Source organism: Heyndrickxia shackletonii (assembly GCF_001420715.1).
In the GTDB taxonomy this organism is placed as follows: domain Bacteria; phylum Bacillota; class Bacilli; order Bacillales; family Bacillaceae_C; genus Margalitia; species Margalitia shackletonii.
Genome location: NZ_LJJC01000004.1, coordinates 2,674,541 through 2,789,883, shown reverse-complemented (window position 1 = coordinate 2,789,883; position 115,343 = coordinate 2,674,541). Strand labels below are relative to the sequence as shown.

General features: G+C 35.7%; 114 protein-coding genes, 1 other RNA gene, 4 pseudogenes and 3 riboswitches (2 of these 122 running past the window's edge). Of the genes and pseudogenes, 86 read left to right on the top strand and 33 right to left on the bottom strand.

Annotated elements, in window-relative coordinates; genetic code table 11:
• The 3 genes from AN964_RS13270 to AN964_RS13260 all read left to right on the top strand — a co-directional run.
• On the top strand, positions 1–118 hold the end of the coding sequence (locus tag AN964_RS13270; RefSeq protein ID WP_055740139.1) for a DNA topology modulation protein. It extends 395 nt beyond the left edge of the window; only the last 118 of its 513 coding nucleotides appear in the window; its start codon lies off the left edge, out of view; it ends in the stop codon at positions 116–118.
• Between the two features lie 67 nt (positions 119–185).
• On the top strand, positions 186–1,070 hold the full coding sequence (locus tag AN964_RS13265; protein ID WP_055740138.1) for a methyltransferase domain-containing protein: 885 nt from the start codon (positions 186–188) through the stop codon (positions 1,068–1,070).
• A gap of 232 nt (positions 1,071–1,302) precedes the next feature.
• On the top strand, positions 1,303–1,551 hold the full coding sequence (locus AN964_RS13260; RefSeq protein WP_055740137.1) for a hypothetical protein: 249 nt from the start codon (positions 1,303–1,305) through the stop codon (positions 1,549–1,551).
• Positions 1,552–1,914: 363 nt separating this feature from the next.
• Here the strand turns inward: AN964_RS13260 and AN964_RS13250 are convergent, their stop codons facing one another.
• On the bottom strand, positions 1,915–2,247 hold the full coding sequence (locus AN964_RS13250) for a DUF3889 domain-containing protein (RefSeq protein WP_055740135.1): 333 nt from the start codon (positions 2,245–2,247) through the stop codon (positions 1,915–1,917).
• 98 nt (positions 2,248–2,345) lie between these two features.
• Here AN964_RS13250 and AN964_RS13245 point away from each other — a divergent pair, with 98 nt between their 5' ends.
• Positions 2,346–2,954 (top strand): zinc dependent phospholipase C family protein, encoded by a 609-nt coding sequence (locus AN964_RS13245; RefSeq protein WP_055740134.1) that lies wholly within the window; start codon positions 2,346–2,348, stop codon positions 2,952–2,954.
• A 67-nt stretch (positions 2,955–3,021) separates the two neighbouring features.
• Here the strand turns inward: AN964_RS13245 and AN964_RS13240 are convergent, their stop codons facing one another.
• Complete coding sequence (locus tag AN964_RS13240; protein WP_055740133.1) at positions 3,022–4,434, bottom strand: LysM peptidoglycan-binding domain-containing protein; 1,413 nt, start codon at positions 4,432–4,434, stop codon at positions 3,022–3,024.
• A gap of 195 nt (positions 4,435–4,629) precedes the next feature.
• Between AN964_RS13240 and dnaN the strand changes: the two genes are divergently transcribed.
• Positions 4,630–5,760 carry a DNA polymerase III subunit beta gene (dnaN, locus tag AN964_RS13235; protein WP_055740132.1) on the top strand — a complete coding sequence of 377 codons (1,131 nt, stop codon included), beginning with the start codon at positions 4,630–4,632 and terminating at the stop codon, positions 5,758–5,760.
• Positions 5,761–5,827: 67 nt separating this feature from the next.
• On the opposite strand, the gene AN964_RS13230 is transcribed toward dnaN, so the two are convergent.
• Entirely contained in the window at positions 5,828–6,259 is a 432-nt protein-coding gene (locus AN964_RS13230; RefSeq protein ID WP_055740131.1) for a YndM family protein, read from the bottom strand.
• A gap of 174 nt (positions 6,260–6,433) precedes the next feature.
• Here AN964_RS13230 and AN964_RS13225 point away from each other — a divergent pair, with 174 nt between their 5' ends.
• The 4 genes and pseudogenes from AN964_RS13225 to AN964_RS27300 all read left to right on the top strand — a co-directional run bounded on the left by AN964_RS13225 (position 6,434) and on the right by AN964_RS27300 (position 8,457).
• Positions 6,434–6,979, top strand: coding sequence for a GNAT family N-acetyltransferase (locus tag AN964_RS13225; RefSeq protein ID WP_055740130.1), 546 nt, complete (start codon positions 6,434–6,436; stop codon positions 6,977–6,979).
• A 199-nt stretch (positions 6,980–7,178) separates the two neighbouring features.
• Positions 7,179–7,748, top strand: a complete 570-nt coding sequence (locus AN964_RS13220; protein ID WP_055741237.1) for a histidine phosphatase family protein — start codon at positions 7,179–7,181, stop codon at positions 7,746–7,748.
• A gap of 68 nt (positions 7,749–7,816) precedes the next feature.
• Positions 7,817–8,212: pseudogene (locus AN964_RS13215) on the top strand (hypothetical protein); the annotation flags it as partial.
• A gap of 119 nt (positions 8,213–8,331) precedes the next feature.
• Positions 8,332–8,457: a hypothetical protein gene (locus AN964_RS27300; RefSeq protein WP_268888418.1), complete on the top strand. Its 126-nt coding sequence runs from the start codon at positions 8,332–8,334 to the stop codon at positions 8,455–8,457.
• Between the two features lie 281 nt (positions 8,458–8,738).
• Here AN964_RS27300 and AN964_RS13210 read toward each other — a convergent pair whose 3' ends face one another.
• The gene (locus tag AN964_RS13210) at positions 8,739–9,185 is read right to left on the bottom strand and encodes a carboxymuconolactone decarboxylase family protein (RefSeq protein ID WP_055740128.1); all 447 of its coding nucleotides are present in this window, start codon (positions 9,183–9,185) and stop codon (positions 8,739–8,741) included.
• 171 nt (positions 9,186–9,356) lie between these two features.
• On the opposite strand from AN964_RS13210, the gene AN964_RS26710 reads away from it, so the two are divergent.
• Positions 9,357–9,524 (top strand): hypothetical protein, encoded by a 168-nt coding sequence (locus tag AN964_RS26710; RefSeq protein WP_163258610.1) that lies wholly within the window; start codon positions 9,357–9,359, stop codon positions 9,522–9,524.
• 57 nt (positions 9,525–9,581) lie between these two features.
• On the opposite strand, the gene AN964_RS13205 is transcribed toward AN964_RS26710, so the two are convergent.
• Complete coding sequence (locus AN964_RS13205; RefSeq protein ID WP_055740127.1) at positions 9,582–10,022, bottom strand: DinB family protein; 441 nt, start codon at positions 10,020–10,022, stop codon at positions 9,582–9,584.
• An 84-nt stretch (positions 10,023–10,106) separates the two neighbouring features.
• Positions 10,107–10,658 (bottom strand): GNAT family N-acetyltransferase, encoded by a 552-nt coding sequence (locus AN964_RS13200; protein ID WP_055740126.1) that lies wholly within the window; start codon positions 10,656–10,658, stop codon positions 10,107–10,109.
• 256 nt (positions 10,659–10,914) lie between these two features.
• On the opposite strand from AN964_RS13200, the gene AN964_RS13195 reads away from it, so the two are divergent.
• Complete coding sequence (locus tag AN964_RS13195; RefSeq protein ID WP_055740125.1) at positions 10,915–11,157, top strand: hypothetical protein; 243 nt, start codon at positions 10,915–10,917, stop codon at positions 11,155–11,157.
• A 21-nt stretch (positions 11,158–11,178) separates the two neighbouring features.
• Positions 11,179–12,174 carry a hypothetical protein gene (locus tag AN964_RS13190; protein WP_055740124.1) on the top strand — a complete coding sequence of 332 codons (996 nt, stop codon included), beginning with the start codon at positions 11,179–11,181 and terminating at the stop codon, positions 12,172–12,174.
• 371 nt (positions 12,175–12,545) lie between these two features.
• Here the strand turns inward: AN964_RS13190 and AN964_RS13185 are convergent, their stop codons facing one another.
• Positions 12,546–13,604 (bottom strand): DctP family TRAP transporter solute-binding subunit, encoded by a 1,059-nt coding sequence (locus AN964_RS13185; RefSeq protein WP_055740123.1) that lies wholly within the window; start codon positions 13,602–13,604, stop codon positions 12,546–12,548.
• A 292-nt stretch (positions 13,605–13,896) separates the two neighbouring features.
• Between AN964_RS13185 and AN964_RS13180 the strand changes: the two genes are divergently transcribed.
• The 12 genes and pseudogenes from AN964_RS13180 to AN964_RS13120 all read left to right on the top strand — a co-directional run bounded on the left by AN964_RS13180 (position 13,897) and on the right by AN964_RS13120 (position 26,583).
• On the top strand, positions 13,897–15,501 hold the full coding sequence (locus tag AN964_RS13180) for an ATP-binding protein (protein WP_152982387.1): 1,605 nt from the start codon (positions 13,897–13,899) through the stop codon (positions 15,499–15,501).
• Positions 15,494–16,183: pseudogene (locus AN964_RS13175) on the top strand (response regulator). Before AN964_RS13180 ends, AN964_RS13175 begins: the two are co-directional and overlap by 8 nt.
• Before the next feature lie 288 nt (positions 16,184–16,471).
• Complete coding sequence (locus AN964_RS13170) at positions 16,472–17,740, top strand: dicarboxylate/amino acid:cation symporter (RefSeq protein WP_152982386.1); 1,269 nt, start codon at positions 16,472–16,474, stop codon at positions 17,738–17,740.
• A 670-nt stretch (positions 17,741–18,410) separates the two neighbouring features.
• Positions 18,411–18,923: an RNA polymerase sigma factor gene (locus AN964_RS13160; RefSeq protein WP_055740119.1), complete on the top strand. Its 513-nt coding sequence runs from the start codon at positions 18,411–18,413 to the stop codon at positions 18,921–18,923.
• The gene (locus AN964_RS13155; RefSeq protein ID WP_055740118.1) at positions 18,920–19,843 is read left to right on the top strand and encodes a WD40/YVTN/BNR-like repeat-containing protein; all 924 of its coding nucleotides are present in this window, start codon (positions 18,920–18,922) and stop codon (positions 19,841–19,843) included. The genes AN964_RS13160 and AN964_RS13155 overlap by 4 nt, the downstream gene beginning before the upstream one ends.
• 110 nt (positions 19,844–19,953) lie before the next feature.
• Positions 19,954–20,544: an anthranilate synthase component II gene (locus AN964_RS13150; protein ID WP_055740117.1), complete on the top strand. Its 591-nt coding sequence runs from the start codon at positions 19,954–19,956 to the stop codon at positions 20,542–20,544.
• Entirely contained in the window at positions 20,541–22,280 is a 1,740-nt protein-coding gene (gene pabB / locus AN964_RS13145; protein ID WP_055740116.1) for an aminodeoxychorismate synthase component I, read from the top strand. Before AN964_RS13150 ends, pabB begins: the two co-directional genes overlap by 4 nt.
• Positions 22,281–22,293: 13 nt before the next feature.
• The gene (locus AN964_RS13140; protein ID WP_055740115.1) at positions 22,294–22,524 is read left to right on the top strand and encodes a helix-turn-helix domain-containing protein; all 231 of its coding nucleotides are present in this window, start codon (positions 22,294–22,296) and stop codon (positions 22,522–22,524) included.
• A gap of 166 nt (positions 22,525–22,690) precedes the next feature.
• Entirely contained in the window at positions 22,691–23,923 is a 1,233-nt protein-coding gene (locus AN964_RS13135) for a M20/M25/M40 family metallo-hydrolase (protein WP_055740114.1), read from the top strand.
• Between the two features lie 26 nt (positions 23,924–23,949).
• Positions 23,950–25,734, top strand: a complete 1,785-nt coding sequence (locus tag AN964_RS13130) for a S9 family peptidase (protein WP_055740113.1) — start codon at positions 23,950–23,952, stop codon at positions 25,732–25,734.
• A gap of 207 nt (positions 25,735–25,941) precedes the next feature.
• Positions 25,942–26,244, top strand: a complete 303-nt coding sequence (locus AN964_RS13125; RefSeq protein ID WP_055740112.1) for a DUF5634 family protein — start codon at positions 25,942–25,944, stop codon at positions 26,242–26,244.
• Positions 26,245–26,397: 153 nt separating this feature from the next.
• A complete protein-coding gene (locus AN964_RS13120; RefSeq protein ID WP_055740111.1) occupies positions 26,398–26,583 on the top strand; it encodes a hypothetical protein in 186 nt (61 codons plus the stop codon).
• A 5-nt stretch (positions 26,584–26,588) separates the two neighbouring features.
• On the opposite strand, the gene AN964_RS13115 is transcribed toward AN964_RS13120, so the two are convergent.
• The 3 genes from AN964_RS13115 to AN964_RS13105 form a co-directional block, all read right to left on the bottom strand.
• Positions 26,589–26,768, bottom strand: a complete 180-nt coding sequence (locus AN964_RS13115; RefSeq protein ID WP_055740110.1) for a hypothetical protein — start codon at positions 26,766–26,768, stop codon at positions 26,589–26,591.
• Between the two features lie 62 nt (positions 26,769–26,830).
• The gene (locus AN964_RS13110) at positions 26,831–27,718 is read right to left on the bottom strand and encodes a hypothetical protein (protein WP_055740109.1); all 888 of its coding nucleotides are present in this window, start codon (positions 27,716–27,718) and stop codon (positions 26,831–26,833) included.
• A 243-nt stretch (positions 27,719–27,961) separates the two neighbouring features.
• A complete protein-coding gene (locus tag AN964_RS13105) occupies positions 27,962–28,354 on the bottom strand; it encodes a thiol-disulfide oxidoreductase DCC family protein (RefSeq protein ID WP_055740108.1) in 393 nt (130 codons plus the stop codon).
• Between the two features lie 160 nt (positions 28,355–28,514).
• Between AN964_RS13105 and hmpA the strand changes: the two genes are divergently transcribed.
• Entirely contained in the window at positions 28,515–29,795 is a 1,281-nt protein-coding gene (gene hmpA, locus AN964_RS13100) for an NO-inducible flavohemoprotein (protein WP_055740107.1), read from the top strand.
• Positions 29,796–29,854: 59 nt separating this feature from the next.
• Here the strand turns inward: hmpA and AN964_RS13095 are convergent, their stop codons facing one another.
• The gene (locus AN964_RS13095; protein WP_055740106.1) at positions 29,855–31,687 is read right to left on the bottom strand and encodes a S9 family peptidase; all 1,833 of its coding nucleotides are present in this window, start codon (positions 31,685–31,687) and stop codon (positions 29,855–29,857) included.
• A 166-nt stretch (positions 31,688–31,853) separates the two neighbouring features.
• Here AN964_RS13095 and AN964_RS13090 point away from each other — a divergent pair, with 166 nt between their 5' ends.
• The 9 genes from AN964_RS13090 to AN964_RS13055 all read left to right on the top strand — a co-directional run bounded on the left by AN964_RS13090 (position 31,854) and on the right by AN964_RS13055 (position 41,741).
• On the top strand, positions 31,854–35,051 hold the full coding sequence (locus AN964_RS13090; protein WP_055740105.1) for a DEAD/DEAH box helicase: 3,198 nt from the start codon (positions 31,854–31,856) through the stop codon (positions 35,049–35,051).
• 373 nt (positions 35,052–35,424) lie between these two features.
• Positions 35,425–35,694 (top strand): DUF1292 domain-containing protein, encoded by a 270-nt coding sequence (locus AN964_RS13085; protein ID WP_055740104.1) that lies wholly within the window; start codon positions 35,425–35,427, stop codon positions 35,692–35,694.
• A 24-nt stretch (positions 35,695–35,718) separates the two neighbouring features.
• Entirely contained in the window at positions 35,719–36,195 is a 477-nt protein-coding gene (locus tag AN964_RS13080; RefSeq protein ID WP_055740103.1) for a divergent PAP2 family protein, read from the top strand.
• Positions 36,196–36,392: 197 nt separating this feature from the next.
• Positions 36,393–37,277: a TIGR01777 family oxidoreductase gene (locus AN964_RS13075; protein ID WP_055740102.1), complete on the top strand. Its 885-nt coding sequence runs from the start codon at positions 36,393–36,395 to the stop codon at positions 37,275–37,277.
• Positions 37,278–37,370: 93 nt separating this feature from the next.
• Positions 37,371–38,216, top strand: a complete 846-nt coding sequence (locus tag AN964_RS13070) for a class I SAM-dependent methyltransferase (RefSeq protein ID WP_055740101.1) — start codon at positions 37,371–37,373, stop codon at positions 38,214–38,216.
• Between the two features lie 172 nt (positions 38,217–38,388).
• Entirely contained in the window at positions 38,389–38,820 is a 432-nt protein-coding gene (locus tag AN964_RS13065) for a VOC family protein (RefSeq protein ID WP_055740100.1), read from the top strand.
• 52 nt (positions 38,821–38,872) lie between these two features.
• Positions 38,873–39,358 carry an SRPBCC family protein gene (locus AN964_RS13060; RefSeq protein WP_055740099.1) on the top strand — a complete coding sequence of 162 codons (486 nt, stop codon included), beginning with the start codon at positions 38,873–38,875 and terminating at the stop codon, positions 39,356–39,358.
• 475 nt (positions 39,359–39,833) lie between these two features.
• Positions 39,834–39,962, top strand: a complete 129-nt coding sequence (locus tag AN964_RS25595) for a YjcZ family sporulation protein (protein ID WP_083489346.1) — start codon at positions 39,834–39,836, stop codon at positions 39,960–39,962.
• Between the two features lie 573 nt (positions 39,963–40,535).
• A complete protein-coding gene (locus AN964_RS13055) occupies positions 40,536–41,741 on the top strand; it encodes a M20 metallopeptidase family protein (protein WP_055740098.1) in 1,206 nt (401 codons plus the stop codon).
• 87 nt (positions 41,742–41,828) lie between these two features.
• On the opposite strand, the gene AN964_RS13050 is transcribed toward AN964_RS13055, so the two are convergent.
• Entirely contained in the window at positions 41,829–42,482 is a 654-nt protein-coding gene (locus AN964_RS13050; protein ID WP_055740097.1) for a DUF975 family protein, read from the bottom strand.
• A gap of 208 nt (positions 42,483–42,690) precedes the next feature.
• On the opposite strand from AN964_RS13050, the gene AN964_RS13045 reads away from it, so the two are divergent.
• Positions 42,691–44,898: a PAS domain-containing protein gene (locus AN964_RS13045; RefSeq protein WP_055740096.1), complete on the top strand. Its 2,208-nt coding sequence runs from the start codon at positions 42,691–42,693 to the stop codon at positions 44,896–44,898.
• A gap of 135 nt (positions 44,899–45,033) precedes the next feature.
• Here AN964_RS13045 and AN964_RS25590 read toward each other — a convergent pair whose 3' ends face one another.
• On the bottom strand, positions 45,034–45,222 hold the full coding sequence (locus AN964_RS25590) for a hypothetical protein (RefSeq protein ID WP_126647763.1): 189 nt from the start codon (positions 45,220–45,222) through the stop codon (positions 45,034–45,036).
• Positions 45,223–45,382: 160 nt separating this feature from the next.
• Here AN964_RS25590 and AN964_RS13035 point away from each other — a divergent pair, with 160 nt between their 5' ends.
• Both AN964_RS13035 and AN964_RS13030 read left to right on the top strand, forming a co-directional pair.
• A complete protein-coding gene (locus AN964_RS13035; RefSeq protein WP_055740094.1) occupies positions 45,383–45,718 on the top strand; it encodes a L,D-transpeptidase in 336 nt (111 codons plus the stop codon).
• A 57-nt stretch (positions 45,719–45,775) separates the two neighbouring features.
• Entirely contained in the window at positions 45,776–46,105 is a 330-nt protein-coding gene (locus AN964_RS13030) for a CHY zinc finger protein (protein ID WP_055740093.1), read from the top strand.
• Positions 46,106–46,184: 79 nt separating this feature from the next.
• Here the strand turns inward: AN964_RS13030 and AN964_RS13025 are convergent, their stop codons facing one another.
• Positions 46,185–47,576, bottom strand: coding sequence for a tetratricopeptide repeat protein (locus tag AN964_RS13025; protein ID WP_055740092.1), 1,392 nt, complete (start codon positions 47,574–47,576; stop codon positions 46,185–46,187).
• An 84-nt stretch (positions 47,577–47,660) separates the two neighbouring features.
• Complete coding sequence (locus AN964_RS13020; RefSeq protein ID WP_055740091.1) at positions 47,661–48,689, bottom strand: LLM class flavin-dependent oxidoreductase; 1,029 nt, start codon at positions 48,687–48,689, stop codon at positions 47,661–47,663.
• A gap of 218 nt (positions 48,690–48,907) precedes the next feature.
• Here AN964_RS13020 and AN964_RS13015 point away from each other — a divergent pair, with 218 nt between their 5' ends.
• The 13 genes from AN964_RS13015 to AN964_RS12960 all read left to right on the top strand — a co-directional run bounded on the left by AN964_RS13015 (position 48,908) and on the right by AN964_RS12960 (position 61,667).
• Positions 48,908–50,206 (top strand): cadherin-like beta sandwich domain-containing protein, encoded by a 1,299-nt coding sequence (locus AN964_RS13015; RefSeq protein WP_055740090.1) that lies wholly within the window; start codon positions 48,908–48,910, stop codon positions 50,204–50,206.
• A 1,156-nt stretch (positions 50,207–51,362) separates the two neighbouring features.
• Positions 51,363–51,733: ATP-binding protein (locus tag AN964_RS13010; RefSeq protein ID WP_161809283.1), on the top strand; the 371-nt coding region annotated here is incomplete at its 5' end.
• Between the two features lie 238 nt (positions 51,734–51,971).
• Positions 51,972–52,958 (top strand): nuclease-related domain-containing protein, encoded by a 987-nt coding sequence (locus tag AN964_RS13005; protein ID WP_055740089.1) that lies wholly within the window; start codon positions 51,972–51,974, stop codon positions 52,956–52,958.
• Between the two features lie 29 nt (positions 52,959–52,987).
• Positions 52,988–53,374 (top strand): gamma-glutamylcyclotransferase family protein, encoded by a 387-nt coding sequence (locus AN964_RS13000; protein WP_055740088.1) that lies wholly within the window; start codon positions 52,988–52,990, stop codon positions 53,372–53,374.
• A gap of 72 nt (positions 53,375–53,446) precedes the next feature.
• Positions 53,447–54,481: a hypothetical protein gene (locus AN964_RS12995; protein ID WP_055740087.1), complete on the top strand. Its 1,035-nt coding sequence runs from the start codon at positions 53,447–53,449 to the stop codon at positions 54,479–54,481.
• Between the two features lie 133 nt (positions 54,482–54,614).
• Positions 54,615–55,502 carry a LysR family transcriptional regulator gene (locus tag AN964_RS12990; RefSeq protein ID WP_055740086.1) on the top strand — a complete coding sequence of 296 codons (888 nt, stop codon included), beginning with the start codon at positions 54,615–54,617 and terminating at the stop codon, positions 55,500–55,502.
• Between the two features lie 29 nt (positions 55,503–55,531).
• Positions 55,532–56,743, top strand: a complete 1,212-nt coding sequence (locus tag AN964_RS12985) for an MFS transporter (protein WP_055740085.1) — start codon at positions 55,532–55,534, stop codon at positions 56,741–56,743.
• A 179-nt stretch (positions 56,744–56,922) separates the two neighbouring features.
• Positions 56,923–57,119: non-coding RNA, 6S RNA (gene ssrS, locus AN964_RS25585), on the top strand.
• A 398-nt stretch (positions 57,120–57,517) separates the two neighbouring features.
• Positions 57,518–57,620, top strand: a riboswitch (TPP riboswitch).
• A gap of 82 nt (positions 57,621–57,702) precedes the next feature.
• Positions 57,703–57,805, top strand: a riboswitch (TPP riboswitch).
• A 76-nt stretch (positions 57,806–57,881) separates the two neighbouring features.
• Positions 57,882–58,403, top strand: coding sequence for an energy coupling factor transporter S component ThiW (gene thiW, locus AN964_RS12980; RefSeq protein WP_055740084.1), 522 nt, complete (start codon positions 57,882–57,884; stop codon positions 58,401–58,403).
• A gap of 23 nt (positions 58,404–58,426) precedes the next feature.
• Positions 58,427–59,098 (top strand): thiaminase II, encoded by a 672-nt coding sequence (gene tenA / locus AN964_RS12975; RefSeq protein ID WP_055740083.1) that lies wholly within the window; start codon positions 58,427–58,429, stop codon positions 59,096–59,098.
• Between the two features lie 87 nt (positions 59,099–59,185).
• Positions 59,186–59,917, top strand: a complete 732-nt coding sequence (locus AN964_RS12970) for an ABC transporter ATP-binding protein (protein WP_055740082.1) — start codon at positions 59,186–59,188, stop codon at positions 59,915–59,917.
• Positions 59,904–60,668, top strand: coding sequence for an ABC transporter permease (locus tag AN964_RS12965; protein WP_055740081.1), 765 nt, complete (start codon positions 59,904–59,906; stop codon positions 60,666–60,668). The genes AN964_RS12970 and AN964_RS12965 overlap by 14 nt, the downstream gene beginning before the upstream one ends.
• A gap of 9 nt (positions 60,669–60,677) precedes the next feature.
• Positions 60,678–61,667, top strand: coding sequence for an ABC transporter substrate-binding protein (locus AN964_RS12960; RefSeq protein ID WP_055740080.1), 990 nt, complete (start codon positions 60,678–60,680; stop codon positions 61,665–61,667).
• Positions 61,668–61,713: 46 nt separating this feature from the next.
• On the opposite strand, the gene AN964_RS26395 is transcribed toward AN964_RS12960, so the two are convergent.
• Entirely contained in the window at positions 61,714–61,845 is a 132-nt protein-coding gene (locus tag AN964_RS26395) for a hypothetical protein (protein ID WP_280513082.1), read from the bottom strand.
• A 232-nt stretch (positions 61,846–62,077) separates the two neighbouring features.
• On the opposite strand from AN964_RS26395, the gene AN964_RS12955 reads away from it, so the two are divergent.
• Both AN964_RS12955 and trhA read left to right on the top strand, forming a co-directional pair.
• Positions 62,078–62,278, top strand: a complete 201-nt coding sequence (locus AN964_RS12955) for a cold-shock protein (RefSeq protein ID WP_055740079.1) — start codon at positions 62,078–62,080, stop codon at positions 62,276–62,278.
• Between the two features lie 309 nt (positions 62,279–62,587).
• Complete coding sequence (trhA, locus tag AN964_RS12950) at positions 62,588–63,226, top strand: PAQR family membrane homeostasis protein TrhA (RefSeq protein ID WP_055740078.1); 639 nt, start codon at positions 62,588–62,590, stop codon at positions 63,224–63,226.
• Positions 63,227–63,311: 85 nt separating this feature from the next.
• Here trhA and AN964_RS12945 read toward each other — a convergent pair whose 3' ends face one another.
• Positions 63,312–63,524 (bottom strand): helix-turn-helix domain-containing protein, encoded by a 213-nt coding sequence (locus AN964_RS12945; protein WP_055740077.1) that lies wholly within the window; start codon positions 63,522–63,524, stop codon positions 63,312–63,314.
• A 189-nt stretch (positions 63,525–63,713) separates the two neighbouring features.
• Positions 63,714–63,845, bottom strand: coding sequence for a hypothetical protein (locus AN964_RS27295; RefSeq protein WP_268888414.1), 132 nt, complete (start codon positions 63,843–63,845; stop codon positions 63,714–63,716).
• A gap of 270 nt (positions 63,846–64,115) precedes the next feature.
• On the opposite strand from AN964_RS27295, the gene AN964_RS12940 reads away from it, so the two are divergent.
• From AN964_RS12940 to AN964_RS12930, 3 genes are all read left to right on the top strand, one after another.
• The gene (locus AN964_RS12940; RefSeq protein ID WP_055740076.1) at positions 64,116–64,736 is read left to right on the top strand and encodes a hypothetical protein; all 621 of its coding nucleotides are present in this window, start codon (positions 64,116–64,118) and stop codon (positions 64,734–64,736) included.
• Between the two features lie 207 nt (positions 64,737–64,943).
• Entirely contained in the window at positions 64,944–65,447 is a 504-nt protein-coding gene (locus AN964_RS12935; RefSeq protein ID WP_055740075.1) for a YbaK/EbsC family protein, read from the top strand.
• A 270-nt stretch (positions 65,448–65,717) separates the two neighbouring features.
• Positions 65,718–66,695 (top strand): ring-cleaving dioxygenase, encoded by a 978-nt coding sequence (locus AN964_RS12930; RefSeq protein ID WP_055740074.1) that lies wholly within the window; start codon positions 65,718–65,720, stop codon positions 66,693–66,695.
• A gap of 278 nt (positions 66,696–66,973) precedes the next feature.
• Here AN964_RS12930 and AN964_RS12925 read toward each other — a convergent pair whose 3' ends face one another.
• A complete protein-coding gene (locus AN964_RS12925; protein ID WP_055740073.1) occupies positions 66,974–67,981 on the bottom strand; it encodes a sigma-70 family RNA polymerase sigma factor in 1,008 nt (335 codons plus the stop codon).
• Positions 67,982–68,088: 107 nt separating this feature from the next.
• The gene (locus AN964_RS12920; protein WP_055740072.1) at positions 68,089–68,736 is read right to left on the bottom strand and encodes a DNA-3-methyladenine glycosylase family protein; all 648 of its coding nucleotides are present in this window, start codon (positions 68,734–68,736) and stop codon (positions 68,089–68,091) included.
• Between the two features lie 119 nt (positions 68,737–68,855).
• Between AN964_RS12920 and AN964_RS12915 the strand changes: the two genes are divergently transcribed.
• Positions 68,856–69,674 (top strand): aminoglycoside phosphotransferase family protein, encoded by an 819-nt coding sequence (locus tag AN964_RS12915; protein ID WP_055740071.1) that lies wholly within the window; start codon positions 68,856–68,858, stop codon positions 69,672–69,674.
• 16 nt (positions 69,675–69,690) lie between these two features.
• On the opposite strand, the gene AN964_RS12910 is transcribed toward AN964_RS12915, so the two are convergent.
• Positions 69,691–70,152 (bottom strand): flavodoxin, encoded by a 462-nt coding sequence (locus tag AN964_RS12910; protein WP_055740070.1) that lies wholly within the window; start codon positions 70,150–70,152, stop codon positions 69,691–69,693.
• A 245-nt stretch (positions 70,153–70,397) separates the two neighbouring features.
• Positions 70,398–71,222 (bottom strand): aldo/keto reductase, encoded by an 825-nt coding sequence (locus tag AN964_RS12905; RefSeq protein ID WP_055740069.1) that lies wholly within the window; start codon positions 71,220–71,222, stop codon positions 70,398–70,400.
• A gap of 180 nt (positions 71,223–71,402) precedes the next feature.
• On the opposite strand from AN964_RS12905, the gene AN964_RS12900 reads away from it, so the two are divergent.
• The 3 genes from AN964_RS12900 to AN964_RS12890 all read left to right on the top strand — a co-directional run bounded on the left by AN964_RS12900 (position 71,403) and on the right by AN964_RS12890 (position 73,913).
• Positions 71,403–71,789: a GntR family transcriptional regulator gene (locus tag AN964_RS12900; RefSeq protein WP_055740068.1), complete on the top strand. Its 387-nt coding sequence runs from the start codon at positions 71,403–71,405 to the stop codon at positions 71,787–71,789.
• 21 nt (positions 71,790–71,810) lie between these two features.
• The gene (locus AN964_RS12895; protein WP_055740067.1) at positions 71,811–72,908 is read left to right on the top strand and encodes a DUF1648 domain-containing protein; all 1,098 of its coding nucleotides are present in this window, start codon (positions 71,811–71,813) and stop codon (positions 72,906–72,908) included.
• A gap of 78 nt (positions 72,909–72,986) precedes the next feature.
• Positions 72,987–73,913 (top strand): alpha/beta hydrolase family protein, encoded by a 927-nt coding sequence (locus AN964_RS12890; RefSeq protein WP_083489342.1) that lies wholly within the window; start codon positions 72,987–72,989, stop codon positions 73,911–73,913.
• 36 nt (positions 73,914–73,949) lie between these two features.
• Here the strand turns inward: AN964_RS12890 and AN964_RS12885 are convergent, their stop codons facing one another.
• Genes AN964_RS12885 through AN964_RS12875 form a run of 3 tightly spaced genes read right to left on the bottom strand, consistent with a single transcriptional unit; the run spans position 73,950 to position 75,454 of the window.
• Complete coding sequence (locus AN964_RS12885) at positions 73,950–74,438, bottom strand: hypothetical protein (RefSeq protein WP_055740065.1); 489 nt, start codon at positions 74,436–74,438, stop codon at positions 73,950–73,952.
• A 57-nt stretch (positions 74,439–74,495) separates the two neighbouring features.
• Complete coding sequence (locus AN964_RS12880; protein WP_055740064.1) at positions 74,496–75,128, bottom strand: HAAS signaling domain-containing protein; 633 nt, start codon at positions 75,126–75,128, stop codon at positions 74,496–74,498.
• 2 nt (positions 75,129–75,130) lie between these two features.
• Positions 75,131–75,454 carry a PadR family transcriptional regulator gene (locus AN964_RS12875; RefSeq protein WP_055740063.1) on the bottom strand — a complete coding sequence of 108 codons (324 nt, stop codon included), beginning with the start codon at positions 75,452–75,454 and terminating at the stop codon, positions 75,131–75,133.
• Between the two features lie 401 nt (positions 75,455–75,855).
• On the opposite strand from AN964_RS12875, the gene AN964_RS12870 reads away from it, so the two are divergent.
• Positions 75,856–76,692 carry a hypothetical protein gene (locus AN964_RS12870; protein WP_055740062.1) on the top strand — a complete coding sequence of 279 codons (837 nt, stop codon included), beginning with the start codon at positions 75,856–75,858 and terminating at the stop codon, positions 76,690–76,692.
• Between the two features lie 135 nt (positions 76,693–76,827).
• Here the strand turns inward: AN964_RS12870 and AN964_RS12865 are convergent, their stop codons facing one another.
• The gene (locus tag AN964_RS12865) at positions 76,828–77,349 is read right to left on the bottom strand and encodes an ECF transporter S component (RefSeq protein ID WP_055740061.1); all 522 of its coding nucleotides are present in this window, start codon (positions 77,347–77,349) and stop codon (positions 76,828–76,830) included.
• A 187-nt stretch (positions 77,350–77,536) separates the two neighbouring features.
• Between AN964_RS12865 and AN964_RS12860 the strand changes: the two genes are divergently transcribed.
• The 7 genes from AN964_RS12860 to AN964_RS12830 all read left to right on the top strand — a co-directional run bounded on the left by AN964_RS12860 (position 77,537) and on the right by AN964_RS12830 (position 84,043).
• Positions 77,537–77,965, top strand: coding sequence for a GNAT family N-acetyltransferase (locus tag AN964_RS12860; RefSeq protein ID WP_055740060.1), 429 nt, complete (start codon positions 77,537–77,539; stop codon positions 77,963–77,965).
• A 558-nt stretch (positions 77,966–78,523) separates the two neighbouring features.
• Positions 78,524–79,210, top strand: a complete 687-nt coding sequence (locus AN964_RS26075; protein ID WP_055740059.1) for a DUF2848 family protein — start codon at positions 78,524–78,526, stop codon at positions 79,208–79,210.
• Positions 79,211–79,213: 3 nt separating this feature from the next.
• Positions 79,214–80,011 (top strand): carbon-nitrogen family hydrolase, encoded by a 798-nt coding sequence (locus tag AN964_RS26070; protein WP_055740058.1) that lies wholly within the window; start codon positions 79,214–79,216, stop codon positions 80,009–80,011.
• Positions 80,012–80,073: 62 nt separating this feature from the next.
• Entirely contained in the window at positions 80,074–81,372 is a 1,299-nt protein-coding gene (locus AN964_RS12845) for an MFS transporter (protein WP_055740057.1), read from the top strand.
• Positions 81,373–81,551: 179 nt separating this feature from the next.
• Positions 81,552–82,322, top strand: a complete 771-nt coding sequence (pxpB, locus tag AN964_RS12840) for a 5-oxoprolinase subunit PxpB (RefSeq protein WP_083489341.1) — start codon at positions 81,552–81,554, stop codon at positions 82,320–82,322.
• 4 nt (positions 82,323–82,326) lie between these two features.
• Positions 82,327–83,262, top strand: a complete 936-nt coding sequence (locus tag AN964_RS12835) for a 5-oxoprolinase subunit C family protein (RefSeq protein ID WP_055740056.1) — start codon at positions 82,327–82,329, stop codon at positions 83,260–83,262.
• Between the two features lie 16 nt (positions 83,263–83,278).
• Entirely contained in the window at positions 83,279–84,043 is a 765-nt protein-coding gene (locus AN964_RS12830; RefSeq protein ID WP_055740055.1) for a LamB/YcsF family protein, read from the top strand.
• Positions 84,044–84,192: 149 nt separating this feature from the next.
• Here AN964_RS12830 and AN964_RS12825 read toward each other — a convergent pair whose 3' ends face one another.
• Positions 84,193–85,239, bottom strand: coding sequence for a response regulator transcription factor (locus tag AN964_RS12825; RefSeq protein ID WP_055740054.1), 1,047 nt, complete (start codon positions 85,237–85,239; stop codon positions 84,193–84,195).
• On the bottom strand, positions 85,227–87,038 hold the full coding sequence (locus tag AN964_RS12820) for a sensor histidine kinase (RefSeq protein WP_055740053.1): 1,812 nt from the start codon (positions 87,036–87,038) through the stop codon (positions 85,227–85,229). The genes AN964_RS12825 and AN964_RS12820 overlap by 13 nt, the downstream gene beginning before the upstream one ends.
• Before the next feature lie 211 nt (positions 87,039–87,249).
• Between AN964_RS12820 and AN964_RS12815 the strand changes: the two genes are divergently transcribed.
• The 11 genes and pseudogenes from AN964_RS12815 (at position 87,250) to AN964_RS12770 (ending at position 100,036) form a co-directional block, all read left to right on the top strand.
• Complete coding sequence (locus AN964_RS12815) at positions 87,250–88,614, top strand: ABC transporter substrate-binding protein (RefSeq protein ID WP_055740052.1); 1,365 nt, start codon at positions 87,250–87,252, stop codon at positions 88,612–88,614.
• A 23-nt stretch (positions 88,615–88,637) separates the two neighbouring features.
• Positions 88,638–89,594 (top strand): carbohydrate ABC transporter permease, encoded by a 957-nt coding sequence (locus AN964_RS12810; protein ID WP_055740051.1) that lies wholly within the window; start codon positions 88,638–88,640, stop codon positions 89,592–89,594.
• 38 nt (positions 89,595–89,632) lie between these two features.
• Positions 89,633–90,463: a carbohydrate ABC transporter permease gene (locus AN964_RS12805; RefSeq protein WP_055740050.1), complete on the top strand. Its 831-nt coding sequence runs from the start codon at positions 89,633–89,635 to the stop codon at positions 90,461–90,463.
• Between the two features lie 36 nt (positions 90,464–90,499).
• Entirely contained in the window at positions 90,500–93,538 is a 3,039-nt protein-coding gene (locus AN964_RS12800; protein WP_055740049.1) for a CBM96 family carbohydrate-binding protein, read from the top strand.
• 73 nt (positions 93,539–93,611) lie between these two features.
• A complete protein-coding gene (locus tag AN964_RS12795; RefSeq protein ID WP_055740048.1) occupies positions 93,612–94,490 on the top strand; it encodes a sugar phosphate isomerase/epimerase family protein in 879 nt (292 codons plus the stop codon).
• 20 nt (positions 94,491–94,510) lie between these two features.
• On the top strand, positions 94,511–95,518 hold the full coding sequence (locus AN964_RS12790; RefSeq protein ID WP_055740047.1) for a Gfo/Idh/MocA family protein: 1,008 nt from the start codon (positions 94,511–94,513) through the stop codon (positions 95,516–95,518).
• Between the two features lie 51 nt (positions 95,519–95,569).
• On the top strand, positions 95,570–96,574 hold the full coding sequence (locus tag AN964_RS12785; protein WP_200915622.1) for a Gfo/Idh/MocA family protein: 1,005 nt from the start codon (positions 95,570–95,572) through the stop codon (positions 96,572–96,574).
• A gap of 35 nt (positions 96,575–96,609) precedes the next feature.
• The gene (locus tag AN964_RS12780) at positions 96,610–97,398 is read left to right on the top strand and encodes a glucosamine-6-phosphate deaminase (protein ID WP_055740045.1); all 789 of its coding nucleotides are present in this window, start codon (positions 96,610–96,612) and stop codon (positions 97,396–97,398) included.
• The gene (locus AN964_RS12775; protein ID WP_055740044.1) at positions 97,388–98,557 is read left to right on the top strand and encodes an N-acetylglucosamine-6-phosphate deacetylase; all 1,170 of its coding nucleotides are present in this window, start codon (positions 97,388–97,390) and stop codon (positions 98,555–98,557) included. The genes AN964_RS12780 and AN964_RS12775 overlap by 11 nt, the downstream gene beginning before the upstream one ends.
• A 148-nt stretch (positions 98,558–98,705) precedes the next feature.
• A pseudogene (locus AN964_RS27500) lies at positions 98,706–98,855 on the top strand (carboxyvinyltransferase); the annotation flags it as partial.
• A gap of 458 nt (positions 98,856–99,313) precedes the next feature.
• On the top strand, positions 99,314–100,036 hold the full coding sequence (locus AN964_RS12770) for a 3-ketoacyl-ACP reductase (RefSeq protein ID WP_055740043.1): 723 nt from the start codon (positions 99,314–99,316) through the stop codon (positions 100,034–100,036).
• Positions 100,037–100,809: 773 nt separating this feature from the next.
• Here AN964_RS12770 and ybaK read toward each other — a convergent pair.
• Positions 100,810–101,286: a Cys-tRNA(Pro) deacylase gene (ybaK, locus tag AN964_RS12765; protein ID WP_055740042.1), complete on the bottom strand. Its 477-nt coding sequence runs from the start codon at positions 101,284–101,286 to the stop codon at positions 100,810–100,812.
• A 271-nt stretch (positions 101,287–101,557) separates the two neighbouring features.
• Between ybaK and AN964_RS12760 the strand changes: the two genes are divergently transcribed.
• Positions 101,558–104,620 (top strand): GNAT family N-acetyltransferase, encoded by a 3,063-nt coding sequence (locus AN964_RS12760; protein WP_055740041.1) that lies wholly within the window; start codon positions 101,558–101,560, stop codon positions 104,618–104,620.
• Between the two features lie 202 nt (positions 104,621–104,822).
• On the opposite strand, the gene AN964_RS12755 is transcribed toward AN964_RS12760, so the two are convergent.
• The gene (locus AN964_RS12755) at positions 104,823–105,899 is read right to left on the bottom strand and encodes a Gfo/Idh/MocA family protein (RefSeq protein WP_055740040.1); all 1,077 of its coding nucleotides are present in this window, start codon (positions 105,897–105,899) and stop codon (positions 104,823–104,825) included.
• 262 nt (positions 105,900–106,161) lie between these two features.
• On the opposite strand from AN964_RS12755, the gene AN964_RS12750 reads away from it, so the two are divergent.
• The 3 genes from AN964_RS12750 (at position 106,162) to AN964_RS12740 (ending at position 110,563) form a co-directional block, all read left to right on the top strand.
• Entirely contained in the window at positions 106,162–106,788 is a 627-nt protein-coding gene (locus tag AN964_RS12750; RefSeq protein ID WP_055740039.1) for a class I SAM-dependent methyltransferase, read from the top strand.
• A gap of 605 nt (positions 106,789–107,393) precedes the next feature.
• A complete protein-coding gene (gene ltrA, locus AN964_RS12745; RefSeq protein WP_055737770.1) occupies positions 107,394–108,653 on the top strand; it encodes a group II intron reverse transcriptase/maturase in 1,260 nt (419 codons plus the stop codon).
• A gap of 241 nt (positions 108,654–108,894) precedes the next feature.
• Positions 108,895–108,996, top strand: a riboswitch (purine riboswitch).
• A 271-nt stretch (positions 108,997–109,267) separates the two neighbouring features.
• Positions 109,268–110,563 carry an NCS2 family permease gene (locus AN964_RS12740; RefSeq protein WP_055740038.1) on the top strand — a complete coding sequence of 432 codons (1,296 nt, stop codon included), beginning with the start codon at positions 109,268–109,270 and terminating at the stop codon, positions 110,561–110,563.
• Between the two features lie 176 nt (positions 110,564–110,739).
• Here AN964_RS12740 and AN964_RS12735 read toward each other — a convergent pair whose 3' ends face one another.
• Together AN964_RS12735 and AN964_RS12730 are read right to left on the bottom strand one after the other, a co-directional pair.
• A complete protein-coding gene (locus tag AN964_RS12735) occupies positions 110,740–110,934 on the bottom strand; it encodes an alpha/beta-type small acid-soluble spore protein (RefSeq protein ID WP_055740037.1) in 195 nt (64 codons plus the stop codon).
• A gap of 94 nt (positions 110,935–111,028) precedes the next feature.
• Positions 111,029–112,144, bottom strand: a complete 1,116-nt coding sequence (locus AN964_RS12730; RefSeq protein ID WP_055740036.1) for a CAP domain-containing protein — start codon at positions 112,142–112,144, stop codon at positions 111,029–111,031.
• 229 nt (positions 112,145–112,373) lie between these two features.
• Between AN964_RS12730 and AN964_RS12725 the strand changes: the two genes are divergently transcribed.
• From AN964_RS12725 to AN964_RS26390, 4 genes and pseudogenes are all read left to right on the top strand, one after another.
• On the top strand, positions 112,374–113,093 hold the full coding sequence (locus AN964_RS12725; protein ID WP_055740035.1) for an MBL fold metallo-hydrolase: 720 nt from the start codon (positions 112,374–112,376) through the stop codon (positions 113,091–113,093).
• A gap of 61 nt (positions 113,094–113,154) precedes the next feature.
• A complete protein-coding gene (locus AN964_RS12720; RefSeq protein ID WP_055740034.1) occupies positions 113,155–113,913 on the top strand; it encodes an aminoglycoside adenylyltransferase domain-containing protein in 759 nt (252 codons plus the stop codon).
• Positions 113,906–114,668: pseudogene (locus AN964_RS12715) on the top strand (class I SAM-dependent methyltransferase). The gene AN964_RS12720 and the pseudogene AN964_RS12715 overlap by 8 nt, the downstream one beginning before the upstream one ends.
• Positions 114,665–114,862 carry a DUF5694 domain-containing protein gene (locus AN964_RS26390; RefSeq protein WP_367591785.1) on the top strand — a complete coding sequence of 66 codons (198 nt, stop codon included), beginning with the start codon at positions 114,665–114,667 and terminating at the stop codon, positions 114,860–114,862. The pseudogene AN964_RS12715 and the gene AN964_RS26390 overlap by 4 nt, the downstream one beginning before the upstream one ends.
• A 29-nt stretch (positions 114,863–114,891) precedes the next feature.
• On the opposite strand, the gene AN964_RS12710 is transcribed toward AN964_RS26390, so the two are convergent.
• Positions 114,892–115,343: the 3' portion of a DNA-3-methyladenine glycosylase I gene (locus AN964_RS12710; protein ID WP_055741236.1), read on the bottom strand. It continues 118 nt past the right edge of the window; 452 of the gene's 570 nt are visible here — the last part of the coding sequence; its start codon lies off the right edge, out of view; its stop codon occupies positions 114,892–114,894.

Sequence of the window (115,343 nt, the reverse complement as noted above, 5' to 3'; positions counted from 1 at the left end):
GAAGAAAAGGCCAGATATTTTAAAGAAATTAGAACAACTCTCGAAAGAAAAAAGGGTAATAATTCTAAAGTCGCAAAAAGATATTCAAAATTTTATTGAAACATTAACAATTTTCTAGGAGAGTAAACTCCCACTACCAAACTTTTGCAATAGTTTAAGAAAATATTTTAAAAAGGAGAGATCAAGTGGAAGGGTATTATTGGGACAATAAAGTGGAGTATCTTAAAAGAACAAGAGACTTATATTATAACGATGATTACTTAGAATTTTTGGTCCGCTACGTTTGGAAGATTCATAACCCCGTACATATTGTTGATTTTGGTTGTGGATATGGATATTTGGGGTTGAAGTTACTTCCTCTTTTGCCAAAGGGATCAAAGTATACAGGTATTGATAAAGGACAGAAGCTTATTAATGAAGCGCGAGAAATTTTTCATGATCTTCCATATGAAACGGAATTTTTGGTAGCAGATTTGAATGAGTGTAAAATAGAGAGTAAGTATGATGTCGCCGTTTGTCATGCATTTTTGTTACATATGCCCAAGCCAAAAAAAATCTTGCAAAAAATGCTGGATTCTTTAGTTAATAAGGGAAGAATTATTTGTTTTGAGCCACATTGGATTTCAAGTATGGCATCAAACCATTTACATGGCTATGAACAGTCACATATTGTCCCGCTCGGACCTCTTCAAAAATTATTTGAAGAAGATAAAAACCAAAGTGGAAAAGACGGCAATATCGGTGCAAAAATACCTTTATATCTGAGTGAATTAGGTGTAAAGAATATAGAGTGCAGAATAAGTGATAAAGTGAATGTACTACATCCTAATATGGATTTAAAGAACAAGCAGAACTTATATGGTTCTTTAAAAGAAGATGGGATTGGTAATAAACCTACTGATAGAGAATCATTTATAAATGGATTGATTAAACGTGGGCTTTCAATGAGCGAAGCACAAAAACAGTTTGAGGCTGAATTGCTTTTTTCCAAAGCATTTAGCACTGATTCTTCCTTAATAGTTGCACCTGGTATGAAAATTACATTTGGTTTTAAAGTGAAAAATAATTAAATAAAAGATTAAGAGCTAAAAATCAGTTTTGGTTAATGGCTCTTTTTTCGTTTATACGGAAATTTTTCATAAAATGAAGTTTAGTCACGATAAGTAAAAAAATCACATGAAAAGGAAAACAGTGGCATTGGTATCTTATCAAAGAAAATAAACAATAAATAATGCAACATATAGGTTTTAAAAACGTATAGTTATAAATAAACCGTTTGAGATGATTAGGAGGATGGAGATAATGAGCGGCATAGATAAAAGGAACAAATTAGATGAAAAACCATTATCTTATAATATCACGAAAAAAGGAACGGTAATCATTTATCATCACAAGAAACAAATTAAAATGGTAAAAAATAAAGAAGCAGATAAATTAATAGCAAAAATAAAAGAAGCTAAAGACAATGAAAAGGAGATTCAACTGCTGCTTGCAAAAATTACCGGTAACTTTAAGCATGGAAATGAGAAATTAGGAAGAAATAATCAGTAAATTTATAGATTAATAGCCCAAAATAATTCTGATTGGAATCCGGCTATAAATTTATTCAAATCTCAAAATAAAAACTCCATTCACTGAATCATTTGTTTCAATAAAAGAAGGAATATCGACTTGTAATGAAGAAAGGGTGTTTTAGATTTATTTATTTTGAGGTGTTTTTATACTGAATATTGCTTTGCTTTAACTGTTACACATGTTCCTCATGGTAGAAACATAAAGTTATTTCAAGAACTAAGGATATTTTTGGAAGAAATCAATTCGGATATTTTAACTACCTTAAGTGATGAATCAACCATTGAGCTGGTAAATGCCATTAAAAAAGTATTTTTAACTAAAGGTAAACAATAAGTATCTTTACTTTTTTGTTTCTTCAAAAGTTACCTTAAGAACTCTTGCTGTACTGTTTTCAAATTCAATCGTTATGATAACGCCGAATTCCCTTTGATTATCTTTTAACCAGAATTTAAATTTTTCAACAGAAGAAGAGTTCTCTTTTGTTTTCCCGATATGCAAATAGTCCACAATGTGGGCATTTGGATATTTATTCTTGGTTTTCTTAAAAGCAAGAAGGCTCCAGTCAGCATATGGCGGCGCCGGCTTTTGCTGAGCGTATGCAGTATAAAGTGGATAGAAATTACTACCACAATAAATAAAGGATATTACTACACAACAAAGTAGTTTTTTCATGAGTTTCTTCCCTTTTTAAAGTTAATATTCCATAAAAAGTAATATCCAATGTAATTTTATTTAAATTCATAAAAAGATTTTGAAAAGGAGTTTAATATATGGGATCAAGAATCATGCATTTAGTCATTGCAAACAAAATAGCAGATCATTTTTCTATTGAAAATAAGAGCTCTTTTTTATTAGGCGGTGTGGCACCAGATGCGGTGGCACCGAAAGAAAAGTCACATTTCTTTATAGGAGATGTTAATGATTATTCTAGACGGATTGATTTTGAACATTTCCTAAAAAAATATAGCGCTATTAAACAATCTTATTATATCCTAGGTTACTATACTCATTTAATTGCTGATGATATTTGGTTACAGGGTTTTTATTTGCCGTGGTTGAAAAATCGTCTGGAAAATAATAATGAAATGTTCACCCTATATCATAACGATTTTCGCTTATTAAATGGGAAATTATTAGATTACTACGGCTACACAAATGTATGGAAAGAAGAATTAAAAATTCCTAGTGAAATGGTTGAATTGGAAGAGGTAACAAATGATGATATGATTCAATTTATCCCACATGTGTTGGGCGATATGGATTACGATTGTGAAGATCTTAGACAACCACTTAATGTATTTACATTTGATCAAATAGTTGGCTATATAGAAACCTCTGTTGATAGAGGAATCAAGCAGATTAAATCTTTCATTCGTTGACTGATAATAATTATAAAATGCTTAAAGCCCTCGCAAATTACGAGGGCATTTTTTACTTTTATCAAAATTACTGTTTCCTAATGTTAAAGTTTGCATGCAGAACTGGCCAATTTTGCGGGAAAGACGGACCAAGCACCCAATAACTGACACCGCGAAGATTATATTCTTTCACTAAGTCATATTTTGCTTGCATGCTTCTGGCGTCTTCAAACCAAACTTCATGCTGTTGGTGGGATGAATCTGTATAACGGAAGAATGGTGATTGATCTTTCGTATTATAGCTGATAACAACTCCATATTTGGCAGCCAGGTTGACGGCTTCCTTAGGACCAACTGTTCTTGCAAAGGTTCCTTGCACCCAAGGGATTTTCCAATCTCTTCCGTATAATGGAGCACCCATCATAATTTTATCTCGGGGAATGGCGGTAACCGCGTAATCTAGAACCTTTCTTATTTCACCAATTGGAGCAATTGCCCATGGTTTGCCGCCAGCCCAGCCCCATTCATACGTCATAATCACCACAAAGTCGACAATTTCACCATGTGCAGCATAATCATGTGCTTCATATAAAAGTCCGGTTTGGTCAGCTCTGATTTTTGGTGCAAGTGCTGTTGAAACAGAATATCCTTCCGGCCGTAAGCGCTCTACCACCTTACGAAGGAAATTATTGTAGTTTTCCCTGTCTTCAAGATATACATATTCAAAGTCAATATTTAATCCTCGATATCCTTTTTGTCTTATCATGGTTAAAACATTGTTAATAAGTGTATTTTGAATATCGGCATTTCTTAAAACAAGCGCAGCTCGGTCTGAATCAAATTTACTGTCAACAAAATTAGTTAGAACAAGTAAAGGAGAAACATTTCTGTTTCGTGCCGCACTTATAATGAGATCGTCGTTTAATGCGGTTAAACTGCCATCTTCATTTACTCTATGGCTAAATGGAGTAACGTAAGTAAAAGAAGGCGTGAGAGGAGTTACAATGTTTGCTCCAGCTTGACCCATATCCGTAATATACGCGTTTACTTCAATCGTCTTTTTAGCTGCCTCCGGGATTCTTAGTCTTTGACCGACGTGAATCATCCCCGGATTTTGAATTTGGTTTGCCTGAACAATAGCAGAAATAGTGGTACCATAATGATTTGCAATGGACCACAACGTTTCTCCAGGTTGAATAGTATGGTAAATAACAGGAATGGTAAGTACTTGGCCAATATATAGCCTGGATGCGTCCGTTAACTGATTCGCTGCAATAATCTCTTGAATGGATACACCATAACGATTGGCGATTTGCCACAGTGTATCTCCACGTTGAACAACATATTGCTGAAACGGATTCGGTATAACTAATGCTTCGCCCAATACCATTCTGTTTGGGTCATCCAAACCATTGGCAGCAATAATCTGATTCATCGATGTACCGTAATTTTGGGCGATACGCCAAAGAGTGTCACCACTTTGCACAACATGTATTTTCATCAATGATCACCCCAAATGAATATATTCCTTACTATATTCAAAGGGGTAAATTTGTGTTAATGACTATTTATTCTACAAGATGGATGTAACTTGTCGGACATCTTATGTGACAAAAGGGATTCATCATAATTAACAGGTATTTTAATGTTTTTGTCGAAATAAGTACTTAATGGATATTTAGGAGTGTATATTTTTATGGAAATAGTAATCAATAAGGACTGTTTTTCAAAGGCAGTATCTGATGTTTGCAAAGCAATTTCCTTTAAATCATCAAGGACTATTTTGACGGGGATTAAATTAGTGGTTAAGGAAAAATGTTTAATTATTGTCGGAAGTAACTCTGACATTTTTATAGAAAAAATCGTCCCTACTGTACTGGATGGTGAAAGCGTATTAAATATTATAGAAAAAGGCAGTGTAGTAATTTCCGCAAAATATTTAAGTGAAATTGCAAAGAAATTACCTGGTGATATACATATAAAGGTAAACCACAACCAGGTCGTAACAATCCAATCCGATGGGGTTGTAACAAGTTTAAATAGTTTTCTATCAGAAGAGTATCCCAATTTACCCAATATCGGTGATGCAAATTTTTGTATAGTACCGAGGCAGGATTTATTTGAAATGATTCAACAAACAGCATTTGCTGCTTCCACTAATGATTTTCATCCAGTTCTGGCGGGAGTAAGTATGACATTTAAAGAAAATCATCTTTCGTTTACAGCCACTAATTCACATCGATTGGCTTTTAAAAAGATTCGTATAAATGCAAATATCAATACTAACATTATTGTGCCAAATAAGACTTTAAACGAACTTATAAAGTTAATAGATGAGAAAATCGATAATATCCATATTTTTCTTACAAACACCTATATAGTTTTTAAAGCAAATAATGTTGCCCTTTTTTCAAGATTAATAGAGGGGGCATACCCTAGTATAAATGGTTTACTACCACAAGAATGTAAGACAACCATTGTGGTAAATAGAACCCAATTCTTAAAAGGAATTGATAGGGCATGTCTTTTTGCGAGTGAATGGAAAAATAATAATGTACAATTTGAAATTAAAGATGACTCTAAATTGATTATTTCTTCTATGTCAACAGAAATAGGGAAGATTCAAGAAACACAATCAATTATGGAGCTAAAGGGAGACATAGGATTTCGCATTACACTAAATGGCAATTTTTTATTGGATGTGCTTAAAGTTATAAAGGAAGAAGAGATAAGATTAAATTTTAACGGTTCTATGAAACCAGTTTTTGTTGAGCCAATAGAAAATAAATCCAATTATTATTTAATATCTCCGGTAAGGTCTAATTAAAATCTACTATTAAGAAAAATAGGTCTTCCTAATGTAGAAGACCTATTTTTGGTCCAAGAAGGGCTGATCACTTTTTCTTAATCGGATCATTTTCCTCAGACATTTCCATTCCGTAGGCAAGCCTTTGGTTGGCTCCACTTCTATCGCGATTATCCTCATGTCTGGAATGCAAAAGTAACCGGTGAACAAAGAATTCGCCTGCAGTTATGATGATGGCAGAAATGATACTGCCCCAAGCGATTTGCATGTAGGAATTTAAAAGCACACTTCCGAATACCCATACGATTACATATGACATAAGAAAATCAGCAATAAGAGATTTCGTATTTCCAATCCTCGATAACAATATCCTTTCCCCTGCAAGGTATGAGACAATTGTTGTTAGAACGCTGAACCAAACAACTTGCGTCCACGTCGCATTGAAAAATAAATCGAATCCTACGGCATAAGCAATTAAGCTTGTAACAAATTTTATGATTAGAGCTGTTACATCTCTCATTTTCACTACCTCCTCACTTTACATTTTGGTCAATACTCTAAAATCCATTCATCTTTTTAGTCGTAATAATGGAAAAAAGTCATCAATTGTTTTATGTTGGTAATATAAAATAGAAATAATATTCATACAAACAGAAATATATCTATATTAAAGATATACATAGGGGGAGTTGGAATGTTTTCCTATAAAGTAGATGAAGAAATATGGATTGAATTATTTCAAATACATCATAAAGAAGAACTATTTGATTTAATCGATACGAACCGTGAGCACCTTAGAAAATGGTTAGTATGGGTCGATAAAAGAAAATCACCCAATGATTTTGAAGAAATTATCCCGATATGGACGAGAAATTACGCAGACAACAATGGTTTTGATGCTGGAATTCGCTATAATGGAAAATTAGTTGGCATGATAGGACTTCACTATATTGATTGGAAAAACAGCACTACAAGCATTGGCTATTTTCTTTCGGAGGAAGCGCAAGGACACGGCATTATTACTAGGACAGTATCTTCTCTGTTAAATTATCTTTTCAGTACGATGAAAATCAATCGGGTTGAAATTGTTTGTGCAGTGAAAAATCGTAAAAGTCGAGCTATTCCAGAAAGATTGGGATTTGTAAAAGAAGGAATCAAAAGGGATGGACAATGGCTATATGATCATTATGAAGATTTAGTAACTTATAGTATGTTGTCAAAGGAATGGAATATGGAATGATAAAGCTCGTCCAATGACGAGCCTTTGTATTTGTGGTGCACAGTCCATTAAAGCCCCAAGGATGACTGTATCAGGTGGCAAAACATGACTAGACTTGAAAGTTTTCGTTACTTTAAAATTTGCTAACTGTAAATGGATAATTATTATTGTACATATGTTAACTAAAAAATTAATTTCAAACTATAAGGAGTGCATGAACATTACTTTTATATGCTTGGTTAGACATGGGGAGACAGATTGGAATGTATTAGGTAAACTTCAGGGAACCACTGATATACCGCTAAATAACAGAGGAAAAAAACAAGCGGAAGAATGCGGAGCTATTCTAAGAGAATCACAATGGGATGTGATCATCACAAGTCCGCTAAAAAGAGCAAAACAATCAGCGGAAATTATTCAGCAAAAAATCAATGTGCCACTAATAGAAATGGAAGAATTTAAGGAAAGAAATTTCGGTGACGCGGAAGGCATGACCTTAAAGGAAAGAAGGGAATCGTTTCCGGATAAAAAATATCCTAATCAAGAAGAGAGAATTTCCTTTCAGCATCGATTAAAAGCAGGAATTCGAAAAATTAATCAAAAGTACCCAAATGGCAAAATAATTCTTGTCGCACACGGTGCGGTTATTAATGCTATATTATCCAGTATTTCAGAAGGGGAAATAGGATCCGGTAAAACGGTATTAAAAAACGCTTGTTTAAGTAATATTTATTTTAAAGAGAACAAATGGTGGGTGCAGGATTACAACTTAATTGATCATCTGTCTTAATTGGGAGTTTGAATGAAAGAACAATTGATTAAATTACAGGAGTCGTTAGAAGGACTCCTATTTTTTATCTTACGTTTATCTATTTTCAAGATGCGGAGAAACACTACTATGTTTTTGATTTGGTTGTTCCTATTTATTCTGCGGTTGAATTTTCATTTTCCGGTAACAGCAATATAAAGGATTATACACAATCTATTGCTGAATCTTTGTTCGAAGGCTATTTGGAAGAATTCCACATACCTCAAGAAATGATAACTACCTTGCCATTGCTTTTTAAGCTAAAAGAATTGTTTGAGTATAATGTCATGCATATGTACTGGAATGCCGAAAAATTAACCGAGGAGCAAGTTAGAATTTTAAATCACTATAGACTGCGATTAGAAAATAATTATTCCCCAATTAATTTGGGCTATGAACGCTTAGCAGCTTTAGTTTCTCAAGGGCACTCCACGATAAAAAATTAGAAATATATCCTTTACAAATAACTGTAAGACCTGCATATAAAATAATAATCGTGTCAAAACCCGAAACCAAAATGGAAGGGTATCCGTATTAATAACTGTGTGTCAGAAGGAGGGGGACTATGTACGAAGAACTGAACGAGGAGCTTGTACGGGTCAAGGGGGATATTAGAAAAAAGCGACTTTGGGAAAAGCAAGTCGAGCAGTATCAAAAGGAATTGACTGAATTGCGAAATACTATTTCCTAATTAGAGGAAGAATAAAGAAATCCCCAGAACAGGCAGAGTCACAGAAATACAAAATAAATCGCATATTGAAAGAATTAAAAAGGAAAGTGAAAGAAAATCAGATAAAATTAGAAAATGTTAATGAAGCAAGGAAAGTGCTTTTGGAGAGTATATAAAACGATATAGTTAGAAAAAATTAAAAGCTGAAATCTATAAGAGGTTTTCCAAAATTAATTCATTTACTATATGATGTGAACACCCCTTAATGGATTTCAGCTCTTAGTAATAAGTAAATCTACATCTCAAAAACAACCAGGGTACATTCCGGTAGAAATAGCAATCCTGTTCCAGCAGTTAATCGTATTAATAGCCATTATCATATCTATATACTCTTTTTCACTAAAGTAGGTAAGAACCTTTTCATATAAGTTCTGTGGAACTCCATTCTTTGAAATGTTAGTAACAGCTTCTGTTAATTCAAGGACTGCCTTTTCTTTATCAGAGAAAATATCATTTGCCTCACGCCAAACACTGATTAAATGCATCCGCTCTTGCGATTCTCCCATTTTACCAAGGTCTTTTGTGTGCATGTCTACACAGTACGCACATCCATTCATTTGAGATGCACGAATTTTGATCAATTCATATAATTTTTTATCCAGACCACTTTTCGAATTAAATCCTTCTAATTTCAACATGGTTTGTAAGGCTTCCGGGTTTTCTTTTTGATAATTGAACCGTAACGACATTAAAGGACCTCCTTTTTTGATCATTTCCATCTTATTATAATATATATTTCTAAATATGTATAAAAAATACATTTGTAATTTGCACAGGCTCCGTAGGATGATTGAATAATTATTCGAATATAGATGTTTGTAGGTATTTTGCTTCAACTTAATGAAAAAGGGGTGAGATACATGGAGACCTTTGGAAGAGGTTGTTTGTATATAATTATCGGGATAGCTGTGTTATTTTTTCTAGCCATTATTACGCAAAGTCAAATTACCATTTCAGTCTTTATCGCGATTCCACTCATTATTTTAGCTTTTTGGATTGCAAAAAATAAGACAGATCGAAAAAAATAATAGAAAAGAAAAACTGCTTATAGCATGGAGTAAGCAGTTTTTTTAATTACATTTAGTTTAAACTAATTTTTTCATCACTTTCATTTGTCCCAGATGGTCCGCTTCATGGTATGTCATGAAAGTGTATAAGTCGCTATAGGTTTCGATATTTCCGAATGGAAACTTGAATGGAAGCTGTTTAGCAAAAAAATCATCAGAAAGTGCTTGGATCCTTGAGGATTGTTCCTCAAGATCTTGAATTAATTGTTCCACCGAAGGAACTTCACCATTCCAATTTGATGGTTTTGAGCCCATAGCAAACAATTCATTGTATGTAGCAGGCAAATTTGCAGACATTTTTGGATAGCCGAACATAAACTGTTCTGCCGAAACGAGAACGTGCCCAATATGCCAATGAATGGTATTATTAAATCCTTCAGGCTGAACGTCCGCTGCTTTTTCGTCTACATTGTTAAGAAAATGTAAAAGCATGTTTCTAGTAAATTGAAATTGTTTCATTATTTCTTCTCCTTCCTTAAGTTAAATATACACTTTCATTATAAAAGATAAAACCCTCATCATAGTATGTAGAACGAAATTGATTTATGATCCTCTAAAGCTTTTTTTATGAAATTCTGTTATATAAGTAAAAAGATCTTGTCCTTCAGGTGGAATATCCAATGGTTTGATAGAATAAAACATTGCCTGATATTTTTCTGGAACCCAAATATAAGAGTGTATATAATCAGTTAATTGAAACCCGCATTTTAACCAAAACTGAATTCGCTTTTCGTTTAAATTAGTTTTCTCTGCTTCCACTTCTACTACAATAAGATTAAAATTTTCGAATTCCTGACACCATTCTGTTATGTAGTCAACGAATTTTCTTCCGATTCCATGATTTTGGAAATCATTTTTTACCGCAATGTAATCAAGAACGAGGATTTGGGGATTATCAACTATACCGGATAAAGCCATTGCTACCATTTCGTTTTCCAAAAAGGCTATATGAAGATAGCACATGTTTTTATCAAACATTCTTTGGATTATCCTTCTTTTTTTTCTACTATGAGCTGGAAAAGCTGCTTCGTAAATTTTTTCGGCATCATTCCAAAGTAATTCATCCCACTTTTGCACAGTTTGGAATTCCAACATTACGTTTCCTCCATAGGCAGTTTTTTGTCAGTATACTGCATCATAGCTATTTTTCCAATAAACAACCCTTGAAATTCCTTCCCTGTAGATTTAATCTTGATTGGTAATTGAAATGGTCCGCTATAATATAGGAAATATTTATAAGAATATAGAATGTATATTTTTAATAGTATTTTTCATTTCATTTAAATGTTTTTATGGTATATTAGTAATAGTTTTTTGACATACAGGAATATATTGGAGGAGATGGTTTGTCTTGCTACCAAACTTTCCATTTATTTTGGGGCATGTGACTGCAGAACCACATACAGAGAATATCTATCAATTGTGGTTAATCGTTATTTGTGATATTTACTTGGTTATATCTGGCGCTATTTTTGTGTATCAATTATTTAAAGTAAAGACAACACGTAAAACAGCTATTAATTTTGCGATAGCTTTATTAATTAGCTGTATCTTGGTGATAACGTTCGGAAGTGCTTGGGATTTATTAGGTTAGAAGAAAGAGAGGTTCATAGACTTGAAATTTTATCGATTATGGGTACTTGCCTTTTTGCTAAAATTTGCAGGATCTGCTTGGGATGCGTCATACCATTTTAGATATTTATTTGAAAAGTATTCACTCCCACATATTTTAAATTTTACAGGATTTGCATTAGGGGCGATATTATTAATCCGAGAGTGGATGAGACCAAAATATATGGATCATTTTTCAAGGAATTTAACTACTATTGGATATGTTATTTTCTTAATTGGGATTCCATTAGATTTTAGTTATCATATAAAATTCGGAATCGATTTAACAACATGGAGTCCGACTCATTTCATTTATTATATTGGAACTGGTATTATGATAGTTGGTGCATGGAGAGCGTATTATATTTATACACATGATGTAAAACCTTCATGGAAATCGCTTCATACTTGGTTTGCCATGTTCTTATTAGAATGTCTTGTTTTTCCTAATATGCAGCAAGAAAATGGTGCAATTTCTTATAATCAATATATTCATGGACATTCCATTGCATCGAAGGAAATATTGGTATTAATAAAGGATCCTGGATCGCAAATATTTGGCGGTGTTCCACCATGGATCTATCCGACTTATTCCGTATTAGTTGTATCTTTGTTGACGATTGTAGTAATCCGCTTATTTAAGGATCGCAGTATACCTTTAGCTGCTGCAGTTCTATATATTTTATGCAGATTTATTGGAAAAGCCATTTTTTTCGCCGTACATTATCCAACGTCCTATGTTCCGGTAACTTTAATATTTATCCCGCTTCTTTATTTAATTTTGAAAAAACCGACATGGCTTGCAGGTTTATTGGGAAGTGTAATATATTTTCTAAGTTTATATTATATCCATGATTCTGGACTACTGATTACACCGCCAATTAGTATTTGGTATGTAGTACCAGTAGCAGTCATTGGGATTGCCGTTGCGGTTATTATTCCAATGATTAAGAAGCAGCGTACTATAGAACCTGAATATCAAAAAGTGGCTAGATTATAATCTACGCTTGTGAAATATTAGAGTTCATGATATATTTAATGAGCGATGAGCTATTTGCGTAAGTCGGAGGCAAAGCTTTCGAGCTAACGTATGAATGTGGTCATACGGCACTTCGCCGCAAAACGTAAGGAAAGACGCCTGACGAATTTCAGGCGTCTTTTATTTTTTTATGTAGGAAAGTAGATGGTTTTTAATGCAAAAAATATACCGGCATTTCTGCCGGCATAAGTTAAGATATAATAAAAGGGGGGGTGCTGCTTGTCCTTGCAACAATTACATCTTACGGTAGGTTTACTAGATTCTAATGAAATTAAGATTATAATTAGATGAGAAATGCATACAGAATATTTAATATTGCCTGTTAGTAATATTTATTTTGCGTTTTCATATTTTTTGCGCAGTTTTTTCATTTCATCTACTAAATCATACCCAATTGTTGGGGCAAGTTTGTCATATAATGGGTCGAGCTTTTTTATCCATTGTTTTTTCTCTGAATCCATTAACACATGTATGTTAATAGAAGAATTCTTTTTAATAAGTGCTAACTGTTCTTCATTCATTTTCCTTGCCTGCTGCTGATTCCATTTTGTTACCTCATCCATTGCTTCTATTAAAATTCGCTTCGTATAATCAGATTGTTTATTCCAAAATGTTTTATCCATAAGAACTACATATCCAAGATAACCGTGATTACTAATTGTCAAATGCTTTTGTAAGTTATAAAATTTCTTTGAGTATATATTAGATAAGGTATTTTCCTCTCCATCCACCTTTTTATTATCAAGAGATTGGAATGTAATATCAAAGGATTGTTGAATTGGGTGTGCACCAAGCTGTTTAAATTGTGCGGTGAGTACCTTACTTTGCATAATTCGAAAGGTCTGTCCCTTTATATCTTCAGGTTTCCGAATAGGGCCTTTATTTGATGTAAATTGCTTAAAACCATTTGTCCAGTATGCAATACCTTTAAGGTCACTGCTTTTTAAAGATTGTAGAAGTTCTTGACCTATTTTTCCATTTAGGCCTTCCTGCACAGCTTGGTAGGATGGAAATGCAAAAGGAAGATCTAATACACCCCATTTTTCAGAAACAGAACCAAGCTTGGAAGTAGAAGGAGCAATTATCTGAACCTTATTTTCTTTTAAAGCATTGATTTCTTCAATATCGGAATACAACATTCCATTTGGGAAAACTTCAACTCTAATTTTCCCATTCGATTTATTATAAACGAGATCGGCAAATTTTTTTGCCGCAAGTCCCTTTGGAGTATTTTCAGCAACAACATGGCTGAATTTTAATACAATTTGATCCTTTAAGCCCTCTTGTTCGTAGTCGCGAACAAGTTTGCGTGGATGGAAAAGCTTTTGCGAACTAAAAATGCCGATTGCGATTAGCAGTACTATAATTAATAGTAGGATTGATTTTTTCATGCTTGTCCTTCTTTCATATAGGCTCTTTTCTTAAACTATTTTGCTTTTGTGAACGAAAGCCTTATAAACATGCCTTTTTAGATTAAGAATTAATAACCTTTTTAAGAAAAGATGCCCCGAAACTAAGTCTGCTTTTGGATTTATAGCCATTTACGAAAATAACAATTTATACGAAAACGGCCATCTATGATTGAACCTGAAATGAAAGTTTTATTTTATACCTACCATTAAGGATAATAGAAATTCCAACCATTCGTAAAGATGAATGTACGGATTCCAGGAGGAAAAATACTTGAATGTGAAACAAATCTCTATCCGCTGGAAAATTACAATTCTATCATATTGTGTGGTTATTTTATCATTATTAATTGGCGGAATACTCCTCGTTGTCAATATTCAATCAGCAAAGGAACAAGAAATTAATACAGCGGCGATGAATACGGCGAGAACGGTTGCTGAGCTATCAGATGTTAGAAAGGCCGTTCAAAAGTCAAAAGGTTGGAATAATATAAGCCATTTAATAGAACAAATTCGTTTAATAAATGAAGAAGACTATATCGTGGTCATGAACATGGACCGAATACGTTATTCCCACCCAGTGCCAAAATTATTAGGAACACCATCTCTGGGCAAAGATGAAGACGCAGCATTTGCAGAACATAATTATTTTTCAAAGGCAAAGGGGGAAATGGGTACATTCACAAGAGCGTTCTTTCCTATTAAAGATGCCAACTTGAATCAAATTGGGGTTGTACTCGTCGGTCACCGTATTCCAAGCTTTTGGGAAATATCTGCAAATTTAAAGAATGAGATGATCATTATATTGAGTTTAACGCTATCTGCCGGTTTAATTGGTTCTTTTTTGCTTGCTAGACATATAAAAAAACAAATGTTTCAGTTGGAGCCACATCAGATTGCCAGGATTCTTGAGGAGAGAACCGCAACTTTCCATTCGATGAATGAAGGTGTCATTGCTATCGATTCACGTGAAAACATTACTATTTTTAATGAAAAAGCGAAGGGGATTTTTTCTGTTAAGGGGGATGTCGTTGGGAAACCTATTCGATCCGTTTTAGAGGATACTAGATTACCGGAAATAGTGGAGCGAAATAAGGCGGTTTATAATGAAACCATCATAGTTGGGGGAAAAAACATCTTAAGCAGCAGATTTCCAGTGTTAATCAATCAAAAAGTAGTGGGGGCAGTAGCGATATGCCAAGATAGAACAGAAGTGGTGAAAATTGCCGAAGAGTTAACCGGGGTGAAAAATTTTGTAGAAGCACTTCGAGTTCAAAATCACGAGTATATGAATAATTTACATACCATCGCTGGGCTTATTCAGCTTGGAAAATCCGAACAAGCACTTGACTTAGCTTTCACAACTTCTGAGCAACAGATCAATGTTTCAAAATCGATTAAAGAAATGATTCAGAGCGATGCGTTGGCAGGATTACTTTTGAGCAAGATTAGGAGAGGAAAAGAGTTGGGGATTGAGGTAAGAGTGGATCCGAATAGTTGTCTTTCACAATTTCCTAATCAAGTCGATGAGCATGATTTTGTGGTGTTGCTTGGGAATATGCTAGAAAATGCTTTTGGATCCTTTGAACAGGTGGAAAAAGAGGGAAGATTTATTGACATAAGTATTGAACAAAATGAGGGAATTTGTGCCATAATGCTGGAAGACAACGGCTGCGGTATAGCGGTTGAGGATTTACCTTTCATTTTTGATAAAGGCTTTACGAAAAACAAACAAAACGGAACTGGTTATGGTTTGTTTCTGGTTAAACAAATTGTGACAAAGGGAAATGCGGATGTAGAAGTGGATTCACAGGTAGGGGAAGGTACTTCTTTTACCATCACATTTCCAATGAGTTTGGGGGTTGAAATGAATGGATGATAAGCATCGGATTAAGGTCATTATTATCGATGATGACCCGATGGTTCGCGAAGTCAATAAGAATTTTATTCAACAAGTGAAGGGGTTTGACATTATTGGGGAAGCGAGCAATGGGGAGGAAGGGCTTCAACTAGTAAAAAAATTACAGCCGGATGTAGTCATTCTCGATATTTATATGCCAAAAATTAATGGTGTTAAAACATTGCTGGAGTTTCGGAAGCAAACGATGAATGTAGATGTTATTGTTGTATCTGCGGCAAGAGACAAAGAAACGATTAACACAATGCTTCAAAACGGTGCCATTGATTTTATCATAAAACCATTTAAATTTGATCGGATGAAGCAAGCGATGGAAAAATATCGATATTATAAAATATCAATGGAGAATAGTGAAACCTTATCGCAGTCGGAATAGGATGCTATTATCCATATGAAACAGCCATCTAACTCAGATGAGCCCCTTCCTAAGGGGTTAAATATGTTCACCTTAAACGAAATATCCTCCTATTTGAACAATGAAACAGATCCGAAATCTGCTGAGGAAGTTGCAAACGCCATTGGTATTGCACGTGTAACCGCCAGACGATATTTAGACTATTTAGAAAAAAAGGGAGCTATTCGTTTAGATGTTCAATATGGAAGTATTGGCAGGCCGGTTAATCGATATTTAATGGGCAAATAAGGAATAATTTAAAGACCAAGGCTTTTTTCTTAGACTTTGTTACGATTGTATACGAGATTCTAGGTATCGACATTATCTAAGTTAAAAATGAATAAACTTTGTAAGAAAAAACACCTCGAAACCAATGCTCTTCAGAAATTATAGCCAATGACGTAAAGCGACAATCATTGCGAAAACAGCCAAGACCAAAAAGACCAAAATGTCCGATATGACCATAAACTTCAAGATATAAAAAGAAAGCGTTATCATCCCCTTAGATAGAATTTTCGTAAAAAGGGGATGAGTGCGTTGAAAATATTTAAAAATTTAACGGTTCAAGTTTTAACAGCCATTGTGATTGGTGTCCTTGTCGGTTTAATATGGCCCGATGTCGGAAAACATATGAAGCCGCTGGGCGATACATTCATTAATGCAGTAAAAATGCTCATAGCTCCAATAATATTCCTAACAATCGTATTGGGAATTGCAAAAATGGGGGATATGAAAAAGGTCGGTAAAGTTGGCGGAAAGGCAATTATATACTTTGAAATCGTGACAACCTTTGCACTTATAGTCGGCTTAATCATAGTAAATATTATTAAGCCTGGTGCAGGATTAGATTTCAGTCATCTGCCAAAAGGCGATATTTCACAATTTACAGGTGATGGCGCAAAATTAAATTGGGTAGATTATTTAACACATATTGTGCCTTCCAGTATGGTTGCTGCATTTGCTGATGGGGATATTTTACAGGTATTATTTTTCTCTTTATTATTCGGGTTTGGCTTAGCAGCACTAGGGGAAAAAGGAAAAATTATAATCGAATTTTTAGATAAGCTATCACAAGTATTTTTCAAAGTGATTGGTTACATTATGAAGGCCGCTCCAATTGGTGCATTCGGTGCAATGGCATTTACTATTGGTAATTTTGGACTTGCATCTTTAGTACCTCTTGGTAAGCTTATGATTTCTGTTTATTTAACGATGATTATCTTTGTTTTTGTTGTATTGAACTTGATTTGTAGAAAATATGGATTCAGCTTATGGAATTATTTGCGATATATTAAAGACGAGATATTAATTGTATTAGGTACAAGTTCTTCCGAATCAGTATTACCAAGAATAATGGACAAAATGGAGAAGTTTGGCTGTTCTAAATCTGTAGTAGGTTTAGTTATTCCAACTGGTTATTCTTTTAACCTTGATGGAACATGTATCTATCTTGTTATGTCAACCGTGTTCCTGGCACAAGTATTCGGTGTACATCTTTCTTTAGGTCATCAGCTTATGGTAATTCTAATTTTAATGCTAACATCAAAAGGTGCAGCAGGAGTAACAGGAAGCGGATTCATTGTATTAGCATCTACACTATCCGCACTTCACTTAATTCCGGTAACTGGGCTTGCCCTACTATTAGGGGTTGACCGCTTCATGAGTGAAGGCCGTGCAATTATCAACCTAATCGGAAACGGAATCGCTTCTATCATTGTAGCGAAGAGTGAAAAGGAATTTGACGAGTCTAAACATATTGAAGCTGTAAATGAAATGAAAAATGGTCATTTTTCTACTACTGCATAATGTTGGTGAAAACCTGGTCTCTTTTGGGGATCAGGTTTTTTGGTGGTATGGGTGTTGTTGGGATAGTGGGATATTGAGAGGGAATGCCTTGTCTTTGGGGAACATAGAAGTGGAAAAGGGGTACATAGAAAGGAAAGAAGGGAAAATAGACCTCTGGAGGGTCACATGTAATTGGATAAGGGAAGTGAAAAAACACATATTAAATGAGGTGCAGAATCCTGTACACAATGGATATGTAAGGTCACACTTTATGAAATAATAAAATCTCAAAATGCTACTAAATTCAACCTCAAGTTCTTCTTTTAACCGTAAACAACAAGTTCAATATAATATGAATGACAGGAACCAAACCGAAATAAGAAACAGGAAGTTCTCCACTTAAAGCATAAAATGATACTGGTAATGAAGTTATTCCACTAACAAGTAATGCGCTATAGGAATACCTAAATATTCCATATAAAAAGCGACAACTGAAATAATTAAAGATAACACTAAAAATAAGGTAATAAAAATAGCCATTTCCAATCTTCCCCTTATGTTTTACACATATTAAATACCAAAATAAAAAAATCCTTTTTTTTGTGCAAATATATATTGAATTTTTTGTAACATTTTCAAGCTTTCTTTTGTCTTATAAATGTTCATATTTAATGGGCAGGGGAGGGATACAATGACGACGGGGCAAGACATTATTGAACAATGGTTCTATTTATATAGCAATGATGTGTATCATTTTTTAATTTATTTTACCGGGAGTACAGATGTTGAGGATCTTGTTCAGGAGGTTTATATCCGCGCATTTAATCATTTGCACCAATTTAAAGGAAATAGCAGCCCGAAAACATGGTTATTTACGATTGCAAGAAATTTAGCAGTGGATCGTAAAAGAAAAAATGCAAAAGAATTAACGAAAAAACAAAATTCGCAAATATTTGCGAAGACAAAAGAGGAAATGAGTCCCGACCTAATTTACGAACAAAATGAACAAACAAATGAAATTATGGAAGCAATCATGTCTCTTAAAAAGGATTATCGAGACGTTGTCTTTTTACGAGCTGTAAAAGAATTTTCCATTTCCGAAACGGCAAGTATTTTAAAGTGCAGTTCTTCCAAGGTTCGAGTTACGTATCATCGTGCCTTAAAAACGATTCAAAATCAGTTAAAAGGGGGGCGAGATTCATGAATGATTCCATGAAAGAGTTAGAGAAAAGAATTAAAAACAGCTGGGAGACAATAGATTTATCGGAGGCAGCCCAACAAGCTATTCTTTATAATATAAAAATGCATCAGAATACTGGGTTAAATAAATTCAGAAAAGTAAAACTATATAGTGTTCTGTATGGGCTTGGTTTAGCAGCGGTCATGTTTGTTACTTTTATTCTAATAAATCCATTGCTCCACAAACACCAAAATGTCCAACCCAATCCCACTGTTCAAAAGGATCCAGTTGTGAATGAAGCTCATCCTCCTAAGGTGAAAGAAGCACTGAAACCGGAATATTACTTTCCTCAAAGGTTTACAGATAAGGATACTGTGTTTATTAATGACAATATGGGATGGAAGATTGTTCATGGGGAAGCCGGCGGTATGCATAAAGAAGCAGCAACGATTTTTCAAACTAAGGATGGTGGGAAAACATGGGAAAACATCTTTAATATTGATGGTCAAAAAAATAGCAATTTATTATCCGGATATAAGATGGGAATCACCTTTATTAATAATAAGCAAGGGTGGATAAGTATAGTATTAGATCCTGATCCTAAATCTCCATACCTTATAAAAACCACTGATGGAGGAAAAACATGGAGCATACAGTATCTCCCAATTCCGAATCAGTTTGATCAAGAACTAAGACAGATTACAAGGCCGGTATTTTTCTCATCAACTGATGGGATGGTACCAATAGTTTCAGAAATTGGCGGAACCGGAAAGTTACTTTACATGGAAATAACCCATGATGCAGGAAAAACATGGATCCCCATCGTCGAACAATCGTCGGGTAATATCAGTTGGGATTTTTCAGATCCGCATAATGGGAAAGTCACATATAAAAACAAAAAATGGGAAACACCTGACCTTGGGGAGACTTGGCAATCAAAATAAAAAGTTTATGGTGCCTGACACCTGACACTATGATACATTAGTGTTGGAGTGTTCGGGCTTTATTCTGTGCAATCTACAATGCAAAACGTTTTATTCGAAAGGTGACATACATGATTTTAATCATAGATAATTACGATTCATTTACATATAATCTTGTCCAATATGTGAAGCAATTAGGGCAGGAGGTTAAGATTTTTCGAAATGACAAAATAACTATAGCAGATATTGAAAAATTACAACCTAATTTTCTTTTACTCTCACCTGGGCCAGGTAATCCGTCTGATTCCGGGGTATGTTTAGAAATTATTCATCACTTCAAAGGAGTTATTCCGATTCTTGGCGTTTGTCTCGGTCATCAAGCAATTGCCCAAGCATTTGGAGGGTTGATTAAAAAAGCAAAAGAGCCGGTGCATGGAAAACAATCATTAGTATATCATGATGGAAAGTCTATATTTCTTCATATTACTAATCCATATAAAGTTACAAGATACCATTCTTTAGTAGTGGATGAATCCACATTGCCGGATTGTCTAGAAATAAGTGCAAAAAGTGAAGACGGTGTGATTATGGGAATTCGCCATAAAGACTATAAAATAGAAGGGGTTCAATTTCACCCAGAATCTATTATGACAGAGCACGGACTGGAGCTATTAGAAAATTTCTTTAAAAAACAACCAATTGCTAAAGGAGAATACGTATGAAACAACATCCATTTTTGTTTTTTGAATTTGCTGACCAGAATGGAAAACCGAATCCTTTAGCATTTTCCGAACCTGAAAGAATCATAACCACTAATCAAGTAGAACATGTTCAATCTTGTTTGAAGGATGTCCAATACGCTGTCCAATCAGGTTTTTACGCTGCAGGTTACCTTTCCTATGAAGCGGCACCTGCCTTTGAGCCTGCTTTTAAGGTCAATAGAGGAGGGAAAATGCCTTTACTATGGTTTGGGATATTTCGTGCACCCCAAAAAGCGATATTTTCTAATTCTCAAGACTACTCTGTATTAGAATGGAAATCGTCCGTAACCGAGGAAAAATATCAATCGAACATTCAAGAGATAAAAAATGCTATAGAAAACGGCATAACCTATCAAGTGAACTATACAAATAGGTTAACATCAACCTTTCAAGGGGACGATTTTTCTTTTTATCAGCAGCTTTCAAGGGCGCAGTCTTCCAAATATAGCGCCTATTTACATATTGGGAATTATAGTATTCTTTCTGCTTCACCGGAATTATTTTTCAGATGGGATGGTCAAAAAATTATTACCAAGCCGATGAAGGGTACCGTAAAAAGAGGGCGTACTACGAAAGAAGACAATGAACTTGCGACATGGTTATATCATTCAGAGAAAAATCGGGCGGAAAACTTGATGATTGTGGATTTGCTGCGGAATGATGTAGGAACCATAGCGGAATCAGGTTCTGTCAAAGTGGAAAAACTTTTTGAGATTGAACCTTATCCAACTGTATTGCAAATGACTTCTACCATTACAGCAAAAACGTTACCGGGAACGCAATTAATAGATATATTTCGTGCTCTTTTTCCTTGCGGCTCCATAACAGGAGCACCAAAAATTAGCACGATGAAAATCATCTCAGAATTGGAGGAAACCCCGCGCGAAGTATATTGTGGGGCGATTGGATACATAACACCAAACAACGAGGCTGTTTTTAATGTACCGATTCGAACAGTTGTTATCGATAATAAATCCAAAACTGCTACATATGGTGTTGGCGGCGGGATTACATGGGATTCCACTTCAAAAGACGAGTACAATGAAATGATAACGAAAGCATCTTTGTTAACTGTGAAGCGACCTTCTTTTGAATTGTTGGAGAGCATAAAATTAGAAAATGGGAAGTATGAGCTACTTGACAATCATATAGAAAGACTGCAAAATTCAGCTCGTTACTTCGGTTTTTTCATCGATATGGAAAAAGTTCAAAAAAATTTAAAGCAGTTCGCAGATAGCCATTCAGATGACAGTATGAAAGTGAGATTAATAGTTTCAAAAAACGGTCATGTAAAAATAAATGGGGAGATGATCCCACCGATTACCGACAATCAAATCGTGTCCATTGCTTCAACACCAATAAATAAAAACGACCCTTTCTTCTATCATAAAACAACCAACCGGAAAATCTACATAGATCATAAATCAGAGCATCCAGAAAGCTTTGACGTGTTGTTGTGGAATCAAGAAGGTGAAATAACGGAATTTACGAATGGAAACATTGTGGTAGAATTAGATGGAACGTTTTGGACGCCACCGCAGGAATGTGGATTACTGGCTGGTACATTTCGTCAAACCTTGCTTGAAAAAGGTGAACTAAAAGAAAAAATAATCACACTTAAAGAAATTCAAGAGGCAACTCGTACTTGGTTCATTAATAGTGTCAGAGGATGGATAGAGGTAAGGCTAGCAAAGTAATGAGGTGATATTTTTGTACTTAACGATCCAGGAAACGGCAGAATATTTATCATTGCCAGTATCCTATATTGAAAAACTTATCCAGCAAAAAAAAATTAGAGCGGTCCATGATGGTGAACAATTTCTTATCAATCAGGAGCAGTTTAACACCCATCTGGAACAAATGGAAAAAATGAAAAAAATAATCGAGGAATACTTAAATGAGCCGATTCCAGAAGATTTAGATGTCAAGGATGAGGATTGAAACAAATGGCCAGCATACTGCTGGTCTTTTCTCTTTTTTATACGAATTTCTCGTAAAATATTATTACGTTCCATTCTATTGAGCATTATAGTAGTAAAATCGCGAATTTTGTGAATATAATTAATGGTGTGAACAATAGACATTTTTAAGGAGGCTCCCCGTAAAGATGATCACAAAGACAGTAGAAGAGACATTTGAACAAATTCTTTCGAACACGCAAGTAAAAGAAGGATTAGAGTTTATTAAGTTAGATAATGAGAAAACAGTAGCTGAACAAATGGAATTAACAGCTATTCCAGCCCCTACTTTTCAAGAAGAAGCTCGTGGAGAGGTTTATAAAACTCGATTAATCGAGTTAGGCTTGAAAGAGGTGTCAGTGGATAGTACAGGGAATGTATTTGGTGTTCGCGAGGGAAGTGGAAATGGCCCCAAACTAGTGGTATCTGCGCACTTGGATACAGTTTTTCCAGAAGGCACAGATGTTGAACCAAAGCTAAAAGACGGAAAAATATATGCCCCGGGAATTGCCGATGATGGCAGGGGGTTAGCGGTTGTGTTATCGATGGTTCGCGCTCTGGATAAAGCGAATATCCAAACGGATGCAGATATTATTTTTTGTGCAACGGTAGGGGAAGAAGGGTTAGGGGATTTACGAGGAGTAAAAGCCCTTTTCCATAATAGAGATGATATTGATGGGTTCATCTCGATTGAACCTGGTGATCCAGAAAGGACAACCTACCTGGCAACAGGAAGTCATAGGTATAATGTTACCTACTATGGTCCGGGCGGGCACAGCTTTGGTGATTTCGGGAAGCCAAGTGCCATCCATGCTATGGGAAGAGCGATAGCGAAAATTTCTGAATTACAGGTTCCACAAGATCCGAAAACGACTTTTACCGTTGGAACAATTAACGGCGGTACTTCTGTTAATACCATTGCACAAAACGCGAGTATGCTTGTCGATATCCGCTCTACCTCTCAAGAAGAACTATTGAAAGTGGAGGAACAAATTTTAGCTGCTATTAAACTTGCAGCAGAAGAAGAAAACAAGCGTTGGGAGACGGATTCTATAAAAGTAGAGATAGAGCTTGTAGGAGATCGGCCACCAGGTTCTCAGTCATCTGATGCGGTGATTGTACAAACCGCATTAGCTGCAACAAAGGCACTAGGGTTTCAGCAAATTCTTGATTCACCTAGCAGTACGGATTCTAATGTTCCTATAAGTTTGGGGATTCCTGCGGTAACACTTGGAGGCGGCGGTAAATTTGGTGGCGTACATACATTAAATGAATTTTTTGATCCAAAGGATGCTTACTTTGGCGCACAGAAGATATTTTTAACGATATTAGGTCTTGCAGGAATTCAAGAGGTAAGCGAACCATTATTACAAAAACGCTGAACGAAAAATGATGAGGGGGACTCAACATGAATTGGATTGATGTAAAACCATATCTGCATGTTAGATCTGCAAGTAATCCTGTCTATCATCCTAATGGTGAGGTATTGAGTTTTATTACCAATTATACTGGCCTTCCGCAAGTATGGGAGCTGAGGTCAGAAAAAGGCTGGCCATCGCAAATTTCTTTCACGGAAGAAAGAATTATTTTTGTAAAATACATTCCAGGAACCAATAATCGGGTTATCGGGATGGATGTTGGCGTAAATGAAAAAGAGCAGCTTTTTTTACTAAAGGAACAAGGTGACATCATTCCGCTCACCGATTCACCTGATCATATCCATCATTACGGAGGAAGTTCACCTGATGGGAAATGGATTGCATGGTCGAGCAACCGCCGTCATCCGGCATTTTTTGACCTATATATTCAAAATCTTGAAACATTGGAATTTCGTCCAGTGTATTCGCAAGATGGGACCTATTCGGTTGTAAAATGGCACCCAAATGGAAAATCCCTTCTTATTCAAAGAACAGGATCAAATCTAGATAATGATCTTGGCTTATTGGAGTTAGAATCGGGTGAAGTAAGGTGGTTAACTGAACACAATAGTGAGGCAGTATTCCTTTCTCCGCAGTTTAGCAAAGACGGAAACCATCTGTATGTTCTAACGAATAAAGACCGTGAATTCATCGGTCTTGCAAAAATAGATCTGACCACTACAAATTTGACATGGTTGGATGAAAGAGATTGGGATATGGAAGAATTAACGATAAGCAATGATAAAAATTTGCTTGCTTATAGTGTGAATAAAGGCGGAATTTCAAAAGGGACAGTGTATAACCTTTCTGAAAATAAATTTTCAACCTGGGATACACCAACTGGAGTAATAACAGATCTAACCTTTTCACCGGACGATTCCAAGCTTGCCTATGTCTTTAATGGACCGAAATATCCATCTGATATTTGGGAGCTAGATGTAAAAACGAACAAAGCGAAAAGGCTGACATATGTTTCTCAATCTCCAATGATTGAAGAGCAATTGGTAGAACCGGAATTAATCCATTTTCAATCATTTGATGGATTGGAAGTACCTGCTTTTTACTATAAGCCAAAGCATCATTCGGAAAAGCTTCCTGTGGTTGTTTTCGTTCATGGCGGTCCGGAAAGCCAAATTAGAGCGGTGTACAATCCGTTTCTGCAATATTTTCTGAATAGGGGTTATGTTGTATGTACTCCTAATGTCAGGGGAAGTACTGGCTATGGAAAAACCTATACACATTTAGATGATGTGCGGAAAAGAATGGATTCAGTAAGGGATTTAACAGAACTGGTGGATTGGTTAATATCGGAAGGAAATGCCGATCCTGATAAAATTGCTATTATGGGCAGAAGCTACGGTGGATTCATGGTTCTCGCTGCTATTACACATTATCCAAAAATATGGTCCGCTGCGATTGATATTGTAGGAATCTCAAGCTTTAAGACATTTTTGGAAAACACAGGATCATGGCGCAGGAAACTACGCGAACTAGAATACGGAAGTATTGAAGAAGACGGTGAATTTTTCGATGAAATTGATCCAATCCATCGAACTAAGGACATTACAAGTCCATTAATGGTGCTTCATGGAGCAAATGATCCGCGTGTTCCGATTGAAGAGGCCGAACAAATTGTTCATGAATTGAAGGAAAGAAATCATCCAGTTACCTACATCCGCTTTGAGGACGAGGGCCATTTCTTTGTCAAGTTAAAAAATAATATAACCGCTTATACAGCAGTTGCTGATTTCCTTGATCAACATATTGGACAATAAGAATACTTGAAAAAAACAACCTTTCATTCGGGTTGTTTTTTTGTTTTAAGGAAAGTATAAAATTTTTCAACATCTAAATTTTTATCTCGAGCCTGCGACTACGAAATCCGTACGCAAATGAGCAAGGCGCTTGCGCTTTTCTTATATTAAAAACATATTCTTTAAGTTAAAGGATACAATATGGAAAAAAGCGTGGGAGGGATTAAGATGGAATATATTCCATATGAAGAACTAAAAAATGATATGAATCAGCATTTAAAGGAACTAATGATGAAATACAATTTAGAGGATATTGGTATATATGAGGAGGAAGGGGCAGGAGATACATATTATCTGGGATATACCGTCAGAAAAGATGGAAAAATCTACATGGTGAACATGCCGTATAAAAAAGATCACCACGGAGGACTAGCTTTACAACATCAAGATTGGACAATCCAGGAAGAGGATGGGGAGTCAAAGGGATTTAAGAATTTGGAAGCGGTCTTTACACATATTAACCAACATTAATAACCGGCCAAATGAAAGATAAGGTGGTGATGAACTATTTCACAATTTGTTTATGTACTATTAATATTTAGGATTCTGTAGATAATTTTATTAGCGGGAGGAATTCAATAAGAATATGATAAAGTACATACAAGATGAAAAGGTGAGGCATGGATGCGTACTCTGGAACTTTATAAAAGATATTTACGTGGGGAACGGTTTAAAGGAGTAAAAGATTTGAATTTAAATAAATTATCGGTCGGGCAGCCATCTGATTTAATTGCCAATTCCATTATAATGCAGGAAATGGCCAGAAAGCATTCAAAGTTTTTAAATCAAAATGGAGAATGGAAAGTTTAATCTATTTAAAGTTGCCCCAACATCCGTTTAACAATTGGATCGTCTTTACTGACATGAACAGGTTTTACAAACGAATTGGTGGCAGAACGTTCACTTTTTTTATTTGCTTTCATTTCCTTAAGCTTTTTTTCAGCACGTTTTTTTACTTTATTGGATTGAATAGGGATTTGAAAATGTGAACTCATCGTTTGACGACCTCCTTTTCTTTCATAATAGTGGACAACCCTCTTTTTCGTCAAGGATTGTCTTATGCAGTTTCATTTTCCTCATCCTCTGAGGTTAAAGCTACCATGTATTCAATATTTTCTACATTTTTATTTATAATATTATGAAGTAATTCGATTAAATATTTATCAAATATATCAAACTGATGCTGATAACTGCTGAGCACGGTTGTAAACGTATTATTTTCTAAGCAGAAATAATACACAAGATAATTTTTCTTTAACAAATTATCATTATCTGTTTTGTTTCTTAAAACTGCTTCTCCCGTTTCGCGTGATTCGTCGGACAAATCCTCAATTTGGGGAGGAAGACCTTCCTTCTGCACCATATAGCTGAAGGATGCATTAAAGTGCTGGCGGTAGCCGGCTTGTATTTCATCAAGAAAATACATAAGGGCTTCTTGATAATTTATTACTGTTCCATCCAAAAAGTCAAATAATTTTCCGGAAGCATCATCACTTGTCAAGTAGGCCATTAGCTTCGCTTTTCCACCATTAATCTCTACAGTTTGAATCGCCGCTTGTTCTTTATCTTCTACTTCAAATTCAAAATTAAATAGTTTAAATCGCTTTAAACGGGTAAAAGCAACTGGAATCATTAAAAATAACGTCACCCAAATTAAAAGAAAAAAGATACCCCGAAAAATAATGTTATTTAAATTTGAGTCAATGATGGAGTGGGCAATCACATTTACCCAAGACTGTTCGTTAGAATGAGTGTTTTCGTTTGTTGGCAGAAAAAAAGCCTTCCAGGAGTGGGCCTTGACTGTTTCGATGCCATTTATCACAGCAGCGCTTAGCATCCAACCAATAATGAAGACAATACCTGTTGAATAAACATAAGGGGTAATAAAACTAATCCATTGCCACAATGTTCTTTTTTGTTTTGTTTCATTTGATGGAATACTCATAGCATCCTCCAGAAATGATAACATCCAAATAGCCGATAGGCGCTGGTGAAATTTGAAGTGCCAATTTCACTTGGAGCTATACGTAATTAATTATATCTAGGGAGAAAATTTTATTGTTTCCTAAATGAAAATAAAAACATTATTAGTTTTATTCTATTGTCAGGAATAAAATTCCTTCATTTATATTAAAAAATAATTAGTAAACAATAATGATATTATGTAAACTAATAAAGTGGCAGAAAACTATTCCAAAAATCTGCTTTTTATATCAGGAGAGGGGATCATACAGCTATCTGCTTTTCCAAACCATTTATACCGATTTTTTGCAACGAAGTCATATACAATATTTCGAACTGGTCTTGGAACTAAATAAAATATATATAATATTATCCATAGTCCGTTTAACCTACGGCAAATCTGTAGAGCAGCATCGGATTTTTCGTAGGCTTTTCTATCTGAGATGTATACTACACTATTTAAATTTTCTTCTAAATCGTACTCTTTTAGTAATTTTTGGCCAACATCACTTTGTAAAGAGGCAAAATGAAAAACACGGGAAGGATCTCTCTTGATGATAAACTGAACACTTTGACTGCAGAAATTACATACACCGTCGAAGAGGATTATGTTTTTCATATCGCTCAACTCCTTTTCATTTATTTTACCAAAATTAGCAGAATATTTCACTTTAGATGAAAGATATTGGCAAAAGTTCAAAAAATTAATTCAAAGAAATTTCATTGACCGTTATGGTAATAGGGAATATTACTTTTGAGACTTAAAAGGAGGACTCCATATGGTCAATATTCAAGAAAATGATAATTGGAAATCAGCTGTAAAAACGGTGAAAAAATTAGATCCTAAAAAACTCGAAATTGTAAAAAGTACTCTCCCAGTAGTCAAAGAGCATGGAGAGGCAATTACAAAACGTTTTTATAAAAGATTATTTGAGAACCATCCCGAATTAAAGAATATTTTCAATATGACCCATCAAGTTAGCGGTGACCAACCGAAAGCACTCGCAAATGCAGTATATGCTGCAGCGGCAAATATTGAAGATATGAGCGCTATTATGCCTGCTTTAGAAAGGATTATGCAAAAGCATCGCAGTTTAAACATAAAACCAGAACATTATCCAATTGTTGGAGAAAATCTGCTCGGGGCTATAAAGGAAGTTCTTGGGGATGCCGCTACGGATGAAATCATAGATGCTTGGGCAGATGCTTATGATGTTATTTCTGATGTATTTATCCGGGCGGAACAAGAGTTATATAAGAATGCGGAATCTCAGCCAGGTGGGTGGGCAGGATTTAAAGATTTTGTTATTGATAAAAAAGTGAACGAAAGTGATATTATTACTTCATTTTATTTAAAGCCAAAAGATGGAGAGCAGCTACCTGTTTTTATCCCTGGTCAGTATATAACGGTTAAAGTTGATATCCCACAAGAAAAGTATACACATCTCCGCCAATATAGCTTGTCAGATCGGCCAGGACTCGACTATTACAGAATTAGTGTAAAGCGTGAAGATCCAATTAGGGAAGGTCTTCCTCCCGGTGTCGTGTCTACAGATCTTCATAAATTATTTCATGAAGGAGATATTCTTCCAATTTCTTCACCAGCGGGTGATTTTTACCTAGATATAAATAGCAATGAACCAGTTGTTTTAATAAGCGGTGGAGTGGGATTAACACCTGTAACCTCAATGCTAAATTATATTGCATTCGAACAACCGGATCGAAAGGTGTATTATATTCAAGCAGCAAGAAATGGTAAGGTTCATGCTTTTAGAAGCCATGTTCGAAACTTGAGCAGCGAACATCCAAATGTAAAATCTTATTTTATCTATGAAAAACCAACAGAGACGGACAGGCAAAATCAATATTTCGATAAAGAGGGTTATATAACACTTGATTGGCTGAAAGAAGTACTTCCTTCTAATAAAGCTCAATTTTATTTTTGCGGACCAACCGTCTTTATGAAGGTCGTTAACTCTTTTCTTAAGGAATGGGGAGTACCTGAAAAGGATATCCATTACGAATTCTTTGGATCGTTCGGAAACTTGGAAGACGAATAATTAAATAGATTTTTCGAAAAAAGGAACAGACAAACTTTTTATCTGTTCCTTTCCTTTTCTTACTCTTGTTTTAAATAGTGATCTAAGAATGCAAGAACTGCTTTATATCCGTTTATTTTATTTTCCTTTTTCATAAACCCATGCCCTTCATCAGGGAAGACTACATATTCAACTGGTACATTGTTTTTTTGCAGCGCTGCAACGATTTCATCGGACTCAACCTGTAAAACCCTAGGATCATTAGCCCCTTGCAGAACAATTAATGGTTTATTAATCTTATCCGCATGGAACAAAGGTGAGATACTGCGAATATAATCTGTTTGTGTATAAGGATTGCCTAATTTTTTATAAAGTGCATCTCGGAAGCTTTCCCACCAGGCCGGAATACTCTTCAGTGTTCGCTCCCAATTGGAAACGCCGAAAATGTCGACTCCCACGTTAAATTCCTCTGGTCTGAAGGCAAGTGCAGCCAATACCATATATCCGCCGTAGCTTCCGCCTATAATCCCAATTTTGTTGCTGTCAATATAGTCCTGTGCCTGCAGGAATGTTTTTGCTTGAATACAATCTTCTAAATCGATTTCTCCATGTTGAAGATCTGCAGAGCTGAAGAAAGATTTTCCATAACCGGAACTTCCTCGATTGTTCACGGCTAAGATAGCATATCCTTGGTTAGCAAGATATTGGAATAGCGGATTGTATTCTGTTCTGGATTGCCCTCCAGGACCGCCGTGTACATACACAAGTGCAGGTGCTTTTTCCCCATTGCGAATGACTGGCTTATAATAAATAGCCGGGATTTCTAATCCGTCAAAAGATGGATATCGAATGACTTCCGCTTTTACCAAATCTTGTTGATCAATTTCAGGATTTAACGTATTCGTCAGCTGATTCCATTCTTTTGTTTCCAAATGATAAGCATATAAATTCGTTGGAGAATTAGAGCTGTTAAATTGGAAAGTGATTAATTGCTCGTTTTTTGAAAGCTTTACATTTACAATCTGGCCCTCTGGTAAACCGGGAAGTTCCAGCAATTGATTCGTTGTAACGTTAACGATTTTTACTACTGTTTTTGCATCTTGATTAATTGCATAGACCAGATAATGATAGTCATGGGAAAAGAAGGAATACATGATATCCCAATTTTCTCTTACTACTTCTTCAGTCATATTAGTGTCTATATGATATTTTTTTAAGTACTGAAATTCACTATGTTCATCCGTCAAAAAGTATAGATACTTGGAATCCTCACTGAACTTTTGCGGGATATAATTGATATCTCCTTCATGTGGGCTGATGTGGTTTAAAAGGTCAAGCTCACGATCATATAAAAATACATTAGAGTCATTAGAGCTATTGACCTTTGCAAGTGCAAGAAGACGTTTATCCGGTGAAACAGAACCAAACTCATATCCCTCATTATTAGTGAAGATGCATGTTGCCTCAAATGTTTCAATATTCATTTCGTAAACATCCATGAAGCTTGGATTTCTTTTATTGGAACCATAAAAGAAGCTCTTTCCATCTCTGCTCCAATGATAAAATTCTGCGCGTTCTTGTTCACCAGTTGTTAATTCAATGGCAGTTCCATCTTCATTTTGCACATAGATATGCAAAATCTCGTTACCGCCCTTATCGCTTAAATATAGAAAGCGATTATCATTTGGGAAGAAAGAGATTGCATGAATAGCATTGTCTGTAGAGTGAGTTACTTGTTTTTGTGAACCATCTTCCAGAGAAACAATATAAGCATTATATATTCCATTTTTTTCACTGGAATATAATACACTTTTTTCATCGAACGAAATAGAATTATATATTACCGACTCAGAGTTGAAAAACTGCTCTATCTTATACTTTTTTACATTTGAAGTTTCAATATTCTTGGTCATCTTCTTTACCCCCTTTATTCGTATTAAAGATTATATTCGTTTATAAATAGTAAAAAACCTTTTATTTACATGAATTAATGATTAAGATGGTATCGTTTTAATAATGAGGTTCTAACATGATAGAATGAAGGGAAGAAGATCATCATCCTTAGGAGGAGCAATACAATTGAATTTGAAGTTAAACCCCAAAATGATAAAAGAAATGTGCGGCATTGTCTCCTTCAAAAGAGGGGAAGCTTTTTATCGTTCGAACAAAGTAATATTTGAAAAGGTCAGTTCTGGGTATTGTAAGGCATTGGTGATGGGAACAGAAGACTTTCATGTCGTTTTGAAAAAGGATGGAACAGGTCTTAAAGCAGAATGCAATTGTCCTAGCCTTACTTCCTATCAAAAGGATTGCCAGCATATAGCAGCCGTGCTAATAGCCCTTTATGATAAGCAAAAAAAAGGGTCAATACCACCGTTTTCTAATGAGGAAACATTAGAAGTACCTAATCAAGGGCTTTCAGAAAATCTGTTACAGCTATTTAATGTGGAAAAACGTTCGAGTTCACATAGACATCATTTCGAAAATAGAGATGTTCTTGAAGTAGAATTCACCTGCAAGCCTATTTTATTAGAAAGAGAAAAAAGGATTTTCGGAATTGAAATGAATATTGAAGGAATCAGCGTACCTTTTATAAGAGATTTTTTGCAGAATTGGGACGAGGGAATAGCCTCTCTTCTTTCATCCAATTTTACATTTGATCCTGTTCTTCATTGCTTTTCAAAAGAAATAGATGCTGTTATGGAACAGCTTGTAGATATAATTGGAGATGAAACGGTATATGCTGGGTCTGAACAAAAACAAAATGGTCAAATCTTATTCATTCCTCCATCTTCATGGGAGCGCCTTAAGCCTCTACTGTTAAAATTGAAATCGGTTAAACTTCAATATAATGGATTGCATTTTGAAGAGCTTTGTAATACAACCGATTCTTTACCAATACAATTTGCTTTTAGTAAGGTTGCGAACGAAGGCTACTTCTTGAAGGTAAATGGATTGAATGAATTACTTATAATGGATTCCTATCATTCCGTTATACATGACGGGAAATTATACGAGTTTAGAATGGAAGACTTTGAAAAGCTTGTAAATATAAAACGGATGTTGGATGATTCAGGAACTAATGAAATTCAAATTTCCAGCCAGCAATTTGAGTTTTTTAAGGAAAAAGTGATTCCGGGTTTGAAAAGAATCGGTGAAGTTCAGGCTTCTGCTGAAATAATGGAGCAAATGAATAAAGCACCACTGGTGGCAAAGCTTTATTTGGATCGATTGAAAAATCGTCTGCTTGCGGGTTTAGAGTTTCAATATGAAAATATTGTGATAAATCCTTTGGAGATACCGGAATATCGCTCCAATTCTATGATCATACGGGATGCAGAAAAAGAGAAAACAATTCTCCAATTAATGGAGGAAGGTAGGTTCACACAAACGGATGGAGGATACTTTCTGCATAATGAGGAATTGGAGTATGACTTCTTGTATCATATTGTTCCTAAATTACAGAAGTATGTCCAAATTTATGCCACTACGGCTGTAAGGAACCGAATTTATAAAGAAAATCCCAAACCGAGAATTCGTGTGAAAGCACCAAAGGAACGGACCAATTGGCTGGAATTTAAATTCGAAATGGACGGGGTATCGGAACAGGAAATACGAGATATCTTATTAGCTTTAGAGGAAAAAAGGAAGTATTACCGGTTGAAAAATGGGTCGCTGTATTCACTGGAGACAAGAGAATTAGAGGAAATTCATCGCTTTTTATATGCGCTGCCGACAGAAAGGGATGACTTAGCCAGCGGGATCCAGTTACCACTTGTTCAGGGGATAAAAGTATTAAGCACCATAGAGGATCAAAAGGTTCTTGCTCTGGAAAAAACATTAAGAGCATTCTTAGAAGATGCTAGCCATCCAGATATGAGTAAATTTGAAGTCCCTAATCAGGTGAAGTCTATTCTGCGAGAATACCAGGTTCGTGGATTTCAGTGGATGAAAACACTTGCAAACTTCCAATTTGGCGGGATTTTGGCAGATGACATGGGTTTGGGTAAAACACTGCAGAGTATCACTTTTATTCTCTCGGAATTATCCGAAGTACGTAAGGAAAAACTGCCGGTTTTAATTGTTTGTCCCTCATCTTTAACTTATAACTGGTTAAGCGAGATTTTCAAATTTGCTCCTGAGATACAGACGGTAGTGATGGATGGAAATAAAAAAGAACGGCATAAATTGCAGCAATCTTTACAGAGAATGGATGTCCTTATTACTTCCTATCCATTGTTGCGGAGCGATATTCATTGGTATGAAAAGCAGACTTTTCATACGGTGTTTTTTGACGAGGCGCAAAGCTTTAAAAATCCTGTGACACATACGGCTAGAGCTGTGAAAAAAATTCAAGCTAATCATCGATTCGCTTTGACTGGTACACCAATTGAAAATTCACTGGAAGAACTTTGGTCTATTTTTAACGTAGTGTTTCCTGAATTATTCCATGGGTTTAAGGAATACAGTAATCTTACAAGAAAAACGATTGCAAGACGGATCAAACCTTTTTTGTTGCGGAGACTGAAGGAAGACGTATTATCTGAACTTCCGGAAAAAATTGAAGAGATGACATCTGTAGAATTACTGCCAGAGCAAAAAAAGCTATATGCAGCTTATTTAGCGAAACTAAGACATGATACACTAAAGCATTTGGACAAAGCTACATTACGGAAAAATCGCATTAAGATATTAGCTGGCTTAACTAGATTACGGCAAATTTGTTGTCATCCGGCTTTATTTGTTGACGGTTATCAGGGGAGTTCGGCTAAGTTTGAGCAGCTAATGCAAATTGTGGAGGAATCTAAGGATGCAGGAAGAAGAGTGTTGATTTTCTCGCAGTTTACCAAAATGCTTCATTTAATAGGAAGGAGATTGACCAATCAAGGGTTTTCCTTCTTTTATCTTGATGGACAAACACCTTCTGAGGAAAGAATCCAGCTTTGCAACCAATTTAATGCTGGAGGACGTGACCTGTTCCTTATTTCTTTGAAGGCAGGAGGAACTGGATTAAATTTAACGGGAGCTGACACAGTAATTTTATATGATACATGGTGGAATCCTGCGGTGGAAGAGCAAGCAGCTGACCGTGCCCATCGTATAGGCCAGCTGAATACTGTCCAAGTTATCAAACTGGTCGCTCGCGGCACAATAGAAGAAAAAATAAATGAGCTTCAGGAAAAAAAGAAGCATTTGATTGAAGAAATTATTAATCCGAGTGATTTGGGTTCCTCAAATTTAACAGAAGAAGATATCCGCGAAATATTAATGATTTAACTTGAGTTGAAAGCGGCATTGTTGTTTTTAGTATTTTTATTGTAGAAGAGGTCCGTTTTAGAAAAAGAGACTGAATCTAAAAAACATATGCAATGGTATAAAAACAGTACCAGGCACTTGCGCTGAACATAGGAACAATGTAACTAACACAAGTAAAATTAAGTTGGAACGGTCACGGTCAAGAGAGGAACGTGACCGTCATTAGGTAAAAAGTCGTTGTGGTCACGATCAACGAAGAAAAGTGCGGGAATATTGATAATTGCTAAAATTACGTTTATTAAAACTGCAAAATTTTGAGCTAGTTTTATAATGAAATGAAGTATAATAGGATAACTTATTACTATCAAAAAATCTAATTTGTGAGGTAAAAATAATGGAAAAATATGAAGTTGGAGAAGTTTTTACAATAAGTGAAGAGGGTAATGAAGAGCAAGAGGTTGAAGTGGTTGGAACTATATCGGAGGCTGGTATTGAGTACATAGCCGTTAGCTTTGTGGAGGATTTGGAACAAGATAACGAGGAGGATATAGATGTATTTTATTTGAAAATTGATTCGGATGGTTTTTTATCACCAATTGAAAATGATGAGGAGTTTGAAAAAATTGCCTCGAAATTTGAAAATATGATGACAGAAGAAAAATGAAATTAAGATAAAGGGGATTTCTGATTGAGTCTATTTAGCAATTATCCACTTATCGCAGCATTTGTATCGATTATTTTTGCGCAGGTTGTGAAGGTTCCTCTTTACTTTGTTACGAATCGAACTTGGAATGTTGGGCTTGCTTTTAGCAGTGGGAGTATGCCAAGCTCCCATTCAGCGGCAGTGGCATCTTTATCGACAGCAATTGGAATTGTGAACGGAATCGCATCCACCTCATTTGCAATAGCAGTTGTGATTAGTTCCATTATTATGTTCGATGCTGCCGGAGTCCGCAGACATGCTGGAAATCAAGCGATTGTGTTGAATCGTTTGATGAAGGAATTTAACGAATTTGTTCAAGAAATGAGAGCAAAGCCAAAGAATTCTTCACAGGACCAAAGAGAGGCGTTGAAGGAATTATTGGGGCATCGCCCGATTGAAGTGTTTGTTGGAGCCATTGTTGGCATTTGTATTAGTTTTATTTTATACTTTGTATATTTTTAAACAGTAAGTGATTTAGTTTACATAACAAAATTATTGTAAAATTTACGTTGTTGATATGCTCGACAACGTTTTTTTGTATAAACATAATAAACAGTTTTCATTATTGGAAAAATTCGATATAATATTTGTGAAATAATTCACAAATGAATATTACTTATCTGTATTTCAATCTCTATCGAACGAAAGAGGGGAATCGCATGAAAAGGAAAATTGTCTTAGCAGGCGGGACCGGGTTTATTGGTACTTACTTTCAAAAGAAATATCAGGAATTAGGATATGAGGTAAAAATCATTTCTAGACAGCCTTCACACATCACATGGGATAATCATGATGGAATAGTGGAAGCACTGGAAAACGCTGAGATGTTGATAAACCTTGCAGGCAAATCGGTTGATTGTCGTTATAATGAAAAAAATAAAGAGGAAATTCTCCAGTCGCGTACAGAAACAACTAAGTTTTTAGGAAATGCCATATTAGAATGTCAAAATCCCCCTAAACTCTGGATTAACTCGAGTACAGCAACTATATACAGACATGCGGAAGATAGACCGATGTCAGAGGAAGCTGGAGAAATCGGAACAGGTTTCTCCGTGAATGTTGCCAAAGAATGGGAGAAAGCATTCTTTCATTTTTCATTACCGAGGACTCGTCAAATTGCGTTAAGAATAGCGATTGTCTTAGGGGATCATGGCGGTGTTATTGTTCCTTTTAAAAACCTTGTTCGTTTTGGGCTTGGCGGTACACAAGGACCAGGCACACAAAAATTTAGCTGGGTACATGTTGAAGATATCTTTCAGATAATCCAATTCCTTCAAGAGAGGGAAGATTTGAGTGGTGTATTCAATTGTTCGTCACCTAATCCCGTTACCAATCGAGAATTAATGATGAAATTACGAAAAGCAATGAATCGTAAATTCGGGTTGCCTACTCCCAAATGGATGCTGGAATTAGGGGCAGTTTTAATCAAAACAGAAACAGAGCTAATTTTGAAAAGCCGTTGGGTCATTCCGGAAAGATTAGAAAAAGAAGGCTTTCATTTTACCTATCGACATATTGAAGATGCTATTCAACAGATTATATAGTAGGTGTGGGGACTATCAAATATTTAAAAAAAGGTATTTCTGCAGCAAATGTCGAATATGTGTCTACAGTTAGTTTATTTAGGAGTGATTATTATGAATAAAGATGCTATAGAATACATTATCAATTGTATGGCGGCCAGTGAAGCAAATTCCGAAATACAAAGGATTCAGACTGAACATCGTCTAAAATTAGCAGAATTTTGGGGCATAAGCGAAGGAAGTAAAGTATTAGAAATCGGTTGTGGCCAAGGTGATACGACTGCTGTGTTAGCTTATTTAGTTGGTGAAAAAGGACTTATACACGGCATTGATATTGCTTCTCCTGATTACGGCGCCCCAATAACTCTTGAGGATTCTATTCACTATTTAAAGGAATCGGCTCTGGGTAATCAGATAAAGGTCCAATTTGAAACGAATATTTTATCGCCAGAGGTGGATTTTCCGAAAGGATATTTTGACTTCGTCGTATTATCTCACAGCTCTTGGTATTTGCATTCCTTTGAAGAATTGCATGATATATTGATGCAATTGAAGAAATGGGGAAAAACACTATGCTTCGCGGAGTGGGACACGAGAATTCAGACGGATGAGCAGGTGCCGCATTTCCTTTCTGTTCTTATACAAGCTCAATATGAGTGCTTTAAAAATACCAGCCTTTCCAATGTCCGAACACTATTTACTCCTATGGATGTTAAAAAAATTGCAGAGGACGCGGGTTGGAATGTGCTAAAGGAGACCACCATTTATTCTCCAGCATTACAAGATGGTGAATGGGAGATTCAACATGTGCTTACGGATTATTCAGAAGAACTGAATGCCGTTTCTGACATGCCTTCTAAATTTCAAAACTTACTCCTCTCGGAAATTAAATTATTGGATGATGCTATGCGTAATTCGGTCATTAAACCAATGTCAACCTTTGCTTTTATTGCAAAATAAGGAGCAGGTACCTTGCTAAATATGGAATAGATTCGTGAATAAATTTATTTGATAAAAAAATATTAGCAACCGTTTGCAAACAAAAAGTAAATATGTTAAATTAAATAGGTACACAAACATATGTTCCTGAACCTTAGAAGAAAATATAAAAATGAAAATAGAGGTGTCCATCATGATTTTAGGAATTCATCCGTATTTGGTAACAAACGGAAATGGTCAAGAAGCGGTAAAATTTTATCAAGATGCTTTAGATGCAGAAGTTTTAACTCTTCAAACATTTGGAGATATGCCAGAGGATCCGAATCATCCTATTCCTGCAGAAGCAAAGGATTGTGTTTTAAACGCTCATCTAAAAATTGGAAATACCGATTTAATGCTTTCTGATAACTTCCCAGGACAACCGTATCAACTAGGAGAACAAGTAACGATAGCGGTTAATATAGGCAATGTGGAAAAATCAAAAGAAGTATTTGAAAAGCTGCAAGCTGGAGGAGAAGTCGTAATGCCTCTTCAGGCAACATTCTGGAGTCCTTCTTATGGACAAGTAAAAGATAAATTCGGGATTACATGGCAGGTTTCTACCGTCGGGGAAAATAACCAATAAAACGGAAAAAGGCTATTTTTATAGCCTTTTCTATATTTTAGGAGGATATTATATGTTTGCGGAAATAGAAAAAGCAGAAAATGGCTGTACTGCGATTTTTAAGCGTTTGCTTCCTCATACCGTTCAAGAAGTTTGGGCTGCTTTAACAGAAAACGATAAATTGGTAAAATGGTTCTCTAATCTTCAAGTCACAGATCTTCGAAAAGATGGTACGATTAAGTTTCATATGAATGATGGCTCTGGGAAATCGATTGATATGAGGATCACCGATTATGAAAAGGGCTCTGTTTTAGAGTACGAATGGGGTGAAGGTTCAGTTCGTTTCGAATTATCGCCACAATCAGAAGAATGTTTATTAGTATTATCGGATATTTTTCCAACTACAACTGATCATACTGCAAAAGATATCGCGGGATGGCATATATGTTTGGATGTCTTTACAGCATTATTGGATGGTGTCTCGATGGAGTTTCCAATGGAAGAATGGCAAAAAGTATATGAACAATATAAGGTTGAAGTTGATCGAGTAAAGATATAGTGGAATTCATTATGGATGGGCGGTAGCTTTTTATCTTTTGTTTAGTACATTATATTGTTCATTTCAGTACCGTCTTTTGCCTTTCCAGATTACGTGCAAGCTTTAATCACACAATTTACTATCTTTTTAGATAAAATATTTGAATAAAAAACACATTTTTATTTTCTCCATCCTTGTCCCTTAACATTTCTTCGAATTTGCATATTTTATAGTAATCCGTGACCATTCATAAAGCATCTCCATTAAAGCGTATGTCTAAGGCATACGCTTTTTTTTGCTTTTAAATGTAAGAGCCTTTTTAAGGATTTAGAACTAAATCGAATAATAATTCAACACATGAATGTAGCAATTTTTTTATCCAGAAATATTTTCAGGAAGATATATGTTTGTCTATACAGATTTAGTTTCAAGTACATAAATTATGATATAGATTGTAATTACAATCTTGACTGGTCTTGTGAAGGGGGTGACCTTTATGTGCGGTGGATGTGGATATGGAGGCTACGGCTATGGCGGCGGCTACGGTGCTGGTGCAGGTTTTGCATTAATCGTTGTATTGTTTATCCTATTGATTATTGTTGGAACAGCATTTGTTAGATGGTAATATAATCAACAGGAATCATTCTTTATACAAAAATGTAAAGAATGAGTAAAGGGCAGATGCAAATCTGTCCTTTATTTAATTTATAAGAATTTATAAGTTGTTCAACACATAAATTATTTCACCAGATTAGTCTTTGGCTAGCGAATTTCACCGTTTCCTCGTCTTTCAGGTAAGGGCATCAGGTGAAAATGGAAGTGCCAATTTCACTCATCTATATGCCGATGTGCGAGTCGCTTTCGCTTTATATTTATGCGGAAAACAAAAATACTCCATAAAATTATAGGTCAGCCCAAAACTTACGATAATTGAAATAAGTAAATTTTTTGGCATCCTTAACCCCTCCTCTATAGGATAATTAGAGGTTAGATCATTTTATACGATCGATAATCTAGTAAAATAGTTCGGTTGTAGAAATAAAGATGTCTCATATTGACGGAAAATTTAGTATGTATAGGCTATTGAAATTATTTGTGGACGGTGATAGAGTAAACAAAACAATAGTATTGAAATATACGGTAAGTTGACCTTGGATAATTAATCAAGGTTTACATAAATTTTAAGGAGGAATGACCAATGGAACAATTATTTTCGAAGCTAGATGAACTATATGATGAAATCGTGGAAATTCGCAGACATCTTCATCAAAATCCTGAACTTTCTTTTCAGGAAGTAGAAACTCCTAAATATGTAGCGGCATATCATCAAGCATTGGGACATGAGGTGCGAACAGAGGTTGGCGGTCGTGGAGTAGTAGCAGTTCTAAAAGGTGGAAAACCTGGTAAAACGGTTGGATTAAGGGCGGATTTTGACGCGCTGCCGATTCAGGAAGAAAATGAAGTTCCATACAAGTCTAAGGTTCCAGGTGTTATGCATGCTTGTGGTCATGATGGGCATACGGCAACGTTACTAGGGCTTGCTAAAGCTTTAAATAGTATAAAAGATGATCTTGAGGGAACCATTGTCTTCATTCATCAACATGCAGAAGAAGTATCTCCAGGCGGGGCAATAGCAATGATTGAGGACGGTTGCTTGGATGGTGTGGATGTTATTTACGGAACACATCTTTCTTCTGGAGTACCTGTTGGCACGATTGTGTATGGTGTAGGACCTGTTATGGCTGCAGCGGACAGCTTCGAAATTACCATTCAAGGTCGCGGAGGACATGGAGCATCCCCGCATCAAACAAAAGATGCCATTGTAACTGCTTCGCAATTAGTAATGAATCTTCAGCAAATTGTAAGCAGAAGGGTTAATCCATTGTCTCCAGCAGTAGTATCAGTCGGTTCCTTTGTAGCTGAGAATGCCTTTAATGTTATTGCTGATAAGGCTGTTTTACGAGGGACAGTAAGGACATTTAATGAAGAAGTGAGAGATTTTATTGAAAAAGAAATCGAAACGATTGTAAAAGGAACCTGTCAAACTAGCGAATCTACATATAATTATAAATATTCAAGGGGCTATCCTGCGCTGGTAAATCACAAAGAAGATACAGAATTTGTTGCGGAAGTTGCGAAAGGTGTACCAGGAGTCGAACAGGTTGTAGTAGGGGAACCTCAAATGGGCGGAGAAGACTATGCCTATTATTTACAACATGTAAAAGGTACCTTCTTCTTTACAGGAGCAGAAATTCCGGATCGTGAGTTCACTTACCCTCATCATCATCCAAAGTTTGATATTGATGAACGGGCATTAGTAATTGCAGCTAAAACATTAGGTGCGGCAACACTTACCTTTTTAGAACAAAATAGTAATGTTAAAGGGGAAGCCACTACAGTGTGAGAATAATTCGAGCAGTGAAAATGAAACTTGATTAATAGTTTTGAAGAATATTGTTCAAATAAAAAAAGAGGGGAAACCCTCTTTTTATTATAGTAAATCAGACGTTTTCTCTGTAGTTTCAGTTCTTTGACGGTAGAATTCTGCTAATGACGTATTTATGTAAGGGATAAGCCATAGCAAGCCAATACCTAATGTAAAAATACATAATATTCCCCAACCTATAAAGCTTAAATTAAGGAGAAAGTATTTCCACTTGTAACCATCCATCAATCTTCTGCTTTCTGTAATAAGCTGAGTAATTTTATATTCTGGATGGTCCTTATATAAATAATTTACTTGTGAATATGCAAGTCCTTTTATTATCCCCGGAATAATAAATAATAATGCCCATAATATCGTAAATATTACAACAAGTAATGAAAGTCCTAAAGATTTGAAATATTTCTTTGCATCCATAAATAGCCGAAATAAATGGCTAATCTCAGCTTTTTCCCCTCTAACAATGCTTAGGAAAACCCAGCTGCAGCCAACTGAAATAGGCATTAGAAAAAGGGACACTAGATTTCCGATATTTGAACCCAAGGAATCATTAGCATCGGAAATACCCCCATCCAAAGCGACGTTAATGATAAATGGGATCATACTAGTAATAGCAAATGTAATAATGATAAGTAAAATCGCAAATCCCCATTTTCCTTTTAACGCTTGTCTTGCATTACGTTTTATTTCTCTAATTTTCAAGCTGTAAAACCTCCTTTTTATATAATCATATAATATTAGATATTTGACAAAAAAAGAATATAATTATGAAAAAAACATTAATTGGAATTTTCTTGAAGATTATATAGGGAATAAGTTGTAATTTTTCTATATTCATAAAATGGGAATTTTGCTAATATATAAGAAAATTATGGTTTTATACATTAGCATACATTGGGGGATTAGGTTCATGGTTAAAAATGAGTGTGTCGAGCAGGAATCTCTGTTTTGGCAGGCGTTTCATTATGCTCCGATTGGGATGGCATTAATTTCATTGGACGGAAAAGCTCTTAAAGTGAACCCGATAGCCTGTTCATTATTAGGATATACGGAAGATGAATTGAGAAGTATGTATATCAATGATTATACACATCCTGAGGATTTGGAATTAAATATGATTGTAAAACAAGAAGTGCTAGCTGGAATTCGTGATTCATATTCTTTGGAAAAACGTTTTTTTCATAAGGACGGACATGTTATATCTGTTTCATTGACGATTTCTTTAGTAAGAGATGGGAAATATAGACCATTATTTTTTATTTCTCAGCTTCAAGATATAAGTAAGCAGAAAAAGACAGAAGAAAATTTATTAGAAATAAAGAAACAATACCAATTAATAACAGAAAATTCAGTTGATATTATTGTAAAGTATGATTCATCTATTAGAGTAGTATATATTTCTCCATCATGTTTTGAAATAACTGGATATAAACCGAATGAACTAAAAGGAAAATGTGTATTAGATTTTTGTCACCCGGATGATATTAATGAAATTCTGGGGAATCACTTAAAAATGGTGAATTTGTCAGATATTCGCAGGTTTAGTTTTCGATTTAAACATAAGAATGGCCATTATATTTGGCTGGAAACCACTGCTAAAGCTATTTTTGATGATAACAATGATTTAGTAGAGGTGTTATCCTTTTCAAGAGATGTTACTGAAAGAAAAAAATATGAACTTCAAATAAAGGAAAGTGAAGAAAGATATAAATCCTTATTTATCAATCATCCTGATGTGACATTTTCATTGGACTTAGAAGGCAAATATACGTCTATTAATCAAGCTTTCCAAGATACCATGGGTTATACGATGGAAGAGTTATCTGCAAATCCAACCTCATTTAGGAAATTAATCATTAAAAATAATATTATTAAAGGAGATTATCATTTTAATCAAGCCATTAAGGGCAATGTACAACGTTTCCAACTAATGGCCACCAATAAAAAGAACAATGCATTGATTTTTGATGTAACCTATATTCCGATGGTTGTGGATGAACAGGTAGTGGGAGTTTATGGAATTGCTCGGAATATTACCTCCAAAAAGAAAGTGCAGAAGGAATTAAAATTAGCCAGAGAACGATTAGATTCCTTTATTGATCATAATGTAGACCCCATTTTAATTTTTGACAATGATGACAGAGTGATAAGGGTCAATACCACATTTGAGCAAGTGTTTGGTTGGAGAGCAGGAGAGTTGCTTGGGTTAAAACTAGATAAGTTGCCATATAAAATTAAAGAGGATCAATTAGAGGTCGCGGATAAAGTAAAGCAAATTAAAAAAGGTATTCCATGGGAGGGCCATGAAACGAAAAGGCTGAGGAAGGATGGTACCCTTTTAAATGTTCTAATTTCGGGTTTTCATCTGCAGAAAGAGAAACGAGGATTTGACGGGTGGGCTGTTATCATTCGTGATATTACAGAAAAGAAGCAGGCAGAGGAACTTTTTGTCCGCTCGGAGAAACTTTCCATTGCCGGACAGCTCGCAGCAGGAATCGCCCATGAAATTCGAAATCCGATGACTGCAATAAAGGGATTTATCCAGTTAATAAAATCGGATCTTCCAGACAAACCGGAGTATTTTGATATTATTACTTCCGAAATCGGGCGCATTGAATTAATTTTAAGTGAATTGCTTATACTTGCCAAACCACAGACGATAACGATTTCAATGATCGAAATCCATTCATTAATTAATGAGGTTATTACACTATTAAATATGGAAGCATTATTAAATAATGTTGAAATCAAAACATTGTATCACGAAAAGGAAATTTATATTCATTGTGAAATAAATCAGATTAAGCAAGTTTGTATTAATTTTATCAAAAATGCGATTGAGTCTATGCCAAAAGGAGGGACTCTTACCATTCAAATAATGTTAAAGGATTCGACTGGTGTACTGATTCGTTTTATTGATGAGGGTTATGGCATCTCTGCATCCGTGTTAGAAAAATTGGGACAGCCATTCTATACAACTAAGGAGAAGGGGACAGGTCTCGGCTACATGGTCAGCAAAAAAATTATAGAAAACCATAAGGGAACGATAACTGTTACGAGTAAGTTAAATAAAGGGTCTGTCTTCGAAATTTTCCTTCCATTAAACGAAATGCAATAAAGTTTTTTTGTAAATGATTATGAATCCCAATGTAGATTTGTTTCTGAAAAAAGTTAATCGTTCTTATAATGATTTTGTTAAGAAAAGATGCAAAATATAAGAAGACATGGGGATTTCCATATCTTCTCAGATAGTCTAGTAATGGTCGTAGTAATGCCCTCCGTGATGCCAGTGATGATCGTAATGATCATGAGGATAATAACCATGGTGATATCCATAATATGGATGATGGTAATATCCTGGATGGTAGGCAACAGGATAATATCCATGATAACCATATCCATGGCCATACGGAGGATAATAATGATGATAATATGGGGGCATTAATCCACCATTCCTTTCTCTCTTATTCATTACAATATAGGGTATGTATAACGATTGGGAAGGAGCCTATCTGCAAGAAAAATGGGCGCTTCGCTAAATTAGCACATTTTCCTGTTCAGTTTATAAAATAGAGGAGAGTCCGTTTTTTGGAGATGATGAAATGGTATTATGGATTGATGTTGATACAAAGAAGCATCGTTTAACCTTATATAATGCCAGTAAAGTAATGAAAAGGTATCCTGTTGCAATCGGAAAAATGCTAACACCTACACCGACTGGCAATTATACTGTTATTAATAAAGAAAACAATCCCGGTGGACCTTTCGGGGCATTTTGGATGGGCTTATCAAAGCCGCATTACGGTATCCACGGCACCAATAATCCCGCATCTATTGGGAAAAACGTGTCACATGGATGTATAAGAATGTATAATAGAGATGTACTGGAGCTTGCGGCCATCGTCCCAATCGGGACAAATGTCTATATTCATGATTAAGGATTAAGAATTACTGTCGGACACGCCAATTCTAGCTCTGTAAAGGAGTAATGTATTTTGGAAGTAAAAGCTCATGAGGTGAAAGGCAGTCTAGTAGATAATGAGACTCGCTGTACGCACTATCATACGGAAAAGGATCGTATAGCCATTAAATTTTATTGCTGCCAAACTTACTTTCCATGCTATCAATGTCATGAAGAACATGGATGCGGGCACCCTGAAGTGTGGCCAAAAAAAGAGTTTCATCGAAAAGCAATCCTATGCGGGTCCTGTGGAACGGAATTAACGATTACAGAATATCTAAATGGTAACTATAAATGCCCTAATTGTAAAAAAAATTTTAATCCGGGCTGCCATTTTCATCGCCACTTGTATTTTGAGGTTTGATTTCTTTTTGATAAAGTACAAGCTTCCTACAGGATCATCCTTTTGGAAGCTTGTAATTAGCTTAAAAAGAGCATATTCATTATGCTCTTTTTTGCATGTCAATACAAAGCTGTTGATATGCCAAATATTCTTGTTTCATCCCTAATTCATTGTAGATTTTGGATAGCCATTGTACTGGTTTGGGATCAACATTTTTTAGCTCCATTTCCCAACTAAAGCATTCAATCGCTTGCTCATACTGCTTAAATTGATAATAAAGCTGTCCAAGCAACAATTGTTGGTCAGGATCATCTGTAAGTGAATGCATTTTTTCGATTTTCATTAAAATAGGGACAGCCTCTTTTACTTTTCGTAAAGATTGAAGCATTATTTTGATTGTGGAAATATCATACCCATTTGTAAGTAATTGAATTACCCATTTTTGCAGAAAATCCACCGCTTCTTTCGGATTTATCTTGAAAAAGGGGATGAAAAACAAATGAAGTTTTTCTAGATGATCATGATGAACCTCAAAATTAAATTCCTCTAACAATTTGATAAACTCCATTGTTTGCATTTCATTAAGTGTAAGGTTTTGTGAGGACAAAAGATTTAAGATTTTTTCAGTGTCACGAAGATAGAAATATTTCTTTAATAAAGTTTGTTGCACTTCCGTAATATTAGGTACTTGTTCATTCAGGGCTTCCAACACCTGTACCATTTGGTCATCTTGAAAATGTTCTTCTAGCAGAAGGAGAAGAGTGGGCAAGCTTTTTTGATTAATGGATATATATCGAATATGAATGGCAATTATATCTGTCCATCTAGATTGTTGCTCCAGCAATGCAGAGAGCCTGTGGAAATGGTCTTTCTCCTCTATTGTAGAATATAAAAGTTTTTCTGCAAAAATGGGGTCTTTGGAAAATAAAATATCTGCTTGTTGTTGATAGAGTTTAGCATATTTAATAAAGTCTAAGTGATTGGATAGTTCTTTTACAAATGAGTGAGTTGGTGTGAAATCCATCAGTATTCGGATAATGCGATAGCTCAGAAACATTTGTCCGTTACGACGGTGTTCATAATAGAGGTTTTGAATGTAGGTGAAAATTTTTTTCTTCGGTATAAAGGACACAAATAATGTTGCTAGGTTGGCCAGTTCGTGAGGTGTTAAGATTTTTTCCATTTTATCTATTACTTGTTGGAAGGTGCGTTTTTTGTATATCTGATTGGAGGATATTACGGTTTCGACAAGTGGATGATTGGCTGGAATGATAATTCCTTTCTTAAATGCATATTCGATATGTGAATGTCTTATCAGTTTGGTTGTCTTCGCTGCAGTAAGATAGTGATCCTTGTAAAAAAATACATAATATACTTGCTGATCCTGGTCATAGGCCTCGATAATTTTGCTTTGTAAATAAATTGCCATTCTTTCAACGGTTAAACGGATGGTTTTATGATGATCAAGTATCACTAATTGGTTTGTTTGCATAGGAATCCTCCTAATCTTTAGTTCTGTTTTATTATAACACAACTTCTAAAAAAGGAAGAAACTCAGTGAATCCACTGAGTTTCTTTACGCTTCGTTGAATATTTCAGAAACGATTCTATATGATTGCAGTCTTGCCTCGTGATCAAAAATTTGTGCATTGATAATAAACTCGTCTGCATTTGTCTCGTTTAAGAAATTTTGAAGCTTTTCTTTTACTGCATGTCTATCTCCGACAATGGATGATCCCGTTCTTTCTTTAAGCAGAATTTTTTCATAATCACTGCAAATTTCATCAAGATTGTCTACAGGCGGCTGCAATTGCCCAGGATTATTCCGAATCAATGACAGAAATTGCTGTTGCATGGATGTTGCGAGTTTTTGTGCTTCTTCATTTGAGTCTGCAGCAATGACATTTACCCCAACCATTATATATGGTTTATCCAGCACTTTCGATGGACGGAAGGTTCTTCTATATAAATCAAGAGCCGGTAAAGTGTTTTCAGGAGAAAAATGACTTGCAAAGGAAAATGGCAATCCTAACTGGCCGGCAAGTTGTGCGCTGAAACCGCTGGAACCTAATAACCAAATAGGTATTTGAAGTCCTTCTCCAGGAACAGCCTTCACATATCTATTACCTGTTCGTAAAGCAGGGTCAAAGTATCCTCTAAGCTCTGCAACTTGTTCTGGAAAATCAGATCCATCACTAAGCCGGTCACGTCTTAATGCGTGTGCGGTAATTTGATCGGTACCAGGTGCACGCCCCAGTCCTAAATCAATACGTCCCGGAAAGAGAGATTCAAGGGTTCCAAATTGTTCAGCGATAACAAGCGGTGCATGATTTGGCAGCATAATTCCACCAGACCCGACTCTGATTTTGGATGTGCCTGCTGCTACATGTCCTATCACGACAGAGGTTGCAGAGCTTGCAATTCCGGGCATATTGTGGTGTTCCGCAAGCCAATATCGTGTATATCCCCATTTTTCAGCATGTTGGGCAAGATCAAGGGTGTTACGTAAAGAATCAGCTGCAGTTCCTCCTTGAATAATAGGGGAAAGATCTAACACTGAATAACGAAGATTTTTTAATGTATGATGAACAGAAGATTGAGTCATGTTTTCTTTTTCCTCTTCCTTTTCATTGAATTTGTGTCATTATATTTTAGCAAACAAACAAGAGCACACAAAATGAATTGCTTATTTAAGAAAAAGTTAAGTTTTAGGTGATATTTTTTGTTTAAATATTTTAGTTGATAAACTTGTAGGGAAGCGATTTTTTTTACTTTAGCTATTTTTTTAAAATATAAAAAGGAGCCAAAGGAGGTTGATACGTTATGCAAGTAAAATCTTTGAAAATCATTTTGGCTGCAACAGTAGTGAGTGCTGGAACTTACATGTATGTTCCGTCTTCCTTTGCCGATACGGTAACAAATATTAATGAGAGTCAAATTGAGTCGGCAAATCAATTGGAGAATTTAGAGATTGATGGGGTCAAGTTGGATAAAGCTTTTTCATCAAACGTCTTGAATTATCGTGCAACGGTAGAAAATGATGTGAAAAATGTTACTTTACATATAACAGCTAATGCGGATGAGGTAATAACCATAAATGGAAATAAGGTAGAGGATCCAACGAATGTAACATTAAATGTGAATTCTGGAGATAATATTTTTTCGATTGTAGTGGATGATGGAATAAACACACCTGTTACATATACGTTGTCCATTTCTCGAAAATTAAGCAGCAATAATTTATTGCAAAATATTAAACTTTCAAGCGGTAAACTATCAAAAGCATTTAATTCTTCCGTAACTGAATATGAGGTGGAAGTTCCTAATAAGGTTGAGTCGTTAACTGTAACTCCAGAGGTTTTTGATGCTATTGAAAGGGTAAAGGTCAACGGTAGGTTGTTGAACCAGGAAAGTGCTACGGTAAAGATTCCTATTGGAAAGTCTGACATAACGATTGATGTAACAGCAGAGAATGGTGAGAGTAAGAAATATATCCTTCATGTGGTACGTGCGGATGATTCTGTTCATGAAATTCCCGCGAAAAAACCTACCGTTACGAATGGTAGTGGTAGAACAAATACGGGTTTTCCAGTCATGCAAACTGGTCAGAAAAATTCTGGCTTCTTGAATAATGCACAAGGTACCTCTAGTCAGAAAACTGGAAATCAAATAAAACAAAGCCAGGCACAACTTAGCAGTTTAAGTGTTTCGAGCGGGACGTGGAATAAAACGTTTTCGCGCGATGAATATACCTACCATATTGCAGTTGGAAGCAGTGTGAAAAGTGTAACGATCGATGCGATTCCCCGAACAAGCGGAGCATCTGTTTCGATAGAGGGTGGAGAAAGTACGATTCAATTGGGTGATAATGCTAAGAAAACAATCATTTCTATCGTTGTCACAAAAGACGATAAGCGAAAAACTTATGTACTTGTATTTGATAAAGATGTTAAGGTGAAAAAGACGAGTAATAGTATTGTAACGACAAATACTTCTGATAATACAGGACATACCAATAATAATGTGGTTACGAAAAATGTTAAATATGCAAACCAGAATCAGACGAAGCAATCTACATCATGGTGGGGGAGGTTGTGGAGAGAAATTAAGAGTTGGTTTTAAAGGGATAGGATGGATGTTAGCCTGCTGATTGCAGGCTTTTTGAGGTTATGTTGGGTTGGTACGGGGGACAACATGGGGCACAATGAAAGAGGAACGGGTTAGATAGAATAGTGGATAGGGAACGGATAAATAAGCCGGTTACATTAAAATGAACATGGGGGACATTGAAAGTGGAAGAGGTAACAAAAAAAGAAGAACAGGTTACATTGAATGCTAGATAGGGAGCGGAAAAAGAAGAGAGGCACATAAAAATGAACATGAGGCACAATGAAGGCGGAATAGGGTACATAAAAAGAAGAGTGGGTTACATAGAAAACTAGATGGGGAGCAGAAAAAGAAGCCGGTTACATTAAAATGAAAAAGGGGCACAAAGAAAGCAGAAGGGGGCACATTGAAAGAAGAGTGGGTTACATAGAAAACTAGATGGGGACCGAAAAAAGAAGCAGGTCATATTAAAATGAAAAAGGGGCACAAAGAAAGCGGAAGAGGGAACAGAAAAAAGAAGAAGGGGATGGAAAGAATGCTAAATAGGGAGCAGAAAAAGAAGCAGGTCACATTAAAATGAAAAAGGGGTACATTGAAATCGGAAGAGGGTACATAAAAAGAAGAGTAGGTCCCATAGAATGCTAGATTGGGAGCGGAAAAAGAAGAGGGTCACATAAAAATGAACATGAGTCACAATGAAAAAGGAGGAGGTCACATTGAAAGAAGAGCGGGTCAGATAGAATAATAGATAGAGAGCGGAAAAATAAGTTGGTGTCACATTATAATGAACATGGGTCACAATGAAAAAGGAGTAGGGCACATTGAAAGAAGACCGTGTCAGATAGAACGCTAGATAAGGAGCGGAAAAATAAAGCCGGTCACATAAAAATGAACTTAGGTCACAATGACAAAGGAAAAGGTCACAAAAAAAGAAGACTGGGTCAGCTAAAATGTTGGATAGGTAGAAATGCTAACTTAAATATGTACAATCGTGCTTGAATAAAGATGTACAAAATTGATTGCTCATTTCATACTAATCTTGGGGTGATTAGTATGTACATAGCGCTAAATGTTGAAACCAATTTTGAGATTACTAGTCTTTCAGACTTACCAAAATTCAAACAACTAATGGAGCATTTAAAAATGAAAATCAATAAGAGTAAATTAGCANAACGAACTAGTACATATTTTATAAAGTGTCATGACCTCATTCAAAATCTAAAGAGAGCACGACTAGAAAATCGATTAGAAGCTCGTTTAAAGCATTATACAAAATACAAGCTACTTATAATTGATGAAATAGGTTATTTACCGATTGATGCCGAAGATGCGAAGCTCTTTTTCCAACTCATAGACATGCGTTACGAAAAACGAAGTACCATATTGACAACGAATGTGAACTTTAAATCATGGGATGAGATCTTTCAAGAGCCGAAGCTAGCAAACGCAATTCTAGATCGAATTTTACATCACGCGACAGTCGTTACAATCGTAGGAGAATCTTATCGTTTAAAGAATCATTTAGCGAAAGAAAATGAGTAATTTTGTACATTCTTATACAAGCGAAAGTGTACATATTTGTGTTGACATTTATAGATAGGGACCGAAAAAAATAATCTAAGCAAATTAAATAGAATAATGGCACCTGCATTTCGGAATTGTTGACTTTATTAAAAAATAGGGCTAATCAGATGCAAAAAAATTTCTTCTTCAGAAAAGAAGGATTATCCTTCCAAAAATAGAATCTAAATTACAACAATAAAAAAGGAGTGATGTAAATTTGATCGTAAAAAATCGTACTGTTCCAATAAGAGTTTTACAGGACAAAGCACTACTCGACCGACTACCAAAAAATCACAAAAAATATCCTACCATCTTAGAAAATTATAAAACCTTTAACACTGGACATCTCGGAGAAAAAAATATTGATTACTATTTAGAAATATTACCCGAAAAAGATTATTTTATTTTCCACGGTTTACGCCTCGAATATAAATCACAGCATTTCCAAATCGATACACTAATTCTTACATCTAATTTTGCCCTTATCCTAGAAGTAAAAACCATCAAAGGTACTTTATTTTTCGATACAAAATTTAAACAAATGATTCAAATATTAGACGGTAAAAAGAAGGGATATCCCTACCCAATAACCCAAGTAAACCGTCAAAAGGAATTACTAAGAAAATGGATGGAAGAACATAATATTAAATCATACCCGATGGAAGGATTAGTCGTTATTAGTCGCCAATCAACTATTTTAGACACTAACGCAGAAGATAATAGTATCTATGAAATCGTGATTCATGCTTCTAATCTATTAGAAAGAATCAATGACTTTCATCAAATTTATAAGAAAAAGATCTTCTCTACTCCTCAAATGAAAAAGATGAGCGACCTTTTATTGAATGCCCATACACCCTTATATAATAATATTTTGCAACTATACGATATAGATCAAAATGAATTAATACGCGGTGTCCAATGCCCCTCTTGTGAATCCTATCCCATGAATTATAAAAATAGATATTGGTATTGTGCAAAATGCAGCTATAAATCTAATTCAAGTTTCCGGAAAGCTATATATGAATATTTTCTCCTAATCGAGCCTACCATTTCAAATCAAGCATGCCGTAAATTTTTATTGATAAATTCCCCAAAATCTTCAAGATACTTTTTAAAATCAATGGAATTAAAAACTACAGGATCAGGACGCTTCATTAAATATAAAATGCCAAACAATATTGACGAAGAATTTTTAGTATAATAAAGAAAAAAATGTCAGAGGTGACCAACATGCACAAGGTATTCGTCTATGGAACATTAAGAAAAGGAGGGACAAATGAGCACTATTTAAAAGGGGCTTCTTGTATTTCCAATCAATGCTGGACATTTGGGGAATTACATGATACTGGATTTGGCTATCCTGCTATCAAACAACATCCTTCCTTCAAGGTGTTTGGAGAAATTTATGAGATTGATGATGAGCAATTAAAATTGGTCGATGAATTGGAGGATTACGAAGAAGGAAGAGAAAACAATTTATATGACAGAATCAAAATGACCGTTTATACAAATGAAGGGGAGGAAGAGGTGTTTGTATATCTTGGTCGAAATCAATTATTTGAAAAAAGCTGTCTGGTTGAATCAGGTGATTGGTTAAAATATTTATTAGGGGAATAGTCACAAAATTTCCACACTTACATATACCATTCTAAAATATAATAAAGATAACAAAACGAATGGGGGATGAACATGACACTAAGAATTTCAAATCCAAAGGTTTTATGGTGTATCCTCCTTGTTTCCCTAATTTTGTTGGCGAACTATACCTTGTATCATACGGACATTGCAAAGCCTATATCTACTGGTGTGGTCATTGGTTCATTTCTTGATTTTCTTCTTTTCATTCCTTTCACAACTTATTTTTTAGTCATTCGCAAACGAATCTCCACTAAATACTTATTTGTTGTAGTGGCAGCATGCTATGGTACTGCTTGGTTAATTATTCCGAACGACATTTTTTCTGCTTTCAGTATTTCAAAATATATCCTATTTAGTGTCGAAGCAATTTTTATCACGATTGAATTGTATTTCGTATCTAAAATAGTTATAAAAATTCCATTGATAATAAGAAACTTTAAGCAGTACAATCATCCTTTTTTTACAACGAGGATGGAAGGCGCAATATTTTCAACCATTAAGAAATCGAGGAGTATAAAAATAATGATCTCCGAACTATCGATTCTTTATTATAGCCTATTATCCTGGGGTAAAAAGAAACCACAAAAATTAAAATTTTTTACTTACCATATAAAAACGAGTAATATCGCACTAAATATTATGGTGATTCACGCAATGGTATTGGAGTCATTAGGTTTTCATTTCTTTTTACATGTATGGAGCCCGCTTCTTTCTTACATCATTATTTTTATAAATGTGTACGGTATTTTGTTTATACTTGCTGAAATACAAGCGATTCGATTAAATCCAATTGTATTCCTCGGCGGAAACCTTCACATACAAATTGGAATTACCAAACGTATAATAATTCCTTTAGATAAGGTCGAATCATTTGGGACTGTAAAACAAAATCTTCCGAATAAAAAGATGATTTTTGATGGCACTTTAAATGATTTTATGAAAGAACAACCAAATGTGGAAATCATATTAAAGGAACCAATTAAATCTCAGTTATTATACGGATTTACAAAAATGGTAACAACGGTACATTTAAAAGTGGATGAACCGGAGGAGTTTTATATGTTGTTAAAAAGCGAACAGTTTTAAACTGTTCTTTTTTTATTTTAATACATACTATTCATAACTAATATGCATGAATATCATGCAAATATACAATTGGAAGTTATATAAATTGTGGAGTATGATAATAACGGAAAAAGTAATTTAGTGAGGTAATGCGATGGAGTGGCATCAAATTCAGTACTTTCAAATGGTAGCAGAGACGGAGCATTTTACGCGAGCAGCGGAAATTCTATCTATTTCTCAGCCTGCCTTAAGTCGAGCGATTTCAAAGCTTGAGGAGGAGCTTGGGGTTCAGCTATTTGACCGAACTGGACGAAACATTGTTTTAAATAAATATGGAAAAATGTTTTTACAACGAGTGGAACGCTCTATTCAGGAAATTGAATTAGGCAAGCAGGAAATTCATGATATGATTCACCCGGATCACGGAACCATTTCATTATCCTTTTTGCACTCTTTAGGGATTAGCTTTATTCCAGGCATTCTGAAAGGATTTTTAAATAAATATCCAGAAGTAAAGTTTCACTTGAGTCAAGCAGGTTCTCTCCAGGTTTTTGAGAAGCTATTAACCGGGGAATGCGATATTGCCTTATTATCCTATCTTCAGGATGATAATGAGCTTCATTGGGAATCATTGTGGTCAGAGGAATTATTTCTGATTGTATCCGCAAACCACCCATTAGCTGAAATAGAAGAAATTAATTTGATTTCTATTAGAGATGAACCATTTATCGCTTTTAAAAATGGTTATGGATTACGGACGATAGTCGATAAACTTTGTTCGGAAGCCGGATTTACACCTAAAGTAGCATTTGAAGGCGAAGAGATAGGTACTGTCGCGGGCTTGGTGGAAGCCCAATTAGGAGTGTCTATCGTTCCTGATGTGAAAGTATTGGATAAGAATAAAATCAAACTCATCCGTTTAAAAAATCCGGTTTGTATGAGGGAAATCGGGCTCACATGGAAGAAGGGAAGGTATTTATCGCCTGTCACGGAAAGGTTCATTGTGTTTGTCAAAAGCCTTTCTCAAGTTCAGAAATTTTAGCCTAGAAAAAAAGGAGTTTATCATTCATCATGGGATATATAGAACGTGGAACCGCCAATTTCAAAAAAACAAATTTAGCCCTATTTGCTGGCGGTTTCAACACATTTGCCATTCTTTGGAGCACCCAGCCATTACTGCCGGATATTGCGAAGGAGTATCATGTTTCACCGGCAGTATCTAGTTTAACATTATCGTCTACCACCATTGCACTAGCTATTAGTATGCTGCTTACAGGCTCTCTCTCAGAAGTATATGGTCGAAAACCGGTTATGACGATTTCATTAGTAGCTTCTTCGATATTAGCAATATTAACAGCATTTAGTCCAAGTTTTCATTTATTACTTTTACTAAGAATTCTGCAAGGGATTGTTTTAGGCGGATTGCCTGCGATTGCAATGGCTTATTTGGGGGAGGAAATTGAGCCGAAAAGTTTGGGAATGGCGATGGGGTTATATATAAGCGGAAACTCTATCGGCGGTATGGGCGGACGTATCATCAGCGGGGTCCTGACCGATTTTTTTAATTGGAGAATTGCTATTGTAGTAATTGGTATTATCAGTTTACTTGCGAGTCTATTATTTTGGTTTACATTACCCAAGTCAACTCATTTCCAAGCACGAAAATTGGAGATTGGAAAATTAGGAACATCACTGTTCAGTCAATTTAAAGAACCTGGATTAATTTATCTATTTGGTATTGGATTTTTATTAATGGGAAGCTTTGTTTCTCTTTATAATTATATTGGATTTCAATTAATTGCACCGCCTTATTCCTTAAGTCAAACCTTAGTCGGATTTATTTTCGTCGTCTATTTAGTTGGAACCTTTAGTTCAACATGGATGGGAATGTTGGCAGATAAACATGGCAGAAGAAAAATCTTGCAAGTTTCTCTCGCTATATTATTAATCGGGTCACTCATAACCCTTAACACAAATCTATGGCTAAAAATTATTGGCATTGCTATTTTTACTTTCGGATTTTTTGCCGGCCATTCCATTGCAAGCGGCTGGGTTGGAAAGCTTTCGTCACATGATAAAGCACAAGCATCAGCTCTTTATTTGTTCTTTTATTACACAGGCTCAAGTATTGGAGGTACGGTAAGCGGAACCTTCTACAGTAATTTCGGATGGATGGGTGTCGTTGGGATGATCGCTATATTTGCTGTCATTGCGGTATTATTCTCTATCCGTTTAGCAACAATAGCGAAAAGGAAGCTTCAAGTTTCTTCTCATCGGGTGTAAGTGCTCAAAAATATCAATAGTGGGCACTGAATTCGTTTTTTCATATAAACGTTATTTTCGTAAAAACACTATGAAAATTACCGCCTTTAATGACATAGAGGAATCTTTGTCTGCAGACATTAAAATTGGATGGAAAACCTTTCATTTGATTTTTTATCAAAAGGGGAGTAATATAATAACACAAGCTGCGTTGTTCGTAATCATAATAAAGTTTTAACCTTTGAGCTGTAATAGGGAGTTTATATAGAAACCGGAATGACAAGCCTCTGTCTATAAGACATGGAGGACACGCAGAAACGTTTCTGAGAACACCCACTTTGAGGAGTGGTGGTTTAAAACTTTCTTATCATTAAATTACGGCAAAGGCGGCTCCTTACATAATCAACTTAGTCAGTTTCCATAAGAAACTGGCTTTTTTGTGTTTAGCGTTTTTAAGTCTATGTGAAGATAAAACCATAAATAAATTCATAATAACTAATAAACTGAGGAAAAAAATAATCAAAATTGGCGAACATAATCTTGAATTTTGGATAATATATAATAAAAAGTTGCATTAGACCAAAAAAATTGACTGTAAATAAAAATGATGGAAGGAGTGTTATCATGAAAGAGGGAGAATTAAGGAAACAAGGTACCCAAATCCCGACTCAATTTATGATACAAAGGTCGAAAAGATTGATGATTACATTATCTCCGATGGTTATTTTATTAATATAATAAAATTTCTTCTTTCTTTTTCTAAAATTTGTGCTAGTATATGTATATAAATGAATAATGAATCACTAGGGGAGTCTTAAACAGACTGAGACAGATATGTTCTGGACCCTTTGAACTTGATCCAGTTAGTGCTGGCGTAAGGAAGTGGCTGAATTTATGAAGGTAATGAATATTTTATCCTTGTAAATGTAACCCGTCCTTACATGAAGGGCGGGTTTTTTGCGTCCTTCCAATTGAATATTAGTATCTGCTAGGGGAGCCGTGTGGCTGAGAGAAATCGTTGGATTGAAACCCTTTGGACCTGATCCAGGTTGTACTGGCGTAGGGAAGCGGTAGATTGTTGTTGAGATATACAACTAATGCTACAACCGCTTTCTATTTTGAGAGCGGTTTTTTTATTATAAAGGAGGAATTTTTTATTATGAGTAAGGTTAAAAAAATGACTTTAACTTGTGTGATTATTGCCATCACTACATTAACAAGTAATATCGTGTACATTCCGGTAGGCTTTGCAAAGATTTTTCCCATTCAGCATATGGCAAATGTTTTAACGGCTGTTCTATTAGGACCGATGTATTCGGTTGCCCAGGCATTTATTGTTTCCCTTATACGGAACATGGCAGGGACGGGATCGATTTTCGCGTTTCCAGGAAGTATGATTGGTGCTTTTCTTTCAGGGATTTTATTTATGAAAACGAAAAAGCTTTTGTGGGCATTTACTGGTGAAGTAGTGGGGACAGGTATCATTGGTGCTATTTGCTGTTATCCGCTGGCCACTCTTATCCTTGGGCAAAAAGCAGCCGTTTTTGGCTTTATTCCAGCATTTATTGTAAGTTCTTTCGGAGGTGCGGTAATTGGAATAATTGTTTTAAAGGTTTTACTGAAAAATCAGGCACTGCAGGGAATCATTCGCAAAAACAGTCTTTTCAATCGTGAGCTTTAGGCCACAGGAAGGAGCAATGAAAAATGACTTTTTCTGAACGCTTATTTAATAATATTCAATCAATCTGGAATCAAAATCATCAGCATCCATTTGTACAAGGAATAGGGAAAGGGACACTTCCGAAAGAAATGTTTCAAGAATATATGAAACAGGATTATGTTTATTTGATCCAATATGCGAAGTTATATGCTATTGGTGTTCAAAAAGCAAATGATCTTGCATCGATGACACATTTTGCCCAGCTACTACATAACATTCTTCATTTTGAAATGAATGTTCATCGGGAATACGCTAGTCAGTTTGGTATAACAACGGAAGAGTTGGAACAAACAAAGCCTACGCCAAATAATTTAGCATATACGAGCTATATGTTAAGTGTTGCCCAAAATGGAACGCTTGCAGAGCTCATTTCATGTCTGCTGCCATGTGCTTGGGACTACTGGGAAATTGGAAAGCTATTGAAAAAACAATATGGACATCAGCTGGAGAATAATCCTTACAAAACATGGATAGAGACGTATTCCTCCGATGAATTCGGATCCATTGCACTATGGTTGATCAAATTATTGGATGAAATAACTATTGGGAAATCAGAGGACGAACTGGCAGTGCTGGAAAATCATTTTCAAATCACTTCCAAATATGAATATTTATTTTGGGAAATGCTTATGTCTGGTCAAGATTGGCCATTATAAAGGGCTGCTTTATGTAGCTTATCTACTGATACATATAAATTCTAAGGTAGATAAAGAAAAGAGCCTTTTAAGAAAGGAAAGACTAAAATGACACTTCATTTAGAGAAGGTTTCTTTTACCTATGATCATAACCCGATTGTTTCCAATTTTTCTATAACGGTTGAAAAAGGTGAATTTGTTAGTTTAATAGGAAAAAGCGGTTCAGGTAAGAGCACTATTTTAAAACTAATTGCTGGACTGCTCCAACCGAAAACGGGACAAATATTAATGGATACGGCAATTCCATCTCCGGGCAGTTTCGGTTATATGCCACAGCAGAACTTGCTTTTACCATGGAGGACTGTTTTAGAGAACTTAATGCTTCATTCAGAAATTCAAAAAGGAAATAACTATACAAAAGAGGATGTGAGAGAATGGCTTCGGAAAACAGGCCTTGCGGAATGGGAAAATGCTTTGCCAAAACAACTTTCCGGCGGCATGAAGCAGCGCATCGCTTTTTTGCGAACCATTCTGACTGGTTCGGAAGTACTGTTATTAGACGAACCATTCGGAGCCCTCGATGCTTTTACAAAGCGAGATATGCAAAAATGGCTGCTTTCGATTTGGCAGGAACTTGATAAAACGATTCTCTTTATTACTCATGATTTAGAAGAGGCTATTCTTCTTAGTGATAGAATCCTTATTATTCATCCGCAGCAAGGAGTGGAAGAATTGAAGGTAGATCTGCCAAGACCGAGAGAAGCTGGGATGATTTATACAGCAGAAATGGTGAAATATCGTCAAGAACTAGAGAGAAGGATTACAGATGGATTGGATTAAACGTTTTAGACAACAATACGGTTTATTTATTATAGCTTCCATTCTCTTTTTGTTGGTTTGGCAGTGGCTTGTACAATCAGGAAAAATCCCTTCCTTTATCATTCCGACTCCTACATCTATTTTGCAAATGATGATCCATTATCCTCATGACTTATTTGGCGTTCATTTAGGAGCAACTCTTCGGGAGGTTCTAATAGGATTTTTATTAGCACTAGCGGGAGGAATTGGAATAGCAATTGCAATGTATTTTTCCAAGCCAATGGAAAAAGTGATGTACCCCATAGTCTTAATATCGCAAACGATTCCCATTATCGCACTTTCGCCAATTTTCATCCTTTGGTTTGGCTATGGACTTTGGAGCAAGGTGGCTGTTACGATTTTAATTTGCTTTTTTCCGATAGTATTAAATTTTTATGATGGGTTAAAGCAAGTGAATAGGGAATACATAGATTTACTGAAAACGATGGGAGCAACCAGATGGCAGCGCTTTGTGAAGGTTGAAGTTCCGTTTGCGTTGCCGCATTTATTTTCTGGAATGAAGCTTGCTGTAGTATTTGCGGTTGTAGGAGCAACAATCGGGGAATGGTTAGGTGCAAGCGAAGGACTAGGATATTACAGCCGAAGAATGTCTGGAAATTTAAATGCTGAAGGGGTATTTGCAGCGGTAACCCTCCTTTCTTTACTTGGAATGTTATTGTTTATCATTGTAAGTTTGATAGAGCGAAAAATATTATTTTGGAATAGAAAATAGGTGGACATAATGAAACGATGCTTAATATTAGTGATAATAAGTGCCCTTATATTGCTTGGGGGCTGTTCGCAAAGTAGTGGGACAAAAACAAGTGATGGCTTGCAAAAAATCAGCATTATGTTGGATTGGTATCCAAATGCGGTGCACTCAGCCATTTATACAGCTGCAGCAAAAGGCTATTTTGCAAAAGAGGGGTTGGATGTCGATATAAAAATGCCCTCAGAAACTACGGATCCATTAAAGCTGGTTGCTGCAGGGAAGGTGGACTTAGCAATAAGCTATCAGCCGCAAGTAGTGATGGCAAGAGCTGAAGGAATTCCAGTTGTGTCGGTGGCAGCTATTGTTCGAGAACCATTAAATTATTTGATGGTACCAAAGAATAGCGGAATTACAAGACCAAGAGAATTAGAAGGAAAAAATATCGGCTACTCTTCTCTTGAGTTTGAACAAGCTGTATTAAAAACAATGGTAAAAAAGGATGGAGGAAATCCGAATAAAGTGAAAACTACCGATGTAGGTTTCGACTTAATTCCGGCGATTACTTCGAAAAAGGTAGATGGAATTGATGGTGGTTATATAAATCATGAAAAGATTTTACTGGAAAAAGAGGGTCATCCTGTTAATGCATTTAACCCTGCGGATTATGGGGTGCCAAATTATTATGAATTGATTTTAATTACTAGTGAAAAAGAAATGAAACAAAAGCAATCTGTTATAAAGAAATTTTGGAGTGCGGTGGCAAAGGGACAAGCAGCTGTAACAAAAGATCCCAATGCTGCATTAAAAACACTTTATAAACATGAGGATTCCACATTTCCACTTGATCATCAAGTAGAAACGAAGAGTTTACACATTCTTCTCCCTTTAATGAACAATAAAACGGAAAACTATGGCCATCAAGATTTATCGGTATGGAACAATATTACAAGTTGGTTGTATAAAAAAGGGATGATTGACAAGAAAATAGATGTGAAAAAAGCCTTCGTAAATCTAGATTAATAATAAGGAGTAATCTTTAGATAAGAAATAGACCTCGACCTGAGGTCTATTTCCCAATATAGTTCAATGCCTTTTTTAATTCTGGTTTTGCTTTGAATACACCAAAAATGTTAATGGATTTTATTGTCTTTTCGGCTAACTCAACATCTATGTCATCCTCTAATACAAGCATGCCAATTACTTTGATTTTTGCTTATGTTTAATAAAGTGAATTATTGGTTTAGTATAGTAAAAGTATAAAATGGTTATATATACTCACTTGATTTATCTTCCTTTTTCTGTTATTATAAAAAAGAATTATTTTTGTTCGGTATTGTTAGATGAAAAAGTGATGAAAAACTTATCGACTTTATATCAATGAGCAAGGATAGTATCCATTGTGTGTAAGACACACTAGGAGGAATAGGAACATGGCACAAGGAACAGTTAAATGGTTCAACAGTGAAAAAGGATTTGGATTTATCGAACGCGAAGGTGGAAATGATGTATTCGTTCACTTCTCAGCGATTCAAGGCGAAGGTTTTAAATCACTTGAAGAAGGTCAAAAGGTAACATTTGACGTTGAACAAGGTCAACGTGGAGAGCAAGCTGCAAACGTACAAAAAGCTTAATGAAACATGGAAGGTGAAACTTCAATAATAGGGAGTTTCACCTTTTTCTTTCACTCAGCGATTTCAAAACTTTCCTCACTATTATGAATTATTTCCCTTTCAAGTTTTCCACATATAAAATATCACCTTTGTTGAATAATAGTAATTGAATTTTAATAAAGCCTGATTCACACTGGCACGGTCAAGGAACCGTTAGGACAAAAGAGAGGCAGGGCTTTTGTTGTTTTAGGTATTAATTATTTATTATATAAGAAAATAATTTGTGTATTTTGTTTGTAACTTTAGTCAATAGAGAAAGGATATGATGTTATGGCAGCTACTCATTCATTCTCTAAAGGAGAAGAAATCGCGAATTCCATTACACATGGAATAGGTGCAATTTTAAGTATTGCAGGACTTGTCACGCTTGTGTTCGTTTCCCTGTTTTATGGAAATGCATGGCATATGATAAGCTATACTATTTTCGGAGGAACAATGTTATTTCTTTATATGTCTTCTACACTTGTTCATGCATTACGAGAAGGGAAGGCAAAGGATATTTTTGAGATCTTAGATCATTCTGCTATTTACTTCTTTATTGCAGGAACTTATACCCCATATTTATTGATAATCGTAAAAGGCTGGGAAGGGTGGACGATGTTTGGAATCGTCTGGGGATTAGCGGTTTTAGGGACAATCTTTAAGTGTTTTTTTGTTAAAAAATATCTTTTCACGTCCACAATCCTCTATATTTTGATGGGATGGTCCATCGTCGTTATCTGGAAGCCAATTATCATGAATCTAAATCCAGTAGGATTACATCTTCTAATTGCTGGAGGAATTATCTATACACTTGGTTCGGTATTTTATGTATGGCGTGGATTTAAGTATCATCACGCAATTTGGCATATTTTTGTGATGGCAGGATCCGCATGTCATTTCTTCGGAATATTTTTGTATGTGAAATAAGTAGTATTAATGAAAACAGTCCTGCGAATTCCGGCAGGACTGTTTTTTTCTTTATGTAAAAAAATATATCAGTGAAACTGAAAAGCTATACTGTTTTCCATTCGTACAAATCTTCAATTTGACAATTCAACTCTTTAGAAATGGCCATTGCAGAATGCAAGCTCATTACTTTTTTTGTAGCATAATCATGAAGCTGCGTCTTCGAGATGTTAGTATTTTGTTCTAAATCATCCATCGTCATATTGTTCTTAGAAAGCAGTGAATGAAGGTTACTCTTTTTTGCTTTATAAATGGTCAATAATGACACCTCACTTTTATATAGTATAACATAATGTACTGGAAATTGAAAGGAAACGTCTGTTTTAGCATAAACAGAAGAAATTGCAGTAGTGTTAATGTAGACAATGGGCCGGGAAAAAATAAAAAATCAAAAAGAAAACACACGAATAGGGTGAATTCATGTGCTGTGTAACGGGTAACGATACCCTTAACTAATTAACTTTTTACTATTAGATAAAGGCGCTTTCCCCGTTTTTGGCTTCCAATTTTTCAATGTATCTTTCAAGTAATCTTTAAGAACAGTACGTTTTTTTCTGTTTTTCTTCGTTCGATTTTTCACTGGAAAGTCACCACCCTTACAAAAAGTTTGCTTCCATTTTATTATACCCTTTTTTGCTCATTTATCCTAGATGACAAAAGTACAACCATAATTATTTTCACGGTAATTTGGTTGTTTAAAATACTTAGAATGTTCAAAAAATATGATGAATTTCCAAATGAAAACCTTTACAATGTAGTTGTAGGCTTATATTTCCAAAAATGTAAGACAATCTTCAGGAGGAGGGGCTAGCTTTTAGTAAAAAGTTATTTTGATGGGGGGAAGGTAATAATGAATAGGCAAATGTTCACTAGCTGTTGTTGTCGTTTTGTAAGGAGATATTCGATAGGCTTTATTGTCTTTGCAACAATTTTCTTCCTTTTTGGCACGAATAGTATTAAGGCGGAAAATAATGATGACTTGAACAAGTTTAGTTCCGCACTTGAAAAACACCTTGTGGACAATATGCATTACTACGATTCAAAATCAGCTGATATTCTAGATTCGATGGTAACGAATGGTCATGTGAAAAAGATTATTACAGTAGATGACCCAGAGACACCAGAAAATGAGGAAGAAGTGGAAGAATACGATTCCACCATTATAGTTGGTTATGTGAAAGCTCATCAAAGACGCGATTCCTTTTTCCTTTTTGAAAATACAGATATTTATTTTTATGCAGTCGATAAAAATGAGTTTGTTGACTATTCACAAATCATTGGAAATGATGCTGTAAGTAAATTTTATCAAAAATATTCCGATCAAACTTACAATGAAATTACTCCTTGGTCCCTCACACTGTTCATGCTAATGCTTTCACTTGTTGTAATCGTGCCCATTATCATTATGATTTTCCATAACACGTCTAGAGGAACGAGTTATCAATCTTATAATAATAGTATAGGAGTATAGTTTTAAAGCTTGTAAAGGGGTTACTTCTCCTTTTACAAGCTTTTTCGTATTTGAACGAAGTGTGAATTAGGAGGCAATCAATTGGATTAAGAAAAAACATGATTGAAGTTTTCCGCATCTTTAGAATTTTTTTGCTGCAATTCATTTCTTTAATCCTTGACAGTATGGTATTATTTTCCGTAACAAAGGATTGAAAGGATGGTATTTATGTCTTTGGAAAATGTACAAGCCTATTTAAAAAAATGGAACCGTGATCAGGATATTATGGAATTTCAAACATCCAGTGCAACGGTTGAATTAGCGGCTGATGCAATTGGAGTGATTCCTGCGCGAATTGCAAAAACAATTTCGTTTAGGGGAGAAGAGGCCGGGAAGGCAATCCTTGTTGTTGCGGCAGGGGATACAAAGGTTGATAATAAAAAATTCCGCCAACAATTTGGCTTTAAGCCGCGAATGCTAACTCCTGATGAGGTACTTAAACAAACAGGGCATGCTATTGGTGGTGTTTGTCCTTTTGGATTAGTTAATGATCTTGATGTTTATTTAGATGTTTCCTTGAAACGATTCACCACTGTTTTCCCTGCATGTGGAAGTTCAAACTCTGCAATTGAAGTAACAAATGAAGAATTATGGCAATACGCCAAAGCAAAAGATTGGATTGATGTTTGTAAAGGTTGGGAAGACGAAGAGGAAAAAACGGTTGCGATGTGAATGAAACATTAATTAGGAAGATCAAGTATGGTTCATATTTTAGAAAAAAACATCCCAATGGTATTAGTGATAACCGCCATTGGGGATTTTTTGTAAAATAGTACAAAGTTAGAAAAAATTATCCTTGTATCTTTTCTTTACAAAAAATTGGATTTGTGATAAATTTATCTTGAATTCGAGATATTCTTATCCCGAAATAAATTCATAATGATTTATAAGCTAATGCTCGGAAATAATAAATTCAAATTATCTCAGTAGGAGGAATTTTTCATGCGCGATTTAAAAGGTATACATCATGTTACTGCCATTACGAGCAGTGCAGAAAAAAATTATGAATTTTTCACATTTGTGCTAGGAATGCGTTTAGTGAAAAAAACGGTAAATCAAGATGATATTCAAACCTATCATTTATTCTTTGCGGATGATACTGGCGGTCCTGGAACGGATATGACTTTCTTTGATTTTCCCGGGATTCCAAAAGGAACACATGGAACAAACGAAATATCCAAAACATCCTTTCGCGTTCCAAGTGATGCAGCATTAGAATATTGGGTGAAAAGGTTTGATCGATTGGAAGTAAAGCATACTGGAATCAAAGAACAATTCGGAAAGAAAACCTTATCATTTGTTGATTTTGATGATCAGCAATATCAACTGATTTCAGATGAAAATAATAAGGGTGTTGCTTCAGGTACTCCATGGCAAAAGGGACCAATTCCTCTTGAATATGCTATTACTGGCTTGGGGCCAATTTTTGTTCGAATTGCTGATTTCGGTTATTTTAAAGAAATGATGGAAACAGTTCTTCGCTTCGAAGAAATTGCTCAAGAGGGTCCATTCCATTTATTTGAAGTAGGAGAAGGTGGAAATGGTGCACAGGTAGTTGTTGAGCATAATGTTATCTTACCTCCTGGACGACAAGGCTATGGTACGGTACACCATGCTGCGTTCCGTGTAGAAGACCGTTCCGTGTTAGAAGAATGGATTGAACGAATGAGCAGCTTCGGTTTCCATACGTCCGGCTACGTGGACCGATTCTTCTTTGAATCGTTATATGCAAGAGTTGCTCCGCAAATACTATTTGAATTTGCAACCGATGGCCCCGGCTTCATGGGAGATGAGCCATATGAAACATTAGGTGAAAAATTATCCTTACCTCCATTTTTAGAACCGAAGCGTACAGAAATTGAAAGCTATGTGCGCCCGATTGATACAGTTAGAAGTACGATAGAGTTTGTGAAGGAATAATTGATTCATTACCAGTGCTATTTGGGTTTTCCGGGTGGTACTGGTTTTTTTTATATGTGAAGGATGCGTTTCACCAAAAAGCAAGATTGGTAATCGAAACAGTGGAAGAAGAGGAGAAATGGGTAATTAAAAGGCACAATAGATGCCCGAAACACAGGTAAGTTTGCTTACAATGGAGCATTTGAAAGGGGGTACCTTCCTTTCATAACTGGTCATGAAAAAGGAGTATTCTTTTACACTGAAACATTAATAAAAGAGCTAGGAACGCACTAGCTCTCTTAAACTTGCCCTTGATGTGTAACATTACAAACGGATAATGAATTTCCGTCCGGATCTTTAAAACCAAATCCACCTTTGCCTTCCATACCAGGGAGAAAATTTATACCTGATACCTCGACTCCTTGCTCCTTTAGGAAAGTGTGATAACGTTCTAAGTCAGGCACATAAAAGTCTATGACACTGTGGATTATATTTGTATTTGTGTTTAAAAATGAAAGGTTCCTTACAGATTCCGTTTGAACTAAATACAGCGTTGGTACACCAATTCGGTTACCTCCCTGTAAATGGAGCATAGCATCGTAATCTGTTTCGTGAGCAACCTTAGTTCCAAGCACCTTTTGATACCAATCGATGGAAGCTTTGATGTTAGTGACAGGAATTTCAATAGTTGCGATTCTAGGTACAATCCTCCACATCGTTTCATCATGAATGGTTTGTCCTACCGTATTGTTGTGTGAGAATTCTGTTTCCATAAAATGAATCAGCTCCTTTTTTAGTTTTTCCTTTGCTCGTCTTATTCTACTTTCTACTGCACTTACTGTTATATTTAGATATTCACTGATTTCTTTTATTGTAAAGCCGCTAATGAAGTATAAAATGATGACTATCCGTTTTGATTCATCTAATTGATTAATCGCATCCCAAACGGTTTGCTTAACATATTGACGAATATAAACTGCCTCAACATTGTTTGTATCATCAGTTAATTCGGGAATGGAATCAATCGGTTCTGTTTTCTTCTCTTTTTTCATCCAGTCTAAACAAATTCGTTTTGTTAGCGTATACAACCAGCTGCCAAATTTTTCTGCATTTGTTAGTTTACTTAAGTTAAACCATGCTTTAACAAGCGCTTCTTGTGCCAAATCCTGTGCAATATGAGTATCCCTTATCATGCTCATGGCTGTAGCATAGGCAGCGTTGGAATACTTTTGAACTAATATAGAATAAGCATTAACATCACCGTTCATAGCATCATTTACAAGAACATGTTCTTCCTTATGTTTCATTTTGCACCTCCTTTATAATACAGACAGAAGATTTGCAGAATTTCGGTCAGGAAATTTGAAAAAAGTATAATTTATTAATAAAAAGCCTGTAAAAGCTACGCTCAACCCTACATATTAGATTCTATATATTCTTTAAAAGAAGAGTAAGACAAAACAAACTCGCGATTCACAATTTCCCACAAATAAAGGGAGGCAATCGATTGATACGGTGCCCATTGCTTTCCTTTTTCTTCTAAAAGTTTTTTGCCGTCCACATCTTTCGGAGCAGAATAAAGCCATTTAACTCCCCGTTGCAGTCCCACATCAAGAAGAGATAGTACATCTAGTCTTCCTAATGAAAAAATAAGAAACATTTCTGCCGTCCAGCGACCAATTCCTTTAATTTGAGTTAACAAACTAATCACAGTTTCATTCCCCATATAGGATAAGTGATCAAACAAAATTTCTTTTTGAATGATTTTTTCGGACAAATCTCTTATATAAGAAATTTTACGAAATGAAATGCCAATTTCACGTAAATGGTCATCTGATAATGAAATAAGCGTTTCCGGAGTTAAGTCATTGTTTGTTATATTCCGTAAACGCTCGTTAATGACAGATGCCACTTTTGCAGATAACTGCTGCCCTACAATTGATCTTAATAATGCCTGATAACAATCATCCCGTCTTTGAAGATTAAGGGGACCAATGATGCTTATAATTTGTCTTAGAAGCGGGTCGGAGTTGTTTAGTTTTTCCATGATTATTTCATTCATATTTTCACATTCCTTTTATGTAATAGACTAATCCACTAAATAATACATTTACATTATCCTAAATTTCTAATATTGTAAAATTAATGAATATATTGCAATGGAAAGAGGGACTGGTGGTGATGTTTTTAGAAAAATGTATTGGGAGAGGCAACACCGCTGAGGTTTATGAATTAAAAGATATTGAAAACGAGGTAGTAAAGCTGTTTTACGAAAAGATTCCTTATGAATTAATTGAGATGGAGTATGAAAAGAGCAGGGTAATAAGTCAATTAGGGATACCGTCCCCGAATGTACATAAATTACTCGAGCTCGATAATAAATGGGGCATTTTATATGAAAAAGTAATGGGAAAAAACTTCACTGATATTATTTCTTCACAGCCATTTTTGCTGCAGAAAAATGCCCAGCTTTTTGCAGAATTACAAGCATCTTTCCACTCAAAAAGCATTGAAAAACTTCCGTCTCAAAAAGCATATCTTTCTAGAAATATTAAAGGAACTAATTTGTTAAGTGAGGAAGAAAAACAAAAAATTTTACAGTACCTCGAAACGTTGCCAGATGATAATAAAGTCTGTCATGGTGATTATCATAGTGATAATATCATCATGATGAACGGGAGAGCAAAAATTCTTGATTGGATGACTGGAACATCAGGGAATCCTAGTGGAGATGTTGCAAGAACGTTATTGATTATGAGGGATTCATACTTGCCACCAAGCATGCCTAAGGTTACTAAAATACTTCTGCAAATAGTAAGAAAAATGTTTGCAAAATCATATCTGAATCACTATATGAAAATAACAAAATCCTCATTAGAAAGTATTGAAAAGTGGCTATTACCAATCATGGCAGCCAGGTTAGTGGAGGGTGTACCGGAGCCAGAGAAGGAATCGTTAGTAAAAAAGATCAGATTAATGATTGGAGGGGGGATGGCCTGAGTCGAATCAGGCCAGATTAGGAAGGAATTAATTCTTTCACTTTTTCCGCAAAGTCCTTTCCAAATTTCCAACAACGGTCTTCATCTTCCCCTGCAGGGACAAGATCCACTTTTAATCCATCGAGTACAACATTTGCACCGAGTTCGTGTAATTTTTCGGTAACAGTATCGACTGCAACACAAAATGTATCTTTGTAGAAGGTATCTCCGGAACCAAACACTGCCATTATTTTGCCGGTTAAATCAACTTGTTCCATGTCTTCGTAGAATAACATGAATTCATCGCCAATTTCCCCGCCTTCATATGTATAGGCACCTAAAAGAACTCCATCATATTTCAGCATTTCTTTAGGCTTTGTGCGAAGTGCTTCTTTTACCGTTACATGTAACCCTTCTTCTGTTAAGGATTGTTCAATTATTTCTGCCATTACTTCGGTATTGCCTGTCATGGAGGCATAAATAATTAAGATTTTTTTCATAGAAAAAACCCTCTTTTCCATAGAACTAAGACTTTATTATTTTATCACTTTTGAAATTGTTTTAACTCCTCACAAGGGTTTGTTCATATTATTGTTAAAATAAAAAAAGTTTTTTAGGAGGGAATGATCCCAGCCTAAAAAACTTTCCATATGATTTGCTTCATATAAATTATTATACGAGTATGGTCTTTGTTTGACTCCAGCGCCTATCGGATAGCCGATAGGCGCTGCCGCTATTCTTTATATTATCGACGATTCATATCAGCAGGATTTGGACCTTTACGTTCGTTGCGGTTTAACTTGTTGATTTCTGCCATTTCATCTGCTGTTAATTCGAAATCAAATACATTAAAGTTTTCTTCAATTCTTGAAGGTGTTACGGATTTAGGAATGACAATCGAGTTATTTTGTAAATGCCATCTTAACACAACCTGTGCAGGTGTTTTGTCATGTGCTTGTGCAATCTTTTGGATGGTTTCATCTTTAAGAACTTCTCCACCTTGTTGCAGCGGGCTCCATGCTTCCACGTATATATCATGTTTTGCACAGAAATCTTTTAATTCTGATTGAGATAGGAATGGATGACATTCCACTTGATTTAGAACTGGTTTCACTTCGCATTCTGCTAAAAGGCGCTCTAAATGCTCAATGTTAAAGTTACATACTCCAATCGCTTTAACGCGGCCATCATGATAAAGTTTTTCTAATGCTTTATATGTATCAACATATTCATCATATTGAGGAGTTGGCCAATGAATTAAGTATAAATCTACATAATCAAGACCCAATCTTTCTAAGCTTGCATCGAATGCTTTCAATGTATTTTCATAGCCTTGATCACTATTCCAAACCTTTGTCGTAATGAATAGTTCTTCGCGGGGAATAGAAGATTGTTTTAGAGCTTCTCCAACGCCTTTTTCATTTTGATAAATCATGGCAGTGTCGATGGAACGATAGCCAACTTCAAGCGCTTTTGTCACTGCAGCAGTTGCTTCTTCATCTTTTACTTGCCAAACACCAAAACCAAGCTGCGGCATTTTTACTCCATTGTTTAACGTAACAAAATTCATCCAGCATCTCTCCTTTAAAATAATGGTCTTTGCAAATTTTAGAATATCAATTTTTAAAGATTGTTTCAATGAAAGAGCCTTACACAAAAACACCTATTTTTATCAAAAATTATAATTTGTTCTATACAATCTAGAACAGATTTGTTATAGTGAAGATAGAACAGGAAGAGGTGAATAAAGATGATAATACAAATTGAACCTCAATCTGATATTCCAATTTATACTCAATTATCGAATCGAATAGTGGAAGGAATAGCAAAAGGGGAGATGAATCCAGGAGATTCGCTTCCATCTGTACGATCATTAGCTGCAGATCTTGGAGTGAATATGCATACGGTTAATAAAAGCTATCATGAACTGGAGAAAAAAGGGATCATCCAAATTGTTCCTAAGTCTGGTGCAATAATTCAAGAGCCAAAAGCGATCAAAACAGGAGAGCCGTTATACGAACAACTAAGAGAGCAGTTAAAACCTAGAATTGCAGAAAGCTTAGTATTGGGGTTGGAACAAGCACAAATTCATACTCTTATTGAATCCATCATAAAGGATTTAAAAGGTTCAAATTAAAGTAGAAAGAAGGGGAAAACGATGGCTTTAACAATTCCTATTATAGTGATGGTTGTCATGATAATCATGCAAACCATCCTGCCTTATGTCGTAAAAAGGACTGTTGTGTTCGGCGTATCTATACCTGATCAATATGTAAAGGACGAAAAGCTTTTATCATATAAAAAGATGTATACATTATGGGTACTTTTGATATCCATAATTGGATTAGTTCTTTATCTATTATGGGCTTTAAACGGAAATTTGGCAGAGGGTACACAAGTGTTGACTGGTATAGGAATAACATTTGGAGTAATGCTGGTCAGCATGTCTTTATATTTTTATTTTCATGCGAAAACATTACAACGAAAAAGAGATCAGAAATGGGTTGAAATTGTAAAACCGGTTAAAGTTACGGATTTAAATGTTCGTCTCCAGGATGAAATGCTGCCTTGGTATGTGTTTCTATTACCGATAATCATCACGATTGGAGTAGCGGGATATACAATATATCAATATCCGAACTTACCGGATCAAATACCTATGCATTGGGGACCAGATGGTAAGCCCGATTCTTTCTCTGCAAAGTCACCGCTATCTGCTATTTCAATGCTAGCAATCCTTTTCGTCATACAAATAATGTTTTTAGCAATAATGGAATCCACGAAAAGATCCGGTATAAAAATTAATGCAACGAACCCAACAGCGTCGAAGGTTCGTCAGCTTACGTTACGTAAATATTCAAGCTGGTTTATGTTTCTAATCAGTTTCCTAATAACGGCATTATTTTCCTATTTTCAATTAACAACGATTCATCCGGGATTTTTCCAGGATGCTTATATGATGGCAATTCCTTTCATCTTCTTATTATTAGTGTTAATTGGAACCATTATTTTTGCCGTTAAAGTTGGAAAAGCGGATAAAAATAATGATTTTCCATCTGTATCCGGAGTATCCGATCTAGAAGAGGATGAAGAATACTGGAAAGGCGGACTCTTTTATTTCAATAAAAATGATCCTTCTATCTTTGTAGAAAAACGCTTTGGAGTGGGGTGGACCATCAATTTCGCCAACCCAATCGGCTATCTCATGATATTTGGACCCATTATCTTGATCATTCTAATATCTTATTTTGCATAAATGTGGTGTCAGGTGCCGGATTATCATTCTTCTAATCTAGTGCCTGACACTTTCAGTTAAAGAATGGAGGTAAATGCTGTGGCTGATGAAAAAATTGTTATTGGCTCTGATACAAAATACCCACTAAACGGAATATTGTCCATTCCTAATGAATCTAATCGATTGTTCCCGGCAGTGGTACTGGTTCATGGATCCGGGCCGAGTAACATGGACGAAAAAATTGGAAATATATATCCTTTTAAAGATATTGCAGAAGGGTTGTTTGAAAAAGGGATTGCCGTATTACGATATGACAAGAGAACATTCGTATACGGTAAAGAAATGAAAAATAGTCCTGGATTATCAGTAAAAGAAGAAACGATTGAAGATGCCATCCTTGCTGCTGATTACTTACGAAAAGATTCAAGAATAGATTCCAATAAAATTTTTATAATAGGTCATAGTTTAGGAGGGATGTTAGCTCCACGAATTGATGCAGAAGGCGGGAATTTTGCCGGTATCATTATATTAGGCGGCTCCCCTCGTAGATTAGAAGAAATTATGATGGATCAAAATGACAATGTTTTAAACTCATTAAATAAATTTTTGAAAATCATTGCAAGGAAACAAATAGCAAAATTATCAAGTAAGTTTAACAACCTCTATCATTTAAGCGATGAAGAAGCAAAAGCAACCTTCGTTATTGGAAAACATGTGAATGCATACTACTTCAAAGAAATGGGTGAACACCAAGCGATTGAGTATCTTACCGCATTGGATAAACCAATTTTTATTTTGCATGGTGAAAAAGATTTCCATGTATCCGTTGAAAAAGATTTTAATGGCTACAAACATTTGTTGGGCGATAAACCAAATGTAACATTTAAGCTTTATCCGAACTTGAATCATGCGTTTATGCCTTCTGTTTATGGAGAAATACTAAAAGCGAAAAAAGAGTATAAGGTTGCACAACATGTAGATAAACAAGTTATCCATGACATTTCCGATTGGATTCTTTCAGTTTAGGAAATGTCAACGGAAGTGTCAGGCACCCGATTAGAATTATTCTAATTTGGTGCCTGACACCTTTGGTAATAAAAAGGTGATGAGTCCTATTAAAGTTGCGGCGATGCAAACGACCATGCCGATAAGAAGGCCAAGTCCACGCATAAAGGTATCTTCTCCAGGATAGAGCGGCTCTAAATGTTGATTTTTATAAAAGAAATAGATAAACAGGAAAACATAAATGGACTGTCCAATTAAAATAGCACATAATCTCTTTAGTAACGGATTTGGAAAACAATATTTGATATACGCCCAAGCAACAACACTAGCTACAGGCGACAAGACAATGAAAATGGGTGTGGAAAAGGGAATGAAAAATACACCCAAAGCCGTTATCGCAATTAAAAGTAAATTTATTGCTAAAATTGCTCCACCCGCGGTTAAAGCGGAATGAAATTGATATTTCATTTTAAAATTTATCCTGATGGATCTAATACTGAAAATAGCCAAGACTAGTGCAATAAGTAGTAAAAGGGATAATGACATGATGAATATCCTCCTTTTGAATTATACATAGAATTTCTATGTATATAGGTAAAAAAATTAGAGACCAAAAGTGATCCCAATTTTGAATGCAAGTTTACTAAGCGGGTAGAAAAGAACCGTTGCAATTACGCAAAACACTATAAATACTGGATTTAGTAAAGGTGAAAAAATGTCACTAGGAATAACATTAAAGAGGGTAATGAACATTAAAACCATATTTGGTATGGATGCCCATATCATTGTTTTATTCACCATTTTCTTTCCGCTTGGTCCATATTGCTTCCCAATCGTATAACCTAAATAAATCCAATACATGGAATATAACAGCAAGATAGAATGGGACTTATGCGATAAATAAGTCCATGTATGATTCACTATCCGAAAATCACTAAAATGATAACTAATAGTAATAAACAAACCGCATACAAAAAATGCCCAATTCAATAGAATTAAATGTATCATTTTTCTTGAACTGGGAGGCTGCATAAAACTTTTTCCCAATTCCAAAGGATTCCCCATATGATGGAGGACTTGTTCAGTAGCTGCTTTTTCTGGTACTCCAATAAGCATTTTATCTTTTATACCGTCCTCAATATGGGTTGAAATCTCATTTAAGATATCCTCCATTTCATGATGGTTTTGTAAAGCGAGTTTTAATTCTTGTAGATAATCTTGTTTTAGATTTTCCATTATTAATCCCCTAGTACCTTTGACATGACACCCACAAACCGGTTCCATTCCTTTGATTTCTTAAGGAGTGCTTCTTTCCCATCCTTGGTGATCCGGTAATATTTACGAGCAGGCCCTTTGTCTTGTTCTTGCCAATACGAATCAATATATCCTTGTTCCTCTAATTTTTTTAATGCTGGATATAACGTCCCTTCCTTTACATGAAACGCATCATCACTCCGACGTTCCATTTCCTTTGAAAGCTGATATCCGTACATGTCTTGTTCCTCTAATAGGTGAAGTAAAAGCAAGGAAGTACTGCCTTTTACCAATTCCCGGTTGAACAAGCAAATCACCTACCTAGAATTAAGATGTATATAATATACTTTTACCATATTCATACATGATTGGCAAACTAAAATTTTTTAATGGATAATTAGTAGTTAGTAATATTTGGAAAATTTTGTTATGTATGGTGTATAATAATCGAAATGTATTGGCAAATAATCATGGCGGGGGAACTAATGGAGAAAATATACCTAGATGAACAAACACTTGATAAATGGAGTGAAATTGCAGTTCCGAATGTCGATCTGTTTTTCCAAAATTGAACCACGATATACCGTACATTGAGGAAATGATTTTAAATCATTGCTACACTTCATACATTCCGAAAACGTCATACGTTATTAAGGGTTTTTTCACTGTTTCCTTTCACTACCATAAGCTAACAGAAGAGGTGATAACAGTGAAATTAAGAAATCAAATGGACGAATCTGCTTTTAATCAAACGTATTTCCGTCCATCTTGTTCGCCTGTATTAAATTTAAGAGTTAAAACTTCAGATCTTTTCAATCCTTATTCTGAAAAAACGTATGACCAAATTCAGGTTCCTGCAACTTTGACAAGAACTCCAGAAGAGACTATTCTTAACTATTTTAGTATTTTGCGTGAAGCAGATAATACGATAGAAAGAAGAAGTTGTGGATCAATAGGTTATGCTCGTACTCCATACCCACTAGCCTATAATTTTTTATCTAAGAAGTATCAGAAAAAACGAAGTTATGAGGAATACCTCCATTTATTTGCTGGGATAGGACATATCAACTTAATAAAACTTGCTCGGTTATCGAAAGAAAATCAGGATGTAAGGTTTTTTTACGAAATGGAAACAATCGAAGCGTTTGAGGGTAATGATGCTGAATACTTCGGTTATTCTTATGGATTTATCCAACTTACTCAGGAACAAACTGGTTACAGAATTTCTGATATGAATAGGATGAAGGAAGATTTTCTATGCGCACCTTACCATGGTTGGTCTCATAATGCAGAAGCCGTTGTAGAAGTAAAATACGGGAATTGGTGTAAGCTAGTTAATCATATATATCCCACCATCAAAAGTGGTTATGCGAAAAATATTCCATTTCATGGTAATGATGGTGCCGATTACTATATAGTGTTTTTCACACTTACAAATGGAACAGATGTAGAAATAGCTCAATATCGCAAAGTTGGCAACGAGGGTTGGAAACAAATACAAATCAAGCCCGAAGAAAAGAGTTTAACGGAAAAAAATGATTCATAACTGCTGCAATTTATACGTCAAACAAGGCAGGTTTGCAAAAAGAGATGCATCATTCATTTCCATATTTAAAAAAAGAGGAAATTCTTTACCGAGTGATTTATCTACTGAGAAAGAAAATCCTCTTTTTATTTTTGTTTATATTGTTATCTGTTTCTTTACGCGTCCTGCAAGCGGAACTACAATGATGCCCGCTAATACAACCTGCATAACATTTCCTGGAATGGACCCGAGTGGTTGTATCCAGTTACCATAGAGGATCACTTCAGCAAAATAGTAACCAACAAGTTTTATAATCAGTGCACATGCAACCGCCAGAGTGTTAATAAGTAGTCTATTGCCAGGTACTTTTTCGGAAAAAAGTCCGACTATGAAGCCCATTGCACCAACGATGATAAATGTAAATGGAGACCATATTGCCCAGCCGGATATGATATCAGAAAGCCCCATTCCAAAGGCACCTACTATAGCTCCTGTTTTTTTGCCGTATACCATGGCTGCTATAAAAAGAGGTATATTACCAAGATGGATTAGCCCTCCGTTGCCCATTAATGGGAGCCTTATGTTGATGAACGCTGTTGCGACTAGGGTTAATGCTATGAAAAGTGCATTAATAACTATCGCTTTTGTTTTTGTTGTTGGAAGGAAAGTTGATTTCATAGGATGACCTCTTCTTTTTTTTAAAAAATAATATCATACTATCCAAAACTGATAAATAGATAGTTTAAAACAAGAGAAGTATAATTTAACAAAATATCTATTCAAAAAGGAGAAAAATGTAGTTTTGTAGAAAATCATATATAAAAAATGGATCATAATAAATGTTTGCGAGGAGTTGAATAGATAAATGATCCGTGAAGCTGAAATAACAGATAAAGCTCAAATCGTTGAACTTTATAAAATGTTGGTACCATACAGTAAGAAAATGAACGTTCAAGAAGAGCAAATAGAAATGATCAGAAAGGACCCTAACAATTTTTTGCTAGTGTATGATGAAGAAGGAGAAATATTAGGAACCATAACACTAAATATATGTCTGCAGGCTTTACATGGATTAAGACCTTATGGAATAGTCGAAAACATCATCGTTCATGAAAAACATCGAAATAAGAAAATCGGACAAAAACTTTTACAATATGTTGAGGAATATTGTAAATCAATCGATTGCCATAGGATTATGTTATTAAGTAACTCAAAACGTAAAAAAGCGCATCAGTTCTTCGAAAGGGAAGGATATGATAGTTCGGTTAGTAAAGGATTCAAAAAATATTTGTAAATAAGATGTTACAATAGATGTTATTTGTTATGATTTATGTTTTTGTAAAAATATATTTATAGAACTGACACGTGGTTCGAGAAGAAATAAATAATGGGAGTGGGAGATTTAAAATGGAACGGAATATCAGCTCACGTATTGAACCCAAAACAGCTTTTGGATGAAAAAGTGGTTTTTGAATAAATTGGCCGAACACCTCGGCAGAAAGATGCAGAAAGTAAAAAGATATTACAAAAAATAATTAACGAAACATTGTTTTAATTAGTACTTTATTTGATAGATTATGAAAAAATGTAATGAAAGTAACAGGGCATTAATCCAATGATTAAAGCTCTTTTTTTGTAGTGTGATAAAAGTCGTTTTCAAAAAATAACAATAAAAAGGAATCTAATTAATGTATATGTTGTATACATCATATATAGGGGTAGATTTAAGATTATAAATCAAAATATTTAAATAATTAAGAAACATAAACACTAATTTATCTGGATGAAACCTATTAACTTAGTTGAATAATTATTGTTGTGCAAACTCGTTTTCTGAAAGGAGAGAGTTAGAATGAAAACTACAATTTTGCCATTAATGATTAATAACAAAGAAAAAGAGATTACAATAAACAACGTTTATTGTATTGGTTACGCAGGACGAAATATGGAAAAAACAATGGAACATATTGTTGAACTAGAAAAAATCGGCGTACCACGTCCACCAGAAATCCCCACACTTTATCCTATTCGCAGAAACAGTCTTAACCAAACTGGAGAAATTCAAGTACTTGGTGGAGAATCAAGTGGTGAAGCAGAAATTGTTTTAGTATTCGGAGATGTAAAGGACGAGGTTTATATTACTGTAGGCAGCGACCATACAGACAGATCATTGGAAACAATTGATATTAATCAATCAAAGCAAATTTGCGATAAACCTCTTGCCAATAAGGCGTGGAATCTTAATGAAGTTATGGATCACTGGGATGATCTTATTTTAACCTCACAAGTTTATATAGAGGGTCAATGGCACGAGTACCAAAATGCAAAGATTGATGAAATTATTCCATTAAATGAAATAAAAGCTTTTCTTAACAAGAAGAACATATCTATGAAAAATTGTGTGATCTTCTCAGGAACTGTCCCCCTATTAGAAGGGTTTAAATACGGTAGCAGATTTAGAATGGCATTCATCGATAAAGTACGTAATGAAGAAATTCAAGCAGAATATGCAATTACTCGCTTAGATTTGGAGGTATAAGTAATGAAAATATCAATTTATCAAATGGAAATTATTCCTGGAAATCCACCGGAAAATATCAGGAAAGTTCACGCATGGATTGAAAAGGAAGTGGAGCTCTCCGAACCAGACATAATTGTATTACCTGAAATGTGGACAACTTCCTATACTCTTGAGAATATCCATGTTTATGCGGACGATAACGGCCAATCTACAGTACCTTTCCTAAAGACAATGGCAAAGAGATATAACGTTAATATTATTGGGGGTTCTATAGCTAATAAAGTAGAGGGAAAAATCTATAACACATCGTTTGTAATAAACCGACAAGGAGAAGTGATTTATCAATATGATAAAGTTCATTTGGTTCCAATGCTAAACGAACCGATATATTTGGAAGGTGGCAAAAAAGTTCCCGAAGTGTTTGAACTCGACGGAATAAAGATGGGACTTATTATTTGTTACGACCTGCGTTTTCCAGAAATTATCCGTCCACTTGCACTAGAGGGAGCAGAAGTATTGTTTATCGTAGCGGAATGGCCTATAGATCGTCTTAGCCATTGGAGAAACATTCAAATTACACGAGCTATCGAAAATCAACTATTTGTTATTTCATGCAACAATGTAGGTTCATATCAATCTGTTACGTATGGTGGCAATTCCATGGTTATTCATCCATCAGGAGTTACCTTAAAAGAAGGATCGACAACAGATGAAGAAACGCTGAATATTTCCATTAATTATGAAGAATCATTGGAAATTCGCCATAAAGTCCCTGTATTCTCAAGTAGAGTACCAGGTTTATATAAACAAGGTTTGTAAATAGTAAAAATATCAAACTGAACAAATCAACTGTTTTCCATTTTATCCGAGGGGGAATGTTAATGAATGACACTGTAAGTGATAAGGTTCATATTGATCAAGGTAGGCAACAAAAAATCGCTGGAATTTCAAGTGTGCTTGGATCTACTATTGAATGGTATGATTTCTTTCTTTACGGAACAATGGCTGCTATTATATTTCCGCAATTATTTTTCCCACAACAGGATCCATATGTTGCAACATTATTAACTTTTTCAACTTATGCTGTTGGCTATGTTGCAAGACCAATAGGGGGAATTTTATTCGGACATTTTGGAGATAAAATTGGCAGGAAGGTTTCTTTAGTTGCAACATTAATATTAATGGGTAGTATGACGTTATTAATAGGCTTATTACCGGGATACGAAAAAATTGGATTATGGGCTCCTGTTTTAGTTACAATACTTAGATTTTTACAAGGAATTGCTATCGGAGGAGAATGGCCAGGGTCCGTTCTGATTTCCATGGAGTGGGGAACTAAAAAAAATAGAGGTTTTATGGCCACCTTACCTCAAATTGGAGTCCCTCTGGGATTAATACTAGGGACCGCCGTAACTTCGCTTTTTATTACAATTTCTGGAGAAAGCTTCCAAACCTGGGGTTGGAGGGTACCATTCATACTTAGTATATTATTGGTAATTATTGGATTAGTGGTTAGATTCAATTTGTTAGAAACTCCTTCCTTCCAAAAAGCCCTGAAAGAAAAGGAAATACCAAAATTACCTTTTGTTTCTGTTTTCAAACATTATCCTAAACAAGTAATATCCGGGGTACTTTCAAATGTTAGCAGCGATATTGCTTTTGGAGTATTTGCCTTTTATACAACCACATACGGAATAAAATATTTGGCTCTGGATAAATCCATCTTTGTTAATGCTACACTCATAGGTGCAATTGTAGCCGTGTTTGCAATTTCTTTATCTGGGTATTTTTGCGATAAAATAAATCCCAAAAAAATACTCGGATTTGGAAATATCCTTCTTATCTTATGGGCATTACCATATTTCTATTTACTAAACACCAAAAGTACAGCATTCATTTTCATAGCAGTTATTATAGCGTTTGTGATCCATTCTATCATGTGGGCACCATTAGCTCCGGTTATCGCTTCTAGTTTTCCAGCACATTTAAGATTTAGCGGATCAGCTATAACTTTTATGTTTAGAGGCCTGATTGGGGGAGGAGTCGCGCCATTAGTATCTACGTATCTTCTTAATAAGTTTGATAGTGGATATGCTATTAGTTGGTACATTATATTTGCAGGGATTATAGCATTATTTGCAATAAGGTATGTAGATATTAAATATCAAAAAGCAGATTAAAAATTAAATTATTTATAGGGACGTAACTTATTATATATTACAACTTGTTATGTCCTTTTATATATAATCAATGTTATTTCGACAATTTCCATAATAAGAATTCCGATAAGTCATATTAAATTATTATTTTAGGAATTTTTAAATGTATAACATAATTACCTTTTAAGGGAATGATTATATTGGAATTTAGATATAAAGCAGCTGGAGATTCATCCATCTTGATGGAACTCGATGTTGGTATCGATAAAGATATTAATAAACTAATAATCCATTTATCCAATATTATTGAAGAAAAGACTAGTGAAGGTTTTGGTGAAGTAATAATTGGTTATCGGTCATTGCTAGTTCAATATAATCCCTTAACAATGTCTTACTATCAGGCTGTTGAGAAGCTAAAACAATTGAAATTTGCTGAGAACAACAAAAGCCATGAGAAAAGAAGACATATTGAAATTCCTGTTCTTTATGGAGGAGAAGTTGGACCTGATTTGGAAAGCGTGGCTATCCATAACAACTTATCACCAAAAGAAGTCATTTCTATCCATAGTGAAGCCCATTATTTAGTATATTTTCTAGGATTTACTCCCGGCTATCCTTTTATGGGAGGTATGTCAAAAAGAATTGCTACACCTCGTTTGGAAAATCCACGTATTTCGATTCCTCCGGGGAGTGTAGGGATTGCTAATAATCAAACGGGTATTTATCCTGTTGAAAGTCCTGGAGGATGGAGATTAATAGGACAAACCCCTTTACGGTTATATAATCAGCAGGCAAAACAGCCATTTCTGCTTCGTGCAGGGGACAGTGTTACTTTTAAGGAAATACAGATCGACGAATTTAACGAAATTAAAAAACAAGTTGAACTTGGCGATTATATTCCGGTGATAAAGATCGATAACAACAATAACATATATACTGACTCTCAGAAAGGAGGAATAAGCTATCTTTGAAGTAATGAACCCTGGTGTATTTACAACTGTTCAAGATTTAGGGAGATCAGGTTATCAAAAATATGGATTGGCAGTATCCGGATCTGCTGACCACTATTCTCATAGAATGGCGAATATTTTAGTAGGAAACCCTGAATCTTCGGCAGTATTAGAGGTAACCCTCATGGGATTAAAATTGAAATCTCTAAAACCGACTGTCATTGCGGTGACCGGAGGGGACCTTACATTTACCATTAACGGTTACCCAGCCCCAATGTGGAGTTCCGTAAAAATAAATGAGGGGGATATTATTCATTTTTCCGGATGTAGATCCGGTTGCAGAGCATATATAAGTATACTAGGAGGAATTACTGTTCCAAAAGTATTAGGCAGTAGATCTACAGATACTGTTGGTAGAATAGGAGGAATAGAAGGAAGAGCTCTTAAAAAAGGAGATATTATTCCTTTTAATGAACAATCATTAGTCCGTTTTCAAGGAGTAAGGCGTCGTCTTCCGAAAGATTTAATACCTACCTATACTAATACATTCCACCTAAGAGTAGTACTTGGACCTCAAGAAGAAGCATTTACAGAAAAAGCGATAAAAACATTCTTTTCTTCTATATATAAGGCTACTAAAGATGTTAACCGAATGGGATGTCGGCTGGAAGGACCTATAATTGAACATAAGACAGGAGCCGATATCATGTCTGAGGGGATTTTTTTCGGGGCAATTCAAGTCCCTAAAAATGGACAGCCGATTATTTTTTCGGTTGGTAGGCAAAGTATAGGCGGGTACACGAAAATAGGAGGAGTAATCACGGCAGATTTACCGAAATTAGCTCAGGTGAAACCGGGGGATAGCATCACATTCGAAAAAATTACGATAGAAGAGGCACATGCTTTATTAAAAGAAAAAGAACAAGCTTTTTCTATATTAAAAACATATTCTAATAGTTAATTTAGGAGAGTGTAAAATGAGAAAAACAATTGATTTGAATTGTGATATGGGAGAGAGTTTCGGAATTTACAAACTTGGTTTTGACGATGAAGTGATCAAATTAGTATCTTCTGTAAATGTCGCTTGCGGATTTCATGGTGGGGATCCTAATACTATGGACTATACGGTGGCAATGGCGAAAAAGTACGGTGTAGGGGTTGGAGCTCATCCTGGATTTCAAGATCTAGCTGGTTTTGGCAGACGTAACATGGATGTATCAAGAAGAGATTTAATCAACTCCATAATTTATCAAATTGGTGCATTAGATATATTCTGTCAGAAACACGGAACACCTCTCCGACACGTAAAACCGCACGGAAATATGAATAATATGGCGGATTCAGATAAAGAAATGGCCACAAATATAGTGGATGCTGTACTTTCAGTTAGGCCAGATTTACCTATTTTGGTTAAGCCTAACTCTCAATTACATTTGGTAGCGAAAGAAAAAGGATTGCCATTTATTTTAGAATTATTTGCCGATCGTGAATACAATAATGATTTTTCCTTAGTATCAAGAAATTATGAGGGAGCCGTAATCACGGATCCAGAAAAGGTAGCGGAAAGAGTAATAAAAATGGTAATGGAAGGAAAAGTTACAACCTTTAATGGGGAAGAAGTAGAAGTTCAAGGGGAAACTATATGTGTGCACGGAGATACTCCTACTGCTTTAGACTTGATTAGAGTAATTAAACAAAGGCTCGAAAGTATGGATATTGAGATTGCTCCATTTTCCATTTAGATTTGTTTACCATTAATTTTTTATTTTCACATTATCCACTTCCCCCTGTGTTGTAAAAGCATCTTTTACTAACAGGGGAAATCTATTTAAATTCATTTTTTGACGATCTTAAAATGTAAGTTGAACTATTTTGAGTGTTGTTTTCGATTTTATGAAGATAATTTTATCTTTCGATACTCTGACGGTGTAAGACCAAAGGTTTTTTTAAACGTCCTACTGAAATGAGGATAGTCACTATAGCCTACATATAAAGCAACTTCATATGTTTTAATGTTAGAGCTTTTTAGAAGTTCCTTAGCTTTTTTCATTCGTAAGTCAATAAGGTATTTTATAAAACCTATGCCCATCTCTTCTTTAAATGTGCGGCTAAAGTAAGCATCGGATACTCCAATAAAATTAGCTACATCCTGAAGGGACAAACTCTCATTGGGAAAATGTTCCTCCATATATTGAACAGCTTTTAAGATATTTTGTCTTGAACCAAGATTACGTGAGCTTTGAATGATTTTGATCATTTGCGTAATAATTGTTTTAAGTTGGTTAAGGGATATTTCAATATTGTTTGACCAGTGAAAATGATCAGGAATTTTTAACGACAGATTTTCCATTCGTTTTTTCAATGCTTTGTCTAAGAAAAAAAGGATGTTCTCAAGAAATTGCGAAAGAGGTATTTGTTGGTTTTTTTGATAATGGTTTAAAATGATCTCTATCAGGTTACTTGCATCTGTTTCTTTTGCATTCCAAATATGTTCAGCTAATTGTTTTTTATAATATTCCAAATTTAACACCCAATCATTTTGTTGCGAGAAAGTTTGTTCATTTGCTTTTAATTTTGCATAGATTTGATTAAATGTTTTTATGAATTGTTCAGGGACAATCGGTTTTAATAAGAAATCTGTCACGCCATATCTAATCGCTTTTTGAGCATATTCAAAATCGTTATATCCCGAAAGAATAATAAATACAATAGAAGGGAATTTCTCTTTTGCTGACTTAATAAATTCTAGCCCATCCATTTCGGGCATGCATATATCAGTAATTACGATATGTGGAGAGACGGAATCTAATAGTTGTAATGCCTCGTTTCCATCCTCGGCGGAACCTACTGCTAAAAACTTGTTTTCCATAGATAGAATCAGTTTTTTAAGACTTAGATGAATCATATATTCATCATCTACTAGCATTACACGATACATTGTTTTTCCTCCTCTATATATGGTAACTTTAATTCAATCAGCGTTCCTGATTCAATTGATGATTGTTTAATCAACAGTCCATATGGATAACCAAAGACTAAGCGGATTCGTTGGTGAACATTCCACAAACCAATGCTATTTTCTTGTGCAGACATGGGGATCAATTCCTTATTTTCAAATGCCTTGTTATAATCCTCCATGGTAGCCGGGTCCATTCCTTTTCCTTTATCTTGGATTCTCAACACAAAATAAGATAATTTTTTTTCACCATGTATTCCGATATAGGAAGGCTTCATTTTATGATTTTGATATCCATGAAGAAAGGCATTTTCAATTAATGGCTGAAGAGTTAAACGAATGGTTCCAATCCTAGCTAATTCTTTTTCGTCTATTTGGATATCGACATGCAAATGGCGAAATCGTGCACACTGAATCTCTAAGTATGAGCGAATATGGGAAATTTCCTCTTCTAACGTAACCACTTGCTTTGCGTTTCCTAAGTTATACCGAAACATATGGGCTAATGAGGTAGCTATCTTGCTTATTAATGGATTATTCTCAACAATGGCATGAGAGTTTATAATCTCGAGTGTGTTATAAAGAAAGTGTGGATTAATTTGAGTTTGCATAGCTTGTAAAGTCGACTCTTTTTGCTTTAGCTCCAGCTCATGTTCTCTCATCTTAGATATTTGTATCTCTTCATAAAGCCTTCTAAGTTCTCTAACCATCTTAAAGAAGCTTTTAAATACTCCGCCAATTTCATCTTTTCGATCTTGAATACTGGAAATCTCAATATTTAAATCCCCGGATTCTACTTTCCTCATAAGACGCTGCATGTATGATAAAGATTTAGTGATGGTCAGCGAAAATCCTCCAACAACAGCCATCGCAACAATGAGAATGAGGATACCCAAAAGAATGGTCTCAGTTCTTAATCGGATTAAATTACCAATGATTTGGTCTCGGGGAATTTCTGCAACTAATATCCAGTTAGTCACGTGGGAATGTTCATAAATAATATATTTTTTAACCTTATTTATATCGGTCAGAAAGGCATTGCTTGTTTTGTTTAAATACTTATTCATGATATCTTTTGAAAAACTAGAACCAAGTGATTTTTTATCTGAGTGATAGATGATTTGTCCCTTTTTATCTAAAATATATACTTTTGATTTATCCGTTAAGAGATTTTTACTAATTTTCGAGATTTGATTTAGGTTGATATCAATAATCAAAAGCCCTTCGTACAAATATGAAATGTTGCTATGTATTTTCCTGGTAATCGTTAAAACTGGCATTGAGCCAACCTGATGGAGTCCTATAATATTGAAATTATCTAATTTATCTGTCGTTTGCAATAGATCTATATTCCGTTTTCTAATTTCCTCCATATTTATTAATTCCTTTACTCCTGTATAATCATTGATTTGGATGTTGTTCTTACCAACTAGAGAAATGCCAACAATATCTTGTCTGCCATAGATCATTTGGGAAAACAAGTCCTTTTCTATATTTTCAGCCAAGATGAAAAAATCATAGTTGTTCAGGCTTTTACTATTAATAAAATGTTGAATTTGTGGATTATTCACAAAGGGATAGGTCATATTTTCCAAATTCGATATATACAAATCTAGATACTCATTCGTTTGGCGAATTAACTTTTGGTTGGACTGGATGGCTTCTTGTTCAATAGTCCTGGTGCTCGTTTCGTACCAGATTAATCCGATAATGGAAATAGGTAAGCAAACAAAAACAAGGATGATAATAAATAGTTTTCTATTTATTGAAGACGTTTTCATAAAAGAACCTTCCCTATGATTATTTTTACAGGTCTTGTGTCTGTCAGGGTTTACCAATGCTTCTTCCACTTTTCTAAGATTAGTTGTAAAAATATTAGAACAAAAAAACACAAGTATGTAAAGAAAATTCATTTAATTCTGATAAGGAAATCTTTAAAGTAATAATTGTAAGCGGTTTAATAAATATCAGATAAAGCAGGGGGATAGGGAAATGAAGGTAAAAAGTTGGATTTCAATTTTAACAGTATTTTTTCTCATTCTTGTTTTAGCCTTGACTGGATGTTCCAACTCGGATAGCCAAAAAACGGGTGGAAATACAAAGGATGCTTCAAAATCTAATAACAAACAAAAAGTGACAATAAATTTGGGATTCTATTCTGGGGGTAAGTCTGATGAAAAAATGAAGGCATTAATAAAAAAATTCATGACTGCACATCCAAATATTGAAGTCACTTCACAAAGTGCACCTTATGGTCAGTTTTATCAAAAATTAGATACCCAGATTGCTGCAAAGGATGCTCCTGATGTTTGGCTTTCAGATGGAGTTTTAGTAATGAAATATGCAGAAAGAGGGGCCATAAAAGATTTAACAGATTGGATAAATCGAGATTTAAACAAAAATGATTATTATGGATTAGATTTTAATAAAGATGCAAACGGAAAGTACTGGGCTGTTCCACAAGGAATACAAATAGGAGTTTTATACTACAACAAGGATTTGTTTGATAAGGCACATGTTGAATATCCAAATGAAAATTGGACTTGGGATGATCTTAAGACCGCTGCAGAGAAATTAACACTTGATGCGGGTGGAAAAAATGCAAATGATTCTGGCTTTAAAAGCAATAACATTTCACAATTTGGTCTGACATTCTTTAGTATTACTGAAGGCTGGTTCTCTGTTTTAAAATCGTACGGCGGCGGAATTTTGGATCAATCAATGAAAAAGTCAATCATTGATTCAGATGAGAACAAGAAAGCTTTTGAATGGATGGTTGATGGTATGAAACGAGGTATTATTACTGACCCAGCCGATCTTAAAAGCTTCCAAAGCCCAATGGCTGTATTCCCAAGCGGTGCAGCGGCAATGAGAATTGGGATTTATGCGCGTGTTTTAGCGGCAAACGAAGCAGGATTGAACTACGATGTAACAGTGCTGCCAAAAGGTCCTAATGGAAAAAGATTTGCTCCTGTCATCTCGAATTCATGGGTTATAAATTCAAAAGTAAGTGATGAGAAAGCAAAGGCAGCTTGGGAATGGATTAAATTCTGGGCGACTGAAGATGAAGTCCAAAAAGAGTGGGCGGAACTTGGTGAAGCAGTTCCTGTAAAAAAATCTGTTGCAAATTCGGATGTATTCTTAAAAGCGGCAGGTAATCCTGTGAACAAAAAGGCATTTTTAGACAGCTTTGAATTTGCAGGTGCATTAGACACGAATGCTGTATGGGAAGAATGGGTTGCTAAGTTTAATGAACATGCGCAGCGTGCCTTTCTAGGTGAATCATCTATTGAAGATTCCTTAAAAGGAGCAGATAAAGATATTCAAAAGATACTAGATGATTTTTATAAAAAATAATCATGAAAGCGGGGATTGGCAGGATGAGTAATACAGCCATTAACCATACGGCAGCAGAAACGGTCCCAACAACTAAAAAACGAAAATTTATTTCACATGAGGGGAGATGGGGACTTATTCTGGTCTCCCCTTATCTTATTCACTTGATTGTGTTTGTTGTTGGACCTTTAATCGCCTCTTTATATTTTAGTTTAAGTAAATATGATATGTTAAATCCCCCGAAGTGGGTGGGATTGGAAAATTACCAAAAGCTGTTTCATGAACCCCTTTTTTACAAATCGCTTTGGAATACGATTTACTTTGCTATTCTATTTGTTCCGGTGCAAACATTCCTGGCTTTAGTTCTGGCAGTTGCGCTTAATCAAAAACTAAAGGCATTAAAGCTATATAGAATGGCCCATTTTATACCAGTCATTTCATCTTGGACAGTCATTATGTATGTAGCTGATGCAATTTTTAATCCTCGTTTTGGAATGGCCAACTCATTTTTATTAAAACTGGGACTTGAACCACAAAGATGGTTTAATGACGAGCATTTAGTCATACCACTCCTAGTTCTAGTGGCAGTTTGGAAGGGGGTTGGCTATATTATGATCATTTATTTAGCGGGACTGCAGAGCGTTCCGAATGAACTGTATGAGGCTGCTGAAATGGATGGGGCTGGAACAATAAGGAAATTTACATCAATTACTATTCCGTTAATATCCCCGACTACTTTTCTCGTCATTGTGTTAAGTACAATTACCACCTTTCAGGCCTTTGAGCAAATTTATGTAATGACCGGTGGTGCCGCGGATATTTCGTCAGCAGGGGGGCCGAACAATTCGAGCTTAGTGCTTATGCTTTATTTATATCGTGAAGGCTTTTCCTTCATGCATATGGGTTATGCATCGGCTATCGCTTGGGTATTATTTATTATTTTATTCACACTCACTATTATTCAATTAAGAATACAAAAGAAATGGGTTCATTATGATTGAGCTTAATAGAAGTAGTTTTTGAGAAAGGAGTTTATGAAATGAAGAAACAAAAAAATATTGGGAGTAAAGTAATCGGATACTCCATTATAACTTTTAGTGCATTAATCATGGTCATTCCCTTTGTCACAGCGCTATTTAATTCACTCAAAACGTACAAAGAATTTACTGCCATACCTCCGAAGTGGATCCCTAGTGTATTTCAATGGGCTAATTATTCCGAGGTATTTAAATTAGGTAATTTTTTTCATTATACGGTTAATAGTTTTACCGTTACAATCTTATCGGTTATCGGTGCACTCCTTTCTTGTTCCATGGTGGGATATGCCTTTGCCAGGCTTAAATTCCCGTTCAAAAATACCTTATTTGTTATGGTGCTTGGAACCATGATGATTCCTCCTGTTGTCATAATCATTCCGCATTTTATTATTTTTAAGGACTTACATCTTTTAGATTCATTGACACCACTTTGGATTTTAGAGTGGCTGGCGCAGCCATTCGGTATCTTTTTAATGCGGCAGGCATTTATGAAAATTCCGAAAGAATACGAAGAATCAGCTAAACTGGATGGATGTAATCCTCTACAAATCTATTGGAAAATTTTTATGCCCATGTGTAAACCGACATTAGCTACACTGGCCATTTTTACTTTTATGACCAAATGGAATGAAATTCTTGCTCCTATTATTTATTTGACGACTAATGAAAAGTTTACCTTACCAATTGGAATTTTATCCTTAGGCGGTCAATGGGTTGGAAATGAACAGTATATGGTTGCAGCTGCATTAATTAGTTTAATTCCAATCTTAATTGTCTTCTTTTTTGCAGAAAAATATTTTGTCAGTAACTTCAATAACTCTGGAATTAAGTAACGGAAGTAATAAATTTCTGAAGTGGAGGGGTTAATGATGGCAGATAAACAGAAGATATGGTTTAACAAAATGAATATTATCTTGCTTACGATCATCGTTATTTGTTCAGGAGCAGTATATGGTCCAGTTAAAACAAAGGCAGCTTCAACGATAACGCTAGATTCTCCTCAAGATGGGGCTAGGATATCTGGAGAAACAATACGGATCATGGGGACTTATACGAATGCTTACAATGTTAAATTGACAGTCAACGGTGAAAAGCAAGTCAATGTGGTGATGGAAGATCAGGATGGTAACGATTCTGGAACATGGTATTACGACCTTAATACGAGTGATTATGATGGGAATCTTATGCTTAATGCAAGCGGGCTGGATATTGAAACTCGTTATGGGGTTTGGAGTCCTTCCATAACTCTGCACATTGATCACTCAAAAGCCAATGTTCCAAAGGTCACCATCGTGAATCCCAGCGACGGAACACATGTTGCTGGAATTGTGCCAATTCAAGTAAAGGCTGAGGCAAAGAACACGATTAGAACTGTACAAGTAAGAATAAACAATGGACCTTGGCATGAGGCAAAAAGAACAGGGAATCATTATCAATATAAATGGAGCCCTTCGAAGCATGAAAACAAAACATACAGTATCCAAGGAAGGGCTATCGATGAACAAGGTAATATCGGTGTAAGTTTCACTACGTATGCAAAAGTGGGAAAAGGGCCAAAGGAACGAATTACCTTAAAGAAGCAAGATCGTGCTATGTGGATTTGGGAGCCCGAAAGTTATAAACTGCTGCTCAATCCTAAATCCAGACATGTTTTAAATGCCTTTTCAAAAGATACAACTACTTTTCAATCAGATGCAATTACTACGTTCTACTTAGGTGTTGGCCGTTTCGCAGGTATCGATATTTTGGAAGATGAACCTGATAAGGTAAAAGATTTTATTAAATGGGCCCACGAAAATGGCTTCCAGGTACATGCGTGTATAGCAGGAGGTACTTCGCCTCAGTATCTTGGTGCGTATCAGGTCTATCATGATTATGCCATTCGTGAAATGGAAAAGGTTCTCAACTATAATGTAGCAGCAGAAAAGAAGGAAGCGTTTGATGGAGTGAATGTTGATATTGAACCATACATTTCTCCAGATTTTAAATCAGAATATCCGTCGCTTCAAATTCAATATCTTGATGGCTTGCAAAAGATGATCGCGCGAAGAGACGCAGCCGGGATTAACCTTCCGTTTGGCCCGGCTATTCCAAAGTGGTTTGATACTTCAGATACTGCCAAAGACATTACTTGGGGGGGAAGTACTAAGTGGTTATCTGAACACATTCAAGATATCAGCGATTATATATCTATCATGGATTATCGAGATACAGCAGATGGATCAGCCGGTATTATTGCCGGGGCCCAAGGCGAAATTGATTATGCAAAAAAAATAGGTAAACAGAATTCGGTCGTAATCGGGGTAGAGACACTTGATATTGCCAATAGTGGTGATCCTTCGTCGATTACGTTTCGTGAAGAAGGCAGAACCTACATGGAACAAGAGCTAGATAAAGTGTACTCCGTATTTGGTGATAGTCAGTATTTTGGCGGTATTGCCCTGCATCATTATGATTCTATTCGAACATTGCCCTCGTCTTGGGGATTAGATCATTATGTATGGGAACCACCAATAGATACGGAAGAACCAACAGCTGTTAGCCAACCGCCAACCGCGGCTGCGAAAAGTTATCAAGAAATTGAACTATCATATGGCATGGCATACGATGATACTGATATTGACCGGTATATTATTTATCGAAGCACAACAAAAGATTTCACACCCGACTCCACTAATATTGCCGGATTAGCGAGAGGGCAATCTTTCCTTGATTTCGGGCTGTTACCGAATACAACCTATTATTATAAAGTAGCTGCGATGGATCTGAGCGGGAAAATAGGACCGTTATCTAAGGAAACGTCTGCGAAAACGGGAAATACCACATTGAAACCAATGATTCTTAAAAATATGAGTATCACATTTCAAGATTCAAAGGCAACTTCCTATATGGAATTAGTAGACAAAGAGACACTTACTCCTATAGCTGATGCACATATTGAAGGGAGATTTACCTATGCTGGCGGCAAATATGTAGGAGGGATGGTGAATAATGAGGGTGCTATCAGCCTTTCATCTGAATCCATTTTGGCAGATACACAAATTGGATTCGAACCGCGACGTGTTACAGCAAAAGGATATTATTGGGCTGCTGCCTATGATAAGCCGCATTCGACTACCCTTTACCCAAAAGTAGGGCTAAGTAATCTAACTGTCAGTGCTGGACAATTACATTTTTCACCGACAGCAACAAGCTACACGGTTAAAGTTCCAAATGATGTGAGCTCAGTACACTTTACACCGACAGCGGCTCATTCCGACAGTGTGATCACAGTCAACGGCAAACAAGTAAGTAGTGGTAGTCCTTCACAGGAGTTAGTGCTGAAGGAAGGGAAGAATACAGTATCACTCATTGTGGCAAATCGAGATGGTTCAACAGATACCTATACAATTCAAATCATTCGGGAAAGCCCAGTGGTAAATAAATTCTTTGTAACCGATGATACGTATGTTTACGAAAATAGCCCTCAGGAGAATTTTGGCACCGCAGAATTTTTAGAAGTTGCTGATTTCCCAAGCGCAAATGGCGGTGGAGACCGTTTAGCATATATGAAGTTTGATTTTTCTTCCTATTCTAAACCGATTGATTCTGCAAAATTATATTTTTATGTTCCTGAAAGTCTTAGCAAAACTGTGGCACTGGAGATTAGTGGGTTTGTCAATAAACAATGGAATCAATCCTCCATGAATTGGGATAATCGTATCGGTGGAGCTTCTGAGTCACTGGGGATGCTTCCTGTTCAGTCCGCAGGGTGGTACAGTGTTGACGTCTCAGAGTTTGTGAGAAAACAGTCTTCTGAAAAGATGATTACCTTCAGATTTATGGATCCGAAAACAAAAAGTATTATTGTGAAAATAAATAGCAGCAAAAATAAAGAAAATCAGCCCTACTTAATGATCAATCCTTAACCTGTTTCTAATTAGTAAATTGCCCATAATTTAGTCTTCCTACTATCAATGTGAAAGAAAAGGAGTTCATACCATGAAAATTGCAGCATTTAGTGGAGTTTTTCTTGACTATAGCATTCATCAGGCTATGGCATACACACAAGAGCTTGGGTTGGATGGAATTGAAATAGCATGTAAAGAGCCTCATCTCTCTATAGAAACATCGTGTCAAAGAGTAGAAGAAATAAAGAATCTATCAAAAGCGTTTCATTTAAAAATTCCTGCCCTAGCAGGTTATCTAGGCTGGTTCTCTACTTCAAGTGATAAAGAATGTGAAAAATCGTTTTCTGAATTTCAACAGATATTAAAATGGGCTAATATCCTTGAATCAGATATGATCCGAGTTTTCCCAGGCGGGCCTAATGCATTCCTGGCTGCTGACTATCATTATGAAAAAGCTGCGTACTGGTTAAAAAAATGTGCAGAAAAAGCAAAAGAGTATAACAAAAAAATTGCTTTAGAAATTCATAATATGAGTTTAGTAGAAACAGTGGAAGGTGGGCTAAAGCTGTTAAATAAGATAAATGAAGAGAATGTGGGTCTTATTCATGATGCCGGTAACATGTACATCACCGATACGGATTACGGAAAAGACTCTGTAAGGAAACTAGGAAGGCATTTATTACATGTTCATGTTAAAGATGAAAAGAGAATTGACAAGGCGGGTGCATCAGGTACATTCATTAATTTAACGAAACACGGAGAAGAGAAGTTCCTTCAGTGTAAGCTTGGAGAGGGTAAAGTGAATCATCAGCCACTTTTCGATGCCCTAAAGGAAGTGGCCTACGACGGATGGATCTCCCTTGAATGTGCATCCCCTCATCCCCCGAAAGAGCGTTTAGCACATGATTTAAAAAAAGTTAGACAAATGCTTGAGAATGTTACTGAAACAAATAACTATACCGTGAATTAGTTTGTAGGGAAGTGATTAAAATGAAATTTTCCGTCATTGGCTGCCAGCATGTTCATATTGAGATTTTTATAGAAGAAATGTTGAAATTAGGTCATGAGTGTGCCGGTATATTTGAACTGGAAAATATGACTTTAGCAAGTAGTCTTGCAGAAAAATACAATATCCCACTCGTTCATGACAAGATGTTATTACTTGATGATGCCATTCAAATAGTTGGCTGCGCTGGTATTAATAATGAAAAAATAGATGTAATTGAACTTTGTGAAAAGTATCGGAAGCATGTCATGCTTGATAAGCCAGCCGTGACCAACCGCGAGGATTTAGCAAGGCTGAAAACGGTAATGAAAAGAGGCTTCATTGAGGTTGGAATGCTGTTAACAGAGAGATTTAGGCCTTCCCTATCTACATTAAAAAAGCAACTCAATGAAGGCGTCATTGGCGATCTAGTTAGTATTTCAATGCGAAAGCCTCATTTATTAAAACAGGAGGAGCGGCCTTTATGGCATTTTTCGAAACAACAGTCCGGAGGAATCGTGAATGATTTGTTTATCCACGATTTTGATTTACTTCGTTGGCTAACCGGTAAAGAAGTGAGATCGATTACGGGATATATGGCAAAAAACATTCTTTCAGAGTATCCATCTTTCTTTGATACAGCAGGCTTCCAGGTCATTATGGAAGGTGGATTGGCTGCTCAGCTTTACGCTGATTGGTTTACACCGGAGAAGAGCTGGACCTGGGGGGATGGAAGAATTTTTGTTGTCGGGACAAAGGGTACAATCGAAATCCGCCTTGAGGGAGACCCGCTTGTATCAAAAGATGCCCTGTACCTTCAGGTTACGAGTCAACAAGAGTTAACAGCAATTGAAGAAAGTAGTATACCGATAACGATTACAGAGGACTTTCTTAATAGAATTCACGGACAAAACAGTCTACTTCAGCATGTAGATATTATTGCGGCGACAGAAGCGACAATCAGGGCAGATGAATGTGCGGAGATTATATACCGCATGAAGGAAAAAAGTTAATAATCTAACTAGGATTTTCAATCCCTTACTACTTCGAAAAGGATGGATGATATGTTAGCAAACGGAAAAGTTGGCTTTGCGATCATTGGCTGTGGAATTATTGCTAATATTCACGCTAAAGGCATACAAGAAACGGAAGAAGCAGAACTAATGGCGGTTTATGATGTTAAAAAAGATGTGGCAGTTGATTTTGCAATAAAGTATGGTGCTAAAGTATATGAATCTATTGAAGAAATGTTGGAAGTGGATGAGATAGATGTTATCTGTATCTGTACCCCAAGTGGTATTCATGCGGAAGAAACCATTCAGGCAGCCAAAGCGAAAAAACATATTTTAGTAGAAAAGCCTATGGCTATTAAGCTTGAAGATGTGGATCGGATGATTCAAACTTGTCAAGAAAACGAGGTTAAACTAGGTACAATCTTCCCGAGGCGAATGTCACCACAGGCCAAATATGCGAAACAACTAATTCAAGAAGGAAAGTTAGGGAAATTAAGTCTATGTTCAGCATACGTAAAACTTTATAGAAATCAAGAGTATTACGATAGTGCGGGTTGGAGAGGAACATGGGAAATGGATGGCGGTGGAGCGATGATGAATCAAGGCATTCATACAGTTGATATGCTTCAATGGTTAGTTGGTCCTGTATCCTCCATATTTGGAAAGGCTAAAGCAATTTTGCGAGATATTGAGGTGGAAGATACTGTAGTCTCTACTCTTGAGTTTAAGAGTGGCGCTTTAGGAATTTTAGAAATTACTACAACGGCAGTGGAAGGTAAAGGGCAGAGATTCGAAATACATGGAGAAAAGGGAACATTAGAAATCGAAGAAGACACTATTACGAGGCTAGTTATAGAGGGTGAAAAAATTGAACTTCCTTCATTCGAACCCTTTAAAGTGATACCGGATGGTCACCGTATTCAAATACGTGATATGGCACTGGCGATTATCAAAAATCGTGAACCAATTGTTACGGGGGTGGATGGGAAACACTCATTGCAGATGATCCTTGGTACGTATGAATCTTCTCGCAGTCAGAAAGAAATCTTTTTATAAAAAAATTATTTCGAAACAGAATGGGGGGGAGTAGGATGAGTTCTACTTTTCAACCAATAAAAGTGGATAAAGTGGACGGGATAAATTTACAAGTTTTTGATAATCGCTATGAGATGGGCGTAGCAGCCGCTAAAGCTGTCACAGTAAAAATGAAGGAATTATTATCACAAAAAGAACGAATTCGTATGGTTTTTGCGGCAGCACCTTCTCAAATTGAATTTCTGAGAGGACTTACAGCAGAAGATGGACTGGATTGGAAACGAGTAACGGCTTTTCATATGGACGAATATATTGGTCTTTTAGAAGATGCCCCTCAACGATTTAGTACATTCTTAAAGAAGAATCTATTCATGCATGTCCTTCCTGGTGAAGTTCATCTTATCGATGGATCAAAAAATCCTAGTGATGAATGCCATAGATATAGCAGGCTACTTCGCTCTGGTCCTATTGATATTATTTGTCTGGGGATAGGAGAAAACGGGCATATCGCTTTTAATGATCCGCATGTTGCAAATTTCCAAGACCCTGAAGTGATGAAAGTAGTCCATTTAGATGAAGCATGCCGCAAGCAACAGGTGAATGACGGATGCTTTAAGCAGCTTGATGATGTACCCACACATGCCTTAACTTTAACCATCCCAACGTTGCTGGATGCAGAGTCTTTATTTTGTATTGTACCTGGTGAAACGAAGCAATCCGCGGTAAAAAGTACTCTATTAGGGTCAATTTCAACTGAATGTCCAGCATCTATTTTACGAACACATCCGAATTGTCAGTTGTATGTCGACAGAGATGCTTATAGGAGGGTTACCGATGTTTATTAAGGGCATCCACTATCAAACGGGTGAGGCAATTGGTATTTCAATTGAAAACGAGAATATTTCTTCAATAGAAAAGTTAACAAAAGGAGATATTTCTTCCAAACTACCGATTATTGCTCCTGGGTTGGTCGATTTACAACTGAATGGATATAGGGGAGTTGATTTCAATTCCCCACTTTTTTCCAAAGAGGATGTTTATAACGTTACATCTGCTCTATGGAAAGAAGGGGTGGTCTCCTATTATCCTACAATTATTACAAATGAAGATTCTAAAATTGAAGAAGCCATAGGGACTATTTTGGAATCTTGTGAAGCGTATGACCTTGTTAATAAAAGTATTGAAGGGATTCATTTAGAGGGCCCATTTATTTCACCCGAAGATGGACCGCGGGGAGCCCATAAGAAGAAATATGTCCAGAAACCGGATTGGCCATTATTTCAAAAATGGCAGCATGCCGCTAAAGGGAAAATAAAAATACTAACATTGTCTCCGGAATGGCCGGGTTCCCTAGATTTTATTAAAAAATGTGCAGACAGCGGTGTAACGGTTGCCATAGGGCATACCGCTGCAACACCGGAGCAAATTAAGGCAGCTGTGTCTGCGGGGGCAAAGTTGTCCACCCATTTAGGAAATGGGGCTCACCTGATGATGCAGCGCCATCCTAACTATATTTGGGAACAGCTAGCCCAGGATAATCTTTGGGCCAGCTGCATTGCAGATGGGTTTCATCTTCCGCCATCAGTACTAAAAGTAATTTTTAAGGTGAAGAAAGAAATGGCCATTCTTGTCAGCGATGCCGTCTATTTAAGTGGATTACCACCTGGAACTTATAATACACACATTGGAGGAGAAGTAGTCCTTACATCACAAGGCAAACTTCATTTAGCAGATAATCCAAATCTGCTTGCGGGTTCTGTGAAAATGCTAAAAAGCGGAATTGAAAATCTCGTACAAGAAGGTATATGCAGCTTCCCTGATGCATGGAATGCCGCATCTATACTTCCGGCTCTATTAATGAACTTGCCTATTCAAAAAGGGCTAAGTATCTATTCAAAGGCTGACTTTGTGCTAATAGAGCGCCAAACAAATCATTGGAAAGTTATTCAAACAGTTAAACACGGTAAAATTGTTTATCAAGATGAAAGCTCAATAGAAAATTGACCAATTTCAAGGAATAACGTGTGATGTTTGACCCAATTATTGAATTCCTCGGGCCATCTTTTTTGCAGCATATTCATTTTAAAAATTGAAACTACTGCAGATGGGCTAATTATTCATGGGTAAAACCACATAAAATGGAGAGCACGTAAACGGCCATGGTGATCACCGTATCGGGATGATGCACTCCAATGCAGGTTGTCTTACGGATGGAAAAATGGTTATTGAAAATAGTGAGGTAATTAAGGTTTCATATCCAACATTTTTTAAAACATTAAGGAAGTTTTATGAGCTGAACTAGACCTGTCTTACGACAGGATCTTCTTATTTGACTAAAGGTCTGAATGCTTGTAATAAATGAAAAAGGAGTTTGAACAAAAAATAATCCTCAATAAATACAAAAACAATGAATTTTATGGTCTTTGGAAGCGAGGTTAAGCCTGATTTTGGTGCAGAAAATTTTAATAAAGCTGTTATATGGCTAATGTTAAACTCATAATGATGCCAACCGGTTTAAACGAAGCAAACCGTAACAATATCGAGGCAATTCATAAATAATATAATACTTGAATTAACAATCAAAAGAAGGGAATTTTCTAATTCCCTATGTTTAGCTCTAGTTCAATACTAGTTAGCTGTTCAAACTAAGCATTTTCCTTGTATATAGGTTATAAAAGGCATAAACTATGTAAGTCTTTGGAAAAAGGCTTGAGAAGTATAAAAAATAGCATGATATTTATTGAAAGGAAGATGTTCATAATGGCGCAATCATTAGAAGGAAAAGTCGCGTTTGTAACAGGTGCAGGAAAAGGGATTGGCCGTGCAGTTGCAGTGGCGCTTGCAAAAGAAGGAGTACATGTTGGCTTAATGGCACGTACGGAAGAAACACTTATTGAAGCTGCAAATGAAATAACAGGGTTAGGTGTTAAAGCAGCTTTTGCTTCTGTAGATGTTTCATCTCAAGATCAAGTTGAACAAGCCATTAAGAAGCTTACAGAGGAGCTTGGTACTGCAGATATCTTAATAAATAATGCGGGAATCGGCAGTTTTGCAAGTCTTTTGGAAATGGATCCTGTAGAGTGGAAAAGAATTATTGATGTTAACTTGATGGGAACATACTATGTAACACGTGCGGTACTGCCTCAGCTTATTGAGAAAAATAGTGGAGATATCATTAATATCTCTTCAACCAATGGATTAAATGGTGCTGCTACATCCAGTGCATATAGTGCCTCAAAATTTGGAGTAATTGGTTTAACGGAATCATTAGCGCAAGAAGTACGCCGAAATAATATTCGTGTTACTGCATTAACGCCAAGTACTGTTGTAACAGATCTTGCACATCAAAACAATTTAATTGACAAGAAAGAAGAAAAATTTATTCAACCAGAAGATATCGCGGAATTCATCGTATCACAACTAAAATTAAATTCGCGTGTCTATGTGAAAACAGCAAGCTTGTTAGGAACAAATCCGTTCTAATTGAAATAAAAAACGAGTGGGAAAATCCCGTAAGTAGTTCGGTTCAGAGGTAGAAAAATAAAAAGAACAAGAGTTTTAGCAAGCGAATTAGCATATAAATCCGCTTGCTTCTTTTTTATTATGACAAGGATTATTAAGTTTAAATGCAACAGATGTAGCACAGGTTTTAACAAGTGGGCAATGGCTATTGGTCACACTATAAAATAATTTGTTAAAAGCTTTGTCAAAAACGTTGCAAATTGTGTTATCAATAATTAGATTTATCTAGGGAGATGAAGGTTTAAGTTGGGGAGCAGGTCAAGCACCCAATCCAATAAATAGACGGAAAAATCCCGCTTAATTCGTAATTATTATTAAAAAAGGCATAAATAGACGGAGAAATTCCGCTTATTGTCTCGAAAAATGCAAAATTAGGAGATTTTGCATTGCATTATCGGAAAATCTCCCCTTATTTACCCAAAAACGAGCTCTATTCTGCATTTAACAGAAAAATTTCCGCTTATTTTCCTACTGCTGGTTACTCATTTAAGGACAACACATCTTATATAAAAATAATTGAGGTTTTTAGAAGTGACGTTCTTTGTTAAAAATTGATTTGTCTTTACGTCAGTTGAAAAAATGGTCATTTGATTATAAAAAAGCAGTGGATGCTAAAACCTTTACTTTTTTCTGTGTAATTTTATTATAAAGTATGCGATTTAGCTTGATATTGACCTTGTGAATTCAGTTTTTCTACTTCACAACGGAACTACTTAAAAAATCCCGCTCGCTTTTTATTTCGTTAAGTCTGCAAATTTTCCATGAACAATACTAAGGAGGTCAGCTACTAGCAGTTCAATCTGCATCCCAATTTTACCGCCGCTCACGATGATATTTTGTAGAGATTCTGCATTAGAATCGATAAAGGTTGGATATAATTTTTTCATCCCAATAGGTGAACAGCCCCCTCGTATATATCCCGATACTTTCGTAATATCCTTTACAGGAATCATTTCTACTTTTTTGTCGCCAACCGCTTTTGCCGCTTTTTTTAAATCCAATTCTTCTTTAACCGGTATAACAAACACATAATATTGTTTACTGGATCCTTGAGTTATCAATGTTTTATATACATCATACGTATCACGTCCAATTTTTTCAGCAACAGAAACGCCATCTATTTTCCCGTCATCCGGATTATAGGTGATGATAGAATATGCTATTTTTTCTTTATCTAAAATACGCATAGCATTTGTTTTCGTATTTTTCATAATCATGAATCCTCACTTTTTCTGTTATGATTCAATTCCATCATATCATATATTTTTCATTTTTCTTTTAAAGTGGAGGAATAGAAACATTTTTCAGAATAATATTTACAAAGATAGTGAGTTGATTTAGTATTACAGAAGGAAGAAAAAACTTCCAATACAAGAAAGGAGAGGGAATTATGAGGCTTAATACAAGAAAGTTATTAAAAAACAATAAGGATGACTCAACATAGTTAAGAATGAAATGAATTTGCAGGGGGATACAATTTATATGAATACAATTACAGAATCAATTAAAATTGTAAAATATCACGAAGATCTAGCTAAGTCCATTGCAGACATGTGGAATGAAAGTCGGGACAGCTGGGGCGGCGATGCAAGCGTAACTACAGAGGAACAGGTGAAAAAGCAGCAGGCTAATTCAGAGGATCTTGTTTTGTACCTTGCATTAGATAATGAAAAAGTGGTGGGCTATTGCGGGATCTCGGAATATAAAGAGGATTCCAATGCCTTATATATTCGATTATTAAATGTCCATCCGGATTATCATGGAAAGAAAATAGGGAAGCACCTCGTATTAAAAGCAGTAGAAAAAACAGTGGAGCTTGGCTTTCCGAGGATCGACTTATATACTTGGCCGGGAAATGTAAAGGCTGTTCCGTTATATAAAAAATGTGGGTTCTTTTGGGAAGACCGTGATGATACGACTCACTTAATGAATTTCATCCCGATGGTACTGCAAAATGAATTAATCAAGCCACACTTTGAACACTTAGATTGGTATAAAGATAATGTTCGGGCAATTGAAGTGAAGCCCGACGGAATAAAAGAAAATGGGTTTACGTATTTTGAATATGTTTGGGAGAATGAAACTCGTTTTTTGCGTGTTCAGATTGAAAAGAGTGGCAGAGGTATCAGACTTATTGAAACAAATGATGTGCTAATGGAAGCTTCTATAAATGAGCATAACCAAATTGAGGGAAGAGAGTCTGTTATAGAGCTTTTAGTTAGAAGTAAATCTGCTGAAAAACTAAGTGTAGCGATAGAAGGATATGAAAATGAGCGAATTCATGTCAACGGGAAACAGGTTACGAACATACCCCATGAAGATACATTTAAAATACCTGTTCACATAAAAGATGGAGAAGAGCCAAATGAATGGGTGACCCACCCGCGTGCAGAAGTAAAGATAACCATTAATGGATTATCATCATTATTTGCAATCGGAATTTATCCGAAAAAAGCATTAAAAGTTAAAACGGTATATCACCCAAAAAAATATGATTTAAACAAAGAACAGTACTGTTTTCTTGAACTTGAAAATCATCTTAAGAAGACAGCCGAAGTCATAGTAGAATTACAGAACAATGATCAAGTTGAATGGAAAAATCATATTGTTAAAACGGAAATCTCTGAAAAAGGGATCATTAAAATTCCTTTTATTATTCAAAAATATGGTTTTCTCCAATCTGAATGTTCGATAAAAGTTCAATCAGCTGAAGAAACGTTTGAGTGGAAGGAACCCCTTGCCTTTCCAATCCCTGCATTCGGTATAAAAGCGGGTGGATATGACAAGGATTATATTTATTTGCAAAATGGTTTTTATAAAGTGCAAGTGAGGAAAAGAAATAATACGATTTCCTTAGGTAATGGACAAAATTGGAGTCAAAGAACATTTTTACTCCCACCGAAATTTGGGAAACCGTATATTGGAGAGCTGTCAAAAAAACAAGTATCCACATTTGAATGGGACCATAATACTACCGCTGCAAAGATGAAACTTTATTATGATGTTCAAAAGCCATATAGGATGAAGCTTTCTCTATGCTTCGAGTTGTTTGCTGAAGGCTTATTAAACTATTGGGTGGAGATTGAAAATCAATCGGAAAATTCGTTTGAAAATGTATTTGTTTTTCAGCCTATTCAACATCACTTGAATCAAACATATATGCCTATCAAGAATGAAATTGTTTATTTTAATGATGCAAGGATGACGCACTTTGGGGAATTGAACAGCAAAGATGTGTCAGGTAATTGGATTTTTTCTGATAACGAAAAAGAACCCCATGGAATTACATGGAGTGAGTCAGTCCAATTAGGTTTTGATGGCTGGTATTTCTACTTAGAGGAAGAATTAGGGATGGTTCGTCCAAATGAAACAGTGAAGGCAAAACCGGTAAACTTTTCTCTCGGTGCAATAAAAAATGTGGAGGATTTTCAGAACTTCGCGAACCAGAATACGGCTACTAAATCTATCGCAAAGGAAATCGAGCTAAAACCGGAAAGGTCTAACCCAGTAATAAAAAATAATCAACATACTTTGATCTTAGAACAAATTCAAAATCGTTATTTTGATGGAAAATTGAAAATTTTAGAAAATGGTAAAGGTGTACAGGAAGTACCTGTGAAATATGAGGATAATCAGAATCAATCCATCGGCTATCAATCTAATACAACTGGTTTCATTCCTATCCAATATGAATTGGAAAATGAATCAAAGAAAATAGAGGGTTCCTTGCTGTTATTACATCAGGGACAATCAGGGATTAAAATGAACCAGGTTGAAGATGGCAAACATGTAAGCTGTGAAATTGAAAATGGCGATTTAAAATTTAAAGCAGCGGCAAGCTTCTTCCCGACACTCTATTCGATCTCTTATAAAGGTCAGGAATGGCTGGATTCGATGTATCCGGAACCAAAGCCAAAAGCTTGGTGGAATCCATGGGCAGGAGGAATGTGGTCCTATCTTAGTGGTATTAGTCTATTTTCGTTTCTTAAAGAAACCTCCAAGTCCTGTTTTGTGAAAAAAATAGATAAGCTGCAAAATGAATGGCAAGGTCTTGTCATTGAAACAACTTTGGAAAAGCATGAAAAGTGGAAAGGGCTGAATATCCGGCAATATTTTCTGACACTACCGGGTGTTCCAATAATTGCTCATTTTACGGAACTGGAGCATATGAATCAATATATAAACCAATATCTTGTTACGGAAATGTGGTGGAAGAAAAACGCATTAAACGAGACTATTGTCCAATTACAAAATAAATCGGGATCGAAGAAATTTAGAGCGGGTTTTGAGGAGCATGATTTTCAAATCAGTAATCCATACACTATTACTGGTAGTGATGAAACCCAAAAATTACAGGTTTTTTCAACTAGCACCGACTTAGAGTCTGATTGTGTCTTAAGTGAAGAATTTGCCCAAGCAGCAACAGCCACTTACTTAAATATCGAGCCAGGAACCAAATTTGCAAGCAAGCCCGTATTTCTTTTATTCCCAGAAAAGTCATATAACAAAGAGATGCTAGAAAGTCTAAAGTGGATTCAGTTTTAATAGGAGGAAGGGAAAGTTACCTTATCCTAGTCGAGTTTACTTTCCAAAATATTAAATGGGATAGTTATGTCATTGAAATAGCTATCATTTTTAATAAGACCGAGCGGTAAAAGCTCGGTCTTTAAATCTGTCATTTTTTTTTTAGAGGAAAAAGTGCCCGAGCCTTTATCCCATTTAAAATAGGAAAGCAAAACCCGACTTTCTATCCCACTATAACTTTTTTACCTTCTTTGGCAGATAAGCGTACTGCATCCAAAACTTTTTGAGTCATTTGGCCGTCTTCAAATTCGGAAAGATAGGGATGTTTCTTTCCGCTCTTAAATGTTTCATACAGTGCATCGAGCATACGATTAAATCCGTTGTAATAACGAGCTGCGACCGCAGGCATCTCTGCTGGAGCAGAAATATCCGGTGTAAGTACCACTTCCTCAAGAGGGGCATCTCCTGAAGAGAAGAAAACTTTATTATCATCTAGCATAATTAATGTACCTTTTATACCGTATACTTCTAGCCTCATGCTATTAGTAATTTGACGTGCAGCTGATAAAAATTCTAAAGTTACAGTCGCACCGTTTTCTAATGAACCAATGATTTGGAAGGCATCGTCGGCAGTCCGATGTTCCACATTACCTTGATCGTCTTTAAATTCGGGAACATGCGTTGTAAGATTGGCGAAAACTTCATGAAAACTTGAGTCCGTCCACCAGTGAAGGGAATCCACCATATGGGATCCAATAGCGCCAAGCATGCCGCCGCCTGTTTCTGCTTGACCTAACCAGCCCCGAGAATTTGACACTAAGGATTGAAAGCTAGGAAAGGTACATTCATATCGAACATGCGTAATTTCTCCTAAGTCACCGCTATTTAAGATTTGCTTTACTTTGGTCCGGGCAGGAAGAAAACGGAATTCATGATTAATAAGCCCCAATTTCCCTGCATCATTACGTGCAGCAATCATTTCCTCTGTTTCCGCAATATTTAACGCCATTGGTTTTTCACATAGAACATGAATACCTTTGTTAAAGGCTGCGAGTGTCATTTCCTTATGTAAATGGACAGCGGAAGCTACAACAACAAAATCAAGCTCCTCTTGTTCCAGCATTTGCTTCCAGTCCGTATATACATTTTCAATTCCGCTAAATTGCTTAGTGTTTTCAATGTTTCCTCTGGATACACTTGCGATGGCCACAACTTCAAAACCATCATGAAACTTCATCATTGGTGCATGTACCTTAGCTCCAAAACCTGTTCCAATAATCCCAACTCGATATTTGGCCACAAGAAATCAACTCCTTTTTCTTATTATAGTAAAGGATTTGTGGGCATATTGCGAATATTATGCCTCTTTATAGAAAGCAACTAAAAAATAGTTTAATAGTAGGGAAAATTAAGATATTATAAAAAGTAACTAGGAAAGGTGGGATGCATGATGAATAAAATAATGAAAAATCATCAATTGCAAAATGGAGAAAAGAGGAACAGCTAGATTGAGTCTTATAAAGGAATGCTCAAGTAGCTTGTTCAAATGAGGAGGAGCATTCTTGCTAAATAAACAAGGATTTGACTTATGGGCAGACAATTATGATCAAACAGTTCAATTAAGTGAGGAAAGCAATTTGTATCCGTTCGCAGGGTACAAAAAGATATTAAATACAATTTTCAATGAAGTAATGCAAAATCCGAATTCTCAAGTATTGGATATTGGATTTGGAACAGGGATATTAACCCAAAAATTATATGAACACGGTCAACAAATTTACGGGATTGATTTCTCTGCAAAAATGATTGAAATTGCACAAGCGAAAATGCCATTGGCAAACTTAATAGAATTTGACTTTATAGAAGGACTTCCAGAAAAGTTAAATGGGAAAAAATTTGATTCTATTATTAGTACGTATGCGTTACATCATTTAACAGATGAGAGAAAAATGAAGTTCATTTCTGATTTATTGAATTTGCTAAATGAAAACGGAAAAATCTTTATCGGGGATATAGCGTTCAAAACAAGAGTTGATATGGAAAACTGCAGGGAGGATAGTATCGACTATTGGGATCCTGATGAATTTTATTTTGTAGCTGATGAAATGGTTGAATCTTTGCAAGCGCTGTGTCGATGTGAATTTCACCCAATGTCACATTGTGGCGGTGTGTTTGTTATTTCAAATTAATAGTATTGGGTAAAAGGAGAATGTTGATTTCTCCTTTTTTTATTGTGCGCCCGGCATGGGTGTAGTCTCTAGGGTGAAAGTCCCGAACTGTGAAGGCAGAAGTAGCAGTTAGCTTAACGCAAGGGTGTCCGTGGTGACGCGGAATCTGAAGGAAGCGAGCGGCAAACTTCCGGTCTGAGGAACACGAACTTCATACAAGGCTAGGTATCATTGGATGAGTTTGCAATACAAAACAAAGTCCTTTCTGCCGAAGGTGATACAAAGTAAATGAAGCAGATAGATGGAAGGAAAGATTGCACTCTTACCCGGGGAGGTCTGGTTGATACGCCAAGTACACTTGGTAACCTATCTAGTAATGGATAGCTGAACAATCAGAAGTCAGCCGAAGTCGTAGTACTTGGTTTGCTCGAGAGAATCAAGGAAGGACTGAACCATTTTAGGAGAACAAACACTCGGCAAACGGTTCTTTATGTATGAAAGCAGAAAATTCTTACGGAACCTACCTGAAAGGAAGAAATGGTGAATTCCATGGGGGACTTCGGGAGGGCTTAGTAAAGAACCCACTTAATGAGAATGTATTGTTCACGTAGAAAGGATAAATCTCAATGTTAATGGAACGAATGCTGTCACGGGAAAATCTTTTACTGGCATTAAAGCGAGTAGAAAAGAACAAAGGAAGTCATGGAGTAGACAATATGTCCGTAAAAGACCTACGAAGACATATTCTCGAAACGTGGGATACACTTAAAACATCCTTAATGGAGGGTACTTATCAACCTTCTCCTGTCCGTCGGGTTGAAATCCCAAAACCGAACGGTGGAGTAAGGTTATTAGGTATCCCAACCGTGACAGACCGTTTCATCCAACAGGCGATTACTCAGATTTTAACCCCTATCTTCGACCCGACTTTTTCAACACAGAGCTATGGTTTTCGACCAAACAAACGAGGTCATGACGGTGTTAGACAAGCGAAGAAATATATCGAAGAGGGATACCGATGGGTAGTCGACATGGACTTGGAGAAATTCTTTGATAAAGTCAATCATGATAGATTAATGCGGACTCTATCCAAAAGGATTCAAGACAGAACGCTCCTATCACTAATTCGGAAGTATCTACAGTCTGGCATTATGATTAATGGAGTCATAACGAAATCCGAGGAGGGTACGCCCCAAGGTGGACCATTAAGTCCTTTACTCTCCAATATCGTTCTAGATGAACTAGACAAAGAGTTAGAAAAGAGAGGGCACAAGTTTGTCCGATACGCAGATGATTGTAATATCTACGTAAAATCGAGAAGAGCCGGAGAGCGAGTAATGGACTCGATTACTACTTTCATTGAATTTACTCTAAAACTAAAGGTGAATCGAGAAAAGTCAGCTGTAGACAGACCTTGGAAAAGAAAGTTTTTAGGTTTTAGCTTCACATTTCATAAGAAACCGAAGGTGCGGATGTCAAACCAAAGTATTCAACGTGTCAAGAAACGGATACGAGAATTAACTTCAAGGTCAAAACCAATTCCAATGGATTATAGAATAGAGAAGCTGAATCAATATTTGATTGGCTGGTGCGGATATTATGCATTAGCAGATACACCCACTATTTTCAAAGAATTAGACGAATGGATTAGAAGGCGTCTCAGAATGTGCCAATGGAAAGAATGGAAGAAACCAAAAACCAAAGTAAGAAAACTCATTGGATTAGGGATTCCAAAAGAGAAGGCATACGAATGGGGAAACTCTAGAAAGAAATATTGGAGAATAGCCAGAAGCCCAATCCTACAGAAAACCCTCACAAACTCCTATTGGGAGATGCGAGGGCTGAAGAGTCTTTATGTGAGATATTCTCAACTACGTCAGACATAAATGGAACCGCCGTATACGGAACCGTACGTACGGTGGTGTGAGAGGTCGGGGGTTAGTCACCTCCTCCTACTCGATTGGGCTGTGTTTTTGCTTTTGGCTGAATATTTGCCAAAAGTGCCTGAATTATTCCTGGCGGTGGATGAATTATTATTTACGATTCAGTAATTTAGGAATTATTGCCTGTATGAAAAATTAGATTAATTACAGTTTATAGGATTATATTGTATTAAGTGTCACTTTCAGTATAATTAACAACATGTCTTGTATATGATTAGGAATACGGCCTAATTGTTTCTACCAAGCTGCCGTAAATGGCTTGACTACAGGAGTTTTGTTATATTTAAAAATAATATCATAATCATAACATAAAACTTCTGAATCATAATGGCAGCTTCCGTAATATGCGGGGGCTTTTTTTATATTCTTTCTTCTATTCTATGGAATAGGGAAAATCTTTTGATGTTGTAATTATTCTTTATATTCATTCAAAAAAAAACGATTTACTTGTAAATCAACAAAATCGATCCATTAAAGTTTTGCTCATATTATATACTTTTGCGGCTATTCTAATTGGTACAAGATGTATTGTTCTTATAGAAAGAGAGGATTTTTTTGTGAAAGCTTTTTTTCATTTTGATCAGCGCCATACTTCTTATAGGCAAGAAACAGTAGCAGGAATAACTACATTCTTATCGATGGCATATATTTTAGTAGTCAATCCGTTAATATTAAGTCAAGCGGGAATGGATAAAGGTGCGGTTTTCACTGCAACCGCGTTATCTGCCATTATTGGATCCCTTTTAATTGGATTGTTAGCAAATTTCCCGATAGGAATTGCTCCTAGTATGGGTTTAAATTCCTTTTTCACCTTTTCTGTTTGTATCGGGATGGGAATTCCATGGCAAACAACGTTAACTGGGGTTTTTATCGCAGGTATTCTTTTTATTTTGTTAAGCTTATTTAAAATTCGCGAAATCATCATTAACATTATTCCAGAGGATTTGAAATATGCCATTTCTGGTGGTATTGGCTTTTTTGTTGCTTTTATCGGGCTAAAAAATGCGGGTCTTGTTATTTCGAATCATGATACCATTATTTCTTTAGGAAATTTAGCAAAGCCAACAACTATTTTGGCCATTATCGGATTTATCATCACCATCATCATGATGATGAGACGTATTCGAGGGGCAATTTTTTATGGAATGGTCATTACAACGATTATCGGGATCATATGGGGAGTAATTGATAAACCTACTCATATTGTTGGTGAAATACCAAGTCTATCTCCGACTTTTGGAGCAGTATTTTCTCATTTACATGAAATCTTAAGTCCAAAAGTTTTGGCAGTCATCTTTACTTTTTTGTTTGTTGCCTTTTTTGATACAGCAGGGGCCTTAATTGCTATTGCAAGTCAGGCGGGTTTAATAAAGGATAATAAAATACCGAATATTGGTAGAGCTTTATTAGCTGATTCAGCATCTATTGTTGTTGGTTCTGTTCTCGGAACTTCTACGACAGCATCAATGGTGGAATCGAGCGCGGGTATTGCAGCAGGAGGCCGAACAGGATTTACTTCTGTCATTATTTCTGTGTGCTTTTTCATCGCATTATTTTTTTCACCTTTACTATCCATTGTAACATCTGAGGTTACAGCTCCAGCCTTGATTATAGTCGGGGCATTAATGGCAGCGCAAGTAAAACAAATAAATTGGAATCGCATTGAAATTGCAATTCCTGCATTTATAACGATAATTATGATGCCACTTACTTCAAGTGTAGCAACTGGAATTGCACTAGGGTTTATCCTTTATCCAATAACCATGATCGCGCTTGGAAAATGGAAAGAAATTCATCCTTTAATTTATGTATTATGTCTTGCCTTTTTGGGATATTTTATTTTTATTGTGTAAGGGGATCTTTATACGGTTTCAAAAGACCTACTCATTAAAAAAATGTCTTTATAAAGATTCAAAAGACCAACCCGAGGGAAAATTCCGGTACAAGTTGTACGCACAGTCCTACGAATAACATAAACAAAGGGTGTCCTAATCTTACTAGGACACCCTTTACTTTTGAAATCACAAGTTTATTGACCTTGTTGATTTCTTAATGCTTGTTCAGCGTAAGCAATAAGACGTTTGGTCATTTCGCCGCCGACTGAACCGTTAGCTCGAGCGGTCGTATCAGCACCAAGTTGAACTCCAAACTCATTGGCGATTTCTTCCTTCATCTGATCCAGAACATTTTCTGCACCAGGAACCAAAAGTTTGTTTCTAGCCATGATACATCACTCCCGACGAAGTTTTGAGCAAATAAATGCTCCTACTTACTATTGCCAAATACACGGTGTTCATACTAAAATCTACATGCATAAACTATTTTGAATAAAAATCCTCCGTGTAAAATGGCTGTTCTTCTTGGTTAAATGCAACTCCAACCCCTAAATATTGATAATTCTTCTGAAGTATATTTTCCCGGTGTCCGAGTGAATTCATTAGACCTTCATGGGCAAATATACTGCTAAGCTGTCCGTAAGCAATATTTTCGCCAGCTAAAAGAAAAGTGATATGATCCTGTTGCATTCGGTCGAACGGTGATCTTCCTTTTAGGTCGTTATGATCGAAATAGTTATGTTCGGCCATATCTGAACTATGATCCCGTGCAGTTACTTGAACATGCTGATCCCATGATAAAATAGGTAGATGATGCACCACGCGAGAAGCGTTTGTTAAATCAAATAATTGATATTCAAAGCCTGTTTTTAATGCAGTACTTGCTTTAGTATAGAACCCTGTTTTCTCTTGTTCTACTTTTTTGTTAATCAATTGAATGGCAGTTACTCTGTTTTGCTGATATTTATCATAAAAAATCGTTACATAGGCACCATCGACCAAAAACACATCATAATCGCTTTTTTTATCAAATTGATAAATGGTAAATCCCTTTTGAATGCCGGTAAGTGGGGTGCCGAGCTTTTCCCGAACTATTTGTTTGGTGACGCCGATTTTAATTCCGTTTGTAGAAGAAATCAAATTTTGATTCGTATATAACCCAATCACCTTATTGTTTTTATCGTACATAGCCATAAAAAACTGTTGATAATGCTGATGATAAGTATTCCAATTTTCACCATACTCATTAAGGCTGGTTCGTTTTGGAGTTCCCGCGCGATGTTCAACATCTTTTTTGGTATCACCAAGTTCTATATTATCGACAGAAAAGATATGCTTAGTTGGAGTTTCTAATGAAACTTTGTCCTGGTTTGTTTCGGCTTTAGATTGATTACTATTATCCGAACCAAGCTGATCCAATAATTGTTTCACCTTATCGGAACCAGCTATAACGGTTGCATTTTGTTTTAAATTATTTATTTTAGACTGCAGGGAATGAATACTTTCCTGATAATCTTTTTTATGTAAAAAGTCTTTAATAGTTGGCCAGGAAAAAACACCTAAAGCAACGCAAATAACAAGCATAAGAAAACGACCCATATTTTTTCCTTCCTCCATTTCTACTAAAATTATAGCCAATCTAGTGAATGTATAATCATAGCGGACTTCTCATTTCCTTTTCCTGTTTCAAAAAGCAATTGATAAAGGATTTTTTGTAATTATGATAGAATATGTAAGGTGAACTACATAAAGTATACGGTTTATACTTCAAGTTGGAACCATTTTTTTATGGGAATTTTATATAATGTTGCCTTAGGAGGAAAAAAGTATGAAAGTAGCAAAAAATGTGGAAATGATTGAGTTAAATATCCAGGGTTTTCAAATCAATCCTACTTTGATTTGGGATGAAGAAAAGGCAATATTAGTGGATACTGGCATGCCTGGACAGGTAAAAGCACTTCAGACCGCGTTTGAAAATGCCGGAGTTCCGTTCGGAAAATTAAAAGCAGTAATCTTAACACACCAAGATATAGATCATATTGGAAGTTTACCAGAGATTCTACAAGAATGTGACTGGAAAATTGATGTATATGCTCATAAAGAGGATAAGCCTTATATTGAAGGCGAAAAACATATGATAAAAGCGGATCCAAATAGACTTAGTAAGGAAGCTTGGGAGTCTCTTCCAGAGCCAATGAAAGCTCTATATTTGAATCCTCCGAAAGCAAACGTTGATTATGTTTTAGAAGATGGTCAAGTGCTTCCGGAATGCGGAGGTATTGAAGTAATTTTCACACCTGGACACACACCTGGCCATATAAGCCTATATTTACAAGAAAGTAAAACACTTATCACAGGGGATGCCATGGTGATAGGAAATGGCACATTGCAAGGACCAGTTCCTCGGAATACTCCTGATATGGAAACTGCTTTAAAGTCATTAGAAAGATTCCTTGACTATGATATTAAATCCGTTATTTGTTATCATGGCGGTTTTACCAATGAGAATGTAAACGAACAGATTGAAAAAATCGTGAAAAGTATTTAGGTTGCATGGTGATGGCTTTTACGAGCCATCATTTTTTTCTATAAAAGGGGGAGGATGGAATATGTCTATAGAAAAATTTTTGCATGAAGTATGTTCCTTATTTCAGCATCGATTAGGGACTAATCTAGTAGGAATTTATTTGCATGGGTCATTAGCAATGGGGTGTTTTCAACCAGCAAAAAGTGATGTTGATGTTTTAATCGTTGTGAAAGAAACACTAACGATCAACCAAAAGCAAAATATAATTAGGGATATTTTGGAATTAACTGAATATAAGCTGGAGATGAGTATTTTACTAGAAAGGGACGTACAAGAGTTTCAGTATCCTACACCATTCGAGCTTCATTATTCCGAGATGCATAGGGAGAGATACTTATTGGATGAGAATTACCTTTGTAGTGATTCAGTGGATCCGGATTTAGCTGCGCATTTCGTGGTAACGTATGAAAGGGGAAGATGTTTATACGGTGCTCCGATTCATGAGGTATTTAACGCGATTGATCGAAAGTACTATCTTCAGTCTATACTTTTCGATGTAGATAATGCTGTTCAGGAAATTGTGCGTGATCCAGTATATTACACGTTAAATCTGTGCAGAGTTCTTTTCTATTTAAAAGAGGGTGTCGTCTCCTCGAAAAAAGAAGGTGGAGAATGGGGATTAAGGAATGTTCCTGATTCCTATAAAGAACTAGTAAGTGCAAGTCTATCACAATATACTAATCCCAGTATTCAAATTGACTGGAATCAGAAACAATTAATCGAGTTTGCGAAATATATGACGGAAACAATACGTTCAATCGGGAGGAAACATTATGGATAAAGATAATTTTCAAGAATACGAAGATCCTATTTTATACGATAAGGAAAATGATGATTATACAGATGAAATACCTCTCTTATTAAAATGGGCTACTAAATCAGTTGGGCCCAATTATTGATCTAGCATGCGGGACAGGACGGGCTACCATTCCGCTTGCAGAAAAAGGGTATAAGATGATAGGTGTTGATATACATAAAGGAATGTTAGCTACGGCGAGAAGAAAAACTGAAAAACTCCATTTACCAATTAATTGGGTGGAACAAGATTGTACTAGTCTTGATTTGAACGTGAAGAGTGAGTTTATTTATATGGTCGATAATTCCTTTCAACATTTTCTAACGAACGAGGATCAAGATAGATTGCTCACTTCGGTGAACAAACATTTAATACAAAACGGAATCTTTATCTTTGGGATAAGGTTTCCGAGTAACGAGGAATTATTGCAACCAAGCACGGAAGAGTTTTGGAAGTCATATCAAGACAATCAGAAAAAAGTAGATGTATACACGATAAGTAACTATGATCCCCTAAATCAAATTCAACATTATATTACGTTAAGAAAATATATCAGTGACACCGGGGAAGTAATGGACATAAAAACAACCAATATCAAATTACGGTATGTTTTTCCTAAAGAAATGGAAAGATTGCTCAAGGAAAATGGTTTCGAGATAATCGATGTATATAAAAATTGGAATGAAGAACCGATAACAAATGATAGTTACCAGATGGTGTATGTTTGTAGAAAAAAATAGAATTTATTTTAAATCAATTAGCTACTGTACAACGAAATCTAATCATGTTTTCTAATCTTGCAGATCTGGCTACAAGTCCCAATGAACGCATCCTGCTTATTGTAGGAGCAGCACATGTCGAAATTTTATCCAACTTTATAAAAGAATGCGGCTTGTTTGAGCTTGAAGAAGTGGATAAATACCTTTATGGATGAATAAAAAAAGGACTAAATTGTCCTTTTTTCTATTTTAATGAGTGGATTTTTTTATAACAATCACATGTAACAACATGATCATTCACCAAACCAGCTGCCTGCATAAACGAATAGCAAATCGTGGAACCGACAAATTTGAAACCGCGTTTTTTTAAATCCTTGCTCATTTTATCGCTGATTTCTGTTGTTGCAGGTACTTCACTTAAATCATTGAAGTGGTTTTGAATCGGTTTGCCGCCAACAAAAGACCACACATAATCTCGAAATGAGCCGAATTCATCGACTACTTTTAAAAATGCCTTCGCATTGGTAATCACTGCATTAATTTTTAGCTTATTTCTGACAATCCCTTCGTTATGTAAAAGCTCGTCTATTTTCTTCTCATCGTAAGTAATGATTTTTTTTGCTTCAAAATTGTCAAATGCTTTCCGGTAATTGTCTCTTTTCTTTAAAATCGTATACCAGCTTAGACCAGCCTGTG

Coding starts and splice junctions, on each gene's coding strand:
- AN964_RS13260 (WP_055740137.1), top strand. CDS start 1,303: ATGAGCGGCATAGATAAAAGGAACAAATTAGATGAAAAACCATTATCT.
- AN964_RS13250 (WP_055740135.1), bottom strand. CDS start 2,247: ATGAAAAAACTACTTTGTTGTGTAGTAATATCCTTTATTTATTGTGGT.
- AN964_RS13245 (WP_055740134.1), top strand. CDS start 2,346: ATGGGATCAAGAATCATGCATTTAGTCATTGCAAACAAAATAGCAGAT.
- AN964_RS13240 (WP_055740133.1), bottom strand. CDS start 4,434: ATGAAAATACATGTTGTGCAAAGTGGTGACACTCTTTGGCGTATCGCC.
- dnaN (WP_055740132.1), top strand. CDS start 4,630: ATGGAAATAGTAATCAATAAGGACTGTTTTTCAAAGGCAGTATCTGAT.
- AN964_RS13230 (WP_055740131.1), bottom strand. CDS start 6,259: ATGAGAGATGTAACAGCTCTAATCATAAAATTTGTTACAAGCTTAATT.
- AN964_RS13225 (WP_055740130.1), top strand. CDS start 6,434: ATGTTTTCCTATAAAGTAGATGAAGAAATATGGATTGAATTATTTCAA.
- AN964_RS27300 (WP_268888418.1), top strand. CDS start 8,332: ATGTACGAAGAACTGAACGAGGAGCTTGTACGGGTCAAGGGGGATATT.
- AN964_RS13210 (WP_055740128.1), bottom strand. CDS start 9,185: ATGTCGTTACGGTTCAATTATCAAAAAGAAAACCCGGAAGCCTTACAA.
- AN964_RS26710 (WP_163258610.1), top strand. CDS start 9,357: ATGGAGACCTTTGGAAGAGGTTGTTTGTATATAATTATCGGGATAGCT.
- AN964_RS13205 (WP_055740127.1), bottom strand. CDS start 10,022: ATGAAACAATTTCAATTTACTAGAAACATGCTTTTACATTTTCTTAAC.
- AN964_RS13200 (WP_055740126.1), bottom strand. CDS start 10,658: ATGTTGGAATTCCAAACTGTGCAAAAGTGGGATGAATTACTTTGGAAT.
- AN964_RS13185 (WP_055740123.1), bottom strand. CDS start 13,604: ATGAAAAAATCAATCCTACTATTAATTATAGTACTGCTAATCGCAATC.
- AN964_RS13160 (WP_055740119.1), top strand. CDS start 18,411: ATGACGACGGGGCAAGACATTATTGAACAATGGTTCTATTTATATAGC.
- AN964_RS13155 (WP_055740118.1), top strand. CDS start 18,920: ATGAATGATTCCATGAAAGAGTTAGAGAAAAGAATTAAAAACAGCTGG.
- AN964_RS13150 (WP_055740117.1), top strand. CDS start 19,954: ATGATTTTAATCATAGATAATTACGATTCATTTACATATAATCTTGTC.
- pabB (WP_055740116.1), top strand. CDS start 20,541: ATGAAACAACATCCATTTTTGTTTTTTGAATTTGCTGACCAGAATGGA.
- AN964_RS13135 (WP_055740114.1), top strand. CDS start 22,691: ATGATCACAAAGACAGTAGAAGAGACATTTGAACAAATTCTTTCGAAC.
- AN964_RS13130 (WP_055740113.1), top strand. CDS start 23,950: ATGAATTGGATTGATGTAAAACCATATCTGCATGTTAGATCTGCAAGT.
- AN964_RS13125 (WP_055740112.1), top strand. CDS start 25,942: ATGGAATATATTCCATATGAAGAACTAAAAAATGATATGAATCAGCAT.
- AN964_RS13120 (WP_055740111.1), top strand. CDS start 26,398: ATGCGTACTCTGGAACTTTATAAAAGATATTTACGTGGGGAACGGTTT.
- AN964_RS13115 (WP_055740110.1), bottom strand. CDS start 26,768: ATGAGTTCACATTTTCAAATCCCTATTCAATCCAATAAAGTAAAAAAA.
- AN964_RS13110 (WP_055740109.1), bottom strand. CDS start 27,718: ATGAGTATTCCATCAAATGAAACAAAACAAAAAAGAACATTGTGGCAA.
- AN964_RS13105 (WP_055740108.1), bottom strand. CDS start 28,354: ATGAAAAACATAATCCTCTTCGACGGTGTATGTAATTTCTGCAGTCAA.
- hmpA (WP_055740107.1), top strand. CDS start 28,515: ATGGTCAATATTCAAGAAAATGATAATTGGAAATCAGCTGTAAAAACG.
- AN964_RS13095 (WP_055740106.1), bottom strand. CDS start 31,687: ATGACCAAGAATATTGAAACTTCAAATGTAAAAAAGTATAAGATAGAG.
- AN964_RS13085 (WP_055740104.1), top strand. CDS start 35,425: ATGGAAAAATATGAAGTTGGAGAAGTTTTTACAATAAGTGAAGAGGGT.
- AN964_RS13075 (WP_055740102.1), top strand. CDS start 36,393: ATGAAAAGGAAAATTGTCTTAGCAGGCGGGACCGGGTTTATTGGTACT.
- AN964_RS13070 (WP_055740101.1), top strand. CDS start 37,371: ATGAATAAAGATGCTATAGAATACATTATCAATTGTATGGCGGCCAGT.
- AN964_RS13065 (WP_055740100.1), top strand. CDS start 38,389: ATGATTTTAGGAATTCATCCGTATTTGGTAACAAACGGAAATGGTCAA.
- AN964_RS13060 (WP_055740099.1), top strand. CDS start 38,873: ATGTTTGCGGAAATAGAAAAAGCAGAAAATGGCTGTACTGCGATTTTT.
- AN964_RS25595 (WP_083489346.1), top strand. CDS start 39,834: ATGTGCGGTGGATGTGGATATGGAGGCTACGGCTATGGCGGCGGCTAC.
- AN964_RS13055 (WP_055740098.1), top strand. CDS start 40,536: ATGGAACAATTATTTTCGAAGCTAGATGAACTATATGATGAAATCGTG.
- AN964_RS13045 (WP_055740096.1), top strand. CDS start 42,691: ATGGTTAAAAATGAGTGTGTCGAGCAGGAATCTCTGTTTTGGCAGGCG.
- AN964_RS25590 (WP_126647763.1), bottom strand. CDS start 45,222: ATGCCCCCATATTATCATCATTATTATCCTCCGTATGGCCATGGATAT.
- AN964_RS13035 (WP_055740094.1), top strand. CDS start 45,383: ATGGTATTATGGATTGATGTTGATACAAAGAAGCATCGTTTAACCTTA.
- AN964_RS13025 (WP_055740092.1), bottom strand. CDS start 47,576: ATGCAAACAAACCAATTAGTGATACTTGATCATCATAAAACCATCCGT.
- AN964_RS13020 (WP_055740091.1), bottom strand. CDS start 48,689: ATGACTCAATCTTCTGTTCATCATACATTAAAAAATCTTCGTTATTCA.
- AN964_RS13015 (WP_055740090.1), top strand. CDS start 48,908: ATGCAAGTAAAATCTTTGAAAATCATTTTGGCTGCAACAGTAGTGAGT.
- AN964_RS13000 (WP_055740088.1), top strand. CDS start 52,988: ATGCACAAGGTATTCGTCTATGGAACATTAAGAAAAGGAGGGACAAAT.
- AN964_RS12995 (WP_055740087.1), top strand. CDS start 53,447: ATGACACTAAGAATTTCAAATCCAAAGGTTTTATGGTGTATCCTCCTT.
- AN964_RS12990 (WP_055740086.1), top strand. CDS start 54,615: ATGGAGTGGCATCAAATTCAGTACTTTCAAATGGTAGCAGAGACGGAG.
- AN964_RS12985 (WP_055740085.1), top strand. CDS start 55,532: ATGGGATATATAGAACGTGGAACCGCCAATTTCAAAAAAACAAATTTA.
- thiW (WP_055740084.1), top strand. CDS start 57,882: ATGAGTAAGGTTAAAAAAATGACTTTAACTTGTGTGATTATTGCCATC.
- tenA (WP_055740083.1), top strand. CDS start 58,427: ATGACTTTTTCTGAACGCTTATTTAATAATATTCAATCAATCTGGAAT.
- AN964_RS12970 (WP_055740082.1), top strand. CDS start 59,186: ATGACACTTCATTTAGAGAAGGTTTCTTTTACCTATGATCATAACCCG.
- AN964_RS12965 (WP_055740081.1), top strand. CDS start 59,904: ATGGATTGGATTAAACGTTTTAGACAACAATACGGTTTATTTATTATA.
- AN964_RS12960 (WP_055740080.1), top strand. CDS start 60,678: ATGAAACGATGCTTAATATTAGTGATAATAAGTGCCCTTATATTGCTT.
- AN964_RS12955 (WP_055740079.1), top strand. CDS start 62,078: ATGGCACAAGGAACAGTTAAATGGTTCAACAGTGAAAAAGGATTTGGA.
- trhA (WP_055740078.1), top strand. CDS start 62,588: ATGGCAGCTACTCATTCATTCTCTAAAGGAGAAGAAATCGCGAATTCC.
- AN964_RS12940 (WP_055740076.1), top strand. CDS start 64,116: ATGAATAGGCAAATGTTCACTAGCTGTTGTTGTCGTTTTGTAAGGAGA.
- AN964_RS12935 (WP_055740075.1), top strand. CDS start 64,944: ATGTCTTTGGAAAATGTACAAGCCTATTTAAAAAAATGGAACCGTGAT.
- AN964_RS12930 (WP_055740074.1), top strand. CDS start 65,718: ATGCGCGATTTAAAAGGTATACATCATGTTACTGCCATTACGAGCAGT.
- AN964_RS12925 (WP_055740073.1), bottom strand. CDS start 67,981: ATGAAACATAAGGAAGAACATGTTCTTGTAAATGATGCTATGAACGGT.
- AN964_RS12920 (WP_055740072.1), bottom strand. CDS start 68,736: ATGAATGAAATAATCATGGAAAAACTAAACAACTCCGACCCGCTTCTA.
- AN964_RS12915 (WP_055740071.1), top strand. CDS start 68,856: ATGTTTTTAGAAAAATGTATTGGGAGAGGCAACACCGCTGAGGTTTAT.
- AN964_RS12910 (WP_055740070.1), bottom strand. CDS start 70,152: ATGAAAAAAATCTTAATTATTTATGCCTCCATGACAGGCAATACCGAA.
- AN964_RS12905 (WP_055740069.1), bottom strand. CDS start 71,222: ATGAATTTTGTTACGTTAAACAATGGAGTAAAAATGCCGCAGCTTGGT.
- AN964_RS12900 (WP_055740068.1), top strand. CDS start 71,403: ATGATAATACAAATTGAACCTCAATCTGATATTCCAATTTATACTCAA.
- AN964_RS12895 (WP_055740067.1), top strand. CDS start 71,811: ATGGCTTTAACAATTCCTATTATAGTGATGGTTGTCATGATAATCATG.
- AN964_RS12885 (WP_055740065.1), bottom strand. CDS start 74,438: ATGTCATTATCCCTTTTACTACTTATTGCACTAGTCTTGGCTATTTTC.
- AN964_RS12880 (WP_055740064.1), bottom strand. CDS start 75,128: ATGGAAAATCTAAAACAAGATTATCTACAAGAATTAAAACTCGCTTTA.
- AN964_RS12865 (WP_055740061.1), bottom strand. CDS start 77,349: ATGAAATCAACTTTCCTTCCAACAACAAAAACAAAAGCGATAGTTATT.
- AN964_RS12860 (WP_055740060.1), top strand. CDS start 77,537: ATGATCCGTGAAGCTGAAATAACAGATAAAGCTCAAATCGTTGAACTT.
- AN964_RS26075 (WP_055740059.1), top strand. CDS start 78,524: ATGAAAACTACAATTTTGCCATTAATGATTAATAACAAAGAAAAAGAG.
- AN964_RS26070 (WP_055740058.1), top strand. CDS start 79,214: ATGAAAATATCAATTTATCAAATGGAAATTATTCCTGGAAATCCACCG.
- AN964_RS12845 (WP_055740057.1), top strand. CDS start 80,074: ATGAATGACACTGTAAGTGATAAGGTTCATATTGATCAAGGTAGGCAA.
- AN964_RS12835 (WP_055740056.1), top strand. CDS start 82,327: ATGAACCCTGGTGTATTTACAACTGTTCAAGATTTAGGGAGATCAGGT.
- AN964_RS12830 (WP_055740055.1), top strand. CDS start 83,279: ATGAGAAAAACAATTGATTTGAATTGTGATATGGGAGAGAGTTTCGGA.
- AN964_RS12825 (WP_055740054.1), bottom strand. CDS start 85,239: ATGTATCGTGTAATGCTAGTAGATGATGAATATATGATTCATCTAAGT.
- AN964_RS12820 (WP_055740053.1), bottom strand. CDS start 87,038: ATGAAAACGTCTTCAATAAATAGAAAACTATTTATTATCATCCTTGTT.
- AN964_RS12815 (WP_055740052.1), top strand. CDS start 87,250: ATGAAGGTAAAAAGTTGGATTTCAATTTTAACAGTATTTTTTCTCATT.
- AN964_RS12810 (WP_055740051.1), top strand. CDS start 88,638: ATGAGTAATACAGCCATTAACCATACGGCAGCAGAAACGGTCCCAACA.
- AN964_RS12805 (WP_055740050.1), top strand. CDS start 89,633: ATGAAGAAACAAAAAAATATTGGGAGTAAAGTAATCGGATACTCCATT.
- AN964_RS12800 (WP_055740049.1), top strand. CDS start 90,500: ATGGCAGATAAACAGAAGATATGGTTTAACAAAATGAATATTATCTTG.
- AN964_RS12795 (WP_055740048.1), top strand. CDS start 93,612: ATGAAAATTGCAGCATTTAGTGGAGTTTTTCTTGACTATAGCATTCAT.
- AN964_RS12790 (WP_055740047.1), top strand. CDS start 94,511: ATGAAATTTTCCGTCATTGGCTGCCAGCATGTTCATATTGAGATTTTT.
- AN964_RS12785 (WP_200915622.1), top strand. CDS start 95,570: ATGTTAGCAAACGGAAAAGTTGGCTTTGCGATCATTGGCTGTGGAATT.
- AN964_RS12780 (WP_055740045.1), top strand. CDS start 96,610: ATGAGTTCTACTTTTCAACCAATAAAAGTGGATAAAGTGGACGGGATA.
- AN964_RS12775 (WP_055740044.1), top strand. CDS start 97,388: ATGTTTATTAAGGGCATCCACTATCAAACGGGTGAGGCAATTGGTATT.
- AN964_RS12770 (WP_055740043.1), top strand. CDS start 99,314: ATGGCGCAATCATTAGAAGGAAAAGTCGCGTTTGTAACAGGTGCAGGA.
- ybaK (WP_055740042.1), bottom strand. CDS start 101,286: ATGAAAAATACGAAAACAAATGCTATGCGTATTTTAGATAAAGAAAAA.
- AN964_RS12760 (WP_055740041.1), top strand. CDS start 101,558: ATGAATACAATTACAGAATCAATTAAAATTGTAAAATATCACGAAGAT.
- ltrA (WP_055737770.1), top strand. CDS start 107,394: ATGTTAATGGAACGAATGCTGTCACGGGAAAATCTTTTACTGGCATTA.
- AN964_RS12735 (WP_055740037.1), bottom strand. CDS start 110,934: ATGGCTAGAAACAAACTTTTGGTTCCTGGTGCAGAAAATGTTCTGGAT.
- AN964_RS12730 (WP_055740036.1), bottom strand. CDS start 112,144: ATGGGTCGTTTTCTTATGCTTGTTATTTGCGTTGCTTTAGGTGTTTTT.
- AN964_RS12725 (WP_055740035.1), top strand. CDS start 112,374: ATGAAAGTAGCAAAAAATGTGGAAATGATTGAGTTAAATATCCAGGGT.
- AN964_RS12720 (WP_055740034.1), top strand. CDS start 113,155: ATGTCTATAGAAAAATTTTTGCATGAAGTATGTTCCTTATTTCAGCAT.